Origin of the sequence: Tautonia sp. JC769, assembly GCF_040717455.1 — a bacterium.
Taxonomy (GTDB): domain Bacteria; phylum Planctomycetota; class Planctomycetia; order Isosphaerales; family Isosphaeraceae; genus Tautonia.
Window position 1 is genome coordinate 57,672 of sequence record NZ_JBFEFH010000018.1, and the last position, 87,290, is coordinate 144,961.

Here is an 87,290-nt window from a genome sequence, read left to right on the forward strand (position 1 = left end):
CGGGGCCGATTGCGAGCCGTCTCTGTAGATCCCGACGACCACATGCAGGCCCCGAGACTCGACCACCTCGGCCCGATCGAACAGCCCCGATCGGATCAAGGAGGCCAGGTTTCGCTGCCAGAGTGCCGTGTCGTTGAGCTTCTTGACCATCGTGACCTCCCTGACTTGTCCGCCACGGTGATGAGACCTGATGGTGAACGGCCGTGCCGTTCTGTCTGTCATTCTACGGTGGGCGTTGGGGAATTGTTCTCACAAAGAGATTCGACGGTCCCCCCCGAATCTTCGCCTCGGGGGCCGATTGCGGCAGTTTTAAGCGTCGGGAGGGTCAAGGCAGACGCGATGCCCGTCCGATAACCACCCCCAGGACACGGGTTTCCGCAATCCTCTCGATCGGGCACGGAGGCGATAACGATGCGAAGGGCGCAAGGTCCTCGGCCAGCGCGCGGTCCTCGCCGCAGGATGCAGCCGAGCTTCGAGGCGCTCGACGGCCGCTTGCTTCTCTCGGGAGTGACGCCCGTCGGCGGGAAGCTCGGGCCGTTCATCGCTCCCGGGGCGATCCGGCCCCGCATCCAGCAGGCCCCTGTCCGCGTCGACGCCTCACCGGCGGTCAACCAGTACCTGGTGCAACTGCTCGGCCCCGAGGCCATGGAACCGATCCGGGCCCAGGCCGCGGCCCGGGGCGTGGCCGGCCGCTCCATGCTCTATCAGGCCGTGCTCGCCCAGCCGCTCGTCAACGCCATGCTCGGCTCGGTCGATACCTATGCCCTGCTCAACTCTCCCGCGGCGCAGACGCTGGTCGGCTTCTCGGCCGCCCCCGAAGCCCCGCCCGAGGAGCAAGAGCCGATCCAGTTCTTCGTGCCGGAGTCGAACCTCCTGTTCCTGGGGACCACCGAGGCCACCATCCAGATCCCCCCGTCCGCCGGGCGAGCCGCCTTCACCGTCACGGTCCCGATCGGCAACCTGCAATCCCTCGGCGACGGCCTGTATCAGGTCGCCGTGCCCATCGATCAGATCCCCGGCGAGGCGACCCCGCTCCCTGCCGAGACGATCGGCACCGGCGCCCTCTCCTCGGTCTATCGCCAGACCGGCCCCCTCATGACCGAGGCCCTCCGCACCGGCCGGCCCTTCCGGGGCCTGAACACCCCGCCGGTCGTCCGCGGCCTCCGCCTGGCCCGGTCGCTCGGCGACCCCCGGCTGGTCCCCCCCGGGACGCAGGCCAACTACCTCCGGCTGCTCCGCGTGGCCGTCGAGCGGGACGCCTTCGCCACCTCCCCCGCGCAATCGCAGCGCATCACCGACGAGCTGGAAGCGTTCCTCTTCGACGTCCAGCAGCTCTCCACCTCGGGGGCCTTCACGCCGATCGTCCCCCCCGCGACCCCCGCGAACATGCTCGGAGGCGCCCGGCTGGGGAACACCATCCAGATCACCTCGGGGGCCGTCCGCGACCTGGTGAACGTCGCGGCCAGCCAGACCGGCCTGCAACTGTTCGGCCTCAATTTCCCCGGCCGGATCGATTCGGGATTCGTCATCGCCGCCAACGGCGACTACGGCCTGGTCCTCTCGGCCCGGGGACCGATGCAGGACGCCCCGGCCGGCTTCTCGACCGACACCGTCGGCGGCGACCTCCGCGTCCAGCTGAGCAACGCCCAGGCGATCACCGAGCTCAACGGCCTTCGGATCGAGGAAGGGACCTACCTCGGCTCGGTCATCTCGGGAGAGATCACCGCCTCAAGGACCCCCATCGGCCCCCGAGACCTCGTGACCCTGGGCGCCGCCGCCGGATTCGGCACCGGCCTCGACTTCGGCACGACCATCACCTACACCCGGGTGATCCCGCTCGGCAACCTCAACGCCCTGATCCCCCAGTATCCGGCACCCTGACCCGGCCGATCTGCTCGCGACGAAGTCAGGTTGCCCGGCCCGATCGCCGACCTTCGTAGGTCGGCGATCGGGCCGGGGGCCCCCCTCCGGGCGATCACGCGATCAGGTCTTGCAGGACCCGGCCGTGCACGTCGGTCAGGCGGAAGTAGCGCCCTTGATATTTGAATGTGAGCCGCTCGTGATCGATCCCCAGGAGGTGCAGGATCGTCGCGTGCAGGTCGTGCACGTGGACCGGGTCCTCGGCGATGTTGTAGCCGAACTCGTCGGTGGTGCCGTAGGAGGTGCCGGCCTTCACGCCGCCGCCGGCCATCCAGACCGAGAAGCAGCGGGGGTGATGGTCGCGGCCGTAGTCGGTGGCGGTCAGTTTCCCCTGGCTGTAATTGGTCCGGCCGAACTCGCCCCCCCAGACGACGAGGGTGTCGTCGAGCAAGCCTCGGCGCTTCAGGTCGATCACCAGCGCGGCGCTGGCCTGGTCGGTCTGCCCGCACTCGCGACGCATGCCGCCGGGGAGGCCGCCGTGGTGGTCCCAGTCCTGGTGGAAGAGCTGGATGCAACGCACGCCGCGCTCGGCCAGGCGGCGGGCGAGCAGGCAGTTGGCCGCGAAGGTGCCGGGGGTGCGGGCGTCGGCCCCATACAGGTCGAACGTCGAGTCCGGCTCGTCGGAGACGTCGGCCACCTCGGGCACCGACGCCTGCATCCGGTAGGCCATCTCGTACTGGGAGATCCGGGCGTCGAGCACCGGGTCGAGCGTCTCCTCATGCTCGAGCTGGTGCAGCTCCCTGAGCCGGTCGAGCATCTTGCGGCGGCCGGCGTCGGTCACGCCGTCGGGGTTCTGAAGATACAGGACCGGCTCAGCCCCGGCCCGGAACAGGACCCCCTGATGGGCTGACGGCAGGAAGCCGTTCCCCCAGAGCCGGGAGTAGAGCGGCTGGCCCGATTTGCCCTTGGTGATCAGGACGCAGAAGGCCGGCAGGTCTTCATTGTCCGACCCGAGCCCGTAGCTGAGCCACGAGCCGATCGACGGCCGCCCGGCGATCTGGGCGCCCGTCTGGAGGAAGGTGATCGCCGGGTCGTGGTTGATCGCCTCGGTATACATCGACTTGACGATGCACAGCTCATCGACGATCCCCGCCGTGTGCGGCAAGAGCTCGCTGACCCAGGCGCCGGATTCGCCGTGGCGATCGAACGTGAACAGCGAGCCGGCCAGGGGCAGGGTCGCCTGGTTGGCCGACATGCCGGTCAGGCGCTGGCCGCCCCGGACGGACTCGGGCAGGTCCTCGCCGTTGCGGTCGTTGAGGGTCGGCTTGTAGTCGAACGTCTCCAGTTGCGACGGGCCGCCGCTCATGAACAGGGAGATGATCCGCTTCGCCTTCGGCGCGAAGTGGGGCAGGCCGGGCAGGCCGGAGGCGTTCGCATCGGTCGCGGCCGTTGCGAAACGCCCCTCGCCGCCGAGCAGATGGGCCAGCGCCGCGGTGCCGATGCCGAGCCCCGTCTTCGCGAAGAAGTGGCGGCGGTTGAGCTGCAGGCCGGGATGGTCGGGGGGAGTGGGTTCGAGTCGCATCGGCTCACCGTTTCATGTGACATTCGTCGTGGTTGAGGATCACCTGCACGAGGACGGCGAAGGCGGCCTGCTCGACCGGGTCGAGGCTCGGGTCGGGCGGTTGGTCGCCGATGGCGAGGAAGGCCTCGGCGCGGGAAGGGTCATCCTGGAACTCGTCGATCTGTTCCTGATACAGCTCGGCCAGGATCTCGGATTCGTCGGGGGTCGGGGCGCGACCGATGGCGGATCGGAAGGCGAAGGTGATCCGGGCGTCGAGCGTCTCGCCCCCTTCGAGCATCGCCCGGACGGCGAGGGCGCGGGCGGCCTCGACGTACTGCGGGTCGTTCAGGAGCAGGAGGGCCTGGAGCGGGGTCATGGTGGTCGGCCGCAGGACGGTGCAGACCTCCCGGGCCGAGGCGTCGAGGGTGATCATCGACGGCGGCGGCGCGGTCCGCTTCCAGAAGGTGTAGAGGCTACGGCGGCGGCTGCCGGGCCCTTCGTCGCGGACGTAGGCCTGGCCGGAGTTCTCCTCCCAGATGCCGGCGGGCTGATACGGCTTGACCGGCCGGCCGCCGATCGTCTCGACCAAAAGTCCGCCGGCGGCCAGGGCGGCATCGCGGATCGTCTCGCCCCGGAGGCGACGGACGGGGCCCCGGGCGAGGAGGAGGTTTTCGGGGTCGCGCTCCCGGATCTCGGGATCGACGGTCGAATCTTGCCGGTAGGTGGAGGAGGTGACGATGGTCCGGATCAACCGCTTCACATCCCAGCCGGAGTCGATGAACGACCGGGCGAGCCAGTCGAGCAGCTCGGGGTGGGTGGGAGGATCACCCTGGCTGCCGAAATCCTCGGGGGTGGCGACCAGGCCGCGGCCGAACAGGTCCTTCCAGTGGCGATTGACGGCGACCCGGGCCGTGAGCGGGTGCTCGGGGTCGGTCAGCCATCGGGCGAGGCCGAGGCGGTTGCGGGGCTGGTCGGTCGGGAAGGGCAGGAGGGCCTCGGGGGTCCTCGACTCGACCGGGTCACGCGGGGCGTCGTAGGCCCCTCGGTCGAGCAGGAAGGTCTGGCGAGGCTCCTGCATCTCCCGCATCACCATCAGCTCGGGGATCGACTCGACGAGGGCCGATCGCTCCCGGCGCAGGTCGCGGAGGCCGGCCAGGCCGGCCCGGTACTCGGGGTCGTGATTCTCCAGGTAGTAGGCGAACAGGAGGTCGCGGCGCTCGCCCTCGGGCGAGGCGAACGCATCGGCAAGTGAGGTTCCGTCGTGCAGGTGGGCGACTTCGAGCGGGGTGAGGAGCCGGTCGGCGACCTTGACCTCGTCGATCAATCCGCCGATGAAGCCGCGGTCGCGGAACCGCTGGCCGAAGGTCAATTCGTCGCCGCCGCCTCCGGTGATGTCCTTGACCAGGTGGTCGCGGACGACCTCGACCTCCGCGGGCCGGCCGTCGACGTAGAGGGTGATCCCATCGGCCCGGCTCGATCCGTCGTAGGTCACGGCCAGGTGGACCCAGGTCTCGGGGGGCATGGGGTCGATCGCCCGGATGCCGATGGCGTTGCCGGGCCAGAAGTGGACGAGCGAGGCGCTGAGGCGGCCGTCCTCAATCAAGAGCTGATAGCCGCGGCTGCCGGCGTCGGTCCAGGCCCGGGAGCGGTGGAAGAGGACGGCACGCTCCTTGGTGTCGGGGGTCCTGGCCCAGAGGGCGACGGTGAAGGGGTCGTCCCGGGTGAAGTTGCCCATCGGCAGGACGAGGCTGTTCTCGCCGCTGAGGAGGAGCCCGCCGCCGACCCGGCCGTCGACCGGCTCGGGGGCGTCGACCAGGCGAGCGGGGGCCTCGGGGTTGGCCAGGTTCGGGGTCGTCTGGCTGTCGCTGGCGACCTCGTCGAGCGGGAAGTCGCCGATCAGGCCGGTCACGGTCGCGATCGGCTCGCGGTCGGGCCGGTCGAGCCAGGCGTCGAACGCCTCGCGGCGCCGGTCGGCCAGGAGGGCGAGGGCGGCCTCGGCGTCCCGGATCTGGGATTCAAGGGCTTCGATCCGTTGATCCTGGTCCCCCCGGGTGAGGAGCAGGGTCGGGGTGGGGGTGGCGTTGGTGAAGTGGGAGTAGAGGCCGGACTCGTCGATGTTGTCGAAGAAGCTGGAGAGCTCGTAATAGTTGCGCTGGCTGATGGGATCATATTTGTGGTCGTGGCAGCGGGCACAGCCGATGGTCAGGCCGAGGACGGCGGTGCCGAGGGTGTCGGTGCGGTCGGCGACGTACTCGGCGCGGAATTCCTCCTCGATGCTGCCCCCCTCGTTGGTCATGCGGTGGAGGCGGTTGAAGGCGGTGGCGAGGATCGGGTCGTCGCCGGCGTCGGGGTCGAGTTCGTCGGGGGGGATCAGGTCGCCGGCCAGCTGCCAGGTGAGGAATTGATCGAAGGGCATGTTGGCGTTGAACGATCGGATGACCCAGTCGCGCCAGGGCCAGACGGCCCGCTCGACGTCGGCCTGGTAGCCGTAGGTGTCGGCATAGCGGGCCAGGTCGAGCCAGCCGACGGCCAGGTGCTCGCCGAACCGGGGGGAGTCGAGCAGGCGATCGACGAGGCGCTCATAGGCGTCGGGGCGGTCGTCGGCGAGGAAGGCGTCGATCTCGGCGACGGAGGGGGGCAGTCCGGTCAGGTCGAGCGAGAGGCGGCGGATCAGGCGTTCGCGAGCCGCCTCGGGGGCGGGCGGCAGCCCTTCGGCGTCGAGGCGGGCGAGGACGAAGCGGTCGATCGGGTTGGTCGGCCAGGTCGGGGCGCCGACGTCCGGGACGGGGACCTCGCCGACCGGGTTGAATGACCAGTGCTGTTCCCATTCGGCCCCCTGGGCGACCCAGCGGCGGAGCAGGTCGATCTCGGCGTCGGAGAGGGTGCGGCCGGAGTCGGGCGGGGGCATGCGGTCGAGGTCGTCGTCGGAGGTGATCCGCCAGATCAACTCGCTCGCGTCGAGGTCGCCGGGGACGACGGCGAAGGCCCCCGAGGGGGTCTCGGCCAGGGCTCCCTCGTGGGTGTCGAGCCGGAGCCCCCCCTTGCGGTCGGCCTCGTCGGGGCCGTGGCAGTGGAAGCAGCGGTCGGAGAGGATCGGCCGGATCTGCCGGCCGAAATCGACGCGGCCCGGATCCGCCTGGGGCGCGTCGTCGGCGGACGCTGCTCGGATCGCCCCGATGCCGGGGGGCAGGAGGATGAGGCAGGCCAGGAGGAATGAGCCGACGGGGCCGGGTCGAAGCGGGTGGAAGCTCATGCGATGATCACCGGGGGCTGGCGATTGGCGATCGGCGGTCCCGAACACGACGGAGGGCGAGACGCACGTCCAGGGCGGGGGGGAGGGTCGTTCCTCTTATCATAGAGTGATGACGCGAGGGTTTCGAGGACTTCTTTGTCCGGCTTGCCGGTCGGGGCCGGGCCGCGATCGCACCGGAGGGGGCGGCCGATCGTCGGCCTGACCGGGGCGGGTGCGCCCGCCGGTGCGCGGCCCGGTGCGCCCGGGGGTGCAGATCCATCCCGTGTGACGGCAGTCACTTGCGGCCCGGAGGGTCCTTCGTTTCGTCGCAGCGGCCGGGGCCGGATGGGTTCGTTTCGCGCAGGCGATCGGGGGAGAGTGACGGCGGTCTTGGGGACGGCAGGGCGTGCTGGCGGGTCGGTCCGGCCCGATCCCGAGGGCTCACCGCAACCGGCCTGACGCGGGTCGACCGGGGCCGGCGGTCGTCGCCGCGCTCGGGGGCGGTGCGCCGTCCGGTGCGCCGAGGGGGGAGAATTCATTTCGTTTGGAGAAAAGGACTTGCGTCGGAGATAGCGGTTCGTTTCGGGGAGGGAAGGGGGGGCGATGGGTTCGTTTCGCGCCGGGGGGCGGGGAGCAGAGGCTGAGGAGACGTCGGGTTGCCAAAGAACGGGGAACGGTGGGGGCGGGGGACGCTCCGGACGGGCCGAGGCGGCGCGAGGGGCCGGGCCAGGGTCGCGAGTAGGGAGGACGACCCGCCATCCATCATCATCGGGAAATCGGGGAACCTTAGTCATCCGATCTGAGGACGCGAATGGGTGGGATCGGTCCCTGAAGGGGGGGATGAGGCGGGGGGAGGGGAGAGCCGTCGGATTGGGCAATTTCGGCAGAATCGGAGTGAATGCGTAAGGCGGGAGAGATGGGGAGCTGCCCGGGGCAGTTCGCTGAGTTAAACTGACTTCCGAAGGGGACGATGGGAAGCGGATGGGCGGATGTCGCGTGTCCTGGCTCGTTCGGGCGTGGTCCGGATCGGCAGAGAGGCGGAGGAAGGGCATGATTGGGCACGCAGTCGTCGGGAGGGGGCGTCGGCGTCGGTTCCGACCCGGGGCGGAACGGGTCGAGCCGCGATGCTTGCTGGCGACCTTTTTCGTGTTCAATACGAACGACGCGGGGGGCGGTTCGCTCCGGCAGGCGATCGAGCTGGCCAACGCGACGCCCGGGGCCGACTTCATCGAGTTCGCGATCCCGACCGGGGGGAACGTGCCGGCGCCGGGGTTCGACCCGGAGTCGCAGACCTGGACGATCGAGCTGCAGTCGCCCCTGCCGGCCCTGACCGATCCGGTGACGATCGACGGGCTTTCTCAGGCCGACGTGCCGCTGGCCTATTTCTACCCGGAGGACGTCGACGAGCCGGCCGCGATCCAGTCGGAGCCGAACACGGTCGCGGCCCTCGACGGGAACAATGCGGCGCTCCGCTTGATCGTGGACGGCAGCGGGATCGACCGGGGGCTGTATCCCGAGGCGGTCGGCTTCGAGGTCGCCACGAGCAACAGCAACCTGCGCGGCCTGGTCATCGACGGGTTCGACATCGGCGTGCGGGTGCCGGATCGGTCGCACGTCGGCAACCGGATCCAGGGCAACAGCATCGGCGGGTATTTCGTCTTCCCGGTCGACCTGCAGACGGGCGAACCCTTGCCGGCGCCCCTCGACGTGGAGTTCCGAGGGGCCGGCATCGCGGGAGACGCGGTCGTCGTCGCGGGGACGAACACGACGATCGGCGGCTTCAATGCGCAGGAGAACAACACGATCACGCTGGCCGGGGGGCGGGGGATCTGGATCCGGCCGGGGGCCGAGGGGAATCAGGTCTTCGGCAACCAGGTCGGGGTGATCGGCCCCACGCGCAACGGATTGTATGTCCAGGCGGGCAATGGGCTTGAAGGGATCCTGGTCGAGTCGTCGGCCGACCGGCTCGCCTCCAGCAACGCGATCGGCGGGCCGGAGGCGGGGTCGGGCAATGTGATCTCGGCCAACGGCAGCCACGGGGTCCGGCTGGTGGGCCCGGGGGCGACGCGGAACCGGATCGAGGGGAACTTCATCGGGGCGGCGCCCGGAGGGGGGTATCGGTTCGGCGCGGGGAACCCGGGGAACGGCGGAGACGGCGTTTTCCTCGACAATGCACCGTCGAACCGGGTCGGCGAGGACGCCGACGGCCGCCGGAACACGATCTCGGCGAATGGCGGGGCGGGGGTCCGGATCGCGGGGGCGTCGGCGACGGGGAACGTCGTCGCGGGGAACTTCATCGGCACGACCGCCGACGGCGGCGCCGCGCTCGGGAATGCGGGGGAAGGGGTTCGCGTCGAGCTGTCGGCCTCCGGGAACACGATCGGCCACGGCAACGTGATCTCGGCGAACCTGCGCGGGGTGTCGGTCGTCGGCGCGACGACGCGGGGCACCCTGATCGTGAACAACCGGATCGGCAGCAGTGCGTCGGGCCTGGGGGACCTCGGGAACGCTCAGGAAGGGGTTCGGATTGAAGGGGCGCCGGACACTCGTGTGATCGGCGACGGCGAGGGCTCGCAGATTGTCTCGGGCAACAACGTCGGCGTGGCGATCGTCGGGGCGACGGCCACGGGGAACCTGTTGGCGGGGACCTTCATCGGGACCGACCCGTCGGGCGAGCTGGAGCTGAACAACTCGCTGCAGGGGGTCCTGATCGAGGACGCGCCGGGCAACACGATCGGCGGGACGACGACGGCGGCGCGGAACCTGATCTCATCGAACCACTGGGGGGTGGACCTGGCCGGCCCGGGGACCGTGAACACGGCGGTGCAGGGGAACCTGATCGGCACGGACATCTCGGGGACGCTCGCGTTGAGCAACGAGGTGGACGGGGTCCGGATCCGGGACGGGGCCTCGGACAACCTGATCGGCGGGACGACGGTGGAGGCGGGGAACGTCATCGCCTTCAGCCGGCGCGACGGGGTGCGGGTCGAGGGGCCGAGCATCCGGAACCGGATCTGGACGAACAGCATCTTCGACAACGCAGGGCTGGGGATCAACCTGGTCGAGCCGCTCATCCTGGCGACGGGGCCGAACCTGCTGCGGCCGGCCCCGGTGATCGACCGCGTGCGGACCTCGACCGATTTCGCGAACATCGAGGGGTCGCTGGCGAGCGTGCCGGACACGGCGTTCGTGATCCAGTTCTTCGCCAACGAGACGCTCGACCCGTCGGGCAGCGGCGAGGGGAAGCGCTACCTGGGCGAGACGGTGGTGATGACCGACGCTTCGGGCGTGGCGGTCTTCTCGGCCGACGTGCCGGGGGCGGTCCTGCCGGGCGAGTTCGTGACGGCGACGGCGACCGACGCATCGGGGAACACCTCGGAGTTCTCTCCCGGCGTGGCCGAACTGCTCGGCAGCGTCCAGTTCGCCATGGCGGTGTACGAGGTGGACGAGTCGAGCGGCCAGGCGGTGATCGCCGTGACCCGGACCGGGGGGAGCGGGGGGCAGGCGACCGTCTCGTACGCGACGATGGGCGGGTCGGCCACGCCGGGGGTGGACTACTCGCCGGTGTCGGGGACCTTGACGTTCGACATCGGCGTGAATCTGCAGACCTTCACGGTGCCGATCCTCGACGACGACCTGGCCGAGGCGGTGGAGACGGTCGGCCTGGTGCTGACGAATCCGGCCGGGGCGGCGAATCTGGGGGACCCGGCGACGGCGGTCCTGCGGATCATCGACAACGACCAGCCGGGGACGATCGCCTTCGCGAGCCCGAGCTATGTGGTGTCGGAGGAATCGGGGCTGGCGACGATCACCGTGGTGAGGAGCGCCGGGGGCGGCTCGGTGTCGATCGACTACGACACGAGGGCCGGGACGGCGGTGCCGGGGGTCGATTACGTGCCGGTGTCGGGCACGTTGACGTTCGGGCCGGGGCAACTCGTGCAGACGTTCACGGTGCCGATTCTGTTCAATCCGGGGTCGGCCGGGTCGCCGGTGCTCGGCCTGTTCCTGGACGACCCGATGGGGGGGGCCAGCCTGGGGGTGCCGTCGTCGGCGGTGTTGACGATCGCGAATCTGGACGTGCCGAGGGTGGCGAGCGTGGTGTCGCAGTCGGATCGGCGCGGGTTTTTGACGATTACGGTCGGCTTCGACCGCGACATGAACGGCCCGAGGGCCGAGGACCTGCGGAACTACGGCTACAGCGTGCAGGTGCCGGGGCATAACCGGCGGATCGGCACGCGGGAAGACCTGCTGGTGCCGCTCGGGCCGCCCGTGTACGACCCGGCGACCCGGACCGTGACCTTGCGGACGCTCCGTCCGGTGCGGCCGGGGACGCCGGTGCAGATCCTGATCAATCAGGTGACGGGGGTCCCCGGCGCGGGGGTGGGCGTGGCGGACGACCGGGGCGTCCTGCTCGACGGCGACGGCGACGGCCGGCCCGGAGGGACGTTCTCGACCGTCTTCCGGAGCCCGAGGCCGACGCCGGTGCCCCGGCCCTGGCCTCCCTTCCAGCGCCCGGGCTGGATGTTCCGGGGGGGGCGGCTGCGGTAGGGTTGGAGTCGGGCAGGGGACGTGGGGACGTGGGGGCGGCGGCCTGACGTCGTTGGATCGAAGGATTCAAGGATTGGCGGATGAGTCGCATCGGGTTGTGAAGGGATTGTCCGGTGCATGGTCTGGCGGTCAGGGGTGTTCCGGCTCACTTCGATGAGTCATACCGATCCGCCTGGTTCAGTGTTCTCTCGTAGGGTCCGCTGTGCGGACCGATCCCTTTAACCCGTTAGGAGTTCGGTCCGCACAGCGGACCCTACAAGGGTAACTCTTCCGAGCAATTCGGTATCAGAAGGGAGCGGGCCGGATTGAGGGGTGGCCGAGGATGCGCCGGGCGGGGTGGCGAACGCGAGGACCCCTCACCCCGGCCCTCTCCCCGCCCGCGGGGAGAGGGGGACGGAAGGGTTCGGCCGGCGAGTGAGGCGATGCGGAGATCGGGGAGAGGAGAGTGGGGAGAGGAACCGTAGCCTGGCCCCGGGGCGAGGCGAGGTTGGATTCTTGAGGTCAGGCGAGGGCCTGGCGGAGGGCCTGGGCGGCCTCGGCGACGGCGGCCTTGCCCTGGGGCATGATGTGGCCGAGGTGGAAGAAGCCGTGGATCTGGCCGTCGAAGCGGCGGTGGGCGGTGGGGACGCCGGACTCGGCCAGGCGGCGGGCGAGGGACTCGCCCTCGTCGCGGAGCGGGTCGTACTCGACGGTGAGGACGAAGGCGGGGGGCAGGCCGGCCAGGTCGGCATGGAGGGGGGAGGCGTAGGGGTGGGCGCCGTCGGCGGGGTCGGCGAGGTACTGGCGCCAGTAGTATTGCATGGCGTCGCGGGTCAGGCCGAAGCCGGTGGCGCACTCGGCGTAGGAGGGGGAGTCGCAGGCGGAGTCGGCGACGGGGTAGATCAGGACTTGGAAGGCGGGGGCGGGCTGGCCGCGGTCGCGGGCCATGAGGCAGGAGGCGATCGCCAGGTTCCCGCCGGCGCTGTCGCCGCCGACGGCGATGCGGGCCGGGTCGATGCCGAGCCGGTCGGCCCGGGCGCGGACCCACTGGAAGGCGTGCGAGGCGTCTTCGGCGGCGGTGGGGAAGCGGTGCTCGGGGGCGAGGCGGTAGTCGACCGAGGCGACGACGCAGCCGGAGGCGTTGGCGAGGGTCCGGCAGGTGCCGTCGACCATGTCGCAATCGCCCACGACCCAGCCGCCGCCGTGGGAGAAGACGAGGGCCGGGCGGGGCGAGCCGGCCTCGCCCGCGGCGTCGCTGCCGACGGGCCAGTAGAGACGGAGCGGGAGGCCGGCGTCGGTGGCGAGATCCTCGACGCGGGCGACCGGCTCGCGGGGGACGTCGGCCATGCGGGCGGCCATCAGGGCTCGGGCGTCGGCCACGGGCATGGTGTCGAAGCCGCGGAAGCCGGTCATCTGTTGCAGGTCGAGCAGGGCCTGGGCGTAGGGGTCGAGCGGCATGAGGACCTCCGAGGGGGAGCAGGGCCGGACCGGGGCAGGAGGCAGGGGGCGAGACGCAGCGGGCGAGGGAATCGGGGCGAGGGTCGGGCGGACTCTGTCACCCGCTCCCCCCGATCGCGGGGGAGAGGGCCGGGGTGGGGGGGCCCGGGACAGGACGCATCGCCTTGCGATCCGAACGCGGCCCCCTCACCCGGCCCTCGGCCACCCGCTCCCCCGAGAGGGGGAGTGGGTTGGGGGAGGAGACGCCCTGCCCGGTCTGGCGGCGACTCTCGTCCCCGCGAAGGGGGGGCGGTCCTCCGATCGCTCGCGATCGAGAGGGGGGGCGGGGCTGAGAGGGCCGCTGTCTGTCGGGTACGAGTCGTGTTGGTGGTTCGAATGCCGAGGCTCAAGGGTAGCAATCGGGAGGGGCGGGGGATACCGCAGGCTTGCGGATTGATCGGGTTGGGGGGGGGCCGGAATGTCTGAGGTTTCTTGAGATAGCGCCGTTGGCAGCCCGGCAGCGAGTGAGTAACTTGAAGCCCTTCCATGCCCGAGCGAGGGCCGAGCGGCCCGGCCCAGGAAGGGGTCGGCAGGGGACCGGCGGGCGACCGTCGGACACCCTCGGGCGGCGGGCGGCGGGCGATGAGCGAGCGGTTCGAGTCCTCTCGGTGACGAGCGAGCCAGGGAGCATCAGAACACGATGTCCGACATTCCGATTCCGATCTGGTGGTGGGTGGCTCCGATCGGGGCGATCGCGGCCCTGGTCTCCGCTTTTGGGTTCTATCGGCAGTTGCTGGCCGCGTCGCCGGGCGACGAGCGGATGCGGGAGATCGCCGGATACGTGCGGGAAGGGGCGTTCGCGTATCTGAAGCGGCAGTACCTGGTGGTCGGCCTGGCGTTCCTGTTCCTGGTGGTCTTGCTGGCCGTGCAGTCGTTCGTCTTGAAGCAGCAGCACAGCCTGGTGCCGTTCGCGTTCCTGACCGGAGGGTTCTTCAGCGGGTTGAGCGGGTTCATCGGGATGAACACCGCCACCCTGGCCTCGAACCGGACGACGCAGGGGGCCAAGGAGTCGCTGAACCGGGGGTTGCAGGTCGCCTTCCGGGCCGGGGCGGTGATGGGCCTGGTGGTCGTCGGCCTGGGGTTGCTGGACATCAGCGCCTGGTTCTGGCTGCTGGCCTGGCTCCTGCCCCGGACGATCGACGGGTTCCACATGTCTTTGGAGCAGATCACGGTGGTGATGCTGACCTTCGGCATGGGGGCCTCGACGCAGGCGCTCTTCGCCCGGGTCGGCGGCGGCATCTTCACGAAGGCGGCCGACGTGGGGGCCGACCTGGTCGGCAAGGTCGAGGCCGGAATTCCCGAGGACGACCCGCGGAATCCGGCGGTGATCGCCGACAACGTGGGGGACAACGTCGGCGACGTGGCCGGCATGGGGGCCGACCTGTATGAGAGCTATTGCGGGTCGATCCTCGCCACCGCCGCGCTGGGGGCGGCCGCCGCGCTCGGGCTCCGGGCCGCGAGCGGGGAGGTGCTCAGCTCTGAGGCGATGATTTACGCGCAGGCTCAATTGGTGGCCGCGCCGATGATCCTGGCGGGGATCGGGATCTTGCTGTCGATTCTGGGCGTCTTCCTGGTCAAGACCGAGGAAGGGGCCACTCAGTTGAGCCTCTTGTGGGCGTTGAGGCGCGGGATTTACGGGTCGAGCGCGTTCATCGTGGTGGCAGCCCTGCTGGTCTGCTGGCTGGTCCTGCCGGGGAGCATCTGGCTCGGGGTCTTCCTGGCGATCACGGTGGGGTTGGTCGTCGGGATCCTGGTCGGGTACTTCACGGAGTACTACACGTCGGCCGACTTCGCGCCGACGAAGTGGATCGCCGACCAGAGCGTGACGGGGCCGGCGACGACGATCATCGCCGGCGTGGCGCAGGGGATGCTGAGCACCTGGGCGTCGATCGCGATCGTCGGCCTGGGGACGATCCTGGCGTACTTCATCGCCGGGGGCGGGGAGAACGCGACGTTGGGCCTGTACGGGGTCGGCTTCGCGGCGGTCGGGATGCTCTCGACCCTGGGGGTGACCCTGGCGACCGACGCCTACGGGCCGATCGCCGACAACGCGGGCGGCAACGCCGAGATGACCGGCCAGCCGCCGGAGGTCCGCGAGCGGACCGACGCGCTCGACTCGCTCGGCAACACGACGGCCGCGACGGGCAAGGGGTTCGCCATCGGGTCGGCCGCCTTGACGGCGTTGGCCCTGCTGGCGGCCTTCGTGGAGGAGGTCCGCATCGGCATCCAGCGCGAGGGGTTGACCTTCGTCGAGGCCCATCGAGGGGAGCTGGAGCTGGGCGGGATCTATCCGATCGGCAGCGGCAAGTATGTGGAGTTCTCCGAGGCGGTCGATCCCGAGACCGGCTTCTACCCGACCTATTTCGCGTCGAGCGGCGGGGCGCCCTTTGTCGAGGCCGACGGCGAGCTGGTGCGGGCGAGTGATACCCAGATCGTCGAGCACTACAAGCCGGAGATCGAGGCGGCCACGCCGATCATCAGCCTCGTGCGGGTCCGGACGGCGAGCCTGGCCAATTTCATGGACTACTACGGCGTGAACCTGATGAACCCGAAGCTGCTGGTCGGGGTCTTCGCGGGGGTCCTGATGGTGTTCGTCTTCTGCGGCCTGACGATGAAGGCGGTGGGACGGGCCGCCGGCCGGATGGTCGAGGAGGTCCGCCGCCAGTTTCGCGAGCTGAACCTGCTGACCGACCCGAACGCCAAGGCCGACTACGCCGAGTGCGTGACCATCGCCACCCGGGGGGCCCAGCGCGAGATGATCGTGCCGGCGATCCTGGCGGTCTCGGCCCCGCTGGTCGTGGGGATGGTGCTCGACGTGAGCGGCCTGATGGGCCTGCTGGCCGGGGCGCTGACGGCCGGGTTCGCGATGGCGATCTTCATGGCCAACTCCGGCGGGGCCTGGGATAACGCGAAGAAGTACATCGAGGCCGGGGCGATGGGGGGCAAGGGGTCCGACCCGCACAAGGCGGCCGTCGTGGGAGACACGGTGGGCGACCCGTTCAAGGACACCTCGGGGCCGAGCCTGAACATCCTCATCAAGCTGATGAGCATGGTGGCGGTGGTCTTCGCCGGGGTGATCGTGAAGTATGCCCCGCTGGTCGGCGATTACCTCGGGATCAACTGACGGAGGGCGGTCCCGAAGGGGGACCGCCCGGCATCCCGTCGGCCGCTCCACGGGCCGATTGACGGGGTGCCGGGCGATTGCGACGGGGTTCGCCCCGTCGGGGCATCGGAGGGCGGGGCGGGCATGAGACTGGCGCGTTGGGTGTTCCTGGTGGCCGGGCTGGTCGGCCTGGCCGCGATCGTGCCGCAGTACGCGCTGGAGGGCTGGATCAGCCGGCGATACCCGCCGGCGATCGCCCATCCGGAGTATTTCTATGGGTTTGTCGGTCTGGCGGCGGCCTGGCAGGTGGTCTTCCTGGTGATCGCGAGCGACCCGATCCGGTATCGGCCGTTGATGCTCGTCGGCGTGCTGGAGAAGGTGGCGTTCGGGGGGGCGGCGTTGGCCCTGTTCGTGCAAGGGCGGGTCGGGTGGTCGGTGGTCGGCCCGGGGGTGGTCGATCTGGCCCTCGGGGTCCTGTTCCTGGTGGCGTATCGGGCCTCCGGGGCCGGGGCGGGGGCGAGCCCGGGCGGCGGGCCGGCCCGGTTGGATTGACGGCGAGCCGACGCGATGGAACGTCGGGATCACCTGAGGAGACCGATCCGATGAGCCACGAGTCGATTTCCGAGGGGACGAGGGCCCGATTGCCGGCCGGGCCGCGCCGGGGGGCGATGATGGCGGCCCTGGCGGTGGTCCTGATCCCGATGATCCTGGTGCCGCTGTCGGCCGTCTTCGCGAGCCTCTCGGCCGAGGAGGCGGACGGGCTGCCCATCTGGGCCGTCCAGGCGTTCCGGCCCGAGCTGCTGGTGGCCTGGGTCGCCGCGGCCCGGCTGCCGGCGGCGGTCCTGCTCGGCTACGGCCTGATCCCGCTGGCCGTGCCGCCGGCGTTGGCGGCCCTGGGCTGGGGATCGGTGGGGCGGTGGGCGGCGCTGGCGGCGTTCTGCCTGCTGGGGTCGGTGCTGACGGCCTTGCTCGGGCTGGGAGTGTTGCTGGAATTGATCGCGCCGGGCGCCCCCGGGGCGGGAATCCGGCTGGAGGTGCTGGCCGGGCTCTGCTGGCCGTTGCTGGCGATCGAGGGGGGCGGCTGCCTGCTGGCGGCGGCCCTGGGCGGGTCGGACGTGCCGATCCCGGGGGGCGTCGAACGGCCCTGATCGGCGAAGCCGAACCGCTGGTGCTAGGCATTTGGGCCTCGGCTGCCTACAATGGTCGCTTCCAACGGTCGAGACGCCACCCGATTCCCCGGCCGCCTCGCGGCGGCCTCCCGGGGAATTCCGGGCATGGCGGCCGTTTGCCGACCGATTCCGAGGGATCGTGGTCGTCGGGGCGTTGCCCCGCCCTCGACCCGACCCGGGTCGGCAGAAGGCCACAGGGATGGACCGCGATCGGGCAAGGCTTCGGGCAAGTGGCGAGGACTCATGCACAACCGGGACAATGATCAGGCAGGGTCGGGGATCGGCATGGCGGCCACCGTCGAGGCGCCGAACCCCGGGAGTACGGGCGGCTTCTACCCCCTGGTGCTTCGATGGTTCGGGATGCTCCCGTTCCAGCGGTCGACCGGGGGCGGCACGACGATCCGGAAGCGCCTGACCCGCGGTTGGTACGAGTTCCTGAGCTTCATGGACCGTCGGGTCCACCTGATGTTCATGAACTACGGCTACGCCCCGCTCGACCCGGGGGAGCCGACGGTCGACCTGGAGCCGGGGGACGCCAAGAACCGCTACTTCATCCAGCTCTATCACCGGGTGGCCGGCGCCATTGATTTGCGGGGCAAGAAGGTGCTGGAGGTGGGGTCGGGACGAGGGGGGGGCGCCTCGTTCGTCAAGCGGTATCTGCGGCCGGGTTCGATGACCGGCATGGATTACGCCGATCGGGCCGTGGCGTTCTGCCGGCGGACCTATCACGAGGATGGCCTCGATTTTGCAGCAGGGGATGCCGAGCACATGCCCTGGCCCGATGCGTCGTTCGACGTGCTCCTGAACGTCGAGTCGTCGCATTGCTATCCGCACATGGATCGGTTCGTCCGGGAGGCGTTCCGGGTGCTCCGGCCCGGCGGGCACCTGCTCTTCGCCGACATGAGGCACCGCGACGTGATCGGCTCGGTGTTCGAGTCGTTCCGCGGGGCCGGATTCGAGATCGTCGAGGAGCAGGAGATCACCCGCAACGTGCTCCGGGCCCTGGAACTGGACAACGACCGCAAGAGCACGCTGATCCGCCGCGAGGTGCCCCGGGTCTTCCGCCCGATGTTCCGGTGCTTCGCCGGGATGGCCGGGACCGAGTCGTTCCAGTCGTTCGCCTCGGGCGAGTGGGTCTACTGGAGATTCGTGCTCCGCAAGCCCGAGGCCGCGGGGGACGCCCCCGCCGGTGCCTGAGCCAGGGCGCCCGAGTCGATTCAAAACGCATCGCCGCCAGCCGAAGGGTCGAGTGTCAATGGTGTCCCGAGATCGAGGAATTGAGCCAACACGATGAGTGACCGGCCCCTTTTTATCACCGGAGCGACCGGCGCGCTGGGTCGCCGCCTGATTCACGAGTGGCTTGACGGCACGGACCGGACGCTCTATCTGCTGATCCGCCGCAAAGGGCGGCTCTCGACGCAGGATCGCGCCCGCAAGCTGCTGGCCCCGCTCGGGCTCGACGCCCTGGTCGGCTCTCGGGTCCGGGCCGTGGAAGGGGACGTGACCCTGCCGGGGCTGGGCCTGGACCCGGCCGACCGCGACCGCCTGCGCCGAGAGGTCGTCGAGTTCTTCCACATCGCCGCCCTGACCGAGCTGAACGGCAGCAAGGACCAGTGCGACCGGATCAACATCGGCGGCACGACCGAGGCGCTCCGGGTGGCCCGCGACCTGCTCGAGCACGGCCGGCTCGAACGCCACTTCCACTTCAGCACCGCCTACGTTCCGGGGAGCCTGCGGCCCTACAAGTCGTTCGAAGACGAGATGGCCCCCGAGCCGGCGCACGCGAACCACTACGAGGCGAGCAAGTACGCGGCGGAACGGCTCGTCCGCTCGGCGATGGACGACGGCCTGCCGGTGACGATCTTCCGGCCGAGCATCGTCGTGGGCGACTCGGCCACGGGGGAGGTGACCGAGTTCAACGTGATCTACCCGTTCTTCAAGCTGTATGTGCACGGGATCCTGAACGTCCTGCCCGCGAGGGCCGACGAGACGTTCAACATCGTGCCGATCGACTTCGTGACCCGGGCGGTCCGGGCGATCGCGTCGCGGCCGGATTCGGTGGGCAAGACGTTCCACCTGACCTCGGAGCGGCCCCCGTCGATCGGCACCTTGCTGCGGGTCAAGGACGTCGAGTTCCCGAAGATGCCGCCGGTGAACCTGGTGGACCCGGAGGAATTCGACCGGGGCACGCACTCGTTCGTCGTGAACAAGGTCCGGCGCTTCATCGAGCCGTACCTGGGCTACCTGCGCTGCCAGTTGACCTTCGACACGACGAACGCCCGGGCCGCGCTGGAGGGCTCGGGCGTGACGTTCCCGGAGACCGATTACGAGTTCCTGAAGCGGATCCTCCAGTACGCGGTCGATCGGAAGTATCTGATCGCCTGAGGCCGGGTCGACGCGACCAGGTGCCCCTCGGGGGCCTCGGGTTCGGCCCCGAGCCCGAGGCCCCCGGCGACGGGCATCGAGGGGCGCCCTCCGGGCCGATCGGCAAGGACGGGGGGGCGGGGCGATCGGCTCAGGGGTTCCGGGGCCTCAGCCCCGGCACCTGGCCGAGGGTCTCGACGATGGTCTGGACCCGGCGGTCGATGGCCCCGATCGGGGTGCCGATGCCGTCGAGCTTGTCGTTGGTCTCGACCAGCCGGCCGTCGACGCTGGCGAGCGTGCCGTTGGTCGTCTGCAACTGGGCGTTCGCCAGGTTCAGGCGCTCGTTGGTCGTGTCGAGCCGGCCGTTGGTCTGCGAGAGCCGGTCGGCCACGGTGGTGATGTCGCCGTTGACGTCGGTCAGCTCGGTGCCCAGCTCGGCGATGATGGCGTTGGTCCGGTCGAGTTTCGCTTCGAGGGTGGCGATGCCGTCGTTGATCGCGGCCACCTCGCCCCGGGTCTCGCCGAGGTCGGTGCTCACCTCGCCGAGGTCGGTCCGGACCTCGACGAGCTGGTCGTTCAGGCCGCCGATCCGCTGATCGACCGAGGCCAGGTACTGGTTGGTGACCGAGAGCTGCGCGTTGACCTGGTCGAGCCGGTCGGTCAGGGGGGAGAGGCAACCTCCCAGGCCGAGGAGGATCAACGGGGGGATCGGGAACCGATTCATCCGGATCGTCTCCGTGCTTCGAGGCAATGCGACCGCTCGATCGTCCGGTTGTGACTATCGGCGCGATGGCAGGGAGGAGATCAGGGATTCGGGCCGGGCCGGGTCGCCGGCCGGGACGAGGCGATCAGCCCCTCGATCACGTCGGAGTCGACCGGCTTGACCAGGTGGTGATCGAACCCGGCCTCCTGCGATCGGCGATGGTCTTCCTGCTGCCCCCAGCCGGTCAGGGCGATGAGCAGCGCGAGGGAGCCGGCAGGGGTGTCGCGGAGCCGTCGGGCGACCTCGTAGCCGTCCATGCCGGGCAGCCCGATGTCGAGCAGGACGACCTCGGGCTCGAATCGGGCGGCGACCCGGAGCGCCTCGGGGCCGTCGTGGGCGAGTCGGACGTCGTGGCCGGCGATCTTGCCGAGCAGGGTGCCGAGGGTCACGGCGGCGTCCCGGTTGTCGTCGACGATCAGGAGGCGGAGGGGGGTGGGGCGGGCCTGCTGATGGTTCGCGCCCCGGGACCGGGACGCGGGGGAGGGGACCGGTGCCTCGGGGGGGGGAATCGTCGGCAAACGGATCTCGAACTCGCTGCCCTGGCCCAGCCCCCGGCTCTGCGCCGTGATGGACCCGCCGTGCAGCTCGACGAGCATCCGGACGAGGCTCAGGCCGATCCCGAGCCCGCCGCGACGGCGGCCCGGACCCTGCTCGGCCTGGACGAACAGCTCGAAGATCCGGGCCAGGGCCTCGGGGTCGATGCCGATGCCGGTGTCCCTGACCCGGATGACGGCCTGGTCGTCCCGGGGGGCGATCGTCAGGGCGATGCGCCCGCCGGAGTCGGAGTATTTCGAGGCGTTGGTGAGGATGTTCCAGAGGATCTGCTCGATCCGGGCCGGGTCGGCCCGGATCCAGACCGGCTCGGTGGGCAGGTCGACCGAGAGGGCCTGGCCGATCTCGGCCACCTGGGTCCCCACGGCCGAGACGACCCGCCGGGCGATCGGGACGAGGTCGATCGCCTCTCGGCGCAGCTCGATGGTGCCCCGGCTGATCCGGGTCACGTCCATCAGGTCTTCGATCAGGCGGGCCATGTGGGCGACCTGATTGCCGGCCATGGCCCGCACCGTCTCGCGTTCGGCGGCCTCGGGGTCGATCCTGCGGTCGGCCTCGGGCTGCCTGAGCAGCTCCAGGGCGGTCCGGATGGGGGCCAGGGGGTTGCGGAGTTCGTGGGCGAGCACGGCCAGGAACTCGGTCTTGCGGCGGTCGGTCTCGCGGAGTTCCAGGTAGAGCCTGGCGTTCTCGAGGGCGATGGCGGCGCGGCGGGCCAGGTCCTCGACCACGGGGAGGTCGTCGGTCGAGAAGCGGCGGTCGGGGGTGGTGATCGAGAGGCCGAAGGCGCCGATGGTCTTGCCGGCGACCTTCAGCGGGACGATCATGTGGGAGGTGGGCCAGGCCGGCTGGAATCGGGCGCGGCGGTCCGGGTCGGGGATGAGCGTGGCGAGCGTCTCGGCGTCGATCTCGGCCCGCAGGTCGGGCCGCCCGGTCCGGAGGACCTCGGCGATGGGAGACGAGCCGTCGGGGTCGATCGGGGAGGCGCTGAGGATCTCGGCCATCCTCCGCCGGACGGCGGGGTCGCGGTGGGCGATCGTCGCGCGGCGGATGGAGCCGTCGGGCTCGATCAGGTAGACGACGCAGGCGTCGGCCAGGCCGGGGATGACGAGCCGGGGGAATTGCTCGAGGATCTCCTCCGGGTCGGTCGGGTTCGCCAGGAGGATGCCGGCGTCGGCCAGGAGGTGGAGGGTGCGCTCGGCCCGCTTGCGGTCGTCGATGTCGGTGCCCGAGCCGATCCAGCGCTCGATCTCGCCGTCGGCGTCGCGGACCGGGACGCAGCGGCCGAGGTGCCAGCGGTAGTTGCCGTGGCGGTCGCGGATGCGGTACTCCCCCTCGAAGACGTCGCCGGTCTGGTAGGAGTGCTGCCAACGCCGGAAGATGTCGGGCAGGTCGTCGGGGTGGATGGACTCTCGCCAGCGGCGGAGGACGTCGGGGTCGTCCGGGGCGATGCCGACGTAGTCGTGCCAGCGGCGGTTGAGCGACAGGAGGTTCCCGTCGGGCGCGGAGGTCCAGACGATCTGGGGGACGGCGTCGGCCAGCAGGCGGAAGTGGCGTTCGGAGGCCCGCAGCGCGTCCTCGTCTCGCTTGCGGTCGGTGATGTCGGCGGAGACGCCGATGACGCGGGTCGGGGCGTTGTCGTCGTCCCGGATCACGACGCCGCGGTCGGAGATCCAGATGAGCGACCCGTTGGGATTCTGGAGCCGGAACTCGGCCTCGTAGGAGTCGCCGTGGTCGAGCGCCTCGCGGAGCCGCCGGTCGAGCCGGGGCAGGTCGTCGGGGTGGACCAGGGAGCGGAAGCTGTCGAAGGTGCCCTGGAAGTGCCCGGCGGGGATCCCGTAGGAGACGAGGTGGTTCTCGGCCCAGTTGACCCGGCCCGATCGGACGTCCCAGTCCCAGGTGCCGAGGCGTCCGGCCTCCATGGCCAGCCGCAGGCGCTCCCGGTCGGCCCGCTCGGCCTGCTCGATGCGGAGCCGCTCGGAGACGTCTCGGAGGACGACGACCAGCCCGCCCTGGCCGTCGTGCTGGATGGCGGCCGAGCTGGACTCGATCGGCAGTTCCGAGCCGTCTCGGCGGCGGAGCAGGGCGGGTGCCCCGGTCCGGTGGACGATGCCGCCGCGGAGGATCTCGGCCACCGGGAGCTCGGCGGTCTTGGTGGTCATCGGGTCGCGGGTGTGGAAGACCGTGTCCAGCGGCCGGCCGACCGCCTCGTCGGCGGGCCATCCGGTCAGCTGCTCGGCGATCGGGTTGAGCTTGATGACCAGGCCGTCCTCGCCGGCGACGATGACCCCCTCGCCCAGGCTGGCGAGGATGGCCTCGAGGCGTTCGCGCTGGCGGCGCTCGGCGGCCTCGGCCTTGAGCCGATCGCGGGCCTCCAGCTCGTTGAGCCGCTGCGCCCGGCGGTACGACTCGCAGAGCCAGATGATGATCAGGCTGGTCATCAGGAAGGCGACGATCGCCGAGACGTCGGCCGCCCCCGGGACCATCGGGTTCAGCTCGGGCAGGACGAAGAGGAAGGCGCCGATCATCAGGGAGACGGCGACGGCCAGGATGGCGGGCAGCGGGCCGAGGAAGAGGGCCGAGAAGAGGATGGCGGGGTAGAACGTCACGTACGGCTGCCGCGGCCCGAGCGCCGGGTCGAGCAGGAATCGGACGCCGGCGGAGAGGCCGATCGCGGCCATGGCGACCAGGTAATCGAGGATGCGGGGCCGGGGTTGTCGAAACATGGTCGGGAGACTCGGCGAGAGAGATGGAGGCGTCTCCACGCGGACCTTCGAATCGGCGATACCGGGGCGGATTGCTCGGGGTCGGGCTGCTATCTTACTCAATGTCGATGGTCGAATCTCCCCCTCGACATGCGTTCGCCGAGGGGGGGGGATACGAGACCGGGGGGGCGAACCGGCCCGCGACCGGCCCGGATCCCCTCTCGGGCGTTCCGCGACCGATTGTAGGCATTCGGGGACCCTGACTCATGAAGGCTCACACGGAATACCTGACGTTCACCATCCCGGCCCGGATGGATTTCCTCAACATCACCGGGCGGGTGGAGGAGGCGGTGCGGTCGAGCGGGGTGTCGGAGGGGCTGGTGCTGGTCAATGCGATGCACATCACGGCATCGGTCTTCATCAACGACGACGAGTCGGGGCTGCATGCCGATTACAAGCGGTGGCTCGAAGGGCTCGCGCCGTTCGACGCCTCGCCGCAGCGGTACCGGCACAATCGGACGGGGGAGGACAACGCCGACGCCCACCTGAAGCGTCAGGTGATGGGCCGCGAGGTGGTGGTGGCGATCACGGAGGGGAGGCTGGACCTCGGCCCCTGGGAGCAGATCTTCTACGGCGAGTTCGACGGCAACCGCCCCAAGCGGGTCCTGATCAAGGTGATCGGCGAATGAACACGGGATCGCACGACGGGCCTCATCCCTCGGCCGAGCCGCCGGATCGGCTCCTGGCCGATTGCGACGTGAGGTTCGCGAGGCGGTCGGGCCCGGGGGGGCAGAACCGCAACAAGGTGGAGACGGCGGCCATCCTGACCCACCGGCCGACGGGCCTGTCGGCCGAGGCGAACGAGCGGCGGTCGCAGGGGGAGAACCGCGCGGTGGCCCTGATGAGGCTCCGGGTGGTGCTCGCCCTGGAGATCCGTCGGCCGACCGACCCGGGGGCGGGCCCGAGCCCCCTGTGGCGGTCTCGCCTGAAGGGGGGCCGGATCGTGGTCAGCCCGTCGCACGACGACTTCCCCGCGCTGCTGGCCGAGGCGCTCGACGCCGTCGCCGCCCGAGGCGCCGACGTGAAGGCCGCGGCCGAGGCGCTCGGCTGCTCGGGCTCGCAGCTCGTCAGGTTCCTGAAGCTGGAGCCGAGGGCCTTGCAGCAGGTGAACGGCCGTCGCGCCGAGGCGGGGCTCAGGCCGCTCAAGTGAGCGCGGGGGCGCTAGAAGACCAGGACGACGAGGGTCGAGAGCAAGGCGCCGATGCCGGCGACGGCCAGGGAGAGCGGGCACTGGGTGGTGACGTGGTCCATCACGTCGCAGCCGGTGAACATGCTGGAGAGGACCGTGGTGTCGGAGATCGGCGAGCATTGGTCGCCGAAGACGGCCCCGCCGATGACCGCGCCGAAGCAGACCTGCACGAAGAACTGGATGGAGGCCCAGTCGGCCCCCCCGGCGGCGGCCACCCGGCCGAGGGTCATCGGGTCGATCCCCAGGCGGGTCGCGGCCAGGGACAGGGCCAGGGGGACGGCGATGGGGAAGATGACCGCGTAGGTCCCCCACGAGGAACCGATCGAGAAGGCGATGATCATGCAACTGAGCATCAACATCGCCGGCAGGAGGGCCGCCGGCAGCCAGCTGCCGAAGATCGAGATGACGAAGCCGGCCGTGTCCAGGTCCTTCGACACCTGGCCGAGCGTGACCGCGAGGCCGAGGATGATGGCCCCGACGGTCATGTTCCGGCAGCCGTCGAGGAAGCCGTTCATGGCCGTCTTCAGGGGCATCCCCTTGAGCACGGCGATCAGGATGGCCGACGCCGTGCTGAAGAAGAACGCGTGATTGATCATGTTCGTCTTCAGCACCGCGAGGGGCACGATGGCGAGGAACAGGAGGATGCCGAGCGGGACGAGGAAGTCGACGAGGCTGACCGGATAGCCCTCCTCCGGGCTGCCTTCCATCGCGTCGAGGTCGACCAGGGGTTGCGCGCCGGGGGCGTCGAGCTGGCCGGTGCTCCGCGACCGTTCGACGGCCCGGCGCATCTTCGATCCGTACCAGGGCAGGAGGCCGAAGCTGAACAGGAGGGTCGAGGTCACGGCGAGGATGCCGTAGAAGTTGAACGGGACCGCCCAGAAGAACCAGTCGCTGCCGACCCTCGAATTGGGGATCAGCACGAAGTTGCCGATCGCCGCCGTGGTGGCGCCGGCGACCAGGCCGCCGACGTAGAGCGGCCAGGCGTTGAACGGCAGGACCGTCGCCGCGGGCGAGGCGGTCGAGTCGACCAGGTACGACAGTTCTTCATGACTGACCTTGTTGCGGTCGCTCACCGGCCGGATGGTCGAGCCGGCGAGCACGGTGCTGACGGTCCCCCCCTGGTGGAAGACCATGCCGACGATCCAGGCGAAGAACCGCGCCGTGTTCGGGCCGCGGACGACCTTCGACCCCACGACCTCGGCGAAGTGCTTCGCGGCCCCGGTCCGGCCCCAGACGCCGAGGATGCCGCCCAGGAACCAGAGGTAGACGAGCAGGATCGTGGCGTAGGATTCCGTGCCGAGGGCCTTGAGGAAGAAGTCGCTGATGAAGTCCAGCTCCTTCGGGACCCAGAGGCCGACGGCGACCCTCGCCTGGAAGAACTTGACGATCGACCCGCTGACGATCCCGGCGAAGAGCGAGAGCAGGACGTCTCGCGTCCAGAAGGCCAGGCCGAGGGCGACGAACGCCGGCACGAGCGAGGCGACCCCGAACCATCGGACGCGATCGACCAGCGCCGCGCCGAACCCGGGGCGATCGACCGAGCCGTCGCCGACGTCGACCCCGCTGTCTTCGATCCGATCCCAGACCCGGTCGGGGACCTCGTCGGCCCGGCGATCGAGCAGGCCGTCGGCATTCTCGTCGAGGCGGCCGTAGAAGCGATCGAGCCGGAGCTCGAGGGCGTCTCCGGCTTGCCTCGCGTGAGCCCGCTCAGCCGGGGCCAAACCCAGGAGGGCGATGAGGCTCAGGATCAGAACGGCGCATCCTGGCAATCGTCGCGGTGCGGCAAGATCGGTCGCGGTAGGCATGGGTATCGAGGGTCCCGGGAAGCAGGGTCGGGGGGGCGATCGTGAATGCAATCGAGGGGCGAGGACCGATCAGGACGGCGGGCCGGTGCCGATCCCCCGGGCCGCCGCCAGGGCGTCGCTCTGCTCGAGGTAGAGCGACCGGGACGGGAAGGCGAACTCGACGTCGAGCGCCTCCATGCGGCGCATGAGGGTCAGGTTGATCGATTGCTGCAGATCCATGTACTGATTGTAATCGGGGCTGAGGACGTAGTAGACGACCTCGAAGTCGAGCGAGCTGTCGCCGAATTTGGCGAAATGGGCGCGGTCGAACCGGACCTGGTCGAGGCCCTCGATCGTCTCGCGGACCTCCTCGGGGATGCGTCGCAACGTGTCGGCCGGGGTGTCGTAGCGGACGCCGAAGGTGAAGGTCACCCGGCGTTCGGCCATGCGTTTGTAGTTGCGGACGCGGCTGCCGATCAGGTCGGAATTGGGGAAGACGATCTGCTCGCCGCCGAGGCTCCGGACGCGGGTCGTCTTGACGCCGATGAATTCGACGACGCCCATGTGGTCGCCCGTGATGATGAAGTCGCCGACCTCGAACGGCTTGTCGAGCACGATGGCGACCGAGCAGAAGATGTCGCCGAGGATCTGCTGCAGGGCGAAGGCGACCGCGATGCCGCCCACCCCCAGGCCGGCCAGCAGGGGGGTGATCTCGATCCCGAAGCTGCCGAGGATCAGGATGAGGATGATCCCCCACAATCCGGCCAGGGCGAAGAAGCGGACGACGCCGTGCGCGGTCCTCGCCGCCGACTCGCTGAAGTTGGCGAAGCGGAAGCCCTGCGTCAGCCCCTCGTCGATCAGCCCCATCCCCCAGCGCCCGGCCTGGAGGAACAGGACGATCAGGGAGACGGCCCGGATCGTGTCCCCCACGGCGACCGCGGTGGCGTCGGCCGACCCTCGGAAATCGACGAGTGTTTGCGCGAGGTAGGCTGCCAGGGCCACGATGCTGAGGGGCCAGGTGTGGTCGAGGATCTGGCAGAGGTAGTCGTGCAGGGGGAGTTCGGAGCGATCGGCCAGGCGGCGCGCCCGGGCCTTCACCACGGCCAGGACGATCCGGAAGGCGAGCGCCAGCCCGACGAGCAAGCCCAGGAACACCGCCCACGACCCCAACGAGATGCCGAGAAGGGTCCGCCCGTCCAGGATGAGTTGCACTTGCTCCCAGGTTCGTGCCACGATCGACTCCTCTGCGTTTTTCGACGTTCCTGGCCTGTCCTCGGGTCGGTCCGGAGCGAAGTTAGCACGATCGCCGACCCCTCGCAACGACACGGTGCATCGTTCCTTGAAACGATCAACATGACACCGCGTCCGGCTCCGAGGCCCTCGCCGCCAGGCCGAGGACGGCCGCCCAGAGGTCGCCGTAGGCTTCGACGACCCGGTCGATCGTGAAGTGGCGCTCGACCCGATCGCGTCCCGCCCGGCCGAACCGCTGCAGGCGCCGGCGATCGGCGGCGGCCTCGATGAGCGCCGAGGCGAGGGCCTCCGCGTCTCCCGGGGGGACGAGCCAGCCGGTCTCCCCCGCGACGACCAGGTCTTCGGTCCCCTCGACCGCCGAGGCGACGACGGCCCTCCGGGCGGCCATGGCCTCGAGGACGACGTTCGGCATCCCCTCCCAGCGCGAGGGCAAGACGAGCAGGTCGGCCGCCTTGAGCAGGCCCGGCACGTCGGGCCGGCGGCCGAGCCAGCGGAGGCGATCGCCGGGGATCCGCGCGGCCGCGTCCGACCGCATCAAGGGGGGGCGGTCGGGGCCGTCGCCGGCGATCGCCAGGTGCCAGTCGGGGCACCGGCGGGCGACCCGGTCGGCGGCATCGAGCAGCGTCGGCACGTCTTTTTGCGCGTCGAGGCGGCCGGCGAAGAGGGCGAGCAGGGCGTCGGGGGGCACGCCGAGGGTCGAGCGATCCACCGCGACCGCCGCGTCGATCGGCCCGGGGTCGATCCCGTTCGGGATCACGACCAGGCGGTCGGGGTCGAGGCGGCCGTCGCGGAGGCTGAAGCGGCGCACCCCTTCCGAGACGCAGACCGACCCGGTGCCGAGCGGCGCGGTGAGCCGATCGAGCGTCAGGTGCCACGCCTGCCGGCGCTCGGCCACCCGGAGGCCGCCGATCACCCAGGGCGACCCGGCCATCGGGGCCGCCAGCCGGCTGGCGACGTTGGCGTGGAAGAGGAAGCTCTGGATCAGCCGGGGCCGAGCGGCCCGCAACGCCCGGCCCAGCCGGGCGACCGCGAGGGGAGGGGCCTTCGGATTCACGTCGAGGCAGGTGGCCGGGATCCCGGCCGACCGGAGCGCCGGGGCGAGCGGGCCTTCCGGCCCGAGGGCGAAGACCGAGGGGGCCCATCGCCGGCGGTCGAGGCCCGTCGCCAACGCCACCAACGCCCGTTCCGCCCCGCCGACGTCCAGCTCGGTGATGACCAGGGCCACCGGGACCGGCCGATCGGGCCAGGGGAGCCTCGGCGCCTCGGCGATGCGGCGGAGGAGGGGCGGCTGCAGCACGATGACGGCTCGACGCGAGGGGGTGGGCTTCTCGGACCAGGTCGCCCCGGGTCGGGTCCTTCAAGGGCGGACCCGCGGCACCCGACGACGGGCTCCGAGGACGGTGTCATCCGGGCGATTCGGTCGCAGTCTTGCGAACGCAATCCCAAGTGTACTCGACGCGACGCCGGGCCGCCTCGAGCCCGAAGCGTCTCGCGGGCGTGCCCGGTTGGCCGCGACGGGAGGGGGGCATCGGGCGTCCTTGTCTGTTACAACGATCAGTCCCGGACCGCCGATCGAGGCTCGCACGGGTGCACGCCGGGAATCCGACGAGATCGGGCCGGGCCAAGGGGGCCCCCCTTGGCCGACGGGCCCGAGGCGGGCCGGTTGTTCAGAAATCACGAACGCAGGGAAACCTCCTCATGACATTGCTCCTCACCCTCTCGATCGCGATCACGCTCGCCTCGCCGGCCGATCAGGCCGAACTGGTCGAGGTCCGCCGGATCTGGGACGAAGGGGAACACAACGCCTTCACCGACCTGATCCGCTTCGACGGCCGATGGCTCTGCACCTTCCGGGAAGGGAAGGGGCACGTCTCTCCCGATGGGGCCCTGCGGGTGATCGCCTCCGAGGACGGCGAGCGGTGGGAGTCGATCGCCCTGATCACCTCCGAGACGGCCGACCTGCGCGACCCGAAGATCTGCCTGACGCCCGACGGCCGCCTGATGCTCACCGGGGCCGCGGCGCACAACGACCCGGGGGACATGCCGCGCCACCAGACGATGGCCTGGTTCTCCGACGACGGCGAGACCTGGGACGGCCCGCACCCGATCGGCGATCGCGGCTTCTGGCTCTGGCGGGTGACCTGGCACGACGGCGTGCCGTACGGGGTCGGCTACTCGACCGGGGGCGAGCGGACCTCGCGGGTCGCCCGGCTCTACCGGGGGGTCGACGGGGCGGCCGACCGGTTCGAGCCGCTCGTCGAGACCCTGTTCGAGGGCGGGGAGCCGAGCGAGGCCACCCTGCGGTTCCTGCCCGACGGCGAGGCCCTCTGCCTGCTCCGCCGGGACGGGGCCGAGCCGTCGGCGAAGCTGGGCCGATCGACCGCCCCGTTCACCGACTGGGACTGGACCGACCTGGGGGTCCGCGTCGGCGGGCCGGACTTCATCCGCCTGCCCGACGGCCGCCTGATTGCCGTCGTCCGGCTGTACGACGGCGGCGCCCGGACCTCGGTCTGCCGGCTCGACCCGGACTCGGGCACGCTGGCCGAGCTGCTCGCCCTGCCCTCGGGGGGCGACACGAGCTACGCCGGCCTGGCCTGGCACGAGGGGCAGCTCTGGATCAGCTACTACGCGTCCCACGAGGGCCGGACCTCGATCTATCTGGCGCGGGTGGACCTCGCTGAGCCATCCTGATCGCCCGGTCGGAAGGCGTTCGCTCCGGGAGGCGATCGCGGAACCTTCTGTCCCGCAAGGGATTGGGAAAGGATTCGGGCCGGGGCGGGGGGTGTCGTCCGGGAGATTCGATGGCCATGGCACGCGATCTGCGACTCGTGATGAGGCAATGTTGCCGCACCGACCGAGTCGGCGGCCGTCATCATCGAAACAGGACGCGGGACTGAGGGAGTGTGTCATGGTCATTCGCATCTTCGATCGGGGGGCCGCGACGGTCATCGAGACCCCGGATGACGTGGTGGTGCATCGCGGCCGGGTGATCGGGCTGCCCGACATGCTGGAGGTGCGCGGGGCGGCCGGCCAGGAGGCGGTCTTGCTGACCGAGTCGGTGGCGATCTCGGCGGCCCGCCTCGGCCTGTACGGCCTGAAGGTGGTCGAGCACCTGCCGACGAAGGTCCGGACCTGATCCGGGTCGCCGGGGCTCTTGAAAACGAGACAGCCGAAGCGGGCCAGGAAACGTACACCGAAACCAGGAACAGGAGGTCGGCGGCGGTTTGCCGAACAGGGTCTTGATGGTGAGGCAAGGGATGGTGTGGGCGGGGGCCCTGGTGGCGGGCCTCTGGCTCGTCGGCCTTCACGGCGCGAGTGCGAATGCCCAGTCCGACGGCCCGCTGGCGGCGATGGCGGGAGGGTCGTCGTCGTCCGGGTCGACCAGCGAATCGTCCGGTGGGAGTGGCGGGGGAGGCGGCAGCGGCGGCGGCGGGCAGGACGCCCTGGATATGCAGAGCGAGAGCTATGTGAATCGGCCCGAGTTGAACGCGGGACTCCCGCCGATCGGCCCGCCGGTGGACCTGGAGACGCCGCAGGCCTCGCTGGCCAACTTCGTCGATGCCTGCGAGGCGGAAGATTACCGGCGCGCCGCCTACTCGCTGAACCTCAATGACCTGCAATTGCTCGATCAGGCCGACCGGGGGCCGGAACTGGCCCGGATGCTCCACGAGGTGCTCCAGCAGAAGCTCTGGATCGACTGGGACGACGTACCGGATCGGCCCGACGGCCAGCGGTTCGGCTACAACCTGGAGAAGGCGCAGGGGAACGACTCGGATCGCCCCAGGGCGTTCTATCACCTGGGTGCGATCTCGTTCGATCACCGCGATGTGGACGTGTACCTGGAACGGGTGAAGTCGCCCGATGCGCAGCCGAAATGGGTCTTCTCGAGACGGACCGTCAGCGCGATCCCGGCCCTGTACCGGGCGTTCGGCCCGGGAGAGCTGGAGCGTCGCCTGCCGGAGTCGCTCACGCAGGCCAAGTTCTGGGGGATCGCGCTCTGGCAGTGGATCGGCATCGCGGTGTTCGGGCTGATCAGCCTGGTGACGGGCTTGGTGGTGCAGCGGCTCGTGGAACGGTTGCTGCGTGCCCGTCGCGACCAGAAGTCTCGGCGCCTGGTCGACCTGAGCCTGGCGTTGACCGACGCCGTGGATGGGCCGGTCGCGGTGATCGTGGGGCTGGTGGTGTTCAAGCTGCTGGCGGCCCACCTGCTCCGGCTGGCCGGGCCGGTGATGGCGATGGTCGAGCCCTTGATCTTCGTGCTCATCGTCCTGACGACGACGTGGCTCCTGTCCCGGATGATCGACTTCGCCTCGGCCCGCCTGAGCGACCGCTACGAGGGGGAAGACCGGGCCGGGAATGCGCACGAGATGCTGACCCGGATCAAGGTGGCGAAGCATTTCTTCACGGTGGTGGTGCTGCTGGTCGGCCTCGGGGTGGCGTTCTGGCAGTTCGAATGGTTCCAGGCGATGGGCTACAGCCTGCTGGCCTCGGCGGGGATCGCGGCCCTGGTGCTCGGCCTGGCGGCGCAGCGGCCCCTGGGGAACCTGTTTGCCGGGGTGCAACTGGCGCTGACCCAGCCGGTCCGCGTCGGCGACGCGGTGATCTTCAGCGGCGAGTGGGGATGGATCGAGGAGATCGCGGTGACCTACGTGGTGATCCGCACCTGGGACATGCGGCGACTGGTCGTGCCCACCTCGCAGTTGATGGACAACGCGGTCGAGAACTGGACGAAGGGGGGCGAGAACATGATGAAGCCGGTGTATCTTTATGCCGACTATCGTGTCAATTTCGCCGCCGCCCGGGACGAGCTGGAGCGCATCCTGGAGGATTCGGACGACTGGGATGAGGAGGTCCCGCCGATCCTCCAGGTGACCAACTGCACCGAGGAGACGGTCGAGCTGCGTGCCCTCTGCTCGGCCAAGGACCCGTCGGTGGCCTGGAACCTGCACTGCGAGGTCCGCGAACGGCTCGTCGCCTTCCTCCGGGACCTCGACGACGGCTCGTACCTGCCCCGGACCCGGATCGCGATGGTCGGCGAGGAGCAGTCGACGCGCCCGAAGGGGGCGTCCTCGGAGTCGAGCGGCCCGGAGCGTCGCAACAAGGGGAAGGGGAGGGGGCGGTTCGACCGATCCGAAGGGCGGGGGAACCGCTCTCAGGGCAAGTCTCGCAAGAAGGCCCGGGCCCGGGAGTCGAAGGCGGCCGACGAGAACCGGATGGGGGGCAGCGCCCGGGATGACGGTCAGGCCGAAGGGGGAGACGGTTCCTCGTCCCGATGAGTCCGGTCCGGCTCCCCGGCCTCGCTCCTTGAGGCGGATGGACGGGGGGCGATCGCCTCCCCTTCGGGGAGAGGGGCGGCGGGCGGCGCTGTCCGATCTGCAAGGCTGTCCGACCCGGGGCGCGGCGACGGTCCCCTCGGTTCGGGGATCGCGGTCGGAGCCGGGCGGACCCCGGGGGGACGGCCCGGGCGGTTGCATCAACCAATACGCCGTTCCCGTTCCGACTCGACGACGGGGGGCCGGCTGTGTATGATTGAGTGATCGAGCGCCGAAGCCGCACCGGTGCCCCTGGCGCTCGCGAATCTACCCGAGATGGAACGCCCGAACCGGCATGACGCCGAGGAGCGCCCCGTGCAACCGAAGCTTCTGATTGTCGAAGACGATCGCTCACTGCTGGAGGTCTGGAGGACCATTTTCTCGACCCGCGGTTGGGTCGTCTCGACGGCCACGACCCTGTCCGAGGGCCTGGCGCACCTGGACCAACCGCCGGACTACCTGATCCTCGATCTGGAGCTCCCGGACGGGAGCGGCGAGGCGATCCTCAGGCAGATTCGGGAGTTGGGGCTGAAGACCCGGGTCGCCGTGACCACGGGGTCGGATGACCTCTCCCGGCTCATCGGATTGCACCCCGAGGCCCTCTTCCAGAAGCCGGTCGATGTGGCCGCCATCTGGCAGCAGGGCGGGTTCGCCGAGGTGAGCTGATTCGAGCCGTCCGGCCGCCGCCCGCCCCGGTGGGGGGCGATCGCTCGACCGCCTGGTGTGTCGTTGCTGTTGCTTGAAGGCTGTCGGGCCGGTTTCGAGGCGGTTTGCAGACGCGAGAGACGGCCTCAGCACCTGCCCGTTGCGATTTCACAACATTGCGATCCGAAATCGGGGCCCGGACCGGGCCCCCCCGAAGGCTTCCCGCTTGCCAGCGCTCGCTTTGTGAAAGAGAATTCGCGTAGCGTTTGAGCGAGATTGAACATGCTAGCGACCCGCTTCCGGTGGGGTATTGCCGGTCTCTCGGCGAAGGGGCCTTGAATGGAACCGGCCAGAGCGGATGAGCCCGAAGGATCGCCCGGCTCGGGAGCCTCGCCCGGCCCCGGCAAGGGGATTCGCATCTTGCTGGTCGAGGATCACTCGGACATCGCCCGGGTGCTCGCCACGCTGCTGTCTCGGGCCGGGCATGTGGTGACGACGGCGGGCAGCATGTCCCGCGCCGAGCAGATTGCGGCCGCGTCCGGGCCGTTCGACCTCTTGATCAGCGACCTGAGCCTGCCCGATGGCTCGGGCCTGGAGCTGAAACGTCGGCTCGGGGACATTCCGGGGATCGCCGTCTCGGGCTACAGCACCGAGGTCGATCTTCAGGAGTGCCTCGACGCCGGATTCATGGACCTGCTCGCCAAGCCGATCGAGTTCGCCGCCCTGCGCGACCTGATCCGTCACATCGACTGGTCGAGGCCGGCCGCCCCGGGGCGGAGCCCGGAGACTCGGGACGACGGTCCGACGACCTCCGGCCCTTGAAAGGGGGAGGGCCGGTCGCCCCGGCGTGGGGAGCCGGCTCGAGAGGCGTCGTCGGCCATCTTGCGTTAATGGCCCGGCCCGAAGAAGACGGCGTTGCGGAACAAACGCTGGGTCACGGGGGAAAGCGCCCTCGCGTTCGGGTCATCGGTGAACCCGATGATATGCCCCCGGCCGATCGCCTGCGCGAGGACCAAGGGAGACCGGCCGATGGCTCGCAGGGTGTCGGGCCAGCAGAAGCCGCTGACCGGCTCCTCCTGCGCCTCGAACGTGACCAGGTTCCTCCCCTCGGTCGCATCGAGCGGGTCGACGATCAGGCCGGCCTGGGTCAGGATGTCGATCGACTCGGGCAAGCCGGCCGTGACCCAGTGGTCGCCGTAGACGGTCGCCCGCAAGATCGCCCCCGGGACCGGGCGGGGCGGCTCCTCGGGGTCGTCCTCGGCCCCGGCCTCGACGACCAGGGAGTCGGCGTCGGGGTCGCCGATCGGGTCGAGCCCCTCGCCGGGGATCGGGGGGACGGGGACCTCTCGGCGATCGGTGGGGACGAGGCCGATCTCCGGGTCGATCCCCCACCGAAGCGCCCCGCCGACGAGGATCAATGTGCCCCCCGACTCCACCCAACGCCTGAGCCGGTCGGCGGCGGCGGCGTCGAACCCGGAGGCCGGGCCGTCGTAGTCCCCGTCGGGCAGGATGAGGACGTTGGCGTCGTCCAGGTCGACCGAGCCGGCGAGGCTTGAAGCCGGGACCCGGGTGGTCGGGTACCTCCAGACCTGGTCGAAGAGGTACCAGGTATGACCGACGAAGGGGCTGACCGGCCGATCGACGGCGAGGACCACCCGGGGAGGCTCGACCCAGGAGACGTTCGGCCCCCCCAGGCCGGCCCCCTCGTCGACGAAGCTGGAGTCGATGCCGGTGATGGTCAGGCGGTGGCGATCGGCGGCCGATCGGACGGCCTCGTGCAGGCGGTCCGGATTCTCGAGCGTCCGGAGCAGGAGCGTGCCCGGGGCGAACGACCGGCCGTCGAGGACGAACGGTTGATCGACGACCCGGACGCGGAACCCCTGCTGCAGCCAGTCGGACAGGGCGTCGAGCCCGGCCTCGTCCTCGGTCGGCACCAGGTAGCCGACGGCCGGGCGTTCGGGGCCCTCGACCGTCCCGGCCGGCGGGCTGCCTTGGTCGTCGATCGCTTCGGAGTCGGGGGCCTGAGCCGGCCGGCCGCGGAGGGCCTCGATGCCGAAGGTCAGGGGCAAGGACCAGGCGGTCACGTCGTAGATCTCGTCGCCGAGGCGATGGGCCTTGCGGTCGAGCTGCCGGGCGATGAAGGCGTCGTCCATCTCCTGACGATCGGCGAGCAGGGTCTCGGCGAGCCGCCCCGCCGGCTGCGCCGCCGGGACGTAGTAGCTGCCCGCGGGGGCGAGCTGGTTGAACCCCCTGGTCCCCTGATCGACCTCGACCGGCTCGGTCAGGCGGCGCACCTCGATGCCGTTGGCCCGGAGCAGGGCCGCGAGCGAGGCGGCCCGGTTGGGGGCCGAGCCGGGCAGGAGGAAGACATCGGGCGATTCCCCCGACCGCCCGCGATCGACGGCCTCGCGGCGCCCCTCGGCGAAGGCCCTGAGCAGGTCGGCCCGGCCGGCCGAGGCGGCCTCGATCGTCGCCAGGCTGCTGACGTGATGATGGCGGACGGCGTCGTGATAGTGGAGGGTCGTCTCGTCGTCCCGGTCGACGAGCAGGCCCCGGACGCCGGCCTGTTCCCAGAGGATCCCGAGTCCGCCGTGCATCATCGGCCAGGTCGAGCCGTAGCCGGGATAGAAGGCGTCGAAGATCTCCCGGGTGGTGTAGGCGAAGCCGAGGCGGTCGAACCGCTCGGCCTGGCGGCGGCCGATCCGGGCGACCCAATCGGCCTGCCTGGGGGTGATCTGGGGGTTGAACGGGTCGGAGGCGGGGTCGAAGTAGTAGGTCGAGTCGGCCCCCATCTCGTGGGCATCGACATACACGTTCGGCTGCCAGTCGAGGTAGGCGGCCACCTTGGCCTTCGTCTCGATCTGCGAATGCAGATACCAGTCGCGGTTCAAGTCGAAGAGATAATGGTTGAATCGCCCCCCCGGCCACGGCTGATTCCGCTCGCTGGCCCGCGGGGATGCCTGCGGGAAGGCACCGCGAGCACCGCGATACGACGCGACGAACCGGTCTCGCCCGTCGGGATTCTGGAGCGGATCGATGATGACGATCAGGTTCTCGAGCCAGCTTTGGGTTTCCTCGCGCCGGTCGGCCAGCAAGGTGTAGGCGGTCAGCAGGGCCGCGTCGGTGGAGGAGGTCTCATCGCCGTGCACCGAGGCGGCCAGCCAGACGACGGCCGGCTCCCGGTCGATCAGCGCGTCGGCCTGCTCCCGGTCGATGGCCCGGGGGTCGGCCAGCCCCTGGCGGTTCCTCCGGACCTCGTCGAGCCGCTGCATGGTCTCGGCCGAGGAGACGACGAGATACACCAGCGATCGCCCCTCGTAGGAACGGCCATACGGCGTGAGCATGGCCCGATCGGGAGCCGACCCCGCGAGCGCCTCAAGGTACCGGATCACCTCGGCATGGCTGGAAATCTCGGCTCCCCAGCGATGCCCCACCACGTCTTCCAGCGTCGGGATCGCCGGGTCGGCCTCGATCTCCGCCATCGGCAGGAGCCGGCCTCGGTCGCGAGCGTCCTGGCCGCACGCCACCCCCGCGCCTCCGCCCCCCCAGGCCACGAGGACCCCGAGGATCCCCCCGGCAACCGGCCCCACGCGGCTGATACCGTCCCACGTCCTCACGCGATCGCCCCCCCCTCGATTGCCCGTCCCCGCGGCCCCTCGTCCCTGGCCGGCCCTGCTCCTCCTCGCCCCACCGCGAACGGTTATCCGCCCGGAGTTCCCCCGCGTCAAGCAACCAGCCCGCTCAATCTCGGCCGATCCCGCGGTGTACCCCTCGACCTCGACGGCGTATCTCGGCCCGGACATCCCGTCATGAGCGCAACCGATTCTCCGCCCCCCTCCCCAATTTCTCCCCTGCAGTGACTTCCCTTCCTCAACGTCAGCCGTTAGAATGCCTTCTCAATCGCTCGCTCAAACGAGACAGCTCGTCGCACCCGTAGCTCAACTGGATAGAGCATCGGTCTACGGAACCGAAGGTTACAGGTTCGAATCCTGTCGGGTGTACTCGGAAGTCGTTAAAGCGCAGCAGGTTACGGCGGCCTTGCGGTATCGGCTGTCTCTCTTCGAAAGTCATTTCACGAGATCGACACCCGCGACAAGGCCTCGACCGGAACGGTGAGAAATGAAGAGGGGTGAGCCATGCACTGCCGTGGCTCACCCCTCTTCTCGTTACCGGATATCGGGTCAGTTTCGAAGCACGCCCTGAGCGCTTGCGTGCGAGATTGCTTTGAAGGTTTTTTTGAGGGGTCGACCCGCCCCCATTTCACACAACGTGGCCGCTTCGGTGGCCCCGTCGAAGGCCAGGCGGCCGGCGACGCCGTCGAGCCGCATCGCCGCGGTCGGCGTCACGGCCTTCCAGAGGCCCTGCGGGATGCGGCCGATGACTCGCTGACGCTGTGCACCGCGGCCATCGCGGCGGGCCATTGGCGGTGTTGGCCCCGGTCTCATCGACGAAGACCAGCCGGCTCGGGTCGACGGCCGCGATGAACCGCTCCCGCCAGGTCTCCCGCTCGGCCTTCAACTCCGACCGGTCCCGCCCGGCGGCCTGCCCCGACATTTTTTTTGCGAGGCAAGCCGAGCCGATCGACGGCACGATGCACCGCCGAGACGCCGCAGTCGACGCCCACGGCCTCGCGGAGAACTCGAGCGTCGCGTCGGTGCCGTCGGTGACCGCCCGGCGGCCTCGGCGTCGAAGGCCGAGGGCCGGCACCCGCCATGGGGCTCGGGGCGATCGTACCGGCGTCGCGGCGGCGACGGATCAGGTTGTAGACCCAGGGGAGACTGACGCAGATGCGGCGGGCGATCCGTTCCCGCGTCTCCTCGACACGGCCTCAGGCGGCGATGACCCGCCGCCTGAGGTTCTTTGAATTGAATTAAACGGTTGCTCACGTCCTAATTCTCAAATCATTCGGAGGTGACTCCTGTGCAGTGAGGGGAATCTGCCCCGAGCGGCCGGCGGGGAACGGTCAGCCGGTGATCTTGATGTCAAGCACGACGAACTTGCGGGCGCCGGTCAGGCGATCGTAGAAGCTGTACGCCGCGGAGAAGTACCGGCCATCGGGCCGCGTCTCGAAGACTCGCAGGGGACCGTTGCGGAACTCGACCGAGATCGGGTACTCACCGAGGCTGTCGGCGACGTTGCCCCTGAACGTGAAGGTATTGGAGGGCCGGGAGATGGCCAGCGGCACGGTCGGGGTGAGTGTCAGCCCGGTCGTCCCACGGGGCTCGAGCCTGTCGATCAATACGAGGCGAGACGGATCGTCGATATTGACTTCGTTCTCCAGCGTCCGCTTCCCGGCCACGTGGACGGGCTGTGTGTCGCTCAGGATGCCGTTCGAGAAGCCGCGAATCTCGACGTTTTCCGCGTAGACGGGCGTGGCGACCTTGACGTCGACCTTCAGTCCGACGCTCCCGCCCCATCGCTTGACGGGGACGGTATTCACCAGTCGGATATCCCGGAGCGTGAGGTTCCGGGTATAGGAGAGGTCCATGCCGACGGCGACGTTCCAGGCCGTGAAGCCTTCGATCATGTTCCGGGCGTTATGCCGGACTTCCCCCGCCCTGCCCATCACGTCGAGCACCCATAAGCCCGTGTTGGAGGCGGAGGCCGTGTTGTTCCGAAACTGGGTGATCGGGATGTGTGGTGCCGGGATCATGCCACTGCCGTACGCGCTGGCAAGGTAAGGGTCTTGCAGCCGATCGGCCGGGATACTCAGGGTCGGACGACCCGACCGGACGCCGAAGGAAAAGCCGGCGAACCGCTGGCCGGAGGCGAAATTGTCCGTGACCTCGACGTTCGTCCCCTGAAACCAGAACCCGTGGCCCGCATGGCCGAAGTCGTGGATGCCCACCCGGGATTTCTCCCGGGCACCGCCGTCAGTGCCCGGAGGGCCCCCGATCGACTTGATCGCGAGATTGCGTCGGAACGCCCCGATCTCGTCACCGTCCTCCGTGACGAACGCCGCGCCCGTCACGTTGTACGCGAAGTTATCTTCCATCACGACGTGACTGCTGTGGTTGACATACCCCCAGCCGGGGCTGTGAGCCAAGGCGTTGCCGAACAGGCGACCGGGCTCGGCCATCGGGTCGTGGGCATAGTGATGGAAGTGGACTGCGTAGCGTCCCCTGGGGTTATCCCCCGTGCCGGGCACCAGGCTCCCGCTCGAATCGAGGGTGGGGTCCGTCACGTCGATCCGCTTGTCAGTCCTGCCGAGCGTATCGAACGAGGCGTAGCCCACGCTCACAGGGCTGCGGCCCATAAACATGATGTGCCCGCGGCTGTCGATCTCGCCGCTCTCAGAGGTGAAAATGACGTTCCGGGTCATGTTGGCCACCTGGATGGGGGTCGCCTCACTGCCCGGCAGGTGGTCGTATCGGAGGGGATCGATATAGACGAGCCCCCCCTTGATCTCCCGGATGGTCCGCTCCTCCTCCTGGCCGAACTGGTTGCCGGCGATGACCAACCGATCGCCGGCTTTCCAGTTCTCGGGGACGCTTGACAGGGCGAGCATCGTGTCTCCCCGGAAGGCGGGCGCCCCGAGGCTCAGGTACGGGGTCGTGGTCGCGCCGTGGACCTTGACCGTGCCGTGCGAAACAAGGCCGCGGCCGATGAACATCGGGTCGAGTCCCGGGTCGATCGGGCCGTAGTTCGCGAAGGCGATCGTCGCCGAGACATCCGACGCGACCGGATTGTCCTCCGTGCCGATCTCGAGGGTCCCGGTCCGGGCGACGGTCAGCGTATCCACGATGAGCCTGGTCGTTTGGTCGGTGGCGAATTGCAGCTTCCCTTCCACGACCAGACGCTTAATCGCGTGGCACGCGACGGAATCGTAGGTGACGGTCACGCCCTGCGGGATGGTGACGTCGTCCGTGTCCCCCGGGACGGCACCATCGCGCCAGGTCTTCGGGTCGGACCAGGCACCGTCGCTAACCGCCAGGCGATGTGAGGCGTGGTCGACTGGATGACAATGGCCGTGTTCCCCTCCGAGGCCCTCTCCCTCGCAGTGAGCCTGCGGGTCCGTCTGTTGACTCGATACGCGTAGGGTGCTCGCTTCCGACAGGCGGGCACCGGCCCAGGCGGCGGAGTCTTTGAAGCGGCCATCGCCCGCGTCGGTAACGATCATCTCCAGGAGATGCTTGCCCGTGACATCGACGCTGATTGACTTCGTCGTCGACCCGCCCGTCATCGTTCCGGAGTCGAAGAGCTTTTCGTCGTCGGCCCAGATCTCGAAGGTCACCGAGCCGCGGTTACCGACCGCGTCGTCGACGCCCATGTCGGTGGTGAAGCGACTGAAGCGGCCGTCGAGCCCCAACTCGATCCGCGATGGGGCGGCCACGCCGAGCCCCTTCGCGTATTCGCTGCCATCGAGCGTGATCGGACTGCCGTCGACGGCCGTGTCCCGCTTGACCGACCCACTGGCATTGGTCGCCGAGATAAAGGGAAGGCTACTGACATACAGCTCGGCGGGGGGAGACGGATCGGCATGCGCGAGGTCGCCACATGTCAGGATTTTTGCATCAAGGCAATCGATGTTGGGCCTGAGCTTGCGGGCGGGCCTCGACTTCGGAAGCACAGACGATTTGGGGGTCATGGAGCAGGGCTCGAGGTCCACGGTGTGCGCTCCTCTGGCGGGTTGTCGGTGATTCGATGTAGGCATGTCGCCAGATCGATAGATCACGCCCCACCAGTTGTCAATTCCGGGTGCCGTTCCGATCGCACTTTGCCAGAACTGATGCCGGATCCACCGGATCACGAGAGCGGTTCACTCTGAAACGTAGCGGCCATCGTTGCGAACCTCGGGCCGAGGAGGGCGCGGAGGATGACTGCGTACTCGATGGACCTGCGGGAGCGGGTCATCGCCGCCCGCGACGAGGGCGATGAGACCCGCCCCGAGATCGCCGAGCGGTTCCGTGCCAGTTCGCCGCGGCCGTCGACCCCTCGGGGCAGGTGTTCCTTGACGAGACCGGCGCGGCGACGGCGATGGCCCGCCGCGATGGCCGCGCCCCGCGGGGCGAACGCGTCGACGCGGCGGTGCCGCAGGGCCATCGGGAGGCCGGTGACGCTGACCGCCGCGGTGCGGCTCGACGGCGTCGCCGGCCGCCTGGCCTTCGACGGGGCCACCGACGGGGCGCCGTTCGAGGCGTAGGTGGAGCGGTGCCTGGCGCCCGCCCTGCGGCCCGGCGACATCGAGGTGATGGACGACGTGGGGCCCACGAGGGGGCCGAGGTCGAGCGGCCGATCGGTGCAGTTCGGGGCCGAGGTGCGCCTCCTGCCGGCCTACAGCCCGGACCACAACCCGATCGAGGGGATGTCCGGCAAGCTCAAGGAGTTCCTGCGATCCGCCGCGGCGCGGACCGTGGCCACCCCGATCGATGCGATGGGCGAGGCCCTGCGATCGGTCACGCCCGACGACGGCCGCGGCTGGTGCGGTCATCGTGGATACCGCTACGCTCAAGAGTGAACCGCTCCAGCACCTTGCATCTGGCCCTCGGGACGGGCAATCATTGAGATGGGGTCTCAGTCTCACTCTGGAGGGCTCCGGGCGATCGACGATCGGGGCGGTGGCCGCAGCCGCTCCCCCGATGCTGTCGACGGCATGGTCATGCGGGGCGTCCGGAGGGGCCGGCAGCCAGGTCGCGAGCGATCCCCCCTCGGCGCCAGGGGAGGGCCTTGACGGTCGACCGGACAATTCGACGGGCCGAGTCCCCGGCCGCCGCCCGAGGGCCGGCGGCGGGGTCTCGATCGGTTCGGGCGGCGGCGCCCGAGATGCGAGCGGCGGGACGTTCGGCCCGGCCCCAGCGCACGTCGAGGGTCCTCGGTTGCGTCAGTCCATACAGAGTCAGATACTGATCCCGCTCGTCGTCATCCAGGCCGCGGCGACGTGCGCAACGACGCTGGCCACCGCGGCCCTCGCGGCGGGGCGGAGCGAGCGCCAGATCATCGACCGCCTGGAAGGCGTCGTCGGGGCCCTCGGGCGGGCGAACTTCCCCTATACCGAGGGCGTCCTCGCCCGGATGAAGGGCCTCTCCGGGGCGGAGTTCGTCGCCTATTCGGCCGATGGCCGGGCCGCGGCGACGAGCCTCTCGGCCCTCGACGGGGCGCCCCCGCCGCTGCACGAGATCGCCCGGACGGCCCGGCTCGACTCGCTCGGCGCCTCGCCGACGGCGCTCCTGGGGGGCATCCGCTACTTCGCGGTGGCGCTCCCGGCCTCGGGGCAGCCGAGGGCCGAGTCGCTGCTGGTCCTCTATCCCGAGACGAGCTGGAGGCAGGCCAGGTGGGAGGCCGCGACGCCGCCGCTGCTGCTCGGGGGCGGGGCCCTGGCGCTGATGGTGGCGGTCTCGGGTTGGATCGCCCACCGCATCAGCGGCCGGATCCGGGGCGTCGAGCGTCGGGTCGCCCTCATCGCCGAGGGCGACTTCGAGCGGCTCGACCCGGGCGAGGCGCAGGACGAGGTCGGCGACCTTGAGCGCTCGATCGACGCGATGTGCCTCCAGTTGTCGGACATGAGGCGGGCCATCCGGCAGTCCGAGCGGGCCCGCCTGATGGCCCAGCTCGGGGCGGGCCTCGCCCACCAGTTGCGGAACGCGCTGACCGGGGCCCGGATGAGCGTCCAGCTCCACGCGAGGCGCTGCGCCGGCCCGGCGGACGACCGCAGCCTCGACGTCGCCCTGAAGCAGCTCGCCATGACCGAGGAGCAGGTCAAGGGGCTCCTCTCGCTCGGCCGGGTCGAGGACCGCCCGCCCTCGGCGTGCGACCTCGGGAGGTTGCTCGGCGAGGTCGCGCTGCTCGTCGGCCCCGCGGGCGAACACGCGAAGGTGGCCGTCGAGGTCCGGGTCGATGGGGGGCCGCTCGGGGTGCTGGCCGAGGAGTCGTCGCTCCGGGCCGCCGCCCTGAACCTGGCCCTGAATGCGATCGAGGCCGCCGGCCGAGGCGGGATGGTGCGGTTGGAGGCGGGCCGGCGCGACGGGATGGCGGTCATCGAGGTCTCCGACACCGGGCCGGGGCCGCCGCCGGACCTCGCGGGGTCCCTCTTCGAGCCCTTCGCGACGAGCAAGCCGGAGGGGGTCGGCCTCGGGCTCGCGCTGGCCCGCCACGTCGCCGAGCGTTACCAGGGTACACTCTCCTGGGGCCGGGTCGGCCGCGAGACCCGCTTCAGACTGGCACTGCCCCGATACGGGGACTCCGCGAGGGATGACGCATGAGCCGGATCCTGATCGTCGACGACGAGGCGAGCATCTGCTTCGCGTTCCGCGAGTTCCTCGCCGACGAGGGGCACCGCGTCGACGTCGCCGCATCGGCCGAGGAGGGCCTCAGGCTCGCCGAGGACGGACCGCCCGATGCCGTCGTGCTCGACGTCCGCCTGCCCGGGATCGACGGCCTGGAGGCCCTCGCGGAGTTCCGGAGGCGCATCGGCCCGGTGCCGGTCGTGATCATCACCGCGTTCGGCGACCTCGACACCGCCGTCCGGTCGATGGAGGGCGGGGCCTTCGAGTACCTGGTCAAGCCGTTCGACCTGGACCGGGCCGCGGACGTCGTCCGGCGGGCCCTGGAGTTGCCTCGGGCCGACGGGAGGCCCGCCGGGGCGGAGGCCCCCGGCGACGCCGAGGCGCTCATCGGCACGTCGCCCGCGATGCAGGATCTCTTCAGGAGCATCGCCCTGGTCGCCCCGACGGAGGTGCCGGTCCTGATCACGGGGGAGAGCGGGACGGGCAAGGAGCTGGTCGCGCGGGCCATCCACCGGCACAGCCCCCGGCGGGCCGGCCCCTTCCTCCCGATCTGCCTGGCGGCGCTGAGCCCGGGCCTGGTGGAGCGGGAGCTGTTCGGCCACCTGAAGGGGTCGTTCACCGGCGCCGACCACGACCGCAAGGGGCTGCTGGAACTGGGCTCGGGCGGGACGGTCCTGCTGGACGAGATCGGCGACGTGCCGATGGACCTCCAGGTGAAGCTGCTGCGGGCGATCGAGCATCGCGAGGTGACGCCCGTCGGCGACGCTCGGCCCCGGTCGACGGACCTCCGGGTGATCGCCGCGACGAACCGCCCGCTCGGCGAGCTCATGGCGGCCGGCCGGTTCCGCGAGGACCTGTTCTTCCGCCTGAGCGTCTTCCACCTGCACCTGCCGCCGCTCCGCGAGCGTCGGGGGGACATCCCGTCCCTGGCCGGGCATTTCCTCGGGATGTCCCGGGTCTCGGGCGCCGCCGATCTCCGCTTCACCGGGGAGGCCCTGGACGAGCTGCGCTCGCGCCCCTGGGCCGGGAACATCCGCGAGCTGCGCAACGCGGTCGAGCACGCGGCGATCGTCTCGCGGGGCCAGCCGATCCGGCCGGAGCACCTCCCGTCGCCTTCCGGCGGCCCGGGGCGGGCGTCGACCCCGGCGGCGGGAGCGATCGAGCCGCTGCTCGCCGAATGGGCCGGCCAGCAGGCGGCCCGGCTCCTCGACGAGCCGGGCGAGTCGGCCCTCTACGAGCGGCTCCTGGAGCTGGCCGAGCCCCCCGTGCTCCGGGCCGTCCTGGGGGCGTGCCGGGGCAACCGGGCCCGGGCCGCCCAGGTACTCGGTATCCACCGGGCGACGCTCCGCCAGAAGCTCAACAAGTATGACGTGTCGTAGGCCGGGATGACGTTCGGGCGCGTAGCCCCCCGGCGGGCCGGGCTGGCCGGGTCGGTCATGGCGGGGGAGTCGTACCGGCCAGGGGCGGCCGGGGGGCGACGAAATTTCCGCCGCTCCCGGCGTCGAAATGTCCGCGGGATACCGGCGAGGGGCGTCGGAGGGCGGGGCGGGCCCCCGATCCGCTGAGAGTCGGGATGGACTGAGGCCGACCCGCGTCAGCGGCGACGGGCGGGCGGCCCCTCGGCCGTGGAAGCCTCGACGTCATCTGGGGTTGTGCCGAATCTTCGGCTGGTCGTCGTCCGGCCGACCGCCGGACTCCGGCCGACCGTGGCTCGTCGGGCCGGATCGAGATCGACGTCGTGAGGGCGGGTGCTCGACGCCGACCGCCCCGACGGCCCGCCGTGTGCAAAGGTCGGACGCCTCCCGCAGAGCAGGCCTCGTCCCATGCGCCGGCATGTCCTGGCGCCCCGATGGGGCCCCGACGCCGTCGGGCGGCCGGTCCCCGCCCCGGCGGCGGCCTCCCGGGCCCGGGGGTCCGGGTCCGGTCCCGAGAGAAGGAGCATCCGTGAGCGAAGCGACAGAGACGGAAAGGTCGGCCTTGCCCCTGGTCGCGGAGGGCCTGACCAAGCGATTTCGCCAGGGGACATCGACGGTCGAGGCCCTGAAGGGGGCCTCGCTGGCGGTCGGGCCGGGTGAATTCCTGGCGGTGATGGGGGCCAGCGGCTCGGGCAAGAGCACCCTGCTGCACCTGATGGCCGGCCTCGCCCCGCCGGACGAAGGGAGCGTGACCATCCGGGGGACCGACCTCTCGGCCCTCTCCGACCGCGCATTGACCCTCTTCCGCAGGAGGAACATCGGCCTCGTCTTCCAGGCGTTCAACCTGATCCCCGCCCTGACGGCCGAGGAGAACATCACCCTGCCCGTCGTCGCCGACGGCCGGGACGATTCCGAGGTCGCCGATCGGCTGGAATCGCTCCTGGCCCGCCTCGGCATCGCCGGGCGTCGCCGCCACCGGCCCGACGCCCTGAGCGGGGGGGAGCAGCAGCGCGTGGCGATCGCCCGGGCCCTGATCGCCGACCCGGCCGTGGTCCTGGCCGACGAGCCGACCGGGAGCCTCGACTCGGCCACCGGCCAGGAGATCTGCCGCCTCCTGCAGGAGCTCTGCAACGAGCAGCGCCGCACGATCGTCGTCGTGACGCACGAGCCGACCGTGGCCGCCTGGGCGGGCCGGGTCGCGGTGGTCAAAGACGGCCGCATCCTCTCCGAGTTCGCCACCTCCGGGTTCCGCGACTCCCACGCGCTGGCGGCGCATTATCAGGACATCGTCAGCGTCTCGGCGGCGGCCGAGGGGGTGGCGTCGTGAGGCCGATGCTCAGGCTCCTCCTGGCGAACATCGCGCTCCGGCCCGCCCGGACGGCATTGACGGCCCTGGCCGTGATCGCCTCCTCTTGCATCGTGGTCTGGGTCGTGAGCGGGTACGACGCCCTGATCGCCCGATCGATCGACGAGGAGGCGGCCGAGGCCCTCGGGCGGTTCGACCTGGTGGTCTCGGCCGACGGCGGCGGGCCCGGGGGCGGTCGCCGTCCCGGCGGGCCCGCCGCCGTCGGGCTGCCACCCGACCTGGTCGCGGCGCTCAAGGAGGACGATCGGGTCGCCGAGGCGAACCTGACGACCCGGTCGCGCGTCTCGGTCGGACGGGCGGCGCCGGGGCCGGACGCGGGCGCGGGGCCCATGGCCAGGCTCTTCCGGGACGACCGGCCCCCGGTCCACGGCATGCCGCCCCTCGATCCCCCGCTGATCGGCACCGACGCCGCCGAGCCGCCGTACGAGATGGTCGCGGGCCGTTGGATCGACCCGGCCGCCGGTGGGCGCGCCGAGGGGGTCCTGAGTGCCGATTTCGCCGAGGGGCTGGGCGTCGGCGCGGGCGACGAGGTCTCGGTCGTCTCCGAGGTCGGCGAGTGGACGGTCACGCTCGTCGGGGTCGTCGAGCAGCCCCGATCCGGCGGCGCCGGCCCGGGCGGCGGGGCCGACGCCCAGTCCGGCCTGTTCGTCCCGCTGGCGATGGCCGAGGAGATCGACGGGCACCCCGCGAAGATTACCCGGATCAACCTCGCGCTGGAGGGTGGCATCGACCCGGCGTCGTATGGCGAGGCCTTGTCCGGGAGGCTCTCGGGCCTGGGAGTCCCGGCCGCCGTCGCCGACCTCGGGGCGATCCGGGGGCGGATGGCCGCGGGGCTGTCGCGGTCGGGCAGCCGGGCCCTGGCGTACTCGGCCACCGGGATCGCCCTGATGGCGGCCCTGTTCATCATCTTCACGACCCTGAGCATGGGCGTGAGCGAGCGGGGCCGGGAGCTGGCCGTCCTCCGGGCCGTGGGGATGACTCGGGGCCAGGTGGCCGGGATGGTCGTGCTCGAGGGGCTCGCGCTGGCGGTGCTCGGCTGGGCGGGCGGCCTGGCGGCCGGGCGGGGCCTGCTGGCCGTCGTCTCCCGGGCCACGCCCGGCCTGTTCCCCGACGGGGCGGCCCTCGGCCCCTGGTGCGTCGGTCTGACGGCCGCGGCGGCCGTCGGCGGCGCCCTGGCGGCGGCCGTGCTCCCGGCCTGGCGGGCGGCTCGCGTCATGCCGCTGGACGCGATGACGCCGCCGCGGGCCGTGCCTCCGTCGCGATGGGGCGTCCCCGCGGGCCTGGCGGGCCTGGCCCTGCTGGCGATCAACCCGGTGCTCACCCATGTCCTGCCGATGGGCGACTCGGCCCGGGCCTGGGCCTACGCCCTGGTCGGCTACCCCGGCATGGTGCTGGGCTTCGTCCTGCTGGCGCCGGCGGCCATCGTGCTCGTCGAGGGGGCGGCCGGCCCTGCGGTGGCCCGGCTGCTCGGGCTGCCGCCGAGGCTGCTGGCCTCGATCCTCTCGGCGAACCTCTGGCGGACGCTCGGCACGACGGTCGCGCTGACCGTCGGCCTGGGCCTCTACGTCGCCACCCAGACGTGGGGCTACTCGATGCTCGTCCCGTACACCCCGGGCGACTGGGTGCCCGAGCTGCTCGTCGGGTTCGAGCCCTCGGGCCTGCCGGATGAGCAGGTCGGCCGCGTCGGGCAGGCCGACGGCGTGACCCCCGGGCGCTGCCTGCCGATGGCCGTGGAGCAGCCCGGCCTGGTCGATCGGGTCGAGGGGCCGGGCAACTCGATCCTGGCGCAGGACAACGTCGTGCTGATCGGCCTCGACCCGGCCCTCGCCTTCGGCGGCGACGACCCGATGATCGCCGCCGAGTTCACCGACGGCGATCGCGCCTCGGCCCTGACGAAGCTGGAAGCCGGCGGGGCCTGCCTGGTCCCCGACCACTTCCTCGACTCGACCGGCATGGCGCCGGGGGACACCCTCGAACTGGTCCCGCCCGGGGGGCCGCCCGGCGCGGTCGTCGGCTACGAGATCGTCGGCGCCGTCTCGCTGCCCGGCTGGCACTGGATGACCAAGATGACCGGCCTCCGCCGCCGGTCGACCCGCACCGCCGCCCTCGTCTTCGCCCCGATCGCCGACGTCCGCCGCGACTTCCGGGTCGACCGGGTCAATTTCTTCTGGCTTGAGGCGGACGGCTCGGCCTCTCCCGAGCAGGTCGAGGCCGAGATGCAGCGGATCGCCGAGCAGCACGGCGAGACGACCTTCCATGTCGCCGGCGTCGGCGAGGTGACCAGCCGGCGCCCCTACGCCCGTCTCACCGCCGCCGGGGCGGTGCGGGCCGGCATCTCCGACCGGGCCGACGACATGATCTGGGGGATGAGCCAACTGCCGCTCGTCACCCTGCTGATCACGTCGCTGGCGGTGGTCAACACGATCGTCTCCTCGGTCCGGGCCCGGCGTTGGGAGCTGGGCGTCCTCCGGGCGACGGGGACGACCCGGGGCGGCCTGATCCGCCTGATCCTCGCCGAGTCGATCCTGATCGGCCTGGTCGTCGGCGCGCTGGGCCTGGCCTTCGGCGTGATGGCCGGCTGGTGCGGCACCGGGATGGCCCCCTCCATCCACCGATTCGGCGGGATGAGCACGCCGCTGGTCCTCCCCTGGGCGAGGATCGCCCTGGGCCTGGCGACCACGCTGGGGCTCTGCCTGCTGGCGGCGGCCTGGCCGGCGATCGCCGCCGGGCGGTCCGAGCCGCTCGCGCTCCTCAAGGCCGGCCGGGGCGCGGCATGACCCCGCCTCGGCCGATCGCGTCTCCGACTTCCCTCACGTCCCTTTCCCCTCGACAGGATGACCCAGACGATGAACGCGACACGACGGACCTTCCTCGGACTCGGACTCGGACTCGGTGCGGCCGGCCTGGCCGCCTTCCACGCCCGGCCCGCCGCGGCGCTGGGCCGACGGGACGCCGACCCCGCCGCCTTGATCAACAAGGGGGTGGCCTTCCTCCGCCAGCGGCAGGGGGAGGACGGCAGCTGGTCGGGCGACCGCAACGAGCCGGGGATCTCGGCGCTGGCCGTCACGGCCCTGCTGCGCTCCGGCAGGGTCGTCGTCGACGACCCGATGATCGCCCGAGGGTTGGCCTATCTCGAGCGGTACGTCGACCCGGAGGGCGGGCTCGCCGGGGCGCCGCATTCGGTCTATTCGACCTCGGTCGCCCTGATGGCCTTCCACGAGGCCAACAGGGCGGGCCGGTACGACGCGGTGGTCGAGGGCTGCCAGGCCTTCCTCAAGGGCTCGCAGTACGACGAGGGCGAGGGCAAGTCTCCGGACGATCCGTATTACGGGGGCCTCGGCTACGGCGGCGGCGACAGCCGCCCCGACCTGTCGAACACCTCGTTCATGATGGAGGCGTTGCACGACAGCGGCCTGCCGCCCGACGACCCGGCGTTGCGGAAGGCGCTGATCTTCGTCTCGCGCTGCCAGAACCTCGACAGCGAGTTCAACGACCAGCCCTACGCCGACAAGGTCAACGACGGCGGCTTCATCTACACCGCCGGGGCCGTCGCCCCGCCCCCCGGCCGCGCCGGCCGAGGCCGCGAGGGGGAGGCCGCCCGCGCCCGAGCCGAGGCCGCCGCCGACCGCGAGGCGCTGGGCGGCGGCATCCGGTCGGCCGCCGGGATGACCTACGCGGGGTTCAAGAGCATGATCTACGCCGGCCTCGAGGAGGACGATATCCGCGTGAAGGCCGCCCTCGACTACATCGCCCGCAACTACACCCTGGAGGAGAACCCCGGCTCGGGCCAGCGCGGCCTGTATTACTACTACCTGATGTTCGCCCGGGCCATGGCCGCCCGAGGCGAGGCCACCTTCACCGACGCCGGGGGCACGGTGCACGACTGGAAGGCCGAGCTGGTCGATGCCCTGGGCCCCCGACAGCAGGAGAGCGGCGCCTGGGTCAACGCCGACGACCGCTACATGGAGGGCGACCCGAACATCGTCACCTCGTACGCACTGATGGCGCTGGCCGCCCGTTGAGCCGACGCCCGGAACCAATCGGGCGATCCCCGGACCCGGCCGTTGACAGAGGGCCCGGGGATCGCCTACCATCGCCGCACAACACTGAAACTGAGTCTCAGTTCCTCTTGCCTCCCGCCTCCCTCTCGGCCTGGTCCTGCCGCGAGGCCCCCCATCCCTTGCCTGAAGATCCCCATGAAGCCCCGATCCCCCCGCCCGGCGTTCACGCTCATCGAGTTGCTGGTGGTCATCGCGATCATCGGCGTGCTGATCGCGTTGCTGTTGCCCGCCGTCCAGGCCGCTCGAGAGGCGGCCCGACGCGCGCAGTGCACCAACAACCTGAAGCAGCTCGGCCTGGCGCTGCACAACTACGCGTCGTCGTTCGACACGTTCCCCAACAACGGCTTCTCGATGCCGAACAGCTACCCGAGCGACTATTCGCCGCTGGCCCGGCTGCTCCCGTTCATCGAGCAGGGCAACCTCCAGGATGCGCTCAACTTCGAGATCTACATGGGCCACCCGGCGTTGAACGACATCCCGGCGGCGCTGCTGACCGTCGCCGGGGTGCCCGTGGAGACGTTCCTGTGCCCGAGCGATTCGGGCGAGCCGGTCCACGACCTGGCCATGCCCTCGGGCGCCGTCATGCCGATCTCCGGGAGCAACTACGCGATGAATTCGGGGAGCGGCCTGGACGGCGCCTTCCACCCCGGCATCGGGACGCCGAACGACGGGCTCTGCTGGGTCGACGCGAGGATCCGCTTCGCCTCCCTCCGCGACGGGACGAGCAACACGCTGGTCTTCACCGAGTCGATCATCGGCCCCGGCGGCTCGCCGCCCTCGACGTCGGGGCCGCCGGACTTCCGCCTGTACCGGGCCTCGACCTCCTCGGTGACCCAGGCGGATGCGGAGCGTGCGGAGTCGGGCGGGTTCGCCGCGATCAGCTCCCTCGTCACCGGTTGGGACGGCACCCGGCAGCACAACTGGCTCCGCGGCAGCATCCCGACCGGTCCGCTGCTCAACGGCCGGCTCACCCCGAACATGAAGGTCCCGGACCTGATCCGGGGTTCCTCGAAGATCACCGCCGCGCGGAGCTGGCACAGCGGCGGGGTGAATGCCTGCCTGGCCGACGGCAGCGTCCGGTTCGTCAAGGACACGGTCGACCGGAGGGTCTGGCACGCGTCCTGGACCCGCCAGGGGGGCGAGGTCGCCACGATCAGCAACGAGTGAGCGACCGCGGCCCCGACACCGGCACGCGAGTGCCCGCCCCGCCGCCGAGCCCGCGATGCCGAGCCGCCCCGATCGGGCGAATCGCCCGGCGCCGGGGCATGCCCGACCCCGGATGCCGGCGGTCGCCGGCGGACGCCGGGGTTCGCCTCGCCGGATCGACCCCGAGAAACATTCATGCACATTCCGTCCTTTTGCGTCCCCATGGCGATTTCGACGACCCTCGCGCTCGCGGCCGCGGTCACGCTTGCCCGGGCGCCGGAGCCGCAAGAATCGGCCGGGCCCCCGGGGCCGGTCGGCGTCCCTCCCGCGTCGGATGCCGACGTCGTCGGGCCCCTGGGGCCCCCGGTGACGATCCCGGGGACCGAGCAGTTCGACCTCCGGTCGGAGTCCGGGCTGGAGTACCGCATCTTCGTCGCCGGGCCGACGGGGGAAGTCCCCGGGCCGGGCTCGCCGGTCATCTACCTGACGGACGGCAACGGCGATTTCCCGGTGCTCCTGGCCGCGGCCCGTCGGCAATCGCGGGAGGGGCTCGGGGCCGTGGTCGTCGGCATCGGCTACCCGAGCGACGACCGGGCGGTCCAGCTCGATCGCCGGGCCTTCGACCTCACCCCGCTCGCGTCGGGCCCGCCCCCGGAGGGGTTCCCCCGCTATCCCTCCGGAGGGGATGACCAGTTCCTCGAATTCATCGAAGGCGAGCTCAAGCCGGTGATCGAGCGGAGGTACAGGATCGATCGCGGCCGGCAGGCGCTCTTCGGCCATTCGTTCGGGGGCCTGTTCGTCCTGCACGCCCTGTTCCGCAAGCCGGGCTCGTTCCAGGCTTACATCGCCTCCAGCCCGTCGGTCTGGTGGGACGACGGCCGCATCCTGGCCGAGGCGGACGCCTTCGCGAAGGAACACGCCGGCGAGCGGGTCGAGGCCCGCCTGATGGTCACCGTCGGGGAGCTGGAGCAGGCGTCGGGGCCGGGGCTCTCCGGGGAGGGGGCGGGGACCCAGGCGCGTCGCCGGTCGGCGGGGACCCCGGAGGAGCTCGCGGCGCGGCTGGCGGCCCCCCGGGTCGAGGGCCTGGGCGTGACGTTCCTCGAATTCGACGGGGAGACGCACGGGTCCGTCCTCCTCCCGGCGGCCGGCCGCGCCGCCCGCCTCGCGATCGGCGGGGAGTGATCGCCGGGGTGCCCCGCAGACCGTCCGCCCGATCAACCGCAACGGCAACGGGGGAATCCGGTCCCTCCCTCGGCCATCGTCGCAGCAACGAGTCCATCCCATGTCCGAAGTTTCTCCCGAAGTCGCCCCGGCCACCCTCGCGGGGGATGCCCCGCCCGATCCTCCCGCCGAGTGGGCGACGGCCGATCCGAGGCCGGCCCCGACCTCGGCGGCGGGCCGGCTGTACGCGGTCGTCTGGCGGTGGCACTTCTATGCCGGCCTGATCACCGCCCCGATCCTCTGGGTGATCACCCTCACCGGCGCCCTCTACGTCTTCCGCACCGAGCTGGCCGCCTGGCGAGACCGCCCGCTGCTGGTGGTCGAACCGCAGGCGGGCCGGCTCGGCTACGACGCCCTGCAGGAGATCGCCGCGCGGGCCCTGGGGGCCGACCGGTTCGACGCGGTCGCCTTCACCGGAGAGCCCGATCGGTCCGTCGCCTTCGTGGCCGAGCAAGGCGGGGGCGGCGACCACGGGGCCGAGCACCGGCACCGCCGGGTCTTCCTCGACCCCTACACGGGCGAGGTGCTCGGGTCCCGGATCGACGAGGAGGACTTCTTCGCGGCCGTCCTCTCGCTGCACCGATCGCTGATGATGGGGACGAAAGGGCGGGTCCTCGGCGAGCTGGCCACGAGCTGGGGACTCATCCTGCTGGCGACGGGCGTCTTCCTCTGGTGGCCGAGGGGCAAGTCGAACGTCGGCGTCTGGGCCCCCCGGCTGCGGGGGAAGCCCTACGCCGTGCTCCGGGACTGGCACGCCGTCGCGGGCGCCTATCTCGTCCCCGCGACGGCCATCGCGGCGGGCACGGGCCTGTTCTTCTCGGCCGTCTGGGGGACGGGCTTCAACACGACCGTCCAGAAGGCCGGGCACTGGGCGCCGGCCTGGTTCTCGGACGCGCCGTCCGCCCCCCCGACGCCCGGCGCCCCGCCCGCCTCGCTCGACCGACTGGTCGCGACGGTCCTGGAGCACATCCGGCCGGGGGACGAGGCGACGCTGGCCCTGTCCCCCTCGCCCGACGTCGCCCACAAGGCCTGGCTGATCCGGGACGACGACAAGAACACCTATCGGATGGTCAGCGTCGACCGGTACTCGGCCCGGGCGATCGAGGTGGTCGACGCGGCCGAGCTGCCGCTGCTGTACCGCGTCCGACTCTGGGCGGTGTCCATCCACATGGGGAAGATCTTCGGGACCCCGACCAAGATCCTCGCCCTCGTCGCCAGCCTGGCCCTCTTCGGCCTCTCGGCGACGGGCGTCTGGATGTGGTGGGTGCGACGCCCCCGGGGCCGATCCGGGTTCCCTCGCCGGCCGCCGCCCCGCAGCCTGCCCCGTTGGGGATGGGCCGTGCTGGTCGCGGCCGGGGCCCTCATGCCCGTCGCCGGCGCCTCGATGATCCTGGTCGGGGCGCTTGATCTCGCCGGCTCGACGATCCGAAGGCGGATCGGGTGACGGCCGGGGGTCGGAGATTCGATCGGGGCCGAGGGAGGAGGCTCGGGGGGGCCGGTCCGTTCCGCGACGATCAACCCGGACGATGGCGTCGCGCAACGGGGCGGGCATCGAGCAATCCCCGGGCGGCTCTCGCCGCGATCGAGCGTGCCCCGGCGCGGCGTCGGCGGAGCCCCCTCGCCCGCGTCGGCTCCGCCCCGGCCCGGGATCGATCCGAGGTCGACCACCGGCGGGGTGTCCGCGGACGACCGTGAACCCCGCGATCGTCATGCGTGGGGACGTCCGAGGAGCGGGCCGAGGCGCCGTCCGGCCGGGTGAGGGCGCCTCGGGCTTGAGCCCTCGCTCGCCTCGTCTCGGCGCGACCGGGTTTGCGTGAGAACGCGTCGGCGGTCACACTGGGGGGGAGCCTCGCGTGAGGGGTCGACCCGGGGCTCGGCGTCCGGTCCGGTTCTCCCGGGCAGTGCGCGGGGCAGGATCATGTCCGACCCAAGCGAGGGGGGAGCCCGATGGAGTCCCCGCCCACCAGCCCGGGAGATTGCGGCCGATGCCGTTGGAGATTCCGACGCGAGACGAGTTGTACGTGCGGTATGTGGACCAGTTGCCCTACGAACCCTACCCCGTCCAGGACGCCGCGCTGGAGGCCTGGTTCGAGTCCGAGCAGGGGGTCCTCGTCTGCGCCCCGACCGGCACGGGCAAGACCCTGATCGCCGAGGCGGCCCTCTTCGAGGCGCTCCATACGGGCAAGCAGGCCTACTACACGACCCCTTTGATCGCGCTGACCGAGCAGAAATTCCAGGAGATGCAGGACCGCGCCGTCGAGTGGGGGTTCCGCCGCGAGGACGTGGGGATGGTCACCGGCAGCCGCAAGGTCAACCCCGAGGCCCCGGTGCTCGTCGTCGTGGCCGAGATCCTCCTGAACCGCTTGCTCAACCGGTTCGACTTCTCCGGCGTGACGGCCTGCGTCATGGACGAGTTCCACAACTTCGCCGAGATCCAGCGCGGGATCGTCTGGGAGCTGTCGCTCGGCATGCTGCCGAGCCACGTCCGCCTGCTCCTGCTCTCGGCGACGGTCGGCAACTCGGCCGAGTTCGTCAACTGGCTGGCGAGGCAGCACGACCGCAGGATCGCGGTCGTCGAGGGCACGGAACGCCGGGTGCCGCTGACCTACGAATGGGTGCCCGACCTGTTCCTCAACGAGCAGCTCGTCGCGATGGCGGCCGGCGACGAGCAAGGACGCCGGACCCCCGCCCTGGTCTTCTGCTTCGACCGCGAGGAGTGCTGGAGCGTCGCCGAGAACGTGATGGGCAAGGACCTCAACATCTCCGACGCGCAGAAGAAGGAGCTGCACGACCGGGTCAACGCGATCGACCTGGGCCAGGGGGCCGGCCCGAAGCTCAAGCGATTGCTCCACCGGGGGGTCGGCGTCCACCACGCGGGGCTCCTGCCGAAGTATCGCCTGGCCGTCGAGGACCTCTTCCAGCGCAAGCTCCTCCCGGTCGTCGTCTGCACCGAGACGCTGGCGGCCGGCATCAACCTGCCGGCGCGCTCGGTCGTCCTCTCGTCGCTGGTCAAGGGCCCCTTCGGGGCGAAGAAGCTGGTCGGCTCCAGCATCGCCCACCAGATCTTCGGCCGGGCCGGCCGCCCGCAGTTCGACGACCGGGGCTTCGTCTACGCCATGGCCCACCCCGACGACGTCGACATCGAGCGGTGGCGGGTGAAGTACGACGCCATCCCCGACGACACCCGAGACCCGGGCCTGTTGAAGGCGAAGAAGGCCCTCAAGAAGAAGCGGCCGAGGCGACGCGAGACCGAGCAGTACTGGGTCGAGGGGCACTTCAACCAGCTCCAGGCCGCCCCGCCCGGCAAGCTCTACAGCAAGGGGCCGCTCCCCTGGCGGCTGCTGGCGTACCTGCTCGAGGTCTCGCCGGAGGTCGAGGGCATCCGCGCCGCGGTCCGCAAGCGGCTGATGGACGACCCGCGGATCGCCGCGGGCGAGAAGGCGCTCGACCAGATGCTGCTGGCGCTGCACGACGGCGGGTTCGTGACCCTCGACCCCGAGCCCCCGCCCCCCCCGGAGCCCGGCCAGCCCCCGACGCCCTACACGCCGACCCTGGCCCGGCCGATGCCCTCGCTGGGGAAGCTGCTGGCGTTCCGGAGCATCCACCCCCTCTACGGCGCCTTCCTGACGGGGCTCCTGCCCGGGGCCGACGCCGACGAGCGCGTGCAGGCGATGGAGAGCACCCTGGAGATGCCCGGCCCGGTCCGGAAGCGGCTCCGGGTCCCGCTCAGGCTGCTGGAGTCGGGCGCCCTGGCCGGCTCGTTCCTCGACGCCGAGCTGATCCAGCGCGGGCTCATGGCCGCGCAGGTCGAGGAAGACGAGGAGGAGGAGGACGACCGGCCCGAGTGGGAGAAGCGGCCACCGAGCCTGGCGGAGAAGCTCCGGCTCTACTTCGACCACCGCTACCCCGACATCGCCGACGTCCACTCGCACCCGATCTGGTGCGTCGGGGAGCTGATCGCCTACGACGGGAACTTCAACAAGTTCGTGACGAGCGTCGACCTGACCAAGCAGGAGGGGATCGTCTTCCGCCACGTCCAGCGGATGATCATGCTCTGCGGCGAGTTCGAACGGGCCTGCGCCCTCGACGTCGACTCCGGCCCCACCTCCTCCCCCTCCGACTGGCGGGACCAGTTGCGCGAGCTGGCCGCGAGCCTGACCGAGAGCTGCCGGGTCGTCGACCCGACCAGCACCGACCAGCTGATCGCGAAGATCGGCGAGCCCGACATGATCGATGCCGAGGCGGCGAGGCTCGCCGGCGGGTCGACCTGAGGGCGGACGGGCCCGATCGCCTCCCGCCCGGCTCGTCCGCACCAGTTCGACACGTCCCGGAGGAGCGGGCCGAGTTCGCGTAAAATCGGACTTTCTCGTCCGATTAAAGGCGGGTATCCTGGGGAGTTGCCCGTGGGTCGGGAGTCCGGGGCGTCAGCTCGACATCCGTCCGACCCGGCCCGAGCCGTGAGGAGGATCCCCCGATGGCCCTGAACCATGCGAAATCCGGAGAGGTGATCGACGTGCGGCCCCTGGGCCCGGCGCTGGCCGACGCCAGGACCACGACCCTGGTCAAGGCCGAACACCTGGAGGTGCTGCGGCTGGTGCTCCCGGCGGGCAAGGCGATCGCCGAGCACCGCGTCCCCGGCCCGATCACCGTTCATTGCCTCGAAGGCCGGTTCGCCTTCTCGGCCCTGGGCGAGGAGCGGGAGCTGGAGGCGGGCCGGATGCTCCATCTGGAGGCCGGCGAGCCGCACGCCCTGCGAGGGATCGAGGACGCCTCGCTGCTGGTGACGCTGGTCCTGGGCAAGGGCTGAGTCGGCCTCCGGGCGCTCGGTCCCGCCCGCGACGGCGGGGGCATCCGGGCGCCCTCGGGGAGGGGAGGAGTCGGATCATCGGGCCGATCGGCCGGGCATCATCCAGAGCCGTTCGAGCAGTTCCTCCATCTCGGGGTCGTGCCGCCTCAGTTCCGAGCGGACGAACGGGTAGAAGTCGTTGGTGCCGAAGAACGCCTCGGTCGCCTCGGCGAAGTATTCCATCGGGTTGACCAGGGCATAGGCCCGCTCGTCCTTGCCGTTGATGTGGAGCACCGAGTCGTAGCGCCCCTCCTCCCCGGCCCGCTCGAAGGCGCCCTTGATCGCGGCGTTCTCGAAGCCGCCGTCGAGGAACCGGTGGTGGTAGCCGTGGGCCAGTTCGTGGAGCACCATCCAGGGCTGGGCCAGCGTCCAGTCGAGGAAGTTGCGGGCATCCGCGACCTCGACGCACCCGGCCTTCTCCGGGTTCATGCCGTGCTCGCGGAGCCATCGGGCGTCGGGATGGTAGGCCATGCACGGGTGGTTCGGCTCGTCCTCCTCGACCCAGATCCGGATGAGCCGGAGCGTCTCGACGGCCTCGGCGGGCACCCGACGGACGATCTGATAAAGCTGGACGCGGAGCAGTTCCAGCGTCCGGCCGGCCAGTTCGGGATGGTCGCCCAGGAAGCCCTCGTGGACGAGCACGGTCCAGCCCTCGATGTCCCGGACCTCGTAGCACGAGGTCGGGGGGTAGGGAGCAGGTCCTTCCTCGGCGTCGGCCTGGGCTGGCAGCGTGAAGGGGCCGAGGACGAGGACAAGTTTGACGACTCGAAGCGGGTGATCCATCCGTCGGGGCATCGCAATGATCTCCTGGGAGTCACGCATTGACGGGCCGGGTTCGTGGTCGAGCACTCCGGGCGGCGTCCTGGCCGGGCCGCGACCTCGGAGGACCGCGGGCACGAGCATCCTCGTCGCCGCGACCAGCGAAGCGATGTCGATGGATTCGCCCGAGCGCGCGTCAGAACGGAATCAGCCTCCGGAACCCGTGCCCCAGGACGACCGGGTACAACGCCAGATCCGCCGTGGCGGAAGACCGGGGCACCGGGCAGGGCTGCCCTTCGCCGGCATGGGCCAGGCATGCGGCGAGGGATCGCAGATGGCTCGGCCGGCGAAGCCGAAGGCCGAGGGGGTGATTCACATGGACGCGAGGGGATGCGGCTGGGCCGGGAACGACCCGGCGGTCCGCGACCACGACGAGGAGTGGGGCCCGCCCGTCCGCGACGACCCCCGCGGGTTCGAGTTCCTCATCCTCGGAGGTGCCCAGGCCGGGCTCAGTCGGGACACCATCCTCGGGAAACAGGACCAGTCTCGGGCGGCGAGGCGATCGGCCCGATCGGATGCCGCCCGCCGACGCCTGATCAATCGAGCCGCTTCACCTGGATCTTCCGGACCGAGAAGGGCTGCCCGTGGTCCTGGATCGCGATCCGGCCCGCGTCGGCGAGTTCCTTGTCGGCGGGCTTCTTCTCCTCCAGGTCGAGGTCCTGGACGAGCGTGCCGTTGAGCAGGACCTTCAGGTGGGTGCCGACGAGTTCGACGGTCATCCGGTTCCACTCGCCCGGCTCCAGGCAGGCGTTGGCCAGCGGGGGGGAGGTGGCGATGACGCCGCCCATGTCGTGATGGGTCAGCGGCCCCTCGTGCCCGTAGTTATCCAGGAGCTGCACCTCCCACCCGTGGGCGGTGGCGTCGGACGCGTCGCCGATCCGGAAGTAGAGCCCGGAGTTGCCGCCCGGCTCGTACTTGAACTCGAAATCGACCGCGAAGTCGCGGTATTCGCCGGGCAACCACAGGTAGGAGCCGTAACGTTCCCACCCTTCCTCGCCCGGCCGGGGCACGAGGTCGAGCGAGCCGTCGGGGCGGATCAGCCAGTTCCCCTCCGTCTCGATCGCGTCGAGGTCGCTGCCGTCGAAGATGACTTCGAACCCCTCGGCGGGGAAATCCGGGTGGGTCAGTCCCCGATCGGCCTGGCAGGCGAGGGCGGGGCCGAGCCCGAGGGTGAGGGCGAGGAGGGAGAGGCTGAGCGGGGTCATGGGGGCGGCCTTTCGGTGTCATTGAGGACGGTTGCGCCATCTCGGGGCAGTATGAAGGCCGGGGCCCGGCGGGGCAAGACCGCGGCCCCGGCGATCGGGCCGTCGATCATCCGAGGTCGGGCCGACGGTCCCGAACCGAGTTGCCACGGCGGGTGTCCTCTCGACGGGCCCGGCCTGCAGGGGCGTCGGGAGGGCCGACGCGCCGAGGGGTCGGACGCCGGGATCGGGGCCTCGGTTCGAGGCCCCGACGCCATGACCTTGCACGGGGCATGGGGCGTCGGGGATCATCGCGTGATGCGAGGCCCCGGGCCCGCCCCCGGTGTCGTGAGCCAACCCGGCGGGTGCGGTCCCCCCCGGATGCTCAAGCCCACCGAAGCGGGCAGGTCCATCGAGGTCGAGGCGAGGGCACGGGATGCTTCTGACGATCACGACGACCCACCGGCCCGCCACCGACCTCGGCTACCTGCTGCACAAGCACCCCGGCCGGTTCCAGTCCTACGACCTGAGCTTCGGCCAGGCGCACGTCTTCTACCCCGAGGCGTCCGATGGGCGCTGCGCCGCCTGCCTGCTGCTGGACGTCGACCCGGTGGGCCTCGTCCGGGGCAGGGGGGGCGACGGCGGGGGCGGCTCGCTGCTGGCCCAGTATGTCAACGACCGGCCCTACACGGCCTCCTCGTTCCTGAGCGTCGCGATCGCGCAGGTCTTCGGCTCGGCCCTGGGGGGCCGCTGCAAGGACCGCCCCGACCTGGCGACCGCCCCGATCCCGCTGGAGGCCCGCATCGACGTGCTGCCGGTCCGGGGGGGCGAGGCCTTCCTCCGGGCGGTCTTCGAGCCCCTCGGCTACGCCGTCGAGGCCGAGCGGCATCCGCTCGACGAACGCTTCCCCGAGTGGGGCGAGAGTCCTTACTTCTCCGTGACGATCGCCGGGGAGACGACGCTCGCGGACCTGCTGACGCATCTGTACGTCCTGATCCCCGTCTTCGACGGCCAGAAGCACTACTTCGTCGGCGAGGACGAGCTGGAGAAGCTGCTGGCGAAGGGGGGCGGCTGGCTGGCGAGGCACCCGCAGAAGGACGAGATCGCCCGGCGCTACCTGCGGTTCCGCCCGAGCCTCTACCGCCAGGCCCTCGCCCGCCTGGTCCAGGAGGAGCAGCCGGCGGAGGCCGGCCCCGAGGGGGACGAGCGGCCCGCCGACCGCGCCGAGGACGCCCTGGAGCGCCCCCTGAGCCTGCACGAGCAGCGGATCGGGGCCGTCCTGGCGGCCTTGCGGGCGAGCGGGGCCAGGCGGGTGCTCGACCTCGGCTGCGGCGAGGGCCGGCTGCTCCGGGAACTGCTCAAAGACAAGCAGTTCGAGGAAATCGTCGGCATGGACGTGTCGATCCGATCGCTGGAGAACGCCCGCGACCGCCTGAAACTCGACCGGCTGCCCGAGCGGCAGGCGGCCCGCATCAGGCTCATCCACGGTTCCCTCATCTACCGGGATCGTCGGCTGGAGGGGTTCGACGCCGCCGCCGTGGTCGAGGTGGTCGAGCACCTCGACCCCCCTCGGCTCTCGGCCTTCGAGCGGGCCGTCTTCGAGTTCGCCAGGCCCCGGGCCGTCGTGCTGACCACGCCCAATCGGGAGTACAACGTCACCTGGGAGGGCGTCGGGGCCGATCGGCTCCGGCATTCCGACCACCGCTTCGAGTGGACCCGTCAAGAGTTCCGGGACTGGGCCGAGCGGGTGGCCGGGCAGCACGGCTATCGGGTCCGGTTCCTGCCGGTCGGGCCGGTGGACGAGGCGCTCGGCCCGCCGACGCAGATGGCGGTGTTCGAGCGGGATTGAGCAGGGCCGAGTGAGGTGACTTCCGGAGGGCCGCAACTATGGTGGACTCATACCGCCTGGGATTGAGGGACGCCGCGACCCCTGGCGCCCGCATGGACGCCCTCTGTGAATTCGTCGAGTTCTGGCTCGGGCCGCGTCAATCATCCTACGGCGAGTCGCCCCGAGCCTTGAGCGAACGGCCCTTGCCGATGCCACTGGCGCTGCTCTACGAGTTCGCCGGGCGGTGGCCTCATCGAGAGAATCGAGGTTCGATCGGGAAGTTCGCGGTCCCCGCATTCTCGCATCAGGACAGTCTCAGGCCGCTCGCCGCGATTACGGACGCGGAGGACGGCAAGATCGTCTTCCTGGACGAGAATCAAGGAGTCTGGGACTGCCGGACGCTCTCCGAGGGGGAAGACCCGCCGGTCTGGGCCAACGGTGACCAGTGGGACGAGGACGGGAGCGTGTTCAGCGGGGAGCGGCTCGTTTGCGAGTCCCTGTCCCGGTTGCTCGTGACATTCGTGTTGCAGGAACTCTCCTGCGGTGCTCGGATATGCCTCAGCGACGATGGCCTGGGGGAACGGTTTGCATCGGAGCGGGATACGTCGGTCCCCGTCTGGCTGGAAGGCCCCTACGTCTACGGGAGCGAATCCAACTTCTTCCTTTGGCGAGGCGTGCTCGTCTCGGAACTTTGGGGCATGACCATGTTCTCGGCGAACCACGACGAGGCCATCGCATTCCTCGAAGAGAATCAGTGGCCGATCGACGAGATCAGCCTGAGTTGGGAATCCTGGCGCCTTGACATCCATGCGGACGGATCGGCTTGCCTCCGATTCCTGAAGGAGTGGATCAACGAACACGCCCCAACGCCCGTCGGGACCTTCGAGTTCCCCGATTTGCTCTCAATGCTCATCGAGAGAGGATCGGACGAGGGCGTCTACGAGCGGGACGCGATGGCGTTCTTCCGCCGGACAGGGCAGTCCGGCGGAATCCCCGTGACGTACCTTCACGATGCCGGGCTGGTCACCTCGCTCTTTCGACACGCCCTCGAACGGGCGATTGAGCCCAACCCAACGCTTCAGCAACTCTTCAAGACCAAGTGGCCGATCTGATCAGATTGCGAACCCGACACGATCATGCCAATCAAAATCCCCAAGCTGAGCCTCGTCGTCCTGGTCGGCCCCAGCGGATCGGGCAAGAGTTCGTTCGCCCGCAGGCACTTCAGGCCCACGGAAATCCTCTCGTCCGACACCTGCCGAGGCATGGTCTCCGATGATGAGAACGACCAGGCGGTCACCAAAGAGGCGTTCGAGGTCCTCCGCTTCATCGCGGGGAAGCGGCTGGCCCTCGGGAAGCTGACGGTCGTCGACGCGACCAACGTGCAGCCGGAGGCCCGCAAGCCGCTGGTGGAACTGGCACGGCAATACCACTGCCTGCCGGTGGCGATCGTATTGGACCTGCCAGAGAAGGTCTGCCAGGAGCGGAACCGGACGCGTCCGGATCGGGACTTCGGCCCGCACGTCATCCGGAACCAGAAGTCGCAACTGCGGCGTTCGTTTCGTGGGCTCCGCAGGGAGGGCTTCCGCCACGTCTTCGTGCTGGACACGCCCGAGGAGGTCGAGGCCGCCACGATCGAGCGGGTGCCGCTCTGGAACGACAGGAGCGACGAGCACGGGCCGTTCGACCTGATCGGCGACGTCCACGGCTGCGCCGACGAACTGGAGGCCCTGCTCAACTCGCTGGGATACGAACCCTGTGCGGCCATCCCCGGAGGCCCGACTCTGGACAGCGGCCTGGTCTACGCCCACCCCGAGGGTCGCAAGGCGGTCTTCGTCGGCGACCTGGTGGACCGGGGCCCGCGCGTCCTCGACTCGGTCCGGATCGTCCGCAACATGGTCCGGCATGGGTCGGCGTTTTGCGTGCCCGGCAACCACGACATGAAGCTCGTCCGCAAGCTGAAGGGCAAGAACGTCCAGATCACCCACGGCCTGGCCGAGACGCTCGCGGAGATCGAGGCCGTGCCGGAGGAGATGCGCGGCCCGCTCCGCGATGAACTCGCCGACTTCCTCGACGGCCTGGTCAGCCATTACGTCCTCGACGACGGCAACCTCGTCGTCGCCCACGCCGGGATGAAGGAGGAGATGCAGGGGCGCGGCTCGGGCAAGGTCCGGGACTTCGCCCTCTTCGGCGAGACGACGGGGGAGACCGACGAGTTCGGCCTGCCCGTGCGGTTCGACTGGGCCTCGGAGTATCGAGGGCGGGCGATGGTCGTCTACGGGCACACGCCGGTCCCGGAGCCGCAGTGGCTCAACCGCACGGTCAACATCGACACCGGCTGCGTCTTCGGCGGCAAACTGACCGCCCTGCGCTACCCGGAGAAGGAATTCGTCTCCGTCCCCGCCGCCCGCACCTACTGCGAGCCGGCCCGGCCCTTCCTGCCCGCCGAGGCCCAGGCCCCGTCGCTCACCGCCCAGCAGGCGCACGACGAGGTGCTCGACGCCGAGGACGTGCTGGGCAAGCGGATCGTGCCGACCCGCCTTCGCGGCAAGGTCACGATCCGGGAGGAGAATGCCGCCGCCGCCCTGGAGGTGATGAGCCGGTTCGCCGCCGATCCGAGGTGGCTGATCTACCTGCCGCCTACCATGTCGCCCTGCGAGACCAGCCGGGCCGAGGGCCTGCTGGAGCACCCCGCCGAGGCGTTCGCCTACTACCGCAGCGAGGGCGTCCCGCAGGTCATCTGCGAGGAGAAGCACATGGGGTCCCGGGCGGTCGTGGTTGCCTGCCGCGACGAGGAGGCGGCCCGGGAGCGGTTCGGCGTCACGACCGGCGAACTCGGCGTCGTCACCACCCGGACGGGGCGGAGGTTCTTCAACGACGCCGACCTGGAGCGACGGTTCCTGGACCGGGTGCGGGCGGCCCTGACCGCCGCCGACCTCTGGGGCCGTCTCGACACGACCTGGGCGCTGCTGGACTGCGAGCTGATGCCCTGGTCGGCCAAGGCCCAGGAACTCCTGCGGGCCCAGTATGCGGCGGTCGGGGCCGCGGGATCGGCGGCCCTGCCCCGGGCGGTGGCCGTCCTGGATCGGGCCGCCGGGCGGTTGGAGGGCGAGGAGCAAGAGAAGGCCCGCGTCTCCGGATCGTCGTACCGCCGCCGCGAGCAGGACGTCGGCCGGTTCGTCGCCGCCTATCGCCAGTATTGCTGGCCCGTGGAATCGCTGAGCGGCCTGAAGCTGGCCCCGTTCCACCTGCTGGCCACCGAGGGGCGGGTCCACACCGACAGGGACCACCTCTGGCACATGGAGACCCTGGCCGAGGCCTGCCGGGCCGACCCGGATTTGCTGCTGGCGACCTCCTACCGGGTCGTGGACGTGACCGACCCTGCCAGCGAGGCGTCGGGGGTCGCCTGGTGGTCCGAGTTGACCGCCGGGGGGGGCGAGGGGATGGTGGTCAAGCCGCTGTCGTTCATCCACCGGGGGCGGCGGGGCCTGTCGCAGCCCGCCGTGAAGTGCCGGGGGCGGGAGTACCTGCGGATCATCTACGGCCCGGACTACACGGACGAGGCGAACCTGGGCCGGCTGCGGTCCCGGGGACTCGGCCGGAAGCGTTCGCTGGCGATCGGGGAATTCGCCCTCGGGGTCGAGGGGCTGGAGCGGTTCGTGCGCCATGAGCCGCTGCGCCGGGTCCACGAGTGCGTCTTCGGCGTCCTGGCCCTGGAGAGCGAGCCGGTGGACCCGAGGCTCTGAGCGTGATGGGAGCGACGCGATGGAGATTGCCTACGCCCTCGAGCCGGGCCTGGCGGCCGAGGAGTTCCTCGACCTGCTGGCCCGCTCCACCCTGGCCGATCGCCGGCCGATCGGCGAGCCCGAGACGATCCGGGGCATGCTCCGCAACGCCGACGTCGTCGTCGCCGCCAGGGCGGGCGGGCTGCTCGTCGGGGTCTCGCGGGCGATCACCGACTTCAGCTATTGCACCTACCTGTCCGACCTGGCGGTCGATGTCGCCCATCAGCGCCGGGGCATCGGCAGGGAACTGATCCGCCGGACGCATGAGGCGGCGGGCACGAACACGACGCTGATCCTTCTGGCGGCGCCGCTGGCCCGCTCCTACTACCCACGCATCGGCATGCGATCGCACGACTCCTGCTGGATCATCCCGCGCATCCCCCCGGATGGGCCTCCCCCGTGATCGGAGTCGGCCCGGCGGACCGGGCACGGGCCCCGGCCCGCCGGTCGTTGCCCGGGGAGATCCCTCCGGATATCCTCGGGCACCGGCGGGGCCGGCGCCGTCCCGTCACCGATGCCGGGCCCGATCGCGCCCCCTTGGGGGGCTCTCCATCCCCGGCCCGGTGCCCCGACCGGCCCCTCAACCGTCATGACGGGAGTCCCCCAAGTTGAAGCCGATCACCTTCTCATGCGAGGCGAGGCTTGGCATCCCCCCCGAGGAGATCGCCCGGCGCATCCTCGACCTCGACCGCTGGCCCGATTTCGAGGGCTACGGGCCGCTGCCGGGGATCAGGGCGGCGGCCTTCGAGGCCACGAACCCCGAGGTGGTCGGCACCGTGATCCGGGTGACGAACACGGACGGGTCGAGCCACACCGAGGAGGTCGTGGAGTGGGACCCGCCCCGGCGGATCCGGCTCCGCATGGGAGGGTTCTCGCCGCCGGTGTCCCGCCTGGCCACCGGATTCGACGAGACCTGGCAGTTCGAACGCGCCGGAGAGTCCACCCGGGTCGTCCGGTCGTTCTGCTTGCATCCCAAGGCGGCGGCCGCCCGGCCCTTGCTCCGGCTCGTCTCACTCCTGCTCCGGAGGGCCGTCGACCGGCATCTGCGGCACATGCAGGACGACGAATCCGCCGGCGGGAGGCCGGCGACGCCGCGCGAGGGCGAGCCGAGGCGGCCGGGAGGCCCGGATTCGACCCCCAACACGGAGCACCCCCGATGACCCGCCGCCGCGTCGGCATCCTGGTCTTCCCCGAGGTCGAGGTGCTCGACTTCGCCGGCCCCTTCGAGGTCTTCTCCGTCGCCCGGCTCGACGAAGGACGCCGGCGGGAGGGGCCGTCCCCCTACGAGGTCGTCCTGGTCGCCGAGGCGCCCGGCACGGTCGTCGCCTCGGGGGGGCTGAAGGTCGTGCCCGACCACGGCCTGCGCGACTGCCCGCCGCTCGACGTGCTCGTGATCCCGGGCGGCTGGGGCGTCCGGGATCAGATCAAGAACGAGCCCCTGATTGACTGGATCGCCGGGCGGGCCGGCCAGCTCGAGCTCCTGGCGTCCGTCTGCACCGGGTCGATGCTCCTGGGCCGGGCCGGGCTGCTCGACGGCAGGAGGGCGACGACCCACTGGAAGGTCCTGGACTGGATGCGGGAGTCGTTCCCGGATGTCACCGTCCTGGGGGATGAGAACGTCGTCGATGAGGGCGAGGTCATCACCTCGGCGGGCATCGCGGCGGGGATCGACATGGCGCTCCGGGTCGTCGCCCGGCATCACGGCGAGGCGGCGGCGCGGGCGACCGCCCGGCACATGGAGTATCCCTTCCCCGAGGACAACCGGCGCCGGGGCTGACACCTCATGCCCGGACCGGATCGGCACGAGGAGGCCCCGCCCCGTCGGATCCAGCTCACCGGTGTTGCGTCGGGTCCGGGCCGACTCGGATGATCTTCTTGCCGAAGTTCTCGCCCTTGAGCAGCCCGATCAACTCGCGGGGGGCGTCCTCCAGCCCCTCCGTGATGTCCTCCCGAGACTTGACCCGCCCCTCGCGGAGCCAGCCGCCCATCTCCGACCGGAACGCGTCGAACTGATCGGCGAAGTCCCAGACGATGAACCCCCGGAAGGTCAGCCGCTTGACCAGGATCGCCTGCATCGCCAGCGGGACCCGATTCGGGCCCTCGGGCAACTCGGCGGCGTTGTAGTGGGCGATCAGGCCGCAGACCGGCACCCGGGCGAACCGGTTCAGCAGCGGCAAGACCGCCTCGAACACCGCCCCGCCGACGTTCTCGAAGTAGATGTCGATCCCGCCCGGGCAGGCGGCCTCCAGTCGTCCGGGCAGGTCCGGCCGGCGATGGTCGAGGCAGACGTCGAAGCCGAGTTCCTCCTCGACGTGGCGGCACTTCCGCTCGCCCCCGGCGATGCCGACGACCCGGCATCCCTTGATCTTGGCGATCTGCCCCACCACCGAGCCCACCGCGCCGGAGGCCGCCGCCACCACCAGCGTCTCGCCCGGCTTCGGCCGGCCGATGTTCAGCAGGCCGGTGTAGGCGGTGAAGCCCGGCATCCCCAGCACCCCGAGCGCGTACGAGATGGGGCCGTGCGCGGGGTCGATCGCCCGCACCCCGTCCCCGTCGGAGAGGGCGAACTCCTGCCACCCGGCGTTCGCGAGCACGAGGTCGCCCCGCCCGTAGTCCGGGAGGTTCGACGCGACGACCTCGCAGACCGTGCCGCCTTCCATGACCGCCCCGACCTCGACGGGCGGCGCGTAGGATGGCCCGGCGTTCATCCGGCCTCGCATGTACGGGTCGAGCGACAGGTAGACGGTTCGCAGCAGCATCTGGCCGGGGCCGGGCTCGGGCACGCCCGATTCGACCAGTCGGAAGTCGTCCGGCGTCGGCTCGCCTTGCGGGCGAGAGGCGAGGAGGACCTGGCGGTTTCGTTCGGCGGTCATGGCGCTCCTTTGGCGTTTCGGGTGACGCGTCTGCTCGGGCTTCAGGCGAGATCGGCCACGACGGTCACCCCGGCTCCGTCCCGGGCACACGAGACGCAGCGGGAGAACGGGTGACACCGAATTGCCCGGATGCCTTCCCCCGAAGGCCGTCGTCGGATCCTCCGGGCTCGTCCCCGAGCCTGTGGCGTCCGAAGGACACAGTTCGGGGAGATCCGGCATGATTGGCCTCGATGCCGTCCCCGATGACCTCTCGCCCGCAGCGGCACCTGCCGGGGCGAGCGAGCCCGTGGATAACGCACGCGATGCTGTCGGGGTCGTGCCACCGCGAGGACCTCGAATGCCAGATGATCGCCGTCGCCGCAGGCCTCGCACTCACCCGAGGAGACCTCCCGGGAGCGATCTCCGACCTCGTCGAAGCGAGACCCGCCGCAAACGCCGCGCCCGGCCCAGCCTTGCCTTCCCTTCGCCTCGGGAATCCCGGCATGGATGGCCTCACGGCCCGGCGACCTGGACCTCGATGCCGTCGGGGTCCTTGAAATAGACCCGGCCCGACTCCCGCCGCACCTCCAGCCCGGCGCCCCTGAGCTTCCGCTCGGCCTCGTCGGCGTCGTAGTCGGGGATCGCGTAGCAGTAGTGGTGCAGCCCCGGCCCCTCGCCCCGGAACAGGGTCAGGAAGAAGCCGTCGGCGCGGCCCAGGAAGCAGTTCTCCTCGCCGCCGTCCCGAATCACCTCCAGGCCCAGGTGCTCCTCGTAGAAGTCCCGCGAGCGGGCCACGTCCCGGACATTCAAGGCGATGTGGTCCAAGCCGGTGGCGCCGAAGGTGCTGCCGTCCTCCCGGCTTGCCTCCGCGACCCGCGGCGCCACGGCCATGGCCGCCCCCAGTCCCATCAGCCGGGCGGCAAGTTGGCGGCGAGACAATTGCCCGCGTTCGAACTGCTCGACAAGCGTCTCGGCGGTCGCGTGGCTCATGGTCGTCCTCCTCGGTGGCGAGCGGTCACATCGGAGGGGACACGGTGACGGCGTCGCCGTCGTCCCCCCCCCGTGTCGATTTCCCGTTGATTGAGTCTGCATCGCGCATGCCGAACGGCGCCAATCGGTGACCGGGCCGGTGGGCCCGAAGGGCGGAAGATTCGCGCCTCCGAGCGGCCCGCCAGGATCACCCCGGAGTGTCAGTCGCCTCGGGCCTCCTCCCCGTCCCTTCAGCCCCTCCCCCGAAACCCGCATACCACGTCCGGGCGTCGATCCATCGGCGTGACAATCCGTCGCTCCCGGATCGTCGCAAGTGCTCGAAACCTGCGACGTAAGTGCTTCCAGAAATGCGAGAAACGAAAAAAGCCCACCCCGTTTCCGAGGTGGGCTTCATCAGTGCCTCCCGAAGGACTCGAACCTTCAACCCGCTGATTAAGAGTCAGTCGGCCGATCCCGATAACTCTAAACCTGGGAACCGCTTACGACTTGCTCATGTTCCGGTTGCCCACCATTTACCCACCGAAGCCGATATGCCCCCCGATCTGGCTGAAATCGCTTCGGCTTGGTCGTCGCTTCCTGACGTTGTGAAGGCTGGGATCATGGCGATGGTCCGAGCTATTTAGGCTATCCTTGGGTCTGTTTCGATAATTCTGAATAACTGCCCTGATGCTCGCCAAGTTGCATCACGGCCCTTGACCTGCGTTCAGTACCCTGCAAAGCTCTAACCCCAATCATTTTTCTAGTCGCTTCAGTCATTGCTTGAATGTGTGCAAATGGTTGAGCCACCTCCTAGACGTAAACTTGCGATATGCAGGCAGAATTTTCCTCACAGTCAGTCCGAGTCGGTGATCGCTCACGTCGAAGTTCTGTGTGAGCGTCTAGCTCGTAGACTGATCATGGGAAAATGGTGGCAAGGGGGAGGTATTCCCCTATATCGCCTTATGTCAGAGCCAGACCAGAGATGGAATTGGAATGAAATAGCAAGATGGGCAGATCGTGCCGAAGAGTATTTTGGCTGCTATGTGCTCTTGGTTCCGCAAAGTGGAATGGTAACAGCCGAAGGTGCTGTTTTGTACAGAATCGGAGCACAGTCTCTCCTTGAACCGGGTCAGGGCACGGTGCACTTACAGTACCTTGCGGTTTCACCGTTGAACCGGAAGCGGCTAATGGGCAACGCAGCTGCCTACAAGGGTATTGGGACCGAATTGGTAGCCCTAACTGTTTATGCCAGCTATATTAATGGTTTCAGAGGTCGGGTGTTGTGCGAGCCGCTCGACCAGTCACTAGGCTTCTATATAGAGCGAGGTTTCGAAAAGATTGTAGACCAAGCTAGTCATCGGCCGTACTATGAATTATCTTCTATAAGGGGTGAAGAGCAGCTCGTACAACGTAGGTGGATTTGAGCTATGGTCCCCCCCATACATTTGGCCGCAGAACACAAATCGATTGACGACGTAAAATCTGAGGCACCATGCGAGCCTCTCGTTTCCCTTTTGGATTCAGGTGAACCAGCTATGGCTACAACTGGGCGAGATTTGCCCAGCCATCTGATCAGAGATTTGGGTCCTCGTATTCCAGTTTCAAATGACCCTGTCAGTCATCAGATTGCTCGGCTCTTGAAACTGCACCCAGATGTTCGCGTTGATTATTCCGGAATGGATTTGCGACGACTAGGCCCGGCCAAGAAGCGGCTAGTGCTGTCGCAGATTCTTCAACGGCTTGGGATTTCTCAGCCACCTTCTAGATCCCTGCCAATCGGTTGAATAATCGACGCTCGTCTTCAGAGCAGATGAGAAAGGCCCCTCTATCATAGGTGGAGGGGCCTTTCTCTGTTACATGATCAGGGTACTCATTTCAAACATTGTTGAGACCGGAAGTAGGCTCGTAGCAATTTTGCTGATTAGAGATAGCCCGGAAATTCGACCCGGCAATTGGCCTCGGCTTCCTCCGCCAGTCGATCGGCCTCGGCGTCGGAGAGCGTCCAACGCTCGTCCGTCCAGTCCGGCCACGAGGCCCACGGTTCGGCGTGCTCGGCCAGTTGGGAAGCGTACCATTCGGCATCGGCGGTCGAGTAGCCGACCCGAGGGAGGGGGTTCCCGAAGGTGTCGGTCGGGCGATCGAGCCCGAGGCCGAAGCGGGTGGTCTTGACGCGGCGGGTGCTGTCGAAAAGGATCGTCATGGGTGGGGCTCCTGAGTAGCCTTGCCCTCGGGGGTCGGGTGAGTACCAGTCACCCGGCCCCCTCTCGTTTTCGGGCTTGCCCTTTGCTCGCCCGACATGAAAGAGTATAATTCATGTGTACCCACAAAGTCAATATCGGTGTACCCATAAAATCAGAAAAATGAGGGAGCGATCCATGACGGACGCCACGCGCACCCGAGGCCGACCGCCGTCCGAGCGGAAGCGGACGGGCCAGGTCAAGATCCGGTGTTTCGAGGAATGGGCGGACTGGCTCCGATCGGCCTCCGACCAGACCGGCCAGGATGCGGCCGAGATCATCGCGGAAGCCGTCGCCGTATGGGCGAAGCGGAAGAAGCTGCCCGCGCCGCCGGAACGGTGAACCGACGCCCGGATCGAGGCCGATCCGCCCCGAGCGGCCCAAGCCGGATTGAATGCTTGCACCTCCGTTCAGTGGCGGGTATCGTCGCCCTCTTGATCCGCATTGAGACGGGATGAGGGGCGATGAGGCGATGGAAGGCGCGACGCTGGCTCCGGCCGACTTCGAAGACTTCGTGACACGCTGGGAGGCATCGGGCGCCGCCGAACGGGCGAATTACCAACTGTTCCTCTCGGAGCTGTGCGACGTGCTCGGGGTGCTACGGCCCGAGCCGACGAGGCCGGACGACGGGGAGAACGCCTACGTCTTCGAACGCGCCGTCACGTTCCAGAACGGCGACGGCTCGACCAGTACCGGGCGGATCGACCTGTACAAGCGGGATTGCTTCGTCCTGGAAGCGAAGCAAGGGAGCGAGAAGCCGACCGAGGCCGACCCCGCCGCCCTGGCGCCGGCGATCCCGAAGAAGGCCCGGAAGAAGGGGACGGCCGTCCGGGGGACGGCCAAGTGGGACGAGGCGATGCTGGCCGCCAAGGGCCAGGCCGAGCAGTACGTCCGCGCCCTGCCCGCATCCGAGCCGAACCCGCCGTTCCTCGTCGTGGTCGACGTGGGACACTCGATCGAGCTGTTCGCCGACTTCACCCGCCAAGGCCGGACCTACGTCCCATTCCCCGACGCCCAATCGCACCGGCTCCGGCTCCGCGACCTGGCCAGGCCCGAGGCCCTCGACCGGCTCCGGCTCGTCTGGAGCGACCCCCAGGCGCTCGACCCCACCCGACGCGCCGCCAAGGTCACGCGCGAAGTGGCCGGGGAGCTGGCCAGCCTGGCGAAGTCGCTCGAAGCCTCGGGGCACGCGCCCGAGGCCGTCGCCCATTTCCTCATGCGCTGCCTGTTCACGTTCTTCGCCGAGGACGTGGGATTGCTCCCCGAGGGGTGTTTCACCGACACCCTGCGCGACCTGAAAGCGAAGGGCGAAGCCCGCCTGTTCCCCGAGATGGTCCGCTCCCTCTGGGAGACGATGAAGACCGGCGGATTCTCCCCGGTGATCCGGTCGAACGTCTACCGCTTCAACGGGGGCCTGTACGAGAACGCCGACGCGCTGCCCCTGACCGACGACCAGCTCGATTTGCTCATCCGGGCCGGCTCGTGCAACTGGCGCGAGGTCGAGCCGGCCATCTTCGGCACGCTCCTGGAACGGGCCCTCAACCCGATCGAGCGGCACAAGCTCGGCGCCCACTACACGCCCCGCGCCTACGTCGAACGCCTCGTAATGCCGACGATCATCGAGCCGCTGCGCGAGCAGTGGGACGCGGTGAAGGCCGCCGCCGTCGCCCTGACCAACGAGGACGCCCCCGACGAGGCCCGCGCCGAGGTCCGCGCCTTCCTCGACACGCTCTGCCAGACGACCGTGCTCGACCCCGCCTGCGGCACCGGGAATTTCCTCTACGTCACCCTGGAACACATGAAGCGCCTTGAGGGCGAGGTCCGCGACGTGCTCCACGCCCTCGGCGACGAGCAGGCCGTCTTCGAGGGCTACGGGATGACCGTCGACCCCCACCAGTTCAAGGGGATCGAGATCAACCCCCGCGCCGCCGCCATCGCCGACCTCGTGCTCTGGATCGGCTACCTGCAATGGCACCTCCGCACCCTCTCCGGCAAGACGGTGGCCGAGCCGATCATCCGGGACTACCAGAACATCGAATGCCGCGATGCCGTGCTCGCCTACGATCGCGTCGAGCCGGTCACGGACGATCAGGGGAACCCCGTCACGCGCTGGGATGGTCGGACGACCCGGCCCCACCCGGTCACGGGCGAACCCGTGCCCGACGAGTCGGCCCGCGTCCCCGTGCTCCGCTACGTCAACGCCCGCAAGGCCGAGTGGCCCGAGGCGGATTTCATCGTCGGCAATCCTCCCTACATCGGCAATAAGCGAATGCGACTCGCGCTAGGGACTGGATACACCGATTCAATTCGAGATTCCTATCGAGAAGTAACCGAGGCCGTGGATTATGTGATGTATTGGTGGAGTCGTGCGACCGAAGCCCTGAAAAATTCGAAATCCAAAAGATTTGGATTTATAACAACGAATAGTATCGTTCAGTCGTTCAATCGGAGAGTCGTAGAATCAGCATTGGCCGATGGTGTCGCAATTGTTTTTGCTGTGCCTGATCACCCTTGGGTTGACGACACAGACGGGGCGGCAGTTCGAGTTGCGATGAGTGTTGCGAGTACCAAGGAAAAGTCTGGAAAATTATATCGCGTCAATGACGAGGGACGAAGTAACTCCGGCTCCTATGTCGGGGTCGAAAAACACCATGAGGGACTGATTAACGCTGATCTCACCATCGGAGCCGATGTGGCCTCTGTGATTAAACTCCGGTCGAATGAGCGTCTGGCCTGCCCTGGTGTACAACTTTCCGGCCAGGGGTTTGTGCTCATGGCGGAGGATCTGGATAATTTTTCAAAGAAGACGCTAAGCGAGCTGGTGCGTCCCTACATTATTGGAAATGACATAATCAAGCGGCCTGTAAAAAAGTGGGTCATCGACGCGGCTGGTCTATCGGAGCAAGTCCTTAGAGATCAATATCCTGATGCCTACCAATGGTTACTCGATAGGGTTAAACCGGAAAGAATTCACAACTCAAGAGAAAGCTATCGCTGCAAGTGGTGGATTTTTTCTGAACCTAGGCTAAAGTTTCGCGCCGCATTGATCGGATTAAAGCAATCTATCGTTGTATGCAGAACTTCCAAGCACCGAGCTTTCACGATTGCAGAAGGGAACTCAGTTGCGGAGACAACGGTAATTTCCATTGCTTTGGATGATGAATTTTTCCTTGGCGCAATGTCAAGTCGTATCCATGAATTGTGGATTCTTCATGGGGGAAAGGCAACCTTAGAAGATCGTCCAAGATACAACGTTAGCGTATGTTTCGATCCATTTCCTTTCCCAATTTGTAGCGAATCCGTTCAGGATCAAATCCGATCGTTAGCCAAAGCGCTCGACGCCCACCGCAAGCGCCAGCAGGCCGCCCATCCCGACCTGACCCTCACCGGCATGTACAACGTCCTGGCCAAGCTCCGCTCCGGCGAACCGCTGACGGAGAAGGACCGGGCGATCCACGAGCGCGGCCTGGTGTCGGTCCTGAGACAGATCCACGACGACCTCGACGCCGCCGTCTTCGACGCCTACGGCTGGCCCCGCGACCTGGCCGACGAGGACATCCTCCGCCGCCTCGTCGACCTGAACCGCGAACGGGCCGCCGAGGAAGCCTCCGGCCTCGTCCGCTGGCTCCGCCCCGACTTCCAGGCCCCCGACGCCGCCAAGCCCAAGCCCGCCACCCAGGCCCGCCTCGGCCTCACCCCAGACGACGAGCCCGAGCCCCCCCCGACCGCCCCCGGCCGCACCCCCAAGGCCGCCAAGCTCCCCTGGCCCAAGACCCTCCCCGAGCAGGTCAAGGCCGTCCGCTCCGCCCTCTCCTCCCACCCCTCCGGCATCTCCCCCGACCCCCTCGCCCGCACCTTCCTCCGCGCCCGCGCTGACCGCGTCCAGGAACTCCTCGACGCCCTCGTCTCCCTCGGCCAGGCCCGCGAACTCGACGGGGGCCGCTACGTCGCCTCGTGATTCTCCGATCGCCGATCCGGTCAAGCTCGGGATGATGCCAGGCCCGAATTCCGATTTCCTCGCTGATTCTCCGCACGCTAAAATGGGTTGAGTGGGGCAAACGGTGGAGTGTAGTACATCATGGCACTCGTCTTCCGCAATGGCCGCCCGTATCTCTATCGCTCCGTGCGACGGAATGGGCGGGTGACTTCGGAGTTCGTGGCGAGCGGGGAATCGGCCCTGCTGATCGCCCGGATGGATGCCATCGACCGGGATGATCGGGACTATGAGCGATGGCGCATCCGCGAAGAACGCCGCAAAGCCGCCGAGCGGGATGCCCGGCTCGATGACCTCGTGAAGCAATCCGAAGCCCTCGCCCGCGAAGCCCTGGAGCAGGCGGGGTATCATCAGCATCACCGGGGAGAATGGAGACGACGCCGTGTCCGACCCTGCGATCCCGACCGCCGTGAAGCCGCCCGAGAACGCCACGCCCGCGACGGTGCGGAGGATGCTCGATAACTGGCTCCTCGACGTGATGTCCGAGCGGTTCGTCGGGAAAGACCACCGGAAGACCCGGGACCGATTCGAAGCGGAAGTCCGCGCCGTCGCCGACGAACTGGCAGGGCCGACGCCGACCCCGATCGAGGCGACCCTCAGCCTGACCGCCGCCGTTTGCTGGGCAGAGCTGCGTTATCTCTGGGGATGTGAGCAATCGGGGAAGGACCGGACGATTGCCCAGGCCGACCTGTCCCAACGTCGCCTCGACAAGGCCCACGCCCGATACGTCCGCACCTTGAAGGCACTGGCGACCGTCCGACGCCTGGCCGTTCCCACCCTGCAAGTCAACGTCGCCCATCAGCAGGTTGTGAGCAACGCCCGCCCGGCCTGATCCCTCCCAGGCCCGCCGCGCAGCAGGGACTTCGATGGCGCGATGTGGTATACTCCCGAACACGGGTAGTCTCGGCTGATTGCAAGCGGCCGGGAGAACGCCTCGGGGCGATCGGACGGAACCCCTACGCCGTCCGTCGCCTCGGGGTGGCCCGTTCCATCGTAGGGGGACAACGTGATGGATGATCCGTCTCGTCTTGCGGAAGTCGTTCGGGCGGCCCGGTCGTTCTACGCGATTGCCGAGCGGGACTGTTACGAACCAGCGACTCCGGGCATCCCCGAGGCCGAACGCCGGATTGCCGAAGCGGCCGCCGAACTTGCGTTCAGGCTCGACCTGGCCGAAGCAGCGGAAGACCTCCCGGTCGTGTTGGGCAAGCGAACGCGAGCGATCCGCCGAGCGTTCACCGCAATCGTCGCACGGTTCGGGTGGCTGGCCATTGTCGAGCCCGACCGGGATTCCTGGATCGCCGATCGGTGGGAGCGGTTCGATAGCGAGGTTGTCATCCCGTACCTACGGGCAGTCCGGGCTTGGTTCGAAGACCCCGATTCCGACCCCCCAGCCGGTTTGTCGTTCGCATATCAGGAAGCCATTCGCCGCGATCTTTCTCCCGCAACCCTGTCGGCGGAGCAAGCCGCCGCCGTTGTTCCCTCGCTGAGGATGCGTGCCGGGGAAGGGGTCGTGTTTGCCGATCGCTGGCCCGAGGCCGGACCTCACGAATATCAGGCCCTTCTCGACGCGATCCGGGCCGCCGATCTTGTGTGCCTGGCCGCCGCCGAGTCCGAGGCGCCCGAACCCGCTCCCCTCGGGCCGCCGGTTTCCTGTACGCAAGGCGTTGAGCAGGAAAGTCCCAAGGCCCTGGCCGTTGCTGCTCCGCCCCACGAGGCGAACCCCTTCCCCAAGTTGTCGCCGCCTGGGAAGGCCCTGGCCGCCGCCTATGACCTGAAACGGGAAGGCCGCCCCGTGTCGATCAAGGCTGCGACGGAACGGGCCGGTGTCAATCGCTCCCACCTGATCAAGCGATACCCCGAGGCCGTTCGGCTCATCAAGGCCCTCGGGACTCCCGATGGCCGGGTTCCTCGTGGGTCGAAGGATCGCCAGACGGGGACCATCGAAGCCGCCAATGATGACGAGGATTGACCACACACCATACATGATGTCCATACACCGAAGATTTTTCTTCCCAGCGAATCACCAGACAGACCCACACCACACACCACACATCGACCACACACATCTCCCGATCCTACGGGACCGCCGCAACGGTGACGGTGGCCCTGGCCTGACAGGATCGGGAACATGCCCGCCAAGAAACGACCGCCGGTTGACGAGGGGACACGCCCCGAGGATTCCCCGATCGCATGGTTCGGGGAAATGCTGCTTGCGATTGACCGGGGTGACTTCGCCCGAGCATTCGAGGCGCAAGGCCAGTTGAACCGCCTCGGGTGGACCGTCTCGCAGTCCAAGCCCTCGGGGAAGAACCGCACGCCCCGAAACAAGGCCGACGGCCGGGGGGTGCGATGATGGGACGCCCCGAACCGCCCAAGGCCCCCACGAGGCCGCACGAGCCCGCCGTAGGACGCCTGGCCTATCGCCTTGATGAACTGGCCGAGGCCCTCGGGGTGAGCCGCAGGACCCTGGAACGCCTCCGCTCCGCCGGCAGATTCCCGAAGCCCGATCGCGTGGTCGGCCGGATGCCGTTGTGGGCACCGGAGACGATCCGGAAATGGATCGAAGGGGGTGGCTCTTGAACGTTCCGCCCCTTCACGTCGCCGAGCCGACACCTGAGAACGTTGCGGCCTGGCTCCGCCCGCTGGTCGAACCCGGCAGCATCATCGAATTGCGGGTGCTCGGGGTGATCGACAACCCGAATTATCCCGCGTTCACCGTGGCCGGGTGCTTCGACTCGGACCACCTCGACCCGTTGGCCAAGATCGCGCTTGCCTGGACCCCGAAGGCGGAAGGCGTCTATGTCACGATCAACCCCCTCGTGCCCGACATGCTCGCCCTGGCCAGCAATCGGGTGAAGCGGAAGCCCAAGACGACGGCCGCCGATGAGAATGTCGTCCGTCGCGTGGGGATCGCCTTCGATGCCGACCCGAGGCGCTCGCCCTCGGGGATTTCGAGCACCGACGAGGAGAAGGCCCTCGCCTGGGACCGGATCATCGCCCTCCGCGATGACCTGACCGCCCGGGGGTGGCCGCCCCCGATCCTGGCCGACTCGGGCAACGGCTATCACTTGCGCTACCGGGTCGATCTGCCGAGCGATGACGGGGGCCTCATCGCTCGGGCCTTGAAGGCCGCCGACGCGCGATTCTCCGATGATCGTGTCCAGATCGACCCGAAGTTGTTCAACCCGGCCCGGGTCATCAAGCTGTATGGCTCGATGGCCCGCAAGGGGGACTCGACGCCGAACCGGCCCCATCGGTGGACCGCTGTTTTGGAAGGCCCGACGAGCCGGGGTGATTACCACGTCGTCCCCCGGGAGTTGCTCGAAGCGCTGGCGTCGGAGGCCCCGTCGCCCGCTGATCGGGAATCGAACGTCTGGAGCATGACCGCCGGGACCGGCGCGGCCGATCGTGCCCGAGCCTACATCTTCGCCCCCGGCTTCCCGGATGCAATCGAAGGGGAGAACGGTCACGGACGGCTCTATCACGTCGCTTGCGTGCTTGTCGATGGGTTCGGACTGTCCGAGGCCGACGCCTACCCGATTTTCGCGGAGTGGAACGAGGCGAAGGCCAGGCCGCCCGAGTCGGAGAAGCAGTTGCGCCACAAGCTGGCCGACGCGGTGAAGAATCATCCAAGCCCGTCATGCAAGCTCCTGAACGCCCCGATGCGAGATCGGGAGGGATCGGATTCGGGTCGGGAGGGCGAGAGCACCGGGCAATCGGATGGCCTAACGATCGCCTATCGGCGCCTCGAAGTGAACCAGTGCGTCATGGCGGTCGATCGCCCAGGTGAGCCGAATTATGGATTCGTGCTCGCTGACGAGGGGGATTGGGCCACCGTCGTCTTCCGGCCCGGTGAGGAAGGCGAGGCGGAGGTCCGCATCCACAAGTCGGACCTCCGCTTGCAGGACGGGTCGCCCCTCGAACTCGGCGCCGGGGACGCCGAACCGGAATTGCTTACGACCTGCATGGCCGACATCAAGGCCGAGCCGGTCAAGTTCCTCGTCCCTGTCGTGATCCCGAGGGGGAAGCTGGTCACGGCCGCCGGGCTCGGGGGGGCCGGTAAGGGGATGTTCTGGTCGGCCCTCGTCGCGGACATGACGCGAGGCCGCCCGACCCTCGGCCTGGACTACGATCCGCCCCCGCCTTGCGACGTGCTCTTGCTCGGGTGCGAGGACGGCTCGGCCGACACCATCAAGCCGCGATTGCTCGCCAACGATGCCGACGTGCGGCGGGTCCACACGCTCGACGGGGTGAAGGACGCGAAGGGGAAGCCGGCCCCGTTCTCCCTGGCCCAACTGGCGCCGCTCGATGCCTACCTGTCACGTCGGCCCGAGGTGAAGCTGGTCATCATCGACCCGATCACCGGGTACGTCGGCGCGGCGGGAATCCGGGACCACCACGACGCGGAGCTACGCTCGATCCTCGAACCGCTGGCCAAGCTGGCGAACGATCGCGGGGTGACGATCCTGACCGTCAAGCACCTGAACAAGGACGAGGCCAAGACAGTCGCCAGCCGGGTCGGCGGCTCGATCGCCTATGTCAACGTCCCCCGCGCCTGCTTCGCCATCGCCAGCGACCCCGCAGACGACTCCCGGCGCGTGCTGGCCCCGTTCAAGTGGAACCTGAACGTCCCCCGGCCGACGTCGATCGGGTGGACCCTGGAATCTCCCCCTCCCGATCGGGTGGCCGCGATCCTGGCCGAATCCGACCACCTGAGCGAGGCCGACCGCGACGAACTCGGACGCCAGCTCTTCCGCCTGAACTGGCAGGGGCCTGTCGACATCTCCGCCGACGACCTCTTGCAGACCGCCACCCGATCCGGCAAGGCGAAGAATCAAGGCGAGATCGACCGCGCCACTGATTGGCTCCGCGAACGGTTGAAGGACGGGCCGGCGAGTTCCATCACCTGCGCGAAGGAAGGCGACGAGGCCATCGGCCGATCCTTCCCCGAGCCAGGCCCCGAGCTGATCGGTGACGAACTGAACAAGCAAGTGCTCGGTCGCGTGAAATGGTGGCGTGAGACGATCCTCAAGAAACGCCTCGCAGGAGAATCGAAGCGAGCCGGGTTCAACGGCCCGTATTTCTTCCGACTCCCCGAAACGCCCTGGCCCCCGACGCCCGAGGCCATCCGGGAGGCGGAACGGGCGAACGAGGCCGCCATGCCCTCGGGCCTCGATGCGCTCCATTCCGGGCCGAATGACGCCCGCATCTGGACGATGCGAGCCTCGGGAACCCCCGTGGAAGCCGTGGAAGCCATGGAGGAACCTTTAGGGGACGAGGATTCTACGGATCGGACTCCACGGGCCGACACTGCTCCGGCTGGCGATTCCGCCCTGCCCGTCGTGGCCCCGGATGACCCTCCCGACACGCGCCCCCGTGGAATCCATCCCGTGGAAGCCACCCCCCTTAAAGGGGACTCCACGGCTTCCACGGACTCCACGGGCGATCCCCTCCCAGCGTCCGAGGATCTGCCGATGACCGTCCGGGACGATCAGACCTCTTGTGAACAAACGTATTGAGCCATTCCGTCAATGACCGTACAATCACGACAAGCAACGTCTGCTTGCGCCAGCAAGCGACACACGCGGAGGGAAACGACCGATGGCATCGTTCAGGAAACGCGGCAAGGTCTGGTATTTCCGCTACTCCGATGCCGACGGGGTGAAGCGGGAAGCGAAGGGATGCCCGGATCGTCGGATGACCGAGGAAATGGCCAGGGAGGCGGAGTCGAAGGCCGCCCGGCAACGAGCCGGACTGATCGACCCGAAGGCCGAACGCTTGGCTGTCGCGGAGCGTCGTCCGATCCTCGATCACCTGGACGACTTCATCGCGGCCCTGACCGCGAAGGGGGGTGATCCGAAGCATGTTCGCCAGACGCGAACCTACGCGAGCCGGATCATCGAATGGGGGGCGATCCGCTCCATTTCCGAGGTGGCGCCGTCAACAGTCATGATCGCCCTTGGGGAGTTGAAGGCGGAGAACCGATCGGCCCGGACGCTGAATGCCCACCTGACGGCAATCCGGCAATTCTCCCGATGGTTGCATCGGGACGGGCGGAGCCTGGATAACCCCCTTGCCGGGATGAGCAAGTTCTCCGAGGCCGCCGATCGTCGGCACGATCGACGAACGCTCTCGGTCGAAGAACTCCGCAAACTGATCGAATCCGCCCACCGGGGAGAATCTTACCGGAAGATGACCGGCCCGGCCCGCGCCCTCTGCTATCGGCTGGCGGTCGCGACGGGCCTACGGTTCTCGGAACTGGCCAGCATCACGCCGGGATCGTTCGACCTGGACTCTAAATCTCCCACGGTGACGGTGGCCGCCGCCTACACCAAGAACGGTGAGCCGGCCACGCTGCCCTTGCCCCACGACCTGGCCGAAGACCTGGCCCCGCACCTGGCCACGATCGCACCCGAGGCCCCCGCATTCCCCCTCCCGGACAAGGGGGCCGCGATGCTCCGGATCGACCTGGAAGCCGCCGGGATCAAATACCGGGATGCCTCGGGCCTCGTGTTCGACTTCCACGCCTTGCGGTGCCAGTGTGCCACCCTGGCCGATGCGGCTGGCGTCTCGCCCCGAGTCGTCCAACGCCTCATGCGGCATTCGACCCTGGAACTGACCGGCCGCTACACGAGGCCCCGGACGGTCGATCTGGAGCAGGCCGCGCGGTCGATTCCCTCGATCCGACCCGAGCCCCCCGAGCGTGATTCAGCCCGTGCGACGGGGACGGATGGACAACCTATCAGCGAACGCTTTGCCCACCATTTGCCCACCGAAGGGGACGGATCGAGTCGCCCCGAGTCGGATACCGTCGCAACCCTTCATCTGGGCAGTGCCATCGACGATCGGCGCAAAGAGAAACCCGAGGCGGGTTTAGACGCCTCGGGTCGGTCTGAGCCGGATGTTGCCAAGAGTGCCTCCCGAAGGACTCGAACCTTCAACCCGCTGATTAAGAGTCAGCTGCTCTGCCGATTGAGCTAGAGAGGCGTGCGTGTTGCGAAGGAAATGAATCTTACGGCTTCGGGGCATCGGATTCAAGGGGGTATCGGGAGCAGAGGGGGAGGATGGAGGCGGGGCCGATGGGCGGGGTGGTCGGCACCGGGATTGCTGGCTGAGAGTGGATCGCCGATCTCGTGGCCTCTCCCGCTCATTCTTCCAACAGGAACGTAAAACCGTGTTTCAGGAGATCGACCTCCGCGAACTGGCCCGGCGTCGAGGGGCCGAGCGTGCCTTTGTGTCCCTCTATTGCTCGGGGCAGGGGGGGCCCGGGTTCCTCGACCGACGGGAGCGGCAGATCCGGTCGCTCCTGGAGGGCGAACCGGCCGAGCGGGAGCACTTCGACGAGACGATGGCGATGGTCCGGTCGGCGCTCGACGACCGGCCGCCGAAGGCGGAGGGGACCTGTTTGTTCGCCTGCTGGGCCGACGACTTCCTGCTCCGCTATGACTTGCCGGTCGCCGTCCCCGAACTGCTCCGGGTCGATGCGGCGCCGTACATCCGGCCCCTGGCCGAGCTGCAGGACGAGCGCGAGGATTTCCTCGTCGTCCTGGCCGACAACACCGCGACGCGGGTGCTCCAGGTCACCTCGGCCGAGGTCGACGACGCCGACCGTATCAAGGGGAAGGTCAAGAACCGCGTGAAGGTGGGCGGCTGGTCGCAGCAGCGCTACGCGAGGCGCCGGGACAAGCAGCTCCATCACTACGCGCACGAGGTCGCCGAGTCGCTCGACGAGATCGTCCGCGACGGCCCGTTCACCCGGGTCGTTCTGCTCGGATCCGAGGAGACGATGCGGGCGATCGAGGAGGCCCTGACCCCTCCGGTCGCCGAGAAGCTGGTCGGCTCCCAGGCCGTCGACCTGCACGCCGACGACCGCGCCCTGATCGACGCGGCCTATGCCCTGCACGACGACGCCGAGCGGGCGTCGGAGGTCCGGCTCTGGGAGCAGATCCGCGACGGCCTCCTGTCGGGAGGGCTCGCCGTGGCCGGGCCGGAGGAGGTCCTCGCCGCGGCCCTCGTCGGCCGGGTCGACTCGATCATCGTGACCCGCGACGCGAAGTTCGCCGGCCTCCGCTGCCGAGACTGCACGAACCTCTCGGCCGGGGAGCCCTCGACCTGCCCCGTCTGCGGCTCCTCGTCCGTCTTCGCGGTCGACCTGATCGACGCCCTGGCCCGCCAGCTCGAACTGACCAGCGCGACGATGGAGTTCACCGACCCGATCCCCGGCCTCGCGAAGCTCGGCGACCTGGCGGCCTTGCTCCGCTACTGAGGAGCCGGGCCGGTCGCGTCCTCGGGGCGTCCCCGCTCGCCGATCCGTGTTCCGCCACGGATCGACGGCCTGATGTGATCACCTCCCACGGGGAAGGGGTCGCGGGATGGCCGGCCGGACCGCCGTCAGACCCGCAACCCCCCGCGAGGGATCGCGTTGCGTCGAGCCACCCGCGGAACCGGGATGCCGCGTCGCCTCCCTTGATTTCCGTTCGCATCGCCCGGAAGGCCCCCCGCTGGGTGGCCGGGGACGGGCGTCGCGAGCCCCCGGACTCCGAGGCGGTCGGCACACGGGGGCTCGCGGCGCCCGACCACGCCCAACCCATCCCGATCGCCGGGCTCCCGGGCAATCCGGGATCAAAGGAAGAGTCGGCAGCCGCCCGCCGGGCCGCTCGCGGTATTTCTCGCCGATTTCCTTCGTCCAATATCGGTTCTCCGGCGTCTCTCTTGAAGAAGGAGACGCCCAGATCGTGACGCGAGACCGAGTCGAGAACCCCGGGCCAACACCGACCGAGGCCGCATCGGCCGAGGCCGTCGGCCCCTGGCCGGACGACGCCGAGTTGCTCCGGCGGCACCGGCTCGGCGATCGCGACGCCTTCGCCCGGCTCGTCCGGCGCTGGGAGGCGCCGGCCTTCCGGATCGCCTTCCGGGTGCTCGGCGACCGGGCCGAGGCGGAGGAGGTCCGCCAGGACGTCTTCCTGACCTTGCTCCGGGCGCCGGGCTCGGTCCGGCATCCCGAGCGGTTCGCGGGCTGGCTGCGCGCCTCGGTCGTCAACCGGGCCCTCTCGGCGGCCCGGAGATCGGGGCGGAGGCGAGGCATGATCGAGCGCCTCGGGCGCCTGGCCCCTCGACCCGACGTGTCCGGCCCCGATGGCGAGCCGGCCGAGGCCCTCGCCCTGCTCGAAGACTCCAGACGCCTGGCCGACGCGATGGCGGCCTTCGAACCCGAGGATCGTGCGCTCCTCGCCCTCCGGTTCGAGGAGGACTTGACCTTCCGCGCCATCGCCGAGGCGACCGGCCGGCCGGTCACCACGATCAAGTCCCGGCTGGCCGTCCTGATCCATCGGCTCCGTTCCAAGCTCGGAGGGCCGACCCGCCATGAGTGAACCGACCCCGAACGCCCCCCCGCCCCCCGACGGCGACCCCGGCCCGGACGCCGACCTGCGATCGGCCTTCCGCCGATCGCGCCCGAGTGTCCCCCCCGTCGACCTCAATGCGCTCTTCGCCCGGGAAGTCTCCGCCCCCTGGCGACTCGCCCGGCTCCTGGTCGGCCCGTGGCGGGCCGACGATCCCCGATCCCCGAACCCGAACCAATGGAAGGTTTCCACGATGCTCCGACTCGCCGCCATCCTGATTCTGGTGTCCGCCCCGGCCGCCTTCCTCTGGCCCGGCCGACCCGCCGCCGGCCTGAGCCTCGACGACGTCCGAGAGGCCGTCGACAGGGCGAAGACCGTGTGTCACACGTTGCAACAGGTCATCATCGACGGGGGGAAACCCCTGGCCGAGCCGAGGAAGAGCCGGATCCTGATCCGGGCGCCTTCCCTGATCCGGACGGAAATGGAGGAGGGTTTCGGGATCGTCGACACCGAAGCCTGGCGATCGATTCACGTGAATCCGGCCGAGAAGACGGTCACCCTCGTCGAGAACCTGAAGGAGGCCCGCGGGGAGGTGCCGGGCGATCTCGGCGTCTACTTCCATGACATGGTCCGGGGGCTCGCGGATCGCGAGGCCGAACCGCTCGGGACCCGGCGGATCGACGGTCGAGAGGCCGTCGGCTTCCGGGTCGAGGGGCCACTCCCCCCCCACGAGAACCCGCCCCCCTTCCCGACGACCTCCGACGTCTGGGTCGACCGCGAAACCCAATTGCCCCTCGAGGTCATCATGACGACCACCCTCGGCGAGGCCGTTGTGATCGTCACGATGACCGACTTCGAGTTCGACCGCGACCTCGACCCGTCCCTCTTCTCCTTCGAGCCCCCCGAAGGGTTCGAGGTGCGTCGGATCGGCGTGCCCGAATTGAAGCCGGCCCCCCCGAAGGAGGAAGCCGCCGCGCTCACGCTGACCGGCAGCAGCCTCGGGCCGGTCCGCCTCGGCGCCACGAAGCAGGAGTGCCTCGACGCCTTCGGCGAGCCGGACAGGGTCGACGACTTCGGCCGGGGCGAGGTCCTTGAGTACGATTCCCGGGGCTTCAGCCTGACCATCGACCGCGAAGGAGGCCTCCGGATGATCACCTGCTTTTCGGGGCACGGCATGGGCTTCGCCGTCCGCCCGTTCGAAGGCCGGACCGCCGAGGGGATCGCCCTGGGGGCCGATCGCGAGGCGATCGAGGCCGTTTACGGCGAGCCGGCCGACGTCCACGTCACCCGCCTCCGCGACGTCTTCGGCGACGCGACCCCGAAGCCCGACGAGCCGACCGGCCAGGTGAGCCTGACCTATCCCGACCGGGGGCTCACCTTCACCCTCCATGACGATGAGCTGTACAACATCATCGCCCAGCCGATGGGGGGCGATCCGCCGAGGGGCGATTGATCCCGGAGGCAAGGCCGATGTCGACATCCCCCCAGGCACTTCGCCCGTCACGATGCCCGCGCCCGGTCGGCCCCCGGACGGCCTGGGCATCGTCCGCGCCGGGATGGCCGAGATCGATCGCAGCGAACCCGCAGCTTCTGATTCCCGCCTCCCGTCGCGCAACGCCGCGATCGACCCCGGCCACCGGGAAGCGCGTCGCCGACCGCCCGACTCCATCGGCGATGGATCGAGACGACGGCGGAGATCCGCGAGGAGTCTCGGGAAAAAGTGACTGCCGCCCGCCGATTTCTCGATGTTCTTTGATGAGGACTCGACCTCCCCTTGATGACCGACTGACCCTGTCCGACCGCTTGAGCATCCACGCGTGGCCTGATTGTCCCATGATTGACATTGTTGTCCGCCCCCTCATGTCCCTGCCTTCGTGCGGGGCCCCTCGATCCCCCGCACGCCGCGCGGACCGAACCTCGGCGAGTGGCCTGAGCGATGCGCCGCGTGCCCCTCTGGCGGGGGCCGCTCCTCCCGAGCCACGCGGTGCGCCGCCCAGGCCACCCGCGGGGAGATTCCCGAAACGAAACGATCCAATCGCCGCAACCCACGATCGAGGAACGACAAACGGCCGACCATCCTGGCGCACCGGGCCGCGCACCCGGGGGCGCACCGGGCCGCGCACCGGGCACCCGCTGGATCGACCAAACGAAGCCATTTCCGGGAGTCATGGTGATCGGCAGCCCACCCTTGCGGCGCTCGTACTCGTACCTCGATTCACCGAAACGAACGGGTTCCCCGGACGCAACCCCTTGTCAGAAAAGGCCAATCGCTTCGGATGCGGTGCGCACCCGCTGCGCACCCGAGGGCGCACAGGCGGCGCACCGTCCGGCACTCCCGAGGAATCCGCCGTCGGTGCCGCAGCCTTCGCCTGCATCTGCCGAGACGGGATTGCTCCCGAGCGTTCTTGGGCCAGGAATGGACTCCGGGCCCGGATGGT

General features: G+C 69.7%; 60 protein-coding genes, 2 tRNA genes and 2 pseudogenes (1 of these 64 only partly in view). 46 read left to right on the forward strand and 18 right to left on the reverse strand.

The window, feature by feature from the left end; genetic code table 11:
* Positions 1-150: the 5' portion of a hypothetical protein gene (locus AB1L88_RS17555; RefSeq protein ID WP_367097982.1), read on the reverse strand. 93 nt of this gene lie to the left of the window's left edge; the window shows 150 of its 243 coding nt (coding positions 1-150); its start codon is at positions 148-150; its stop codon lies off the left edge, out of view.
* Positions 151-459: 309 nt separating this feature from the next.
* On the opposite strand from AB1L88_RS17555, the gene AB1L88_RS17560 reads away from it, so the two are divergent.
* Positions 460-1,881, forward strand: a complete 1,422-nt coding sequence (locus AB1L88_RS17560; protein ID WP_367097983.1) for a hypothetical protein — start codon at positions 460-462, stop codon at positions 1,879-1,881.
* A 94-nt stretch (positions 1,882-1,975) separates the two neighbouring features.
* Here the strand turns inward: AB1L88_RS17560 and AB1L88_RS17565 are convergent, their stop codons facing one another.
* Complete coding sequence (locus AB1L88_RS17565) at positions 1,976-3,442, reverse strand: DUF1501 domain-containing protein (RefSeq protein ID WP_367097984.1); 1,467 nt, start codon at positions 3,440-3,442, stop codon at positions 1,976-1,978.
* Between the two features lie 4 nt (positions 3,443-3,446).
* Positions 3,447-6,674, reverse strand: coding sequence for a DUF1553 domain-containing protein (locus tag AB1L88_RS17570; RefSeq protein WP_367097985.1), 3,228 nt, complete (start codon positions 6,672-6,674; stop codon positions 3,447-3,449).
* 1,029 nt (positions 6,675-7,703) lie between these two features.
* On the opposite strand from AB1L88_RS17570, the gene AB1L88_RS17575 reads away from it, so the two are divergent.
* Positions 7,704-11,201: a Calx-beta domain-containing protein gene (locus AB1L88_RS17575; RefSeq protein ID WP_367097986.1), complete on the forward strand. Its 3,498-nt coding sequence runs from the start codon at positions 7,704-7,706 to the stop codon at positions 11,199-11,201.
* Positions 11,202-11,702: 501 nt separating this feature from the next.
* Here AB1L88_RS17575 and AB1L88_RS17580 read toward each other — a convergent pair.
* Positions 11,703-12,638, reverse strand: a complete 936-nt coding sequence (locus tag AB1L88_RS17580) for an alpha/beta hydrolase (protein ID WP_367097987.1) — start codon at positions 12,636-12,638, stop codon at positions 11,703-11,705.
* Positions 12,639-13,317: 679 nt separating this feature from the next.
* Between AB1L88_RS17580 and AB1L88_RS17585 the strand changes: the two genes are divergently transcribed.
* The 5 genes from AB1L88_RS17585 to AB1L88_RS17605 all read left to right on the forward strand — a co-directional run bounded on the left by AB1L88_RS17585 (position 13,318) and on the right by AB1L88_RS17605 (position 19,334).
* Positions 13,318-15,801 (forward strand): sodium-translocating pyrophosphatase, encoded by a 2,484-nt coding sequence (locus AB1L88_RS17585; RefSeq protein WP_367097988.1) that lies wholly within the window; start codon positions 13,318-13,320, stop codon positions 15,799-15,801.
* 123 nt (positions 15,802-15,924) lie between these two features.
* Complete coding sequence (locus AB1L88_RS17590; protein ID WP_367097989.1) at positions 15,925-16,332, forward strand: hypothetical protein; 408 nt, start codon at positions 15,925-15,927, stop codon at positions 16,330-16,332.
* Between the two features lie 50 nt (positions 16,333-16,382).
* Positions 16,383-16,928, forward strand: coding sequence for a hypothetical protein (locus AB1L88_RS17595; protein ID WP_367097990.1), 546 nt, complete (start codon positions 16,383-16,385; stop codon positions 16,926-16,928).
* A 264-nt stretch (positions 16,929-17,192) separates the two neighbouring features.
* Positions 17,193-18,146: a class I SAM-dependent methyltransferase gene (locus AB1L88_RS17600; RefSeq protein WP_367097991.1), complete on the forward strand. Its 954-nt coding sequence runs from the start codon at positions 17,193-17,195 to the stop codon at positions 18,144-18,146.
* Positions 18,147-18,239: 93 nt separating this feature from the next.
* Entirely contained in the window at positions 18,240-19,334 is a 1,095-nt protein-coding gene (locus tag AB1L88_RS17605; protein WP_367097992.1) for an SDR family oxidoreductase, read from the forward strand.
* A 130-nt stretch (positions 19,335-19,464) separates the two neighbouring features.
* Here AB1L88_RS17605 and AB1L88_RS17610 read toward each other — a convergent pair whose 3' ends face one another.
* Together AB1L88_RS17610 and AB1L88_RS17615 are read right to left on the reverse strand one after the other, a co-directional pair.
* Positions 19,465-20,037: a hypothetical protein gene (locus AB1L88_RS17610; RefSeq protein ID WP_367097993.1), complete on the reverse strand. Its 573-nt coding sequence runs from the start codon at positions 20,035-20,037 to the stop codon at positions 19,465-19,467.
* Positions 20,038-20,117: 80 nt separating this feature from the next.
* Positions 20,118-23,351: a PAS domain-containing protein gene (locus tag AB1L88_RS17615; protein WP_367097994.1), complete on the reverse strand. Its 3,234-nt coding sequence runs from the start codon at positions 23,349-23,351 to the stop codon at positions 20,118-20,120.
* A gap of 245 nt (positions 23,352-23,596) precedes the next feature.
* Here AB1L88_RS17615 and AB1L88_RS17620 point away from each other — a divergent pair, with 245 nt between their 5' ends.
* Positions 23,597-24,019 (forward strand): secondary thiamine-phosphate synthase enzyme YjbQ, encoded by a 423-nt coding sequence (locus AB1L88_RS17620; RefSeq protein ID WP_367097995.1) that lies wholly within the window; start codon positions 23,597-23,599, stop codon positions 24,017-24,019.
* The gene (locus AB1L88_RS17625) at positions 24,016-24,540 is read left to right on the forward strand and encodes a peptide chain release factor-like protein (RefSeq protein ID WP_367097996.1); all 525 of its coding nucleotides are present in this window, start codon (positions 24,016-24,018) and stop codon (positions 24,538-24,540) included. Before AB1L88_RS17620 ends, AB1L88_RS17625 begins: the two co-directional genes overlap by 4 nt.
* Positions 24,541-24,551: 11 nt before the next feature.
* Here the strand turns inward: AB1L88_RS17625 and AB1L88_RS17630 are convergent, their stop codons facing one another.
* The 3 genes from AB1L88_RS17630 to AB1L88_RS17640 all read right to left on the reverse strand — a co-directional run bounded on the left by AB1L88_RS17630 (position 24,552) and on the right by AB1L88_RS17640 (position 28,911).
* Positions 24,552-26,384, reverse strand: a complete 1,833-nt coding sequence (locus AB1L88_RS17630) for a Na+/H+ antiporter NhaC family protein (RefSeq protein WP_367097997.1) — start codon at positions 26,382-26,384, stop codon at positions 24,552-24,554.
* A 69-nt stretch (positions 26,385-26,453) separates the two neighbouring features.
* Positions 26,454-27,596 carry a mechanosensitive ion channel family protein gene (locus tag AB1L88_RS17635; protein WP_367097998.1) on the reverse strand — a complete coding sequence of 381 codons (1,143 nt, stop codon included), beginning with the start codon at positions 27,594-27,596 and terminating at the stop codon, positions 26,454-26,456.
* A 115-nt stretch (positions 27,597-27,711) separates the two neighbouring features.
* Positions 27,712-28,911: a glycosyltransferase gene (locus tag AB1L88_RS17640; RefSeq protein ID WP_367097999.1), complete on the reverse strand. Its 1,200-nt coding sequence runs from the start codon at positions 28,909-28,911 to the stop codon at positions 27,712-27,714.
* A gap of 401 nt (positions 28,912-29,312) precedes the next feature.
* Here AB1L88_RS17640 and AB1L88_RS17645 point away from each other — a divergent pair, with 401 nt between their 5' ends.
* The 5 genes from AB1L88_RS17645 (at position 29,313) to AB1L88_RS17665 (ending at position 34,393) form a co-directional block, all read left to right on the forward strand.
* Positions 29,313-30,305 (forward strand): sialidase family protein, encoded by a 993-nt coding sequence (locus tag AB1L88_RS17645; protein ID WP_367098000.1) that lies wholly within the window; start codon positions 29,313-29,315, stop codon positions 30,303-30,305.
* A gap of 217 nt (positions 30,306-30,522) precedes the next feature.
* The gene (locus AB1L88_RS17650) at positions 30,523-30,750 is read left to right on the forward strand and encodes a hypothetical protein (RefSeq protein WP_367098001.1); all 228 of its coding nucleotides are present in this window, start codon (positions 30,523-30,525) and stop codon (positions 30,748-30,750) included.
* A gap of 121 nt (positions 30,751-30,871) precedes the next feature.
* A complete protein-coding gene (locus tag AB1L88_RS17655; protein ID WP_367098002.1) occupies positions 30,872-32,890 on the forward strand; it encodes a mechanosensitive ion channel family protein in 2,019 nt (672 codons plus the stop codon).
* Positions 32,891-33,241: 351 nt separating this feature from the next.
* Positions 33,242-33,592: a response regulator gene (locus AB1L88_RS17660; protein WP_367098003.1), complete on the forward strand. Its 351-nt coding sequence runs from the start codon at positions 33,242-33,244 to the stop codon at positions 33,590-33,592.
* 318 nt (positions 33,593-33,910) lie between these two features.
* On the forward strand, positions 33,911-34,393 hold the full coding sequence (locus AB1L88_RS17665) for a response regulator (protein ID WP_367098004.1): 483 nt from the start codon (positions 33,911-33,913) through the stop codon (positions 34,391-34,393).
* Positions 34,394-34,458: 65 nt separating this feature from the next.
* Here the strand turns inward: AB1L88_RS17665 and AB1L88_RS17670 are convergent, their stop codons facing one another.
* The gene (locus AB1L88_RS17670; protein ID WP_367098005.1) at positions 34,459-37,098 is read right to left on the reverse strand and encodes a M14 metallopeptidase family protein; all 2,640 of its coding nucleotides are present in this window, start codon (positions 37,096-37,098) and stop codon (positions 34,459-34,461) included.
* Between the two features lie 400 nt (positions 37,099-37,498).
* On the opposite strand from AB1L88_RS17670, the gene AB1L88_RS17675 reads away from it, so the two are divergent.
* Positions 37,499-37,572, forward strand: a tRNA-Arg gene (locus tag AB1L88_RS17675).
* Between the two features lie 180 nt (positions 37,573-37,752).
* Here the strand turns inward: AB1L88_RS17675 and AB1L88_RS17680 are convergent.
* Complete coding sequence (locus AB1L88_RS17680; protein WP_367098006.1) at positions 37,753-37,992, reverse strand: hypothetical protein; 240 nt, start codon at positions 37,990-37,992, stop codon at positions 37,753-37,755.
* Positions 37,993-38,534: 542 nt separating this feature from the next.
* Entirely contained in the window at positions 38,535-41,159 is a 2,625-nt protein-coding gene (locus AB1L88_RS17685) for an NPCBM/NEW2 domain-containing protein (protein ID WP_367098007.1), read from the reverse strand.
* Positions 41,160-41,387: 228 nt separating this feature from the next.
* On the opposite strand from AB1L88_RS17685, the gene AB1L88_RS17690 reads away from it, so the two are divergent.
* From AB1L88_RS17690 to AB1L88_RS17745, 12 genes are all read left to right on the forward strand, one after another.
* The gene (locus AB1L88_RS17690; protein ID WP_367098008.1) at positions 41,388-41,714 is read left to right on the forward strand and encodes a hypothetical protein; all 327 of its coding nucleotides are present in this window, start codon (positions 41,388-41,390) and stop codon (positions 41,712-41,714) included.
* Positions 41,715-42,029, forward strand: a complete 315-nt coding sequence (locus tag AB1L88_RS17695) for a hypothetical protein (RefSeq protein WP_367098009.1) — start codon at positions 41,715-41,717, stop codon at positions 42,027-42,029.
* A 358-nt stretch (positions 42,030-42,387) separates the two neighbouring features.
* The gene (locus tag AB1L88_RS17700; RefSeq protein ID WP_367098010.1) at positions 42,388-43,770 is read left to right on the forward strand and encodes a HAMP domain-containing sensor histidine kinase; all 1,383 of its coding nucleotides are present in this window, start codon (positions 42,388-42,390) and stop codon (positions 43,768-43,770) included.
* Entirely contained in the window at positions 43,767-45,173 is a 1,407-nt protein-coding gene (locus tag AB1L88_RS17705; protein WP_367098011.1) for a sigma-54 dependent transcriptional regulator, read from the forward strand. The genes AB1L88_RS17700 and AB1L88_RS17705 overlap by 4 nt, the downstream gene beginning before the upstream one ends.
* Positions 45,174-45,738: 565 nt before the next feature.
* Positions 45,739-46,536 carry an ABC transporter ATP-binding protein gene (locus AB1L88_RS17710; RefSeq protein WP_367098012.1) on the forward strand — a complete coding sequence of 266 codons (798 nt, stop codon included), beginning with the start codon at positions 45,739-45,741 and terminating at the stop codon, positions 46,534-46,536.
* A 5-nt stretch (positions 46,537-46,541) separates the two neighbouring features.
* Entirely contained in the window at positions 46,542-49,352 is a 2,811-nt protein-coding gene (locus tag AB1L88_RS17715; RefSeq protein WP_367098013.1) for an ABC transporter permease, read from the forward strand.
* A 69-nt stretch (positions 49,353-49,421) separates the two neighbouring features.
* Complete coding sequence (locus AB1L88_RS17720) at positions 49,422-50,597, forward strand: prenyltransferase/squalene oxidase repeat-containing protein (RefSeq protein WP_367098014.1); 1,176 nt, start codon at positions 49,422-49,424, stop codon at positions 50,595-50,597.
* A 174-nt stretch (positions 50,598-50,771) separates the two neighbouring features.
* Positions 50,772-51,803, forward strand: a complete 1,032-nt coding sequence (locus AB1L88_RS17725; RefSeq protein WP_367098015.1) for a DUF1559 domain-containing protein — start codon at positions 50,772-50,774, stop codon at positions 51,801-51,803.
* A gap of 174 nt (positions 51,804-51,977) precedes the next feature.
* The gene (locus AB1L88_RS17730; RefSeq protein WP_367098016.1) at positions 51,978-52,964 is read left to right on the forward strand and encodes an alpha/beta hydrolase-fold protein; all 987 of its coding nucleotides are present in this window, start codon (positions 51,978-51,980) and stop codon (positions 52,962-52,964) included.
* A 100-nt stretch (positions 52,965-53,064) separates the two neighbouring features.
* A complete protein-coding gene (locus AB1L88_RS17735; protein WP_367098017.1) occupies positions 53,065-54,447 on the forward strand; it encodes a PepSY-associated TM helix domain-containing protein in 1,383 nt (460 codons plus the stop codon).
* A gap of 541 nt (positions 54,448-54,988) precedes the next feature.
* Positions 54,989-57,274, forward strand: coding sequence for a DEAD/DEAH box helicase (locus tag AB1L88_RS17740; protein WP_367098018.1), 2,286 nt, complete (start codon positions 54,989-54,991; stop codon positions 57,272-57,274).
* A 203-nt stretch (positions 57,275-57,477) separates the two neighbouring features.
* On the forward strand, positions 57,478-57,810 hold the full coding sequence (locus tag AB1L88_RS17745) for a cupin domain-containing protein (RefSeq protein ID WP_367098019.1): 333 nt from the start codon (positions 57,478-57,480) through the stop codon (positions 57,808-57,810).
* A 75-nt stretch (positions 57,811-57,885) separates the two neighbouring features.
* Here AB1L88_RS17745 and AB1L88_RS17750 read toward each other — a convergent pair whose 3' ends face one another.
* The gene (locus tag AB1L88_RS17750) at positions 57,886-58,644 is read right to left on the reverse strand and encodes a hypothetical protein (protein ID WP_367098020.1); all 759 of its coding nucleotides are present in this window, start codon (positions 58,642-58,644) and stop codon (positions 57,886-57,888) included.
* A gap of 340 nt (positions 58,645-58,984) precedes the next feature.
* Between AB1L88_RS17750 and AB1L88_RS17755 the strand changes: the two are divergent.
* Positions 58,985-59,161: pseudogene (locus AB1L88_RS17755) on the forward strand (DNA-3-methyladenine glycosylase I); the annotation flags it as partial.
* A 43-nt stretch (positions 59,162-59,204) separates the two neighbouring features.
* On the opposite strand, the gene AB1L88_RS17760 reads toward AB1L88_RS17755, so the two are convergent.
* Positions 59,205-59,873, reverse strand: a complete 669-nt coding sequence (locus tag AB1L88_RS17760; protein WP_367098021.1) for a DUF1080 domain-containing protein — start codon at positions 59,871-59,873, stop codon at positions 59,205-59,207.
* A 412-nt stretch (positions 59,874-60,285) separates the two neighbouring features.
* On the opposite strand from AB1L88_RS17760, the gene AB1L88_RS17765 reads away from it, so the two are divergent.
* The 6 genes from AB1L88_RS17765 to AB1L88_RS17790 all read left to right on the forward strand — a co-directional run bounded on the left by AB1L88_RS17765 (position 60,286) and on the right by AB1L88_RS17790 (position 67,236).
* Positions 60,286-61,698 carry a 3' terminal RNA ribose 2'-O-methyltransferase Hen1 gene (locus tag AB1L88_RS17765; RefSeq protein ID WP_367098022.1) on the forward strand — a complete coding sequence of 471 codons (1,413 nt, stop codon included), beginning with the start codon at positions 60,286-60,288 and terminating at the stop codon, positions 61,696-61,698.
* A gap of 38 nt (positions 61,699-61,736) precedes the next feature.
* Positions 61,737-62,789, forward strand: coding sequence for a hypothetical protein (locus AB1L88_RS17770; protein ID WP_367098023.1), 1,053 nt, complete (start codon positions 61,737-61,739; stop codon positions 62,787-62,789).
* 24 nt (positions 62,790-62,813) lie between these two features.
* Entirely contained in the window at positions 62,814-65,420 is a 2,607-nt protein-coding gene (locus tag AB1L88_RS17775; protein WP_367098024.1) for a polynucleotide kinase-phosphatase, read from the forward strand.
* Positions 65,421-65,439: 19 nt separating this feature from the next.
* Positions 65,440-65,862, forward strand: coding sequence for a GNAT family N-acetyltransferase (locus tag AB1L88_RS17780; protein WP_367098025.1), 423 nt, complete (start codon positions 65,440-65,442; stop codon positions 65,860-65,862).
* A 205-nt stretch (positions 65,863-66,067) separates the two neighbouring features.
* A complete protein-coding gene (locus tag AB1L88_RS17785; protein ID WP_367098026.1) occupies positions 66,068-66,619 on the forward strand; it encodes an SRPBCC family protein in 552 nt (183 codons plus the stop codon).
* Positions 66,616-67,236, forward strand: a complete 621-nt coding sequence (locus AB1L88_RS17790; protein WP_367098027.1) for a DJ-1/PfpI family protein — start codon at positions 66,616-66,618, stop codon at positions 67,234-67,236. Before AB1L88_RS17785 ends, AB1L88_RS17790 begins: the two co-directional genes overlap by 4 nt.
* A 55-nt stretch (positions 67,237-67,291) precedes the next feature.
* Here the strand turns inward: AB1L88_RS17790 and AB1L88_RS17795 are convergent, their stop codons facing one another.
* From AB1L88_RS17795 to AB1L88_RS17805, 3 genes are all read right to left on the reverse strand, one after another.
* Positions 67,292-68,332, reverse strand: a complete 1,041-nt coding sequence (locus AB1L88_RS17795; protein ID WP_367098028.1) for an NADP-dependent oxidoreductase — start codon at positions 68,330-68,332, stop codon at positions 67,292-67,294.
* Between the two features lie 492 nt (positions 68,333-68,824).
* Positions 68,825-69,301: a VOC family protein gene (locus tag AB1L88_RS17800; RefSeq protein ID WP_367098029.1), complete on the reverse strand. Its 477-nt coding sequence runs from the start codon at positions 69,299-69,301 to the stop codon at positions 68,825-68,827.
* A gap of 1,900 nt (positions 69,302-71,201) precedes the next feature.
* On the reverse strand, positions 71,202-71,480 hold the full coding sequence (locus AB1L88_RS17805; RefSeq protein ID WP_367098030.1) for a hypothetical protein: 279 nt from the start codon (positions 71,478-71,480) through the stop codon (positions 71,202-71,204).
* 175 nt (positions 71,481-71,655) lie between these two features.
* On the opposite strand from AB1L88_RS17805, the gene AB1L88_RS17810 reads away from it, so the two are divergent.
* The 9 genes and pseudogenes from AB1L88_RS17810 to AB1L88_RS17850 form a co-directional block, all read left to right on the forward strand.
* Positions 71,656-71,859 (forward strand): hypothetical protein, encoded by a 204-nt coding sequence (locus tag AB1L88_RS17810; RefSeq protein WP_367098031.1) that lies wholly within the window; start codon positions 71,656-71,658, stop codon positions 71,857-71,859.
* Between the two features lie 130 nt (positions 71,860-71,989).
* Positions 71,990-75,475, forward strand: a complete 3,486-nt coding sequence (locus AB1L88_RS17815; RefSeq protein ID WP_367098032.1) for a DNA methyltransferase — start codon at positions 71,990-71,992, stop codon at positions 75,473-75,475.
* A gap of 120 nt (positions 75,476-75,595) precedes the next feature.
* Positions 75,596-75,973: a hypothetical protein gene (locus AB1L88_RS17820; protein ID WP_367098033.1), complete on the forward strand. Its 378-nt coding sequence runs from the start codon at positions 75,596-75,598 to the stop codon at positions 75,971-75,973.
* Positions 75,894-76,343, forward strand: a complete 450-nt coding sequence (locus AB1L88_RS17825; protein WP_367098034.1) for a hypothetical protein — start codon at positions 75,894-75,896, stop codon at positions 76,341-76,343. Before AB1L88_RS17820 ends, AB1L88_RS17825 begins: the two co-directional genes overlap by 80 nt.
* A 177-nt stretch (positions 76,344-76,520) precedes the next feature.
* Entirely contained in the window at positions 76,521-77,480 is a 960-nt protein-coding gene (locus AB1L88_RS17830) for a hypothetical protein (protein WP_367098035.1), read from the forward strand.
* Between the two features lie 234 nt (positions 77,481-77,714).
* Positions 77,715-77,864 carry a hypothetical protein gene (locus AB1L88_RS17835; protein WP_367098036.1) on the forward strand — a complete coding sequence of 50 codons (150 nt, stop codon included), beginning with the start codon at positions 77,715-77,717 and terminating at the stop codon, positions 77,862-77,864.
* A complete protein-coding gene (locus AB1L88_RS17840; protein ID WP_367098037.1) occupies positions 77,861-78,091 on the forward strand; it encodes a helix-turn-helix domain-containing protein in 231 nt (76 codons plus the stop codon). The genes AB1L88_RS17835 and AB1L88_RS17840 overlap by 4 nt, the downstream gene beginning before the upstream one ends.
* Positions 78,088-81,030, forward strand: coding sequence for an AAA family ATPase (locus AB1L88_RS17845; RefSeq protein ID WP_367098038.1), 2,943 nt, complete (start codon positions 78,088-78,090; stop codon positions 81,028-81,030). Before AB1L88_RS17840 ends, AB1L88_RS17845 begins: the two co-directional genes overlap by 4 nt.
* Before the next feature lie 562 nt (positions 81,031-81,592).
* Positions 81,593-82,138, forward strand: a pseudogene (locus AB1L88_RS17850) (tyrosine-type recombinase/integrase); the annotation flags it as partial.
* A 287-nt stretch (positions 82,139-82,425) separates the two neighbouring features.
* Here the strand turns inward: AB1L88_RS17850 and AB1L88_RS17855 are convergent.
* A tRNA-Lys gene (locus AB1L88_RS17855) sits at positions 82,426-82,498 on the reverse strand.
* A 187-nt stretch (positions 82,499-82,685) separates the two neighbouring features.
* Between AB1L88_RS17855 and AB1L88_RS17860 the strand changes: the two genes are divergently transcribed.
* The 3 genes from AB1L88_RS17860 (at position 82,686) to AB1L88_RS17870 (ending at position 86,305) form a co-directional block, all read left to right on the forward strand.
* A complete protein-coding gene (locus AB1L88_RS17860) occupies positions 82,686-83,777 on the forward strand; it encodes a Vms1/Ankzf1 family peptidyl-tRNA hydrolase (protein ID WP_367098039.1) in 1,092 nt (363 codons plus the stop codon).
* A gap of 469 nt (positions 83,778-84,246) precedes the next feature.
* Complete coding sequence (locus tag AB1L88_RS17865; protein ID WP_367098040.1) at positions 84,247-84,882, forward strand: sigma-70 family RNA polymerase sigma factor; 636 nt, start codon at positions 84,247-84,249, stop codon at positions 84,880-84,882.
* A complete protein-coding gene (locus tag AB1L88_RS17870; RefSeq protein WP_367098041.1) occupies positions 84,875-86,305 on the forward strand; it encodes a hypothetical protein in 1,431 nt (476 codons plus the stop codon). The genes AB1L88_RS17865 and AB1L88_RS17870 overlap by 8 nt, the downstream gene beginning before the upstream one ends.
* The last annotated feature ends 985 nt before the right edge of the window (positions 86,306-87,290 follow it).

Excerpts from the sequence above, each read along its gene's own strand:
- AB1L88_RS17560 (WP_367097983.1), top strand. The coding sequence starts at position 460 with ATGCAGCCGAGCTTCGAGGCGCTCGACGGCCGCTTGCTTCTCTCGGGA.
- AB1L88_RS17565 (WP_367097984.1), bottom strand. The coding sequence starts at position 3,442 with ATGCGACTCGAACCCACTCCCCCCGACCATCCCGGCCTGCAGCTCAAC.
- AB1L88_RS17570 (WP_367097985.1), bottom strand. The coding sequence starts at position 6,674 with ATGAGCTTCCACCCGCTTCGACCCGGCCCCGTCGGCTCATTCCTCCTG.
- AB1L88_RS17575 (WP_367097986.1), top strand. The coding sequence starts at position 7,704 with ATGATTGGGCACGCAGTCGTCGGGAGGGGGCGTCGGCGTCGGTTCCGA.
- AB1L88_RS17580 (WP_367097987.1), bottom strand. The coding sequence starts at position 12,638 with ATGCCGCTCGACCCCTACGCCCAGGCCCTGCTCGACCTGCAACAGATG.
- AB1L88_RS17585 (WP_367097988.1), top strand. The coding sequence starts at position 13,318 with ATGTCCGACATTCCGATTCCGATCTGGTGGTGGGTGGCTCCGATCGGG.
- AB1L88_RS17590 (WP_367097989.1), top strand. The coding sequence starts at position 15,925 with ATGAGACTGGCGCGTTGGGTGTTCCTGGTGGCCGGGCTGGTCGGCCTG.
- AB1L88_RS17595 (WP_367097990.1), top strand. The coding sequence starts at position 16,383 with ATGAGCCACGAGTCGATTTCCGAGGGGACGAGGGCCCGATTGCCGGCC.
- AB1L88_RS17600 (WP_367097991.1), top strand. The coding sequence starts at position 17,193 with ATGCACAACCGGGACAATGATCAGGCAGGGTCGGGGATCGGCATGGCG.
- AB1L88_RS17605 (WP_367097992.1), top strand. The coding sequence starts at position 18,240 with ATGAGTGACCGGCCCCTTTTTATCACCGGAGCGACCGGCGCGCTGGGT.
- AB1L88_RS17610 (WP_367097993.1), bottom strand. The coding sequence starts at position 20,037 with ATGAATCGGTTCCCGATCCCCCCGTTGATCCTCCTCGGCCTGGGAGGT.
- AB1L88_RS17615 (WP_367097994.1), bottom strand. The coding sequence starts at position 23,351 with ATGTTTCGACAACCCCGGCCCCGCATCCTCGATTACCTGGTCGCCATG.
- AB1L88_RS17620 (WP_367097995.1), top strand. The coding sequence starts at position 23,597 with ATGAAGGCTCACACGGAATACCTGACGTTCACCATCCCGGCCCGGATG.
- AB1L88_RS17625 (WP_367097996.1), top strand. The coding sequence starts at position 24,016 with ATGAACACGGGATCGCACGACGGGCCTCATCCCTCGGCCGAGCCGCCG.
- AB1L88_RS17630 (WP_367097997.1), bottom strand. The coding sequence starts at position 26,384 with ATGCCTACCGCGACCGATCTTGCCGCACCGCGACGATTGCCAGGATGC.
- AB1L88_RS17645 (WP_367098000.1), top strand. The coding sequence starts at position 29,313 with ATGACATTGCTCCTCACCCTCTCGATCGCGATCACGCTCGCCTCGCCG.
- AB1L88_RS17650 (WP_367098001.1), top strand. The coding sequence starts at position 30,523 with ATGGTCATTCGCATCTTCGATCGGGGGGCCGCGACGGTCATCGAGACC.
- AB1L88_RS17655 (WP_367098002.1), top strand. The coding sequence starts at position 30,872 with ATGGTGTGGGCGGGGGCCCTGGTGGCGGGCCTCTGGCTCGTCGGCCTT.
- AB1L88_RS17665 (WP_367098004.1), top strand. The coding sequence starts at position 33,911 with ATGGAACCGGCCAGAGCGGATGAGCCCGAAGGATCGCCCGGCTCGGGA.
- AB1L88_RS17680 (WP_367098006.1), bottom strand. The coding sequence starts at position 37,992 with ATGGCCCGCCGCGATGGCCGCGGTGCACAGCGTCAGCGAGTCATCGGC.
- AB1L88_RS17685 (WP_367098007.1), bottom strand. The coding sequence starts at position 41,159 with ATGACCCCCAAATCGTCTGTGCTTCCGAAGTCGAGGCCCGCCCGCAAG.
- AB1L88_RS17690 (WP_367098008.1), top strand. The coding sequence starts at position 41,388 with ATGACTGCGTACTCGATGGACCTGCGGGAGCGGGTCATCGCCGCCCGC.
- AB1L88_RS17705 (WP_367098011.1), top strand. The coding sequence starts at position 43,767 with ATGAGCCGGATCCTGATCGTCGACGACGAGGCGAGCATCTGCTTCGCG.
- AB1L88_RS17715 (WP_367098013.1), top strand. The coding sequence starts at position 46,542 with ATGCTCAGGCTCCTCCTGGCGAACATCGCGCTCCGGCCCGCCCGGACG.
- AB1L88_RS17720 (WP_367098014.1), top strand. The coding sequence starts at position 49,422 with ATGAACGCGACACGACGGACCTTCCTCGGACTCGGACTCGGACTCGGT.
- AB1L88_RS17725 (WP_367098015.1), top strand. The coding sequence starts at position 50,772 with ATGAAGCCCCGATCCCCCCGCCCGGCGTTCACGCTCATCGAGTTGCTG.
- AB1L88_RS17730 (WP_367098016.1), top strand. The coding sequence starts at position 51,978 with ATGCACATTCCGTCCTTTTGCGTCCCCATGGCGATTTCGACGACCCTC.
- AB1L88_RS17735 (WP_367098017.1), top strand. The coding sequence starts at position 53,065 with ATGTCCGAAGTTTCTCCCGAAGTCGCCCCGGCCACCCTCGCGGGGGAT.
- AB1L88_RS17740 (WP_367098018.1), top strand. The coding sequence starts at position 54,989 with ATGCCGTTGGAGATTCCGACGCGAGACGAGTTGTACGTGCGGTATGTG.
- AB1L88_RS17745 (WP_367098019.1), top strand. The coding sequence starts at position 57,478 with ATGGCCCTGAACCATGCGAAATCCGGAGAGGTGATCGACGTGCGGCCC.
- AB1L88_RS17750 (WP_367098020.1), bottom strand. The coding sequence starts at position 58,644 with ATGCCCCGACGGATGGATCACCCGCTTCGAGTCGTCAAACTTGTCCTC.
- AB1L88_RS17760 (WP_367098021.1), bottom strand. The coding sequence starts at position 59,873 with ATGACCCCGCTCAGCCTCTCCCTCCTCGCCCTCACCCTCGGGCTCGGC.
- AB1L88_RS17765 (WP_367098022.1), top strand. The coding sequence starts at position 60,286 with ATGCTTCTGACGATCACGACGACCCACCGGCCCGCCACCGACCTCGGC.
- AB1L88_RS17770 (WP_367098023.1), top strand. The coding sequence starts at position 61,737 with ATGGTGGACTCATACCGCCTGGGATTGAGGGACGCCGCGACCCCTGGC.
- AB1L88_RS17775 (WP_367098024.1), top strand. The coding sequence starts at position 62,814 with ATGCCAATCAAAATCCCCAAGCTGAGCCTCGTCGTCCTGGTCGGCCCC.
- AB1L88_RS17780 (WP_367098025.1), top strand. The coding sequence starts at position 65,440 with ATGGAGATTGCCTACGCCCTCGAGCCGGGCCTGGCGGCCGAGGAGTTC.
- AB1L88_RS17790 (WP_367098027.1), top strand. The coding sequence starts at position 66,616 with ATGACCCGCCGCCGCGTCGGCATCCTGGTCTTCCCCGAGGTCGAGGTG.
- AB1L88_RS17795 (WP_367098028.1), bottom strand. The coding sequence starts at position 68,332 with ATGACCGCCGAACGAAACCGCCAGGTCCTCCTCGCCTCTCGCCCGCAA.
- AB1L88_RS17800 (WP_367098029.1), bottom strand. The coding sequence starts at position 69,301 with ATGAGCCACGCGACCGCCGAGACGCTTGTCGAGCAGTTCGAACGCGGG.
- AB1L88_RS17805 (WP_367098030.1), bottom strand. The coding sequence starts at position 71,480 with ATGACGATCCTTTTCGACAGCACCCGCCGCGTCAAGACCACCCGCTTC.
- AB1L88_RS17810 (WP_367098031.1), top strand. The coding sequence starts at position 71,656 with ATGACGGACGCCACGCGCACCCGAGGCCGACCGCCGTCCGAGCGGAAG.
- AB1L88_RS17815 (WP_367098032.1), top strand. The coding sequence starts at position 71,990 with ATGGAAGGCGCGACGCTGGCTCCGGCCGACTTCGAAGACTTCGTGACA.
- AB1L88_RS17820 (WP_367098033.1), top strand. The coding sequence starts at position 75,596 with ATGGCACTCGTCTTCCGCAATGGCCGCCCGTATCTCTATCGCTCCGTG.
- AB1L88_RS17830 (WP_367098035.1), top strand. The coding sequence starts at position 76,521 with ATGGATGATCCGTCTCGTCTTGCGGAAGTCGTTCGGGCGGCCCGGTCG.
- AB1L88_RS17835 (WP_367098036.1), top strand. The coding sequence starts at position 77,715 with ATGCTGCTTGCGATTGACCGGGGTGACTTCGCCCGAGCATTCGAGGCG.
- AB1L88_RS17840 (WP_367098037.1), top strand. The coding sequence starts at position 77,861 with ATGATGGGACGCCCCGAACCGCCCAAGGCCCCCACGAGGCCGCACGAG.
- AB1L88_RS17870 (WP_367098041.1), top strand. The coding sequence starts at position 84,875 with ATGAGTGAACCGACCCCGAACGCCCCCCCGCCCCCCGACGGCGACCCC.